Source organism: Sulfitobacter sp. 1A15106 (assembly GCF_043556995.1).
In the GTDB taxonomy this organism is placed as follows: domain Bacteria; phylum Pseudomonadota; class Alphaproteobacteria; order Rhodobacterales; family Rhodobacteraceae; genus Sulfitobacter; species Sulfitobacter faviae.
The window spans coordinates 331845-422916 of sequence record NZ_JBIFFM010000003.1 but is presented as its reverse complement, the minus strand read 5'-3'; the positions used below and the strand labels follow the sequence as shown (position 1 = coordinate 422916).

Annotated in this window: 89 protein-coding genes (1 of these 89 running past the window's edge); 32 read left to right on the top strand and 57 right to left on the bottom strand. The window is 61.9% G+C overall.

What is annotated here, in order from left to right; genetic code table 11:
• Window positions 1-75 precede the first annotated feature (75 nt).
• Complete coding sequence (locus ACGYKA_RS06995) at window positions 76-1047, bottom strand: hypothetical protein (RefSeq protein WP_394407917.1); 972 nt, start codon at window positions 1045-1047, stop codon at window positions 76-78.
• A gap of 102 nt (window positions 1048-1149) precedes the next feature.
• Window positions 1150-3852: a preprotein translocase subunit SecA gene (gene secA / locus ACGYKA_RS06990; protein ID WP_394407920.1), complete on the bottom strand. Its 2703-nt coding sequence runs from the start codon at window positions 3850-3852 to the stop codon at window positions 1150-1152.
• A 173-nt stretch (window positions 3853-4025) separates the two neighbouring features.
• Here secA and ACGYKA_RS06985 point away from each other — a divergent pair, with 173 nt between their 5' ends.
• From ACGYKA_RS06985 to ACGYKA_RS06965, 5 genes are all read left to right on the top strand, one after another.
• Entirely contained in the window at window positions 4026-4874 is an 849-nt protein-coding gene (locus ACGYKA_RS06985) for a peptidylprolyl isomerase (protein WP_394407923.1), read from the top strand.
• A 3-nt stretch (window positions 4875-4877) separates the two neighbouring features.
• Window positions 4878-6104, top strand: coding sequence for a bifunctional glutamate N-acetyltransferase/amino-acid acetyltransferase ArgJ (argJ, locus tag ACGYKA_RS06980; protein WP_394407926.1), 1227 nt, complete (start codon window positions 4878-4880; stop codon window positions 6102-6104).
• Window positions 6105-6108: 4 nt separating this feature from the next.
• A complete protein-coding gene (locus ACGYKA_RS06975; protein ID WP_394407929.1) occupies window positions 6109-6507 on the top strand; it encodes a (deoxy)nucleoside triphosphate pyrophosphohydrolase in 399 nt (132 codons plus the stop codon).
• 320 nt (window positions 6508-6827) lie between these two features.
• Window positions 6828-7745 (top strand): diacylglycerol/lipid kinase family protein, encoded by a 918-nt coding sequence (locus ACGYKA_RS06970; protein WP_394407932.1) that lies wholly within the window; start codon window positions 6828-6830, stop codon window positions 7743-7745.
• Window positions 7742-8548: a metallophosphoesterase family protein gene (locus ACGYKA_RS06965; protein WP_394407935.1), complete on the top strand. Its 807-nt coding sequence runs from the start codon at window positions 7742-7744 to the stop codon at window positions 8546-8548. The genes ACGYKA_RS06970 and ACGYKA_RS06965 overlap by 4 nt, the downstream gene beginning before the upstream one ends.
• Window positions 8549-8557: 9 nt before the next feature.
• Here ACGYKA_RS06965 and infB read toward each other — a convergent pair whose 3' ends face one another.
• The 6 genes from infB to pip form a co-directional block, all read right to left on the bottom strand.
• Complete coding sequence (gene infB, locus ACGYKA_RS06960; protein ID WP_271692644.1) at window positions 8558-11026, bottom strand: translation initiation factor IF-2; 2469 nt, start codon at window positions 11024-11026, stop codon at window positions 8558-8560.
• A gap of 9 nt (window positions 11027-11035) precedes the next feature.
• Window positions 11036-11656 (bottom strand): RNA-binding protein, encoded by a 621-nt coding sequence (locus tag ACGYKA_RS06955; RefSeq protein WP_394407937.1) that lies wholly within the window; start codon window positions 11654-11656, stop codon window positions 11036-11038.
• Between the two features lie 20 nt (window positions 11657-11676).
• On the bottom strand, window positions 11677-13305 hold the full coding sequence (nusA, locus tag ACGYKA_RS06950; RefSeq protein WP_067265353.1) for a transcription termination factor NusA: 1629 nt from the start codon (window positions 13303-13305) through the stop codon (window positions 11677-11679).
• Complete coding sequence (gene rimP / locus ACGYKA_RS06945; RefSeq protein ID WP_067265355.1) at window positions 13305-13883, bottom strand: ribosome maturation factor RimP; 579 nt, start codon at window positions 13881-13883, stop codon at window positions 13305-13307. The genes nusA and rimP overlap by 1 nt, the downstream gene beginning before the upstream one ends.
• A 136-nt stretch (window positions 13884-14019) precedes the next feature.
• Window positions 14020-14883 carry an ABC transporter substrate-binding protein gene (locus ACGYKA_RS06940; protein WP_394407939.1) on the bottom strand — a complete coding sequence of 288 codons (864 nt, stop codon included), beginning with the start codon at window positions 14881-14883 and terminating at the stop codon, window positions 14020-14022.
• Entirely contained in the window at window positions 14880-15851 is a 972-nt protein-coding gene (gene pip, locus ACGYKA_RS06935; protein WP_394407942.1) for a prolyl aminopeptidase, read from the bottom strand. Before pip ends, ACGYKA_RS06940 begins: the two co-directional genes overlap by 4 nt.
• A 48-nt stretch (window positions 15852-15899) precedes the next feature.
• Here pip and ubiG point away from each other — a divergent pair, with 48 nt between their 5' ends.
• Complete coding sequence (gene ubiG, locus ACGYKA_RS06930; protein ID WP_394407945.1) at window positions 15900-16670, top strand: bifunctional 2-polyprenyl-6-hydroxyphenol methylase/3-demethylubiquinol 3-O-methyltransferase UbiG; 771 nt, start codon at window positions 15900-15902, stop codon at window positions 16668-16670.
• On the opposite strand, the gene ACGYKA_RS06925 is transcribed toward ubiG, so the two are convergent.
• Genes ACGYKA_RS06925 through ACGYKA_RS06910 form a run of 4 tightly spaced genes read right to left on the bottom strand, consistent with a single transcriptional unit; the run spans window position 16645 to window position 18953 of the window.
• The gene (locus ACGYKA_RS06925) at window positions 16645-17085 is read right to left on the bottom strand and encodes a MarR family winged helix-turn-helix transcriptional regulator (RefSeq protein WP_067265366.1); all 441 of its coding nucleotides are present in this window, start codon (window positions 17083-17085) and stop codon (window positions 16645-16647) included. The two genes, ubiG and ACGYKA_RS06925, sit on opposite strands and share 26 nt — an antisense overlap.
• A gap of 11 nt (window positions 17086-17096) precedes the next feature.
• Window positions 17097-17927, bottom strand: a complete 831-nt coding sequence (locus ACGYKA_RS06920) for a carbon-nitrogen hydrolase family protein (protein ID WP_394407947.1) — start codon at window positions 17925-17927, stop codon at window positions 17097-17099.
• Window positions 17924-18184, bottom strand: coding sequence for a glutaredoxin 3 (gene grxC, locus ACGYKA_RS06915; RefSeq protein WP_067265371.1), 261 nt, complete (start codon window positions 18182-18184; stop codon window positions 17924-17926). The genes ACGYKA_RS06920 and grxC overlap by 4 nt, the downstream gene beginning before the upstream one ends.
• Before the next feature lie 37 nt (window positions 18185-18221).
• Window positions 18222-18953 (bottom strand): ComF family protein, encoded by a 732-nt coding sequence (locus ACGYKA_RS06910; RefSeq protein ID WP_394407950.1) that lies wholly within the window; start codon window positions 18951-18953, stop codon window positions 18222-18224.
• A gap of 14 nt (window positions 18954-18967) precedes the next feature.
• Here ACGYKA_RS06910 and ACGYKA_RS06905 point away from each other — a divergent pair, with 14 nt between their 5' ends.
• Window positions 18968-19786 (top strand): methyltransferase domain-containing protein, encoded by an 819-nt coding sequence (locus ACGYKA_RS06905; RefSeq protein ID WP_394407953.1) that lies wholly within the window; start codon window positions 18968-18970, stop codon window positions 19784-19786.
• A gap of 52 nt (window positions 19787-19838) precedes the next feature.
• A complete protein-coding gene (gene hemH / locus ACGYKA_RS06900) occupies window positions 19839-20915 on the top strand; it encodes a ferrochelatase (RefSeq protein ID WP_394407956.1) in 1077 nt (358 codons plus the stop codon).
• Window positions 20916-21020: 105 nt separating this feature from the next.
• On the opposite strand, the gene ACGYKA_RS06895 is transcribed toward hemH, so the two are convergent.
• Both ACGYKA_RS06895 and ACGYKA_RS06890 read right to left on the bottom strand, forming a co-directional pair.
• Complete coding sequence (locus ACGYKA_RS06895; protein ID WP_067261136.1) at window positions 21021-21203, bottom strand: hypothetical protein; 183 nt, start codon at window positions 21201-21203, stop codon at window positions 21021-21023.
• 141 nt (window positions 21204-21344) lie between these two features.
• Window positions 21345-21956, bottom strand: a complete 612-nt coding sequence (locus ACGYKA_RS06890) for a L,D-transpeptidase (protein ID WP_067261126.1) — start codon at window positions 21954-21956, stop codon at window positions 21345-21347.
• A 168-nt stretch (window positions 21957-22124) separates the two neighbouring features.
• Between ACGYKA_RS06890 and ACGYKA_RS06885 the strand changes: the two genes are divergently transcribed.
• Entirely contained in the window at window positions 22125-22622 is a 498-nt protein-coding gene (locus ACGYKA_RS06885; RefSeq protein WP_394407962.1) for a CAP domain-containing protein, read from the top strand.
• Window positions 22623-22684: 62 nt separating this feature from the next.
• Here ACGYKA_RS06885 and ACGYKA_RS06880 read toward each other — a convergent pair whose 3' ends face one another.
• The 7 genes from ACGYKA_RS06880 to ACGYKA_RS06850 form a co-directional block, all read right to left on the bottom strand.
• Window positions 22685-23182, bottom strand: coding sequence for a murein L,D-transpeptidase family protein (locus ACGYKA_RS06880; RefSeq protein WP_168612924.1), 498 nt, complete (start codon window positions 23180-23182; stop codon window positions 22685-22687).
• Window positions 23183-23293: 111 nt separating this feature from the next.
• Complete coding sequence (locus ACGYKA_RS06875; protein WP_394438313.1) at window positions 23294-24517, bottom strand: class I SAM-dependent RNA methyltransferase; 1224 nt, start codon at window positions 24515-24517, stop codon at window positions 23294-23296.
• Window positions 24518-24554: 37 nt separating this feature from the next.
• Window positions 24555-26387 (bottom strand): ABC transporter ATP-binding protein, encoded by a 1833-nt coding sequence (locus tag ACGYKA_RS06870; protein WP_394407968.1) that lies wholly within the window; start codon window positions 26385-26387, stop codon window positions 24555-24557.
• Window positions 26384-28222 carry an ABC transporter ATP-binding protein gene (locus ACGYKA_RS06865; protein ID WP_394407971.1) on the bottom strand — a complete coding sequence of 613 codons (1839 nt, stop codon included), beginning with the start codon at window positions 28220-28222 and terminating at the stop codon, window positions 26384-26386. The genes ACGYKA_RS06870 and ACGYKA_RS06865 overlap by 4 nt, the downstream gene beginning before the upstream one ends.
• A 166-nt stretch (window positions 28223-28388) precedes the next feature.
• Window positions 28389-29570, bottom strand: a complete 1182-nt coding sequence (locus ACGYKA_RS06860) for a CCA tRNA nucleotidyltransferase (RefSeq protein ID WP_394407974.1) — start codon at window positions 29568-29570, stop codon at window positions 28389-28391.
• The gene (locus ACGYKA_RS06855) at window positions 29546-30142 is read right to left on the bottom strand and encodes a CoA pyrophosphatase (RefSeq protein WP_394407977.1); all 597 of its coding nucleotides are present in this window, start codon (window positions 30140-30142) and stop codon (window positions 29546-29548) included. Before ACGYKA_RS06855 ends, ACGYKA_RS06860 begins: the two co-directional genes overlap by 25 nt.
• Window position 30143: 1 nt before the next feature.
• Complete coding sequence (locus tag ACGYKA_RS06850) at window positions 30144-31118, bottom strand: Hsp33 family molecular chaperone HslO (protein ID WP_276154350.1); 975 nt, start codon at window positions 31116-31118, stop codon at window positions 30144-30146.
• Window positions 31119-31194: 76 nt separating this feature from the next.
• On the opposite strand from ACGYKA_RS06850, the gene ACGYKA_RS06845 reads away from it, so the two are divergent.
• Window positions 31195-31632 carry an NUDIX domain-containing protein gene (locus ACGYKA_RS06845; RefSeq protein WP_394407979.1) on the top strand — a complete coding sequence of 146 codons (438 nt, stop codon included), beginning with the start codon at window positions 31195-31197 and terminating at the stop codon, window positions 31630-31632.
• Here the strand turns inward: ACGYKA_RS06845 and ACGYKA_RS06840 are convergent.
• Window positions 31629-32885: a SpoIIE family protein phosphatase gene (locus ACGYKA_RS06840; protein ID WP_394407982.1), complete on the bottom strand. Its 1257-nt coding sequence runs from the start codon at window positions 32883-32885 to the stop codon at window positions 31629-31631. The two genes, ACGYKA_RS06845 and ACGYKA_RS06840, sit on opposite strands and share 4 nt — an antisense overlap.
• Before the next feature lie 78 nt (window positions 32886-32963).
• Window positions 32964-34196 carry a threonine ammonia-lyase IlvA gene (gene ilvA / locus ACGYKA_RS06835; protein ID WP_394407985.1) on the bottom strand — a complete coding sequence of 411 codons (1233 nt, stop codon included), beginning with the start codon at window positions 34194-34196 and terminating at the stop codon, window positions 32964-32966.
• A gap of 124 nt (window positions 34197-34320) precedes the next feature.
• On the opposite strand from ilvA, the gene ACGYKA_RS06830 reads away from it, so the two are divergent.
• Window positions 34321-35547: an argininosuccinate synthase gene (locus tag ACGYKA_RS06830; RefSeq protein ID WP_394407988.1), complete on the top strand. Its 1227-nt coding sequence runs from the start codon at window positions 34321-34323 to the stop codon at window positions 35545-35547.
• A gap of 141 nt (window positions 35548-35688) precedes the next feature.
• Here ACGYKA_RS06830 and ACGYKA_RS06825 read toward each other — a convergent pair whose 3' ends face one another.
• Together ACGYKA_RS06825 and ACGYKA_RS06820 are read right to left on the bottom strand one after the other, a co-directional pair.
• Window positions 35689-36102, bottom strand: a complete 414-nt coding sequence (locus ACGYKA_RS06825) for a hypothetical protein (RefSeq protein ID WP_067267884.1) — start codon at window positions 36100-36102, stop codon at window positions 35689-35691.
• A 66-nt stretch (window positions 36103-36168) separates the two neighbouring features.
• Complete coding sequence (locus ACGYKA_RS06820; RefSeq protein WP_394407991.1) at window positions 36169-36867, bottom strand: HAD family hydrolase; 699 nt, start codon at window positions 36865-36867, stop codon at window positions 36169-36171.
• A 155-nt stretch (window positions 36868-37022) separates the two neighbouring features.
• On the opposite strand from ACGYKA_RS06820, the gene msrA reads away from it, so the two are divergent.
• Window positions 37023-37688, top strand: a complete 666-nt coding sequence (gene msrA / locus ACGYKA_RS06815; RefSeq protein ID WP_394407994.1) for a peptide-methionine (S)-S-oxide reductase MsrA — start codon at window positions 37023-37025, stop codon at window positions 37686-37688.
• Between the two features lie 15 nt (window positions 37689-37703).
• Here msrA and ACGYKA_RS06810 read toward each other — a convergent pair whose 3' ends face one another.
• Window positions 37704-38579 (bottom strand): ribokinase, encoded by an 876-nt coding sequence (locus tag ACGYKA_RS06810; protein ID WP_322328684.1) that lies wholly within the window; start codon window positions 38577-38579, stop codon window positions 37704-37706.
• Window positions 38579-40837 carry an NADP-dependent malic enzyme gene (locus tag ACGYKA_RS06805; RefSeq protein WP_394407997.1) on the bottom strand — a complete coding sequence of 753 codons (2259 nt, stop codon included), beginning with the start codon at window positions 40835-40837 and terminating at the stop codon, window positions 38579-38581. Before ACGYKA_RS06805 ends, ACGYKA_RS06810 begins: the two co-directional genes overlap by 1 nt.
• A 192-nt stretch (window positions 40838-41029) precedes the next feature.
• Between ACGYKA_RS06805 and mutS the strand changes: the two genes are divergently transcribed.
• Complete coding sequence (gene mutS, locus ACGYKA_RS06800; RefSeq protein WP_394408000.1) at window positions 41030-43651, top strand: DNA mismatch repair protein MutS; 2622 nt, start codon at window positions 41030-41032, stop codon at window positions 43649-43651.
• Window positions 43652-43682: 31 nt separating this feature from the next.
• Here mutS and ACGYKA_RS06795 read toward each other — a convergent pair whose 3' ends face one another.
• Together ACGYKA_RS06795 and hrcA are read right to left on the bottom strand one after the other, a co-directional pair.
• A complete protein-coding gene (locus ACGYKA_RS06795; protein WP_067267873.1) occupies window positions 43683-44246 on the bottom strand; it encodes a nucleotide exchange factor GrpE in 564 nt (187 codons plus the stop codon).
• A gap of 9 nt (window positions 44247-44255) precedes the next feature.
• Complete coding sequence (gene hrcA, locus ACGYKA_RS06790) at window positions 44256-45320, bottom strand: heat-inducible transcriptional repressor HrcA (RefSeq protein WP_271688629.1); 1065 nt, start codon at window positions 45318-45320, stop codon at window positions 44256-44258.
• 110 nt (window positions 45321-45430) lie between these two features.
• Here hrcA and rph point away from each other — a divergent pair, with 110 nt between their 5' ends.
• Genes rph through hemW form a run of 3 tightly spaced genes read left to right on the top strand, consistent with a single transcriptional unit; the run spans window position 45431 to window position 47899 of the window.
• A complete protein-coding gene (gene rph, locus ACGYKA_RS06785) occupies window positions 45431-46144 on the top strand; it encodes a ribonuclease PH (protein ID WP_271688630.1) in 714 nt (237 codons plus the stop codon).
• Window positions 46141-46752, top strand: coding sequence for an RdgB/HAM1 family non-canonical purine NTP pyrophosphatase (gene rdgB / locus ACGYKA_RS06780; RefSeq protein ID WP_394408003.1), 612 nt, complete (start codon window positions 46141-46143; stop codon window positions 46750-46752). Before rph ends, rdgB begins: the two co-directional genes overlap by 4 nt.
• A complete protein-coding gene (hemW, locus tag ACGYKA_RS06775; RefSeq protein ID WP_394408006.1) occupies window positions 46745-47899 on the top strand; it encodes a radical SAM family heme chaperone HemW in 1155 nt (384 codons plus the stop codon). The genes rdgB and hemW overlap by 8 nt, the downstream gene beginning before the upstream one ends.
• Here the strand turns inward: hemW and ACGYKA_RS06770 are convergent.
• The 7 genes from ACGYKA_RS06770 to ACGYKA_RS06740 form a co-directional block, all read right to left on the bottom strand.
• Window positions 47896-48795, bottom strand: coding sequence for a ParB/RepB/Spo0J family partition protein (locus ACGYKA_RS06770; protein WP_067267864.1), 900 nt, complete (start codon window positions 48793-48795; stop codon window positions 47896-47898). The genes hemW and ACGYKA_RS06770 overlap by 4 nt on opposite strands.
• A gap of 12 nt (window positions 48796-48807) precedes the next feature.
• Window positions 48808-49605 (bottom strand): ParA family protein, encoded by a 798-nt coding sequence (locus tag ACGYKA_RS06765; protein ID WP_394408009.1) that lies wholly within the window; start codon window positions 49603-49605, stop codon window positions 48808-48810.
• Window positions 49598-50203 (bottom strand): 16S rRNA (guanine(527)-N(7))-methyltransferase RsmG, encoded by a 606-nt coding sequence (rsmG, locus tag ACGYKA_RS06760; protein ID WP_394408012.1) that lies wholly within the window; start codon window positions 50201-50203, stop codon window positions 49598-49600. The genes ACGYKA_RS06765 and rsmG overlap by 8 nt, the downstream gene beginning before the upstream one ends.
• A complete protein-coding gene (gene mnmG, locus ACGYKA_RS06755) occupies window positions 50200-52062 on the bottom strand; it encodes a tRNA uridine-5-carboxymethylaminomethyl(34) synthesis enzyme MnmG (protein WP_394408015.1) in 1863 nt (620 codons plus the stop codon). The genes rsmG and mnmG overlap by 4 nt, the downstream gene beginning before the upstream one ends.
• A gap of 13 nt (window positions 52063-52075) precedes the next feature.
• Window positions 52076-53362 carry a tRNA uridine-5-carboxymethylaminomethyl(34) synthesis GTPase MnmE gene (mnmE, locus tag ACGYKA_RS06750; protein WP_394408018.1) on the bottom strand — a complete coding sequence of 429 codons (1287 nt, stop codon included), beginning with the start codon at window positions 53360-53362 and terminating at the stop codon, window positions 52076-52078.
• 32 nt (window positions 53363-53394) lie between these two features.
• Entirely contained in the window at window positions 53395-54666 is a 1272-nt protein-coding gene (rho, locus tag ACGYKA_RS06745) for a transcription termination factor Rho (RefSeq protein WP_067267859.1), read from the bottom strand.
• A gap of 124 nt (window positions 54667-54790) precedes the next feature.
• A complete protein-coding gene (locus ACGYKA_RS06740) occupies window positions 54791-55240 on the bottom strand; it encodes a CopD family protein (RefSeq protein WP_394408021.1) in 450 nt (149 codons plus the stop codon).
• Between the two features lie 406 nt (window positions 55241-55646).
• Between ACGYKA_RS06740 and ACGYKA_RS06735 the strand changes: the two genes are divergently transcribed.
• From ACGYKA_RS06735 to dnaQ, 4 genes are read left to right on the top strand one after another with little or no spacing between them, the layout of a single operon-like run.
• Complete coding sequence (locus ACGYKA_RS06735) at window positions 55647-56246, top strand: Maf family protein (RefSeq protein ID WP_394408024.1); 600 nt, start codon at window positions 55647-55649, stop codon at window positions 56244-56246.
• Window positions 56243-57076 (top strand): shikimate dehydrogenase, encoded by an 834-nt coding sequence (locus ACGYKA_RS06730; protein ID WP_394408027.1) that lies wholly within the window; start codon window positions 56243-56245, stop codon window positions 57074-57076. Before ACGYKA_RS06735 ends, ACGYKA_RS06730 begins: the two co-directional genes overlap by 4 nt.
• A complete protein-coding gene (gene coaE, locus ACGYKA_RS06725; protein ID WP_394408776.1) occupies window positions 57073-57666 on the top strand; it encodes a dephospho-CoA kinase in 594 nt (197 codons plus the stop codon). The genes ACGYKA_RS06730 and coaE overlap by 4 nt, the downstream gene beginning before the upstream one ends.
• A complete protein-coding gene (gene dnaQ, locus ACGYKA_RS06720) occupies window positions 57659-58348 on the top strand; it encodes a DNA polymerase III subunit epsilon (RefSeq protein ID WP_271688639.1) in 690 nt (229 codons plus the stop codon). Before coaE ends, dnaQ begins: the two co-directional genes overlap by 8 nt.
• A 3-nt stretch (window positions 58349-58351) precedes the next feature.
• Here dnaQ and secB read toward each other — a convergent pair whose 3' ends face one another.
• Window positions 58352-58834, bottom strand: a complete 483-nt coding sequence (gene secB / locus ACGYKA_RS06715; RefSeq protein WP_067267736.1) for a protein-export chaperone SecB — start codon at window positions 58832-58834, stop codon at window positions 58352-58354.
• Window positions 58835-58899: 65 nt separating this feature from the next.
• Window positions 58900-59397, bottom strand: coding sequence for an FxsA family protein (locus ACGYKA_RS06710; protein ID WP_271688640.1), 498 nt, complete (start codon window positions 59395-59397; stop codon window positions 58900-58902).
• Between the two features lie 104 nt (window positions 59398-59501).
• Between ACGYKA_RS06710 and ACGYKA_RS06705 the strand changes: the two genes are divergently transcribed.
• Genes ACGYKA_RS06705 through ACGYKA_RS06695 form a run of 3 tightly spaced genes read left to right on the top strand, consistent with a single transcriptional unit; the run spans window position 59502 to window position 61776 of the window.
• On the top strand, window positions 59502-60161 hold the full coding sequence (locus tag ACGYKA_RS06705) for a Tim44/TimA family putative adaptor protein (protein WP_271688641.1): 660 nt from the start codon (window positions 59502-59504) through the stop codon (window positions 60159-60161).
• A 41-nt stretch (window positions 60162-60202) separates the two neighbouring features.
• On the top strand, window positions 60203-61195 hold the full coding sequence (locus tag ACGYKA_RS06700; RefSeq protein WP_271688642.1) for a murein transglycosylase A: 993 nt from the start codon (window positions 60203-60205) through the stop codon (window positions 61193-61195).
• On the top strand, window positions 61192-61776 hold the full coding sequence (locus ACGYKA_RS06695) for a Smr/MutS family protein (RefSeq protein ID WP_394408029.1): 585 nt from the start codon (window positions 61192-61194) through the stop codon (window positions 61774-61776). Before ACGYKA_RS06700 ends, ACGYKA_RS06695 begins: the two co-directional genes overlap by 4 nt.
• On the opposite strand, the gene ACGYKA_RS06690 is transcribed toward ACGYKA_RS06695, so the two are convergent.
• From ACGYKA_RS06690 to regB, 11 genes are all read right to left on the bottom strand, one after another.
• Window positions 61773-62990 carry an MFS transporter gene (locus tag ACGYKA_RS06690; RefSeq protein ID WP_394408032.1) on the bottom strand — a complete coding sequence of 406 codons (1218 nt, stop codon included), beginning with the start codon at window positions 62988-62990 and terminating at the stop codon, window positions 61773-61775. The two genes, ACGYKA_RS06695 and ACGYKA_RS06690, sit on opposite strands and share 4 nt — an antisense overlap.
• A 38-nt stretch (window positions 62991-63028) precedes the next feature.
• Window positions 63029-64330 carry an ATP-dependent protease ATPase subunit HslU gene (gene hslU / locus ACGYKA_RS06685; protein ID WP_394408035.1) on the bottom strand — a complete coding sequence of 434 codons (1302 nt, stop codon included), beginning with the start codon at window positions 64328-64330 and terminating at the stop codon, window positions 63029-63031.
• A complete protein-coding gene (hslV, locus tag ACGYKA_RS06680) occupies window positions 64327-64887 on the bottom strand; it encodes an ATP-dependent protease subunit HslV (RefSeq protein ID WP_067623712.1) in 561 nt (186 codons plus the stop codon). The genes hslU and hslV overlap by 4 nt, the downstream gene beginning before the upstream one ends.
• Window positions 64888-65085: 198 nt before the next feature.
• Window positions 65086-65406, bottom strand: a complete 321-nt coding sequence (trxA, locus tag ACGYKA_RS06675) for a thioredoxin (protein ID WP_007118424.1) — start codon at window positions 65404-65406, stop codon at window positions 65086-65088.
• Between the two features lie 36 nt (window positions 65407-65442).
• The gene (gene addA, locus ACGYKA_RS06670; RefSeq protein WP_394408038.1) at window positions 65443-68814 is read right to left on the bottom strand and encodes a double-strand break repair helicase AddA; all 3372 of its coding nucleotides are present in this window, start codon (window positions 68812-68814) and stop codon (window positions 65443-65445) included.
• Window positions 68811-71768, bottom strand: coding sequence for a double-strand break repair protein AddB (gene addB / locus ACGYKA_RS06665; protein ID WP_394408779.1), 2958 nt, complete (start codon window positions 71766-71768; stop codon window positions 68811-68813). The genes addA and addB overlap by 4 nt, the downstream gene beginning before the upstream one ends.
• Window positions 71761-72453, bottom strand: coding sequence for a nucleotidyltransferase family protein (locus tag ACGYKA_RS06660; RefSeq protein WP_394408041.1), 693 nt, complete (start codon window positions 72451-72453; stop codon window positions 71761-71763). The genes addB and ACGYKA_RS06660 overlap by 8 nt, the downstream gene beginning before the upstream one ends.
• Window positions 72426-73439 (bottom strand): aminoglycoside phosphotransferase family protein, encoded by a 1014-nt coding sequence (locus ACGYKA_RS06655; RefSeq protein WP_394408044.1) that lies wholly within the window; start codon window positions 73437-73439, stop codon window positions 72426-72428. Before ACGYKA_RS06655 ends, ACGYKA_RS06660 begins: the two co-directional genes overlap by 28 nt.
• The gene (gene tsaE, locus ACGYKA_RS06650; protein ID WP_394408047.1) at window positions 73436-73909 is read right to left on the bottom strand and encodes a tRNA (adenosine(37)-N6)-threonylcarbamoyltransferase complex ATPase subunit type 1 TsaE; all 474 of its coding nucleotides are present in this window, start codon (window positions 73907-73909) and stop codon (window positions 73436-73438) included. The genes ACGYKA_RS06655 and tsaE overlap by 4 nt, the downstream gene beginning before the upstream one ends.
• A gap of 56 nt (window positions 73910-73965) precedes the next feature.
• Window positions 73966-75492 (bottom strand): PAS-domain containing protein, encoded by a 1527-nt coding sequence (locus tag ACGYKA_RS06645; protein WP_394408050.1) that lies wholly within the window; start codon window positions 75490-75492, stop codon window positions 73966-73968.
• Window positions 75493-75577: 85 nt separating this feature from the next.
• Entirely contained in the window at window positions 75578-76969 is a 1392-nt protein-coding gene (gene regB, locus ACGYKA_RS06640; protein ID WP_394438290.1) for a sensor histidine kinase RegB, read from the bottom strand.
• A 99-nt stretch (window positions 76970-77068) separates the two neighbouring features.
• Here regB and ACGYKA_RS06635 point away from each other — a divergent pair, with 99 nt between their 5' ends.
• Both ACGYKA_RS06635 and ACGYKA_RS06630 read left to right on the top strand, forming a co-directional pair.
• Window positions 77069-77683, top strand: coding sequence for an SCO family protein (locus ACGYKA_RS06635; protein ID WP_394408053.1), 615 nt, complete (start codon window positions 77069-77071; stop codon window positions 77681-77683).
• Between the two features lie 46 nt (window positions 77684-77729).
• A complete protein-coding gene (locus ACGYKA_RS06630; RefSeq protein ID WP_067268317.1) occupies window positions 77730-78284 on the top strand; it encodes an ActR/PrrA/RegA family redox response regulator transcription factor in 555 nt (184 codons plus the stop codon).
• Here ACGYKA_RS06630 and ACGYKA_RS06625 read toward each other — a convergent pair.
• Together ACGYKA_RS06625 and ACGYKA_RS06620 are read right to left on the bottom strand one after the other, a co-directional pair.
• Window positions 78281-78760 (bottom strand): GNAT family N-acetyltransferase, encoded by a 480-nt coding sequence (locus ACGYKA_RS06625; RefSeq protein WP_394408056.1) that lies wholly within the window; start codon window positions 78758-78760, stop codon window positions 78281-78283. The two genes, ACGYKA_RS06630 and ACGYKA_RS06625, sit on opposite strands and share 4 nt — an antisense overlap.
• A complete protein-coding gene (locus ACGYKA_RS06620) occupies window positions 78757-79353 on the bottom strand; it encodes an HD family hydrolase (RefSeq protein ID WP_271688654.1) in 597 nt (198 codons plus the stop codon). Before ACGYKA_RS06620 ends, ACGYKA_RS06625 begins: the two co-directional genes overlap by 4 nt.
• Before the next feature lie 75 nt (window positions 79354-79428).
• On the opposite strand from ACGYKA_RS06620, the gene ACGYKA_RS06615 reads away from it, so the two are divergent.
• The 4 genes from ACGYKA_RS06615 (at window position 79429) to ACGYKA_RS06600 (ending at window position 82839) form a co-directional block, all read left to right on the top strand.
• Window positions 79429-79731 (top strand): S-adenosyl-L-homocysteine hydrolase, encoded by a 303-nt coding sequence (locus ACGYKA_RS06615; protein ID WP_394408059.1) that lies wholly within the window; start codon window positions 79429-79431, stop codon window positions 79729-79731.
• Window positions 79732-79815: 84 nt separating this feature from the next.
• On the top strand, window positions 79816-81207 hold the full coding sequence (gene ahcY / locus ACGYKA_RS06610) for an adenosylhomocysteinase (protein WP_394438285.1): 1392 nt from the start codon (window positions 79816-79818) through the stop codon (window positions 81205-81207).
• Between the two features lie 206 nt (window positions 81208-81413).
• Window positions 81414-82325, top strand: a complete 912-nt coding sequence (locus ACGYKA_RS06605) for a PRC-barrel domain-containing protein (RefSeq protein ID WP_394408062.1) — start codon at window positions 81414-81416, stop codon at window positions 82323-82325.
• Window positions 82326-82497: 172 nt separating this feature from the next.
• Window positions 82498-82839 carry a DUF2853 family protein gene (locus tag ACGYKA_RS06600; protein WP_394408065.1) on the top strand — a complete coding sequence of 114 codons (342 nt, stop codon included), beginning with the start codon at window positions 82498-82500 and terminating at the stop codon, window positions 82837-82839.
• Window positions 82840-83116: 277 nt separating this feature from the next.
• Here the strand turns inward: ACGYKA_RS06600 and ACGYKA_RS06595 are convergent, their stop codons facing one another.
• From ACGYKA_RS06595 to tsaD, 4 genes are read right to left on the bottom strand one after another with little or no spacing between them, the layout of a single operon-like run.
• On the bottom strand, window positions 83117-83536 hold the full coding sequence (locus ACGYKA_RS06595; RefSeq protein WP_394408067.1) for an EVE domain-containing protein: 420 nt from the start codon (window positions 83534-83536) through the stop codon (window positions 83117-83119).
• Window positions 83536-83808 (bottom strand): YciI family protein, encoded by a 273-nt coding sequence (locus tag ACGYKA_RS06590; RefSeq protein WP_271688659.1) that lies wholly within the window; start codon window positions 83806-83808, stop codon window positions 83536-83538. The genes ACGYKA_RS06595 and ACGYKA_RS06590 overlap by 1 nt, the downstream gene beginning before the upstream one ends.
• 1 nt (window position 83809) lies before the next feature.
• The gene (locus ACGYKA_RS06585) at window positions 83810-84763 is read right to left on the bottom strand and encodes an NAD(P)H-dependent glycerol-3-phosphate dehydrogenase (protein ID WP_394408070.1); all 954 of its coding nucleotides are present in this window, start codon (window positions 84761-84763) and stop codon (window positions 83810-83812) included.
• Window positions 84760-85863, bottom strand: coding sequence for a tRNA (adenosine(37)-N6)-threonylcarbamoyltransferase complex transferase subunit TsaD (tsaD, locus tag ACGYKA_RS06580; RefSeq protein ID WP_394408073.1), 1104 nt, complete (start codon window positions 85861-85863; stop codon window positions 84760-84762). The genes ACGYKA_RS06585 and tsaD overlap by 4 nt, the downstream gene beginning before the upstream one ends.
• 75 nt (window positions 85864-85938) lie before the next feature.
• On the opposite strand from tsaD, the gene ACGYKA_RS06575 reads away from it, so the two are divergent.
• The 3 genes from ACGYKA_RS06575 to ACGYKA_RS06565 all read left to right on the top strand — a co-directional run bounded on the left by ACGYKA_RS06575 (window position 85939) and on the right by ACGYKA_RS06565 (window position 89805).
• On the top strand, window positions 85939-86637 hold the full coding sequence (locus ACGYKA_RS06575) for a uroporphyrinogen-III synthase (protein ID WP_394408076.1): 699 nt from the start codon (window positions 85939-85941) through the stop codon (window positions 86635-86637).
• A 71-nt stretch (window positions 86638-86708) separates the two neighbouring features.
• On the top strand, window positions 86709-88289 hold the full coding sequence (locus ACGYKA_RS06570) for a hypothetical protein (protein ID WP_394408079.1): 1581 nt from the start codon (window positions 86709-86711) through the stop codon (window positions 88287-88289).
• A gap of 10 nt (window positions 88290-88299) precedes the next feature.
• Window positions 88300-89805 (top strand): heme biosynthesis protein HemY, encoded by a 1506-nt coding sequence (locus ACGYKA_RS06565; protein WP_067268285.1) that lies wholly within the window; start codon window positions 88300-88302, stop codon window positions 89803-89805.
• On the opposite strand, the gene ACGYKA_RS06560 is transcribed toward ACGYKA_RS06565, so the two are convergent.
• The gene (locus ACGYKA_RS06560) at window positions 89795-90244 is read right to left on the bottom strand and encodes a GNAT family N-acetyltransferase (protein ID WP_067268284.1); all 450 of its coding nucleotides are present in this window, start codon (window positions 90242-90244) and stop codon (window positions 89795-89797) included. The genes ACGYKA_RS06565 and ACGYKA_RS06560 overlap by 11 nt on opposite strands.
• Before the next feature lie 44 nt (window positions 90245-90288).
• Window positions 90289-91072 carry the 3' portion of a carboxylating nicotinate-nucleotide diphosphorylase gene (gene nadC / locus ACGYKA_RS06555; RefSeq protein ID WP_394438277.1) on the bottom strand. 59 nt of this gene lie beyond the right edge of the window, so the window shows 784 of its 843 coding nt (coding positions 60-843); its start codon lies beyond the right edge, outside the window — the gene reads right to left on this strand; it ends in the stop codon at window positions 90289-90291.

Genomic DNA, 91072 nt, shown 5'->3' with positions numbered 1-91072 from the left:
AAGGCCTACATAAAGTGGGAATGCCAGGATGCGTGATCATGGTGTCAGAGAATTTCCAGACCACCGGTTGCACAATCAGTTCTGCGCGACTTTCAGGTCTTGGAGCAAATTATTCAACACCAGAAAGTTGCCGACAGCGTCACAGTCCGGCACGGCGAGGGTCAGGTTTTGGGTTTTCACCGGATCATCGCCGCGCAGTTCCAGCGCCTGTGCTTCGATCTCAAGCCCGCAGTTCGCCTCGCTCACCTCAGCCTCCACGCTGAGCGCGACATCGCCCTCCTGCCCCGCTTTGGCGACCGGAAAGCTATAGACTTCGGCCATCAGCGCCTCAGAAGCCTCAATGTCGCCATTGCGGGTCATGTAGCCCCCTTCGCCCAGCACCGCGGCGGTCATATCGCGCGGCGTACCGGACCAGACGTGGCCCGCCTCGCCGTAATCCGCGCCGAACTCGCGGGCGTGAAGCTCGAACCCTGCGGTGCCTTTCCATTGCAGCACGACGCGGTTGAAATCAGAGAGTTCAGGGACCGAAGTCTGCGCCACTGCGCCATCACCGTTGCCGAAAGCGAGGATGAAAACAGCCTCTTCCGCCAAGGCCGGGACGGTGACGGACAACTGCCCTTGGTCATCGGTCACTTCGGTGAAAATCATGCCGTTGTGGTGCACGGTCAGCCGCTCATTCGGCAGGCAGGCGGCATCGAGGGTGAGTTTCACCATCGCGGCGGCGACGGCATCCGCTTCGGCGATGATATCGCAGGTCGCGGGGATCGCGGCGCCGTGGGTTTCCGGGGCGGGCGGCAGGCTTTGGGGCGCTGCGGCCTTGACCACGCGGTCATCCAGTTTTGGCAGCGCGATGGGACTGTCGAGCGCGGCAGAGGTCAGGGTGATGCCTTCAACCTCCAGCAACGCGCCATTGTCGGCCACCGGGCGCTGCGCCTCAGCCGCGCCATAGCGCTGCTGCGCGGTGTCGGAGCTTTGCATGACATAGCCAATGCCCACCGCACAGGCCAGAGTGCCGACAGCTGTCAGAATTTCTTTCGTGCGCCACATGACAAGTCTCCTTCAACGGATTCGTTAGAGACTTTATGGGCGCGGATCAGGGCCGGGGTATGGCCCTGAAACGCCAAGTTATGGGCGAAAAGGTGACGCCGCTCAGGTGATCTGACCGTGGCAGTGTTTGAACTTCTTGCCAGAACCGCAGGGGCAGGGATCGTTCCGGCCCGGGTTGCCCCATGTGGACGGATCGTTCTCGTCAAAGCCGGGGGCTGCGGCCTCGGCCTGTTCAGAGGCCTCATCCGCCGCCTCGCTCGCCGCAGCTTGCATCGCGGCCTGACGGGCGGCCATTTCCTGCATCATCTCGCGGCGCTGCTCTTCGCTCATCGGTTGGATCTGGCCCAGCTTTTGGGTCACGTCCTGCCGCAGACTGTCGAGCATCGTCTCGAACAATTGGAAGGCTTCGTTCTTATACTCGTTCAGCGGATCGCGCTGCGCGTAGCTGCGGAAGCCCACGACCGAACGCAGATGTTCGAGCGTCAGCAGGTGATCGCGCCATTTGGTGTCGATGGCCTGCAACAACAACTGTTTCTCGATGTTGCGCATGTTCTCTTCGCCAAAGGCCTCGGCCTTCTTGGCCATTAGCTCATCCGTGGCTTTCATCAGACGTTCGCGGATCACCTCATCATCCACGCCGTCCTCTTCGCACCATGCGATGATCGGCACGTCGACGTTCAACTGTTCGATCACCGCGGCATAGAAACCTTGGGTGTCCCACTGATCGGCATAGGTCTTGGGCGGCATATAGGTGTCGATCAGATCGTCGATCACCTGCTCGCGCATATCGGTGACGATCTCATTGAGGTTGTCCGCCTCCATGATCTCGCGGCGCTGGCCAAAGATCACCTTGCGCTGCTCGTTCATCACGTCGTCGAACTTCAACAGCTGCTTGCGGATGTCGAAGTTGCGGCCCTCAACCTTGGCCTGCGCACGCTCCAGCGATTTGTTGACCCATGGGTGCACGATGGCTTCGCCATCTTTCAGACCCAGTGTCGTCAGCACTTTCTCAAGCCGTTCCGAACCGAAAATGCGCATCAGGTCATCTTCGAGCGACAGGAAGAAAGAGGTGCGGCCCGGGTCACCCTGACGGCCCGAACGGCCCCGCAACTGGTTGTCGATGCGGCGGCTCTCGTGACGCTCGGAAGCCAGAACGTAGAGACCACCGGCCTCCAGCACCTTCTGCTTTTCTTCGGCATGCTGCGCTTCGATCTGGGCGCGGATGTTGGCCGGGTCGGCCTCAGGATCGGCATCCAGCGCGTCGAGGACTTTCAACTCGACGTTGCCGCCCAACTGAATATCGGTGCCGCGGCCCGCCATGTTGGTGGCGATGGTCACGGCGCCCAGCTTGCCCGCCTCGGCAATGATCTGGGCCTCTTGCTCGTGCTGGCGCGCGTTGAGCACGTTATGCTCGATCCCGGCGGCGGTCAGCATGGCGCTGAGCTGTTCGGACTTTTCGATCGAAGTGGTGCCGACAAGGCAGGGCTGCCCCTTGGCGTGGGCCTCTTTGACCCGCTCGATCATCGCCTCGTATTTCTCTCGCGCGGTGCGATAGACGGCGTCGTCTTCGTCCACACGGGCGATTGGCACGTTGGTCGGCACCTCGACCACGCCAAGGCCGTAGATCTCCGCAAATTCTTCAGCTTCGGTCAAGGCCGTGCCTGTCATGCCGCCCAGTTTGTCGTAAAGGCGGAAGTAGTTCTGGAAGGTGACGCTTGCGAGGGTCACGTTCTCGGGCTGGATGTCGACGCCTTCTTTGGCTTCGATCGCCTGGTGCAGACCGTCCGACAAGCGGCGGCCCGGCATCATGCGGCCGGTGAATTCGTCGATCAACGTCACCGCGCCATCGCGCACGATGTAGTCCTTGTCGCGCTGGAACAGCTTATGCGCGCGCAGACCTTGGTTGACGTGGTGCACGATGGTCGTGCTTTCGGGATCGTAAAGGGTCATCCCCTCTTCGATCAATTCCCGCGCGCGCAGCTGCTCTTCGAGGAACTCATTGCCCTCGTCGGTGAAGGTGACGTTGCGGGTTTTCTCGTCCAACTCGAAATGCTCTTCGGTGAGCGAGGGGATCAGCGCGTCGATGATCTGGTACATCTCGGAGCGGTCCTGCGACGGGCCGGAGATGATCAGGGGTGTCCGTGCCTCATCGATCAGAATGCTGTCGACTTCGTCCACGATGGCAAAGTTATGCCCGCGTTGCAGCATGTCCGACAGGTTCGACTTCATGTTGTCGCGCAGGTAGTCGAAGCCCAACTCGTTGTTAGTGGCATAGGTGATGTCGCAGGCGTAGGCCGCGCGTTTCTGGTCCTCGGGCATGCCGGAATAGGCGACACCCGTGGTCAGACCGAGCGCGCCGAACACCTTGCCCATCCACTCGGCGTCGCGCTTGGCGAGGTATTCGTTCACGGTCACCACATGCACGCCCTTATGCGTCAGACCGTTGAGATAGGCCGCGAAGGTCGCGGTCAGGGTCTTGCCCTCACCGGTCTTCTGCTCGGCGATATTGCCCTGATGCAGGAAGATGCCGCCCAGAAGCTGCGTGTCGAAGGCGCGCAGGCCAAGGGTGCGGCGGGCCGCTTCGCGGCAGTTGGCAAAGGCTTCGGGCAGCAGATCGTCAAGGCTTTCGCCCCCGTCGGCCCGTTTGGCCAGTTCCGCGGTGCGCGCTTTGATCTCGTCGTCGCTTAGCTTTTCAAACTCGGGCTCCAGCGCATTGATCCGTGCCACAAGCGGACGGGTCGCCTTGATCTTCCGGTCGTTTGGCGTGCCAAAGACCTTTTTGGCGATTGTTCCGATACCCAGCATGTAATCTCCCGCCGAAGTTATGATGTCTTGCGCCGATCTGGTTGCCGAGCGCCATGGCAGCCCATAGATAGTGGATGAGCCCGCGCCTCTCAGCGCCATAAGGCGATGTAAGGGGCGTGCCATACACTGTCAATGTAGCAGCCCTGCTACGAAGGAAGCGATTGGACCCAACCATGCAAAAACCCCTCACATTTCTGTCGTCTTTGGCGCTTGCCGCCGCTGTGGCGCTGCCTGTAGCCGCCCAGGACGAACCGGGTCTCGACACGGTTGTTGCCACCGTCAACGACACTGAAATCACGCTCGGGCATATGATCGTCGCCCGCGCGAGCCTGCCCCAGCAGTACCAACAACTGCCCGAGGATGTGCTGTTCAAAGGCCTGCTGGACCAGCTTGTGCAACAGACGGCCCTCGCCGACAGCTTTACCGGCGAATTGCCGCCGCGCGTGACCCTGTCGCTCGAGAATGAGACCCGCTCGCTCACCGCCGGTGAGGCGATCGAAGGCGTCATGGCAGAGCCGGTCAGCGACGAAGAACTGCAAGCGGCCTATGACGCGCAATACAGCGACGCAGAGCCTGAGCCCGAGTTCAACGCCTCGCATATCCTTGTCGAAACCAAGGAAGAAGCCGACGCGATCAAAACAGAACTCGACGGCGGCGCGGACTTTGCCGAGCTTGCCAAAGAGAAATCGACCGGTCCCTCCGGCCCCGGTGGCGGCTCCTTGGGGTGGTTCGGCCCGGGCATGATGGTGCCTGCATTTGAAGAGGCCGTCGCTGGCATGGAAGCTGGCAGCGTATCGGAACCGGTGGAAACCCAGTTCGGCTGGCATGTCATCAAACTGAACGAGACACGCACCGCCGAAGCGCCCGCACTGGAAGACGTGCGTGAAGAGCTGGAAACCCAAATCCGCCAGACCAACGTGCAAGAGGCGATCGAAAGCCTGACCGACTCTGCCGAGGTTGACCGCAGCGCGGCCGAAGGCATCGACCCTTCCGTTCTCAACAACATCGAATGGCTGAACTAACTCATGGCTAAATCACTGGCTGTCTCGCCGCTCGCCCCGGCCCGTTTTCCCGAACTTCCGGTTATCGACGGCGTGACATTCGCCACCATCGCCGCTGGCGTGCGCTATCAAGGGCGCACCGATGTGATGTTGGCGAAGCTGGCACCGGGCAGTGCCGTGGCGGGGGCGTTCACGCGCTCTGCCACCCGCGCGGCCCCGGTGCTGGACTGCCAGGCAAAGATCGGCGGCGCCTCTGATGAGGGCGCCGCCATCGTCGTGAACTCGGGCAACGCCAATGCCTTTACCGGGCGGGGCGGCACCGACGCGGTCGAGGCGATCACCGCCGCGGCTGCTGAGGCCTGCGGCGTGCCGCAGGCGCGGGTCTTCACCTCCTCCACCGGTGTCATCGGCGAACCCCTGCCGCATGAACGCATCACCGCCGTGCTGGGCGACCTCCATGCCCAGCTTGACCCCGCGGGCATCGAGGACGCGGCGCGCGCCATCATGACGACGGACACTTTCCCCAAAGGGGCCAGCGCCACGGTTGAGATCGATGGCAAAACCGTCTCTATCGCGGGGATCGCCAAAGGGTCGGGCATGATCGCGCCCGATATGGCCACCATGCTGGTCTATATCTTTACCGATGCGGTGCTGGCGACGGACGAGCTGCAACAGCGCCTTTCGACCCATACCGAGACAACGTTCAACTGCATCACCGTCGACAGTGACACCTCCACATCCGACGCGCTGATCATAGCCGCAACAGGCGCCTCCGGTGTCGACGTATCGGGCAATGAAGCCTTTGACGCGGCGCTGCGGGACGTGATGATGGACCTCGCACATCAGGTCGTCAAAGACGGCGAAGGCGCGCAGAAATTCGTCGAGGTGGCGGTAACCGGTGCCTCCAACGACGACGAGGCCAAGATCCACGCCATGGCCATCGCCAACTCCCCCCTGATCAAGACCGCGATCGCGGGCGAAGACCCCAACTGGGGCCGCGTCGTCATGGCCATCGGGAAATCCGGGGCCGCGGCGGACCGTGACCGTCTGTCGATCCGTTTCGGCGATATCGAAGTCGCGCGCGACGGATGGCGCAGCCCCGACTACTCCGAAAAGGATGCCGCCGCGCATATGAAGGGTCAGAACATCACCATCGGCGTCGATCTGGGCCTTGGCGAGGGGCAGTGCACCGTTTGGACCTGTGACCTGACCCACGGCTATATCGACATCAACGCCGATTACCGGTCCTGACCAGATGAAGACAGTGCTGGTTTCCGCCGCGGCCTTGATCGACATCGATGGCCGCGTGCTTTTGACCCAACGCCCCGAAGGCAAGCCGATGGCGGGCCTTTGGGAGTTTCCGGGCGGCAAGATCGAACCCGAAGAGACGCCAGAAGCGGCGCTGATCCGCGAGTTGCATGAGGAACTGGGGATCGAGACATGGGAATCCTGTCTTGCCCCGCTGACCTTTGCCAGCCACAGCTACAGTGATTTCCACCTTCTGATGCCGCTGTTCGCCTGTCGCAAATGGGGCGGCACGCCAGTTTCGCGCGAGGGGCAGATCCTGAAATGGGTGCGCCCGAACGAAATGCGCGCCTATCCGATGCCCGAGGCAGACGTGCCGCTCATATCAATATTGCGTGATTGGCTCTAGCGCAGAGTGGCAGAATTGCACTAGTGATCGCCAATCGCTCAGCATGTTGCGGATTTTTTAACCGAATGCGCACCATCCTGAGGCAGAGTTGTAACATCTGTATGAAAGGGTGCCGACATGTTGAGAACCATCGCAATCGGAAGTTCCATTTACGTTCAGGGTATCTTTGTAAAAATGTTGGCGGGCGGTCGCATGGCCGTTCAAGTCGACGGGAAGATTTTCGAAGGCAAGCCTGTCTGAAAAATCTCATCGGAACGCCTATTGAGGTGAACAAATAGGCGTTCCACCGCGTTTTCCCCGAGCATTTGGCAGGGGAACTTATGTCATCGAAGCGCGCTATCGTCATTCTGAACCGCGGTTCAGGCCGTCAAGACGGTGACCAAGCCGAAAACACGATCCGCTCCGCCTTTGCGCGGCACGGGATCACGGCGGAATTCATTAATATCGACAAACGCAACGACCCTGCCAGCGCCGCGCGCGAGGCGCTGTTTCGGGGCGAGGGGATCATTGCCGTAGCGGGCGGGGATGGCACGATCTCGGGCGTGTCCTCGGCCATGGTAGACCATGACCGTCCGCTCGGCATCATCCCGCAAGGCACCTTCAACTATTTCGCGCGGTCGATGGGCATCCCCGAAGACCTCGAAGCGGCGGTCGGTGTCATTGCCAGCGGCGAAAGCCGTCCAGTGCATGTGGCGACGATCAACGGCGAGACCTTTCTGAATAACGCCAGCATCGGTGCCTACCCGGCAATCCTTAAGACGCGCGAAGGTATCTACCGCCGCTGGGGCCGCAGCCGCGTTGCTGCCTATTGGTCGGTGATCAAGGCCTTGATGGATTTTCGCACTTCGCTCGAACTGACCATCACGGTCGACGGCAAGGAAACCAAACTTCGCACCCCGCTTGTCTTCGCGGTGAACAATGCCTTCCAGTTGGATCAAATGGGGCTCGACGGGCAGGACTGCATTGCGCGCGGCGATATGGTGCTGCTCGTCGCGCCCGACGCCTATCGTTTCGGTCTGCTGCGCCATGCGGTGGCGCTGGCCACGGGCCGCGCGAAACATCACACGGATTACGAAATGCTCTGCGGGTCCAAAATCGAAATACGCATGAAGCAACGCAAACGCTACGTCGCGCGGGATGGTGAGATTGCGGTGATGCAGGGGCCGTATAGGCTCTCCCGCGCGCCCTCGCCCATTCATATCTACGTGCCTAGCACGAGCGGAAAGGCCGTGAGATGAGCCGTTTAATTCACCTCTCCGACCTGCACTTCGGGAAGGACCGTCCCGACCTCCTCGCGCCTCTGCTGGAAGCGGTGAATGGATATGACCCCGATTTGGTAATCATCTCAGGCGACCTGACCCAGCGGGCGCGGGAAAAGGAGTATCGCGCCGCGCGGGCCTTTATTGACAGGATCAACGCACCGGTGCTGAGCGTGCCGGGCAATCACGATATCCCGCTGCACCGCCCCTTCACCCGCTTCTTCGCCGCGTGGCGTTATTACCGGCGCTGGATCGACCCTGATCTGACCCCAGTGCATGAAGGGACGGATTTTGTCGCCGTGGGGGTCAACACCGTTGATCGGTTCAAATGGCAGACTGGCAAACTGGGCCTGCGCCGTTTGGGCCGCGCCTGCCGCGCCCTGTCACGCGGGGGGGAAAAGACCCTGCGTATCGCCGTTTGCCACCATCCGCTGGATCACCCCAACGAGACCCACAAGCGGCCCATTCCGGGCGCGAAACGCGCGCTGAGGCGGCTTTTGGACTGCGGCGCCGACCTGATCCTATCGGGGCATCTGCACATCTGGCACGCAGGCACCTTTGCTCATCCAGCGCCTGAGCATGACGGTCATCTGGCGATCCAACTGCACGCGGGCACCAGCCTGTCATCGCGCCAGCGGGGGGAGCCGAATGATTTCAACCTGATCGATATTTCGCCCCTGCACGTCAATCTGGCGCGGATCAGTTTCGATGATAGCAAGAAGGCCTTCACAAAAGCAGAGGCCCGGCAATTTGACCGGGCCTCTGGGGAATTCATCTTGTAAGCGTTTGGCTTAGGCCAAGGTGCGGGTCACTTCTTCGCGCTCGAAAATCTCGATCACATCGCCGGGGCGGATGTCTTCGTAGTTCTCGAATGCCATGCCGCATTCCTGACCGGACTGAACCTCGGGCACTTCGTCTTTGAAGCGCTTAAGCGTTTTCAGCGTGCCTTCGTGGATCACGACGTTGTCGCGCAGCAAACGCACACCGGCGCTGCGGCGGGCGACGCCTTCGGTGACCAGACAGCCTGCGACTTTGCCCACACCGGTGACCTTGAAGACTTCTTTGATATTGGCGTAGCCAATGAAGTTCTCTTTGATCTCGGCGCTCAGCAAGCCGCTTGCGGCCGCTTTCACGTCATCCACAAGGTCATAGATGACCGAGTAGTAGCGGATTTCGACACCCTTCTGGTTCGCCGTATTCCGAGCCGAGGCATTGGCACGCACGTTGAAGCCCATGATCGGCGCGCCGGAAGCTTCGGCAAGGCCGACATCCGTCTCGGTGATCGCGCCCACACCGGAGTGCAGAACCCGAACGCGGACTTCGTCGTTGCCGATTTTCTCCATCGCCTGAACGATCGCTTCGGCAGAACCTTGCACGTCGGCTTTGACCAGGATCGGCAGCTCGCTGACGTTCTCGTCGGCCTTGGCGTTGGCCATCAGCTGTTCAAGCGTGGTGGCGGCACCGGCAGCAGCGCGTTTGTCCTTGGCGGCCTGCGCACGATACTCGGCAATCTCACGGGCCTGCGCTTCGGTCTCGGTCACGTTCAGCACGTCACCGGCCTCGGGCGTGCCGTTGATGCCCAACACCTCAACCGGCACCGAAGGCCCGGCTTCTTTGACGCGCTCGCCTTGGTCGTTGATCAGCGCACGAACCTTACCGTACTGCTCACCCACGACGAAGATATCGCCCTGACGCAGCGTGCCGTTCTGAACCAGCACAGTCGCGACGGGGCCGCGTCCCACGTCAAGCTGCGCTTCGATCACCGCACCCACGGCGGCCCGGTTCGGGTTCGCCTTGAGTTCGAGGATTTCCGACTGCAGCGCGATGGCTTCGAGCAGATCGTCGAGACCTTGGCCCGTTGCTGCCGAAACTTCGACGTCTTGCACATCGCCCGACATCTTCTCGACGATGACTTCGTGCTGAAGCAGATCGGTACGGACCTTGTCGGCATTGGCGGCGGGTTTGTCGATCTTGTTGATTGCCACGATCATCGGCACCTTGGCCGCTTTTGCGTGGGCAATCGCTTCGATCGTCTGCGGCATCACGGCGTCATCCGCCGCGACCACCAGAACCACGATATCCGTGACCTGAGCACCGCGCGAGCGCATGGAGGTGAAGGCCGCGTGACCCGGCGTGTCGAGGAAGGACAGCACGGTGCCGTTGTCGGTTTTCACCTGATAGGCGCCGATGTGCTGGGTGATGCCACCGGCTTCGCCCGCCACAACCTTGGCGTTGCGGATCGCGTCCAGAAGCGAGGTTTTGCCGTGGTCGACGTGGCCCATGATCGTGATGACCGGGGGGCGCGATTGCAAATCCTTCGGATCGTCCTCGACCTCTTTGATGACATCTTCGACATCGGCGTCGGAAACGCGCACCACTTTGTGGCCGAATTCCTCGATGATCAGCTCGGCTGTATCGGCGTCGATGGTTTCGTTCTGGGTCACCATCAGGCCGTTTTGCATCAGCGCCTTGACCACCGCGCCGGTCTTCTCGGCCATACGGTTGGCGAGTTCAGAGACCACGATGGCGGGCGGCAGTTGCACGTCGCGCACGATCTTTTCACGCTCGACCTGACCACCCATTGCCTTTTGACGGGCACGTTCCTGCTTGCGTTTCATCTGCGCCATGGAACGCTGACGGCCACCTTCGCCACCGGCAAGCGCCTGATTGACGGTCAGCTTGCCCGCGCGGCGGCTGTCGCCACCTTTGCTGCGCTTCTTGCTGTCGTCGCGGTCACGGTCCGTGGTTTTGCGCGGCGTAGCGGCGGGCGCAGGTTTGTTGCCCGGCTCGCGTGCAGCGGCAGGTTCCGGCGCGGGCGCAGCGGCGGCCGCTTCGGCCTCTGCTTTGCGGCGCGCGTCTTCCTCGGCTTTGGCCTTAAGGCTTTCCTCGCGCTCACGCTCTTCGCGTTCCTTGGCCTCAATCTCGGCCCGGCGGCGCTCACGCTCTTCGGCGCGGGCTTTTTCCTCGGCTTCACGCTGCGCGGCTTCCTCGGCCTCCCGGGCCTTGGCGGCCTGAACGGCCTTCAGACGGCGCTCCATCTCGGCATCGGTGATGCCTGCGGGGCGCTTCTTGGGATCGCCAATCGGCCCGGCGCCCGGACCTGTTGATTTCTGGCCACCCGGTTTGGGCACCACAACACGCTTGCGCTTGGTTTCGACCACAACGTTTTTGGTACGCCCGTGGCTAAAGCTTTGCTTTACGTTCCCCGGACGTGCGCCACCGCGCAGACCCAATGTTTTCTTGCCGTCACTATCGCTCATGAAGCTCGTCTATCCTTTCGGATGGCCGTTGCCACCCTCGTTTACGCGCACGCCTTTAAGTCTACCGGCTTCCTCTACAACACGTTGCGTGAGTCCACCAGAGGCGAGCGCCCCATGTATCACAGTTTGGCGACCGAATGCCAAACCCAATTCATCGGCTGTCAACCAACCGATGTAATGACCATAGTGTGGGGTGCTCAGCTTGGACTTGCCGCGCCCTGACCCGTCTACGGCCTGTATCAATACTTCGGCCTCTTCGGTTTGCAACCAACCCTTGACCTTTTCGTAACCGGCGACCGCCTTGCCCGCCTTGCGCTGCAGCGAGATCAGCTCGACCACCCGCCGCGCCAACTGCTGCTCGACCTCGTCGACCAGCCCGTCGGGCAGGGTGACCGGCTGTTTCGCCGAGCGGGAAAAGGCCTTTTTCTTGATGGCCAATTCCAGCGCCGCACGATCCGCCACGACATAGATGCCCCGGCCCGGCAGTTTACCCAGAATATCCGGGTAAACCTGATTGTCCGGGCCGACCACGAAACGGATCAACCCATGTTTCGGCTGCACTTCGCCCGTGGCGATGCACTTGCGTTCCGCACCGTCTGACCGGTCATTCGAGGCGTCACCGCGTCCCATGTGCAACCCCCGAGGCCCGCTTAGGCCTCGGCCTCCTCGGCGGTTTCGCCGTCTGTTTCTACGTCGTCTTCTTCCGCATCGTCCTCAAGCTCGGTCGGGTCGACCCAGCCCAGCATGACGCGGGCGGTCATGATCATGGCCTGCGCATCTTCGAGGCTAACATCGAAGGGCTCAAGCGCGCCGTCGTCTTTGACACGCTCGCCGTTGACCGTGGTCCAGCCGCCAGCCAGTTCCCAATCGGCGCAGGTGGCGAAATCTTCCAGCGTTTTGACGTCGTCCTTGGCCAGCGCTTCTATCATTTGGGGGGTCAGCCCCTCAAATTCAACCAGGCTGTCTTCGACACCCAATGCGCGGGCGTTATCAAGCGCCGCTTTGTTCTGCGCTTCGAGCACGTCACGGGCGCGGGCCTGCAACTCACCCGCCGTGTCTTCGTCCACACCGTCGATGACCAGCAGCTCGTCGACTTCGACATAGGCCACTTCTTCGAGGTTGGTGAAACCTTCGGAGACCAGAAGCTGGGCGAAGAATTCGTCGAGATCGAGGTTGTCCATGAACAGCTTGGTGCGCAGTTCGAACTCGGCCTGACGGCGCTGGCTTTCCTGCTCTTCGGTCATGATGTCGATATCAAGACCAGTCAGCTGCGACGCCAGACGCACGTTCTGACCACGGCGGCCAATCGCGAGCGACAGCTGCTCTTCGGGCACGACCACTTCGATCTTGCCGGCTTCTTCGTCCAGAACCACTTTCGACACTTCCGCAGGCTGCAGCGCGTTCACAAGGAAGGTGGGCTGGTCTTCGTTCCACGGGATAATGTCGATCTTCTCGCCCTGAAGCTCGTTCACGACGGCCTGCACGCGGCTGCCACGCATACCGACACAAGCACCGACGGGGTCGATGGAACCGTCATGCGAGATCACGGCGATCTTGGCGCGCGAACCCGGGTCGCGGGCAACCGCTTTGATCTCAATGATGCCGTCGTAGATTTCCGGCACTTCCATCTTGAACAGCTCGGCCATGAATTCAGGCGCGGTGCGGCTCAGGAAAATCTGCGGGCCGCGCTGCTCGCGGCGCACGTCTTTGATATAGACGCGGATGCGGTCGTTCGGGCGATAGCTTTCGCGGCCAATCTTCTCGTTCCGGCGCAGGATCGCTTCGCCAGCACCCACGTCGACGATGACGTTGCCATATTCCTCGCGCTTGACCAGACCGTTGATGATGGTCCCGGCGCGGTCTTTGAATTCTTCGTACTGGCGGTCACGCTCAGCTTCGCGGACCTTTTGCAAGATCACCTGCTTGGCCGATTGCGCCGCGATGCGGCCCATTTCAACCGGGGGTACTTCCTCGACGAAAGTGTCACCAACCTTGGGGTCGGCCATGTACTGCTTGGCCTGTTCTACGGTGAACTCGGCCTGATAGTTCTCAAGCTCATCATCCTCGACCACGGTGCGGACGCGGGTGAAGGTGGCCTTGCCGGTCTTGCGGTCGATGTCGACCCGGATGTCCATCTCGGCGCCATAGCGGGACTTGGCGGCACGGGCGAGGGATTCCTCCATCGCTTCGACGACCAGACCGGGGTCGATCATCTTCTCGCGCGCCACCGCCTCGGCGGTTTGCAACAGCTCAAGCTGGTTTGCAGATGTAATGGCCATTAGGTGTCTCCCTCAGCAGACTCTTCAGTCTCGATATCATCAAAATCGGTTTCGTCGATCGCACCAGACGCTTTGCGCTGGCGGAGCATTTCCTTGATCAGGTCGTCGGTCAGCACGAGCTTGGCATCGCTGAGCCAGTCGAACTGCAATCCGATGGTGCCCTCTTCGACGTTGATCAGCACCTCGCCACCCTCGACACCTGCCAACTCACCCTTAAAGCGGCGGCGGCCGTCAATCAGTTCGGTGGTCTCGATCTTGGCCTCATAGCCTTCGAAAGCGTCGAAATCCTTGAGCCGCGTCAGCGGGCGGTCGATCCCGGGGCTTGAGACCTCGAGCGAATATTCGTCGAGGATCGGGTCTTCGACATCCAGCACTGCGCCGATGGCCTGCGAGATCTTGGCGCATTCATCCACTTCGATCCCGCCCTCGGGCCGGTCGGCCATGACTTGCAGAGTGGTGGACTTGCCCGACATCAGGCGCACGCGCACCAGTTCAAAGCCCATATCCTCGATCACCGGGGTGATGATCTCGGCCAGGCGGCGGTCGATGGCGGCTTTGGCGATCAGGTCATTCGACATGAGACATCCATTTTCACTGGGCACAAAAAAACGGGCGCGCGGCCCGTTCACGAATTCGGTGGAGCCTTCGGTGTGGACCCGAAAGCGCCGCTGTTGAAGGGGATATAGGCCGAATGCGGCGAAACTGCAACCCCTCTCAGCCGAACCACCACCGCTCGGGCGCGCGCAGGTTGTCCATCGGCGCTTGGCGTCCGGGGTTCGGCGGTTGGCGCAGATCGCCCGACAATGCGCTGACCCCGCCTGCGCTATCAGCCTGAAGGGTCACATCCCCCCGGTCGCGGTAACGGGGCCGCGCGGGTAAATCCGCTGCATCAACAAGCCCTTCGCTCAGCGCCTGCGCCCGCACCTCACGGGCGGGGAGCGACACCAGTTCGACCGTATCGAACCACCCGGCGGTGCCGTCCTTGTAATGCATCTCTACCCGTTCGGCCAAAACCTGACGTCCGGCGGAAAAGCGCCGCAGACGGTAAAGCCCGGTGCCAATCCCGGCCTCGGGCGCATGGGCGGGGCGGATCACATAGCGCGATTGCGCCAGCAGGAGCGGCAGGTCGGGATTCGCCGCCGCCAATGTGACCTGCACTTGCAGATCGTCCTGAACGGCGACCTCGGCCCCGGCCAGAAGACCGCGCAGACTGGCCACCACATCGCGGGCGGTCAGGGGGCTGCCGTCGTGAAAACGCACATCGGGGCGCAGGTCGAACTGCCACTGCCGGGCACCATCGCTGGCCTGCCAACCGGTCGCCAACTCACCTTTGAGGATGCCATTGCCGGTGACTTCGGTCAGCGTGTCAAAGATCATCCCCTGCCGCGCGACCTGCATGAAGAGCCCATCGCCATGGACCCAAGTATCCTCTCGCGTGGCACCTGAAAGCGCCAGCCGCAAACGGCCCCCGCGCCGGGGCGGCTCTCCGCCGCTGGCACCTGTCGCGGCCAGCAGGGCCGCCGCCGCACCGGTGGTGAAAAGCGCCCGGCGATCCAGCAAAGAGTTGCGCCCGCTCATCGCTGCCCGATCCTATCCATCGTGCGCACCAATTCGGCACTGATCCCCGGCTCCGACAAGGCGTGGCCCGCATCCCGGATCATCCGCAGGTCGGCATTGGGCCAGCGTTCGGCCAACGCATAGGCGCCCGCAGGCGGGCAGATCATGTCATAGCGCCCCTGCACGATGACCCCCGGGATATGCGCGATCCGCCCCATATGTTCGAGGATCTGACCGTCGAACTCCAAAAAGCCATTGTTGGTGAAATAATGGTTCTCCAACCGCGAAAAGGCCCGCGCATAGGCCGATGGCCCGCCATGCGACACCCCATCAGAATGCACCGAGGCCAGCGCGTTTTCCCACGCGGCCCATGCGCGGCCATAGTCCTGCTCGACCCGCAGATCGCCCGAGAACAGCCGCCGGTGATAGGCCGCAATCAGATCGTCACGCTCATCTTCGGGGATCAGGTTCACGAAACGCGCCCAAAGTTCGGGCCAGAACCGTCCGGCCCCACCACCGTAGAACCAATCAAGCTCGGCCTGCGTCATCAAAAACACGCCGCGCAGGATCAAATGGCGCACCGCTTCTGGGTGTGCTTGGGCATAGATCAGCGAAAGCGTCGCGCCCCAAGAGCCGCCGAAAACCATCCATTTGTCGATGCCAAGCGTGGTGCGAATCAGCTCGATATCCGCGACCAGATGCCATGTTGTATTGTCGATGACCGAGGCATGCGGGGTGGAGCGCCCGCAGCCGCGCTGATCAAACAGCACCACGCGGTAAACCTTAGGGTCGAAATACCGCCGCATCGCCGGGCTGCAACCGCCCCCGGGGCCGCCATGCAGCACCACGACGGGGATGCCCTCAGGGTTGCCGCATTGCTCGACATAGACCTGATGCCCCTGCCCTACGGACAAGATCCGCTGGTCGAAAGGCTCAACCGGCGGATAAAGATGCGGCGCGCCGCGTTTTTGGTCGGGATACTTGTCCATTGCCGCCCTATATAGTCATTGAACCCAAAAGAGCACAGGGAGATCAGAATGCAAGCGGATCAATCAACCATCGACCCCGCCGAGATCGCCAAATTCGAAGCAATGGCCGCCGAATGGTGGGATCTGAACGGCAAGTTCAAGCCGCTGCACATGCTGAACCCCTGCCGGTTGGACTATATCACCAGCCAGATCGCGGGGGAGTTCGACCGCGACCTGACGGGCCCTGCCCCCTTCGCGGGGCTGCGCATCCTCGACATCGGCTGCGGCGGCGGGTTGCTGTCCGAACCGATGGCGCGGCTTGGGGCCGATGTGGTGGGCGCAGATGCGGCGGCGGGGAATATCCCCGTGGCGCAGATCCACGCGCAGCAATCGGGGCTAGAGATCGACTACCGCCACACCACCGCCGAGGACATGGCCGATGCCGGTGAGAAATTCGATGTGGTGCTGAACATGGAGGTGGTCGAACATGTCGCCTCTCCCATCGACTATCTGATCGCCTGCCGCCGCCTGCTGAAACCCGGCGGGCTGCACATCTGTTCGACTCTGAACCGCAATCCAAAGTCCTTTATGATGGCGATTGTCGGGGCCGAGCATGTGATGCGCTGGCTGCCCAAGGGCACCCATGACTGGAACAAGTTCATCACCCCAGATGAGCTTTTCGACCTGCTGAGCCGCGCCGGGCTGGAGCCGGTGGATCGCAAGGGTTTCGTCTTTAACCCCGTCGCATGGTCGTGGCGGCTGTCGGATCGGGATCTAAGCGTGAACTACGTCACCGCCAGCCTTAATCCGGGCCTCAACCCTGGCTCAACTGACGCCTGAGCGCGCGCAGGATCGGGAGCGTGGCGCGGACCTGTTCTTCGCCAAGCTCCCCCACCACGTTCGAGATCATCGGCGTGATCGCATTCACCGCCGCATCCCGCGCCTGCCGCCCGGCGGGGCTGATCGCGACCATCTTGCGCCGCGCGTCGTCCCAATCGGGGCGGATATGAACGTAACCGGCCCATTCGAGTTTGCTCAGCGTGTTGGTCATCGCCCCGCGCGTGACGTTGAAGGTCTCGGCCAGTTGCGCGGGCGAGCGTTCGCCGCCGTGCCATGAAAGCGAGTTCAACACCGAGAAATGCGAGATCTCCATCCCCCGCGGCAGTACCCGTGTCAGGCGACTGCGCACCGATTGGTCGGCGGCCAGCAATTCTCCGAACAACATGATCGCAAGGGTGTTTTTATCGTCGGTCATTTTCGGTCCGGTCAGGGCGCGGCAAAGGGGCGGCGGTTGGCAAGGCTGGGCACTTTGGCGCGGGCCTTGTCACATTCTTCCATGGCCATGTCACAAAAGTAAACGCCGGGGGCCGTTCCGGCATCCAACACCACCTCCCCCCAAGGGGCCACGACCAGCGAATGGCCATAGGTGTCGCGGGTCCTATGCGCGGCGCTGGCATGGGTGCCCGTCTGGGCCGGGGCCAGCACATAGCAGCCATTCTCAATCGCCCGCGCCCGCAGCAGACTGTGCCAATGCGCGGCCCCGGTGACCGGAGAGAAGGCCGCAGGCATGGTCAGGATACGCGCACCGGCCTCGGCCAAAGCTTGATATAGCGCCGGGAAACGCATGTCGTAGCAGATCGACATGCCGATCTTGCCAAAAGGCGTCTCTGCGACCACGGCTTTGTCACCGGGGCGATAGCCCGCGGACTCGCGGTAGCTTTCGGTCTCGTTGATATCCACATCGAACATATGGATCTTGTCATAGCGCGCGATGATCTCTCCCTGTGGGGAAATCAGGAAAGACCGGTTGGCAAAGCGCCCGTCCCCCCCGCGCGTTTTTAGACCGAGCGAGCCGATCAGCAGCCAGATGCCCGCCTTCGCCGCCTCTTCGCGCAGGGCCGCGAGGGTGGCATCGTCTTCCTCATAGGCCAGCACCGACTGTTGATGGCTGCGGCTGGTGCTGACGCAATTCGTCACCTCGGGGGTCAGGACAAACTCGGCCCCGCCCGCCACCGCCTCGCTCAGCAGGGCGCGGGTCTCGACCAGGTTGGCGGCGGGGTCATCCGAGACGTTGAGTTGCAGCAGCGCGATTTTCATCTGTCGCTCAGCAATGCATCCAGCTTGCCGGCACGGTCCAGCGCATAAAGCTCATCGCATCCACCGACATGCACATCGCCGATGAAAATCTGCGGCACGGTCCGGGCGCCGCCTGCGCGCTGGATCATCTCTTTCTTGCGCTCTGGCTCTGACAGCACATCGACTTCGTCAAAGGCTGCGCCCTTTTGGGTCAGCAGGCGTTTGGCGGAATGGCAAAAACCGCAGAGCGGCGACGTATAGATTTCGACAGGTTGCATAGGATCACCCTTTGAACAGTTAACGTTGCACAGTGATCTAGGTCTCTTTGGCCACGCGCGCCAGTGCCAGCACGAAAACGGGGCCGGACCCGGCGGCCAGACAGGCCTGCGTGCAGGCGGTCAATGTGGCGCCGGAGGTAAAGACATCGTCCACCAAGATCACCGGTCGCATGATGATACGGAGCCGCCGTCGCGGATGCACGCGGATCGCCTGCTCCAACACGCGATACCGGGCGGCACGGCCCAAACCCTCCAGCGATGGCGTATGCCGGACCCGCTGCAACAGATCGGGACACCAGCGGTGCCCGGTTTCCGCCGACAGCGCCTTGGCCAGCAGAGCCGATTGATTGTACCGCCGTTTTAGCAAGCGCAGCCAATGCAGCGGCACCGGCGCGATCAGCGCCTCTTGCGGCAGGATGCCCTGCGCCGCTTGCGCCATCCAGCGCGCGGCGGGGCGGGCGATCTCTTGCCGGTCGCCATGTTTGAGCGCCAGAACCAGCCTGCGCCCCATATCGCGGTAGATGACCGCCGTGCGCCCCTGCGCCCAAGGCCGCGGCGTGGCAAGACAGGCATCACAATGGGGTGAACCCACATCCCCGCCGCCCGGCAGGGGCAGCCCGCAGGCATCGCAAACCGTCCCGCCGATGAAGGCTGTGTCGCGCCAGCAAGCGCCGCACAGCCCGAAATTCGCATCGACAAGCCCACCGCAGCCCAGACAACGCGGCGGGTAGATAAGCGACACTGCTGTTTGAAGTCCCCGTGGCGGCATTCTATGTGTTCCCCATGACAGCACAGCCCAACCTGACCGACCCCAAGGCCCTCGCCCAGCACCGCGCCCGCGCGACGACACGGGGCATGTTCCTGCAACAGGCAGCCGCCGATGAGGTTCAGGATCGGCTGAGTTTGGTTAAGAAAACGTTTACCGCACCGGCCATCGTGACCGGCTTCCCCCAAGTCTGGGCAGAGGCGTTCCCTAAGGCCAAGATCGTCGCCGAGGCCGAGGTGCTGGCGCTGGAACCGCAGGCGCATGATCTGGTGATCCACGCCATGGGGCTGCATTGGGCGAATGACCCCATCGGCCAGTTGATCCAATGCCGCCGCGCGCTGCGCCCCGACGGGCTGTTACAGGCCGTGGCGCTTGGCGGGCAAACCCTGCATGAGTTGCGCGCCTGCCTTGGTCAGGCCGAAGCCGAAGTGACTGGCGGCCTGTCGCCCCGCATCGCCCCGATGGGGGAACTGCGCGATCTCGGCGCGCTGCTGCAACGCGCGGGGCTGGCCCTGCCCGTGGCCGATAGCCAACCACTGACCGTGGAATATGATGACGCATGGGCCCTGATGCGCGACCTGCGCGAAATGGGAGAGACCAACGCCCTGCAAGCCCGCCTGCGCCGCCCCACGGGCCGCGCCGTGCTGACACGCGCGGCTGAGCTTTACGCCACGCATTTCACCGCCGCCTCGGGCCGGATCATGGCGACTTTCGACATGATCTTCCTTGCCGGTTGGGCACCGGACGAAAGCCAGCAGAAACCTTTGCGCCCTGGATCAGCGCAGCAACGGCTGGCAGATGCGCTGAATAGTCGCGAGGAACCCCTCCCCGATTGACCCAATCGGCAAAGCGGCTATCTCTGCGCGGATGATATGCGAGGAAACCCCCATGCAGGCAGCCCAGCCCCAATCCGCCCAAGCCGACGTCACCCAACCCGAACACGGCCCCACCGATCACCCCAAAGTCCCGCGTCCCAAAGTTGGCGTTTTGCTCGCCAACCTTGGCACGCCGGACGGCTATGACTATTGGTCGATGCGCCGCTACCTGAGTGAGTTCCTCTCGGACCGCCGGGTGATTGATTACAGCCCGTGGAAATGGCAACCGCTGTTGCAAACGGTCATCCTCACCAAACGCCCCTTTGCCAGCGGCGCGGCCTATAAATCCATCTGGAACGAGGCCGAGAACGAAAGCCCACTGGCGACGATCACCAAATCGCAAACCGCCAAGATCAAAGCGGCGCTTGAAGCGCGCTACGGGGCCGATGTGATGGTCGACTACGCCATGCGTTATGGCAACCCGTCGACCCGCTCCAAGGTCGAGGCGATGGTCGCCGCTGGATGCCAAAAGATCCTGTTTTTCCCGCTTTATCCGCAATATGCCGGGGCGACCACGGCAACGGCGAATGACGCTTTCTTTTCCGCTCTGGCGAAGGAAAAATGGCAACCCGCCTCGCGCACTGTTGCCCCCTATTTCGACCGGCCCGACTATATCGAAGCGCTGGCCCAATCGGTCGAGCGTGCCTATGCCGCGAAGGACAAAAAGCCCGACCTGCTGGTCTGTTCCTACCACGGTCTGCCGCAGCGCTATCTGATGGAGGGTGACCCCTACCATTGTCAGTGCCAGAAAACGACGCGCCTGCTGAAAGAGCGTTTGGGCTGGCACGACAGTGAGATCATCACGACCTTCCAGTCGCAGTTCGGCCCCGAGGAATGGTTGCAACCCTATACCGTCGAAGAGGTCGCGCGTCAGGCCAAGGCGGGCAAGAAAAGCATTGCCGTCTGCGCTCCTGCCTTCTCGGCCGATTGCATCGAAACGCTCGAAGAGATCAACGAAGAGATCAAGGAAAGCTTTGAAGAGGCAGGCGGCGAGGATTTCACCTATATTCCCTGCCTGAACGACGATGCGGCGCATATCGAAACGCTGACCACGATCATCACCGAGAACTTGGGCGGCTGGCTGGACTAAGCCCCGCCTTGGGGTCGCTGCGGCGGCCCCTTTTTCAAAGCCTTACGCAGAAAACAAAAAAGGCGGTGCATTGCACCGCCTTTTCCGTTTGATCGTCAGTTCCGATTAGTCGGAAGCAACAGCTGCGGCAACCAGGGCCAGCAGGATCAGGGGAACCAGGATGCCCGAGGACGAACCTGTTGTTTCTTCCACGATGACCGGTGCTTCGACGATCGGCTCGGCCAGCGAACCAGCAAAAGCAGTCGATGCAGCAGCGGACAGAGCAGCGGCGAGAACGAGTTTCTTCATAACATAACCTCCAGAATAGGCGTGCTGTATCATATACATACACGCACCCAAGACTTACCTCGTAATCCTGTTCTAAACAGTATCGGCAAAAGTTTGCAAACCCGGAATCAGCTATTGCATCAAGGAATCAGGGGGATGTCGTCAAATAAGCAACACCTGCGTGCCGACCTTCGTCAGGGCAAAAAGTTCGGCGATATGTTCGTTATAGAGCCCGATGCAACCATTGGAAGACTTACGACCAATTTTTCTTGTGTCGTGGGTTCCGTGGATACGATAGTAGGTCCAGCTGAGGTACAGCGCATGGGTGCCCAGAGGGTTGTCCGGGCCGGGGCCGACATAGGGCGGCCATTCGGGATTGCGCTTGAGCATCGAAGGCGTGGGACGCCAGCTTGGCCCCTCGACCTTTTTGATGACACGGGTCCGGCCACGGCGTGTGAGGTCTTCGGTCAGCGGCACCGAAGAGGGGTAGAGTTTGTAAACGCTCTGATCCTCGGACCAGTAGTGCACCGCCCGGCTGTCGATATCGACCAGCACCGCGCCATTGCGCGTGTTGCTGAAATAGGGGCGCCAATCCAGCATCCGGAAACTTGAAACATTGCGCTTGACCGCTTCGGTCAGGTCGCGCTCCGTCTCGGTCGTGGCGGTGGAGTTGAAGGAAGAGGTGCTTTGCGCCAGCGCGGGTGTGGCGAGCATCGCGGCGCTGCCAGCAAGGAAGCCACGGCGGCTCTTGATCGAAAAACGGGGAGCGGACATGGAGCGTCTCCAAAACTGAAATTATGCTAATTGGTGCCAGTTATATGGCTCGAAAGACGCAGTTTCAATTGAAACCGGGGCTGCACGGCAGAGTCATGCCTATGTGCGTTTGAACTGCAACGCGCCCCGATGTAAGGCAGAAAAAACTTCATTGCGTGGAGCGCTCATATGATCCGTATCCTGTCCATTCTACTGGCGCTGACGGTTGCGCTATCTGCCTGTACCCCGTCCAGCACGACCGGCGGCAAAGCCGGCGGCACCTACCGCATCAGCCGCTCCGACGCGGGTACGATCCAATTCCGCATGCTCGACTCCGTCAATGCGCTGCGCAGCTCTGCCGGGGTGGCGCCGCTGGCGCTGGATGCCAAGCTGAACGCCGCTGCCGCCACCCATTCGCGCGATATGGCGGTGCAAAACCGCCCCTGGCATTTCGGCTCTGACGGGTCCTCGCCCATCGATCGCATCCAGCGCGTGGGCTATACCGGCGGTCTGGTCGGCGAGGTAATCTCGGAAACCTATGAGACCGAGCTTGAGACCCTCGCCGCGTGGATGGAGCAACCCGACACGCGCCGCATCTTGATGGCCCCCGATGGCCGCCAGATGGGTTTCGCATGGCATCAGGAAAACGGTGGCAAGATCTGGTGGACGCTGGTCGTCGGCAACTGATCTTTGTCTGATTGACCGACCGATCCGGCCCCTGCGGGGGCCGGTGTCGTATCAAACGGCCCTTAGGGCGTGATCAGGATCGGCGTGCCGTCACGCACCATCGCGTAGACATCTTCAATCTCTTTGTTGGTGACCGCGATACAGCCCCAAGTCCAATCGTGCTTTTCCTTCTTCCGCGGGTCTTTCTGCCCGTGGATAAAGATATCGCCCCCCGGGCTTTTGCCCATGGCGCGCGCATTCTCGATATCGCGTGCGTTCGGGTAGTCGATCCCGACGGAAAGGTGGAAACGGCTGTTCGGATTGCGACGATCGATTCGGTACAGCCCTTCGGGCGTGCGGCCATCCCCCTCAAAGGCTTTGTGACCCACCGGAGCGAAGCCCAGTTTGATCCGGTAATCTTCGAGCACGCGGTTATGGTGCAACAGCATCATGCGGCGTTGGCTTTTGTTCACAACCACATAGGTCACTTCAGGACCGGTGTAGCGTTTGAACTTACTGCTACTGCACGCGCCAAGCGCCACCATAGCGGTGCCGCCAAGTATCATCGTCCTGCGTTTCATCACTGTGCCCTCAACGCCCCGGCCATTCCGGCCTTTTTATCCGCGTTACCATAGAGAGGGATTAATTTCACTCAAAAAGCAGTGATCCGCGGCGTCATATGGGTCCGTGGCTCAGCTTTCAGGCAGGGTCAGACAGGCGGCGAGTTCCACATGGGACGACCAGCGGAACTGGTCCACCACCTGCACCCACTCCAACCGATAGCCCGCCGCGACCATGTTCTGCACATCGCGGGCAAAGCTCACCGGATTGCAGGAGACATAGGCCACGCGCGGCACCTCGGCGCGGATGATCTCGGCCACCTGCGCCTCAGCCCCTGCGCGGGGCGGGTCGAGCACCACGGCGTCGATCTTGGCCAGTTCATCCGGGAGGAGCGGTCGGCGAAACAGGTCGCGCGCCTCGGCGGTGAGCGGTTTCGCCCCCTTGGCCCGACGCCAGCCCCCTTCCAGCGCGGCGATCATCTCGGCATCGCCTTCCACCGCGTGCACCCGCGCCTGCTGCGCCAAGGGCAAGGCAAAGGTGCCGCAGCCCGCGAAAAGATCGGCCACAACCTCGGCCTCGCCCACCGCATCCCTGACCGCGTCGAGCAGGGACGATTCGCCATGACGGGTGGCCTGCAAGAAGGCGCCCGGCGGCGGCGTGACCGGCGCATCGCCAAAGCGCTGTACGGGCGGCGCGCGCATCGCAATTACCTCGCCATCCCATGTCAGCCGAGCCAGAGATAGAGCCTCACAAGCCTGCGCCAATTGCTGGCGCAGCGGCCCGTCGAGCGGTTTGCCATTGGCGACAGAGACGTCCAGCCCCTCTTCCGACAGGGTGACCGTGACGGCCAATTCGGCCTTTCGGCTGGCGCTGATCAGCGCCAGTTCTTCGGCGACCTTCAGCCCCGGCAGCAAGGCGGGATCGACCAACTGACAGCCCGGCACCTCGATCAGCACATCAGAGGCGCGGCCATGAAAGCCCGCCATAGCGCCCTTTTTCGTCCGCCGCGCGGCAAAGGTCGCCCGACGGCGCGATTGCGCGGGGGAGGTTTGGATGGGGCGAAATTCTGTCTCTAACCCATGAGCTGAAAGCGCGTTACGCACCACATCGACCTTCCAAGCCGCCACGAAATCGTCAGCGGCATGCTGCAACTGGCAGCCGCCGCAGGATTTGAAATGGCGACAGGGCGGTGCGACCCGCTGGTCGGAGGGGGTGACGATCCGCACATCGCGAAGCTGCTGCCCGTCGACAACGCCGGTGACGGTTTCCCCCGGCAGGGTCATCGGGGCAAAGATCGGACCTTCGGCGATGCCATCGCCGTGGTGGCCAAGACGCAAGATTTCATGTTCTGTCATAGCCTGCCCATAGCGCGGCAAAGCCTTCTGGGAAAGCCTATTCCGCCGCCTTCACATCCAGAAACCCGCCCGACTGCCGGTGCCAATAGCGCGCATAAAGCCCATCTTGAGCGAGCAGATCGGCATGGCTGCCAATCTCTGCAATGCGGCCTGCGTCCAGCACCATGATGCGGTCCATCTCGGTCAGGGTCGACAGACGGTGGGCAATGGCTAGCACGGTTTTGCCTTCCATCACACGGTCTAGGGTCTGCTGAATGGCGGCCTCCACCTCGCTATCAAGGGCGCTCGTCGCCTCGTCCAACACCAGTATCGGCGCGTCTTTCAGGATGGCGCGGGCCAAGGCGATGCGCTGGCGCTGGCCGCCCGAAAGCTTCACCCCACGCTCCCCCAGATGCGCGTCATAGCCGCGGCGACCTTTGTGATCTTCGAGCTGCTGGATAAACTCATGCGCCTCGGCCCGTTCGGCGGCGGCGATGACCTCGGCCTCGGTCGCATCGGGGCGGCCATACAGGATGTTGTCCCGCGCGGAGCGGTTGAACATCGCCGTCTCCTGCGTGACCATGCCGATATTGCGGCGCAGACTCTCTTGGGTGACCGTCGTGGTATCCACCCCGTCGATCAATATCTTGCCCTGTTCTGGTTCATAGAGCCGCAAGAGCAGCGCCACGAGGGTCGATTTCCCCGCCCCCGAAGCACCGACGATGCCCAGCTTCTCACCCGGTCGGATGGTCAGCGTGATGCGGTCGATGCCGCCAGTCTGACGGCCATAGGCAAAGCCCAGATCGCGCAACTCGATCTCTCCGGCCTCGACGACCAGGTCCCGGGCATCAGGCTCATCATCAAGCCGCACGCGCGGCGTCAGGGTGCGCATGCCGTCTTCGACCTCCCCAATATTGGAATAGATCGCCATCAGCGTGAATGAGACCCAGCCCGTCATCTGCGCGATACGGATCGCGATGGCGCCGGAGGCGACGATATCGCCCTCGCTCGCCAATCCGCGCTGCCACAGCAGGATCGTCCCGCCCAGCAACAGAACCGGCAAAAGCCCCGCAAGGCTCATCAGCGCCAGACGGAACCCGGCGGCGAGATAGCCGAACTCCAACGCCCGGGCGCGAAAGCTCTGCATCGCGGAAAGTGCCGCGCGGTCTTCGTGATCGGCATGGGCGAAAAGCTTCACCGTCTTGATGTTGGTGATCGTATCGACCACCTGCCCCGACACCATCGCACGCGCCCCGGCCCGCCCCGCGGCCCGTTTGCGCACGCGCGGCAAGAACCAGTTGATCAGCGCCAGATACATCACCAGCCAGACGGAAAACCCAACCGCCACACGCCAGTCGATCGCCAAAAGCAAGGCGACCGACCCCACCAGAGAGGCAAGCGCAAAGGCCACCACGTTGATCACCTCGGCGGCCACATCCGTCACCGCCCGCGCGGCCTGCATCTGCTTTTGCGCGATGCGCCCGGCGAAATCTTCGTCAAAAAAATTGACGTTCTGCCCCAATGTCCAACGGTGCAGCCGCGACAGCACCAGCGGGTTCACATTGGGCTGCACCATGATCGCGTTAGAGGCCGAGGAGAGGCCAAACAGCACGGGACGCGCCACAAGGAAAAACGCAATCGCGCCCAAGACCAGAACCAGACTGCTGCCCTCAAAAAACCGCTCCGGCCCCGCGCTGACCGTGGCATCGATCACCTTGCCCAAAATCCACGCTGTGCCCGCCTCCATCGCGCCAGCGGCGGCAGATAGAAAGGCGGCGAGCCAGAGCACCGGCCAAGCGCCTGCAAGGCACCAGCGGATGAAGGCCCAGAGGGTCTGCGGTGGCGGCCCGTCGGCGGGGCGAAACGGGTTGATCCAGTTCGAAATGCTCACGTCTTTTCATCCAATGCGAGAAAACCGCCCGACTGACGGTGCCAGAAAGCTGCATATAGGCCAGCTTTCTGCAAAAGCGCTTCATGGCTGCCCTCTTCGACGATACGACCTTGATCCAGAACCAGAATTCGGTCCATCTCGGCAATCGTCGACAGCCTGTGCGCGATGGCGATGACGGTCTTGCCCGCCATCATGCCATAGAGCGTTTCCTGAATGACGGCCTCCACCTCACTGTCGAGCGCGCTTGTCGCCTCATCCAGCAACAAGATCGGCGCGTCCTTGAGGATCACCCGCGCCAGCGTGATGCGCTGCCGTTGCCCGCCGGACAGCTTCACGCCCCGCTCGCCCACACGCGCGTCATAGCCCGAGCGCCCTTCAGGGTCGGTCAGATCGAGGATGAACTCATGCGCCTGCGCCTGTTTCGCCGCCGCGATCATCTCGGCCTCGCTGGCGTCGGGACGGCCATAAAGGATATTCTCGCGCACCGAGCGATGCAGCAGCGAGGAATCCTGCTGCACCACACCGATATGCCGCCTAAGACTGTCTTGCCGGACCTGTGCGATGTCCTGCCCGTCGATCCGAATTTCGCCCGTTTCGGCGTCGTAGAACCGCAGTATCAGCTTCACGAGGGTCGATTTACCCGCGCCCGAGCGGCCCACAAGGCCAATCCTTTCGCCCGGCTGCACGGTGATATTGATGTCCTGAACCCCGCCGCTGTCGCGCCCATAGTGATGGCTCAGCCCCGCCATTTCAATCCGCCCTTCGGTGAGTTTCAGCGGCGGCGCATCGCGGCGGTCGGTGAGGGCGAGGGGCTGGGCAATGGTCTCCATCCCTTCGGCGACGACACCCAATTCGCGGAAAAAGCTCGACAGCGCCCACATGATCCAACCGGTCATGGAGTTAAGCCGCAGCGCCAGCGCGGCGGCAGCGGCGACGACACCGACGCTTGCCTCGGCCCCCATCCACAACAACAATGCCCAGCCGACGACGCCCACGATCAACATGCCGTTGAGAAGGGTGAGCACCACATCCATGATGGTGAAAATACGCATCTCACCTTGAAACGTGCGCCGCGCCTCTTCGATGGCTTCGCCCGCGAAATCGACCTCCAGATCATGATGCGCGAACATCTTGACCGAATGGATATTGGTATAGGCATCCACCACGCGCCCCGTCACCTGCGACCGCGCGTCCGACGCGGCTTTGGACGCAGGGCCGACCCGTTTGATCGTCCAAGCCACCAAGCCGCCATAGAGGATGAACCACCCCAAAAGCGGCACTAATAAACGGATATCCGAGGTAGAGAGCAGGATCGCCGCGCCGATCATATAGGCCAGCGAGTAAGAGATCGCATCAAAGACCTGAAAGACGACCTCCCCCGCTGCCGGTGGGGTCTGCATGATCCGGTTGGCGATACGCCCGGCAAAGTCATTCTCAAACCAGCCCACCGATTGCCGCAAGACATGGCGATGCGCCCGCCAACGGATCAACGTGCCGAAGTTCGGCAAGATCGCATTGTTCAAAAGCATCACATCGACCGCCTGCACCATGGGCCGCAGCAACAGCACGGCCAGCCCCACGAGGACCAGCTCGGTCCCATGTTCCGCCCACATCTGCGCAGGATCGCTGCCCAGCAGATCGACGATGCGGCCCATGTAGTAGATCAGCCCAACCTCGATCGCGGCGACAAGGACCGCCATCAGCCCGGCGAGGGCAAAGACCTTTTTGAACGGCTGCGCATAGTCCCGCAGAAAGGGCCAGAGCCCTTGGGGCGGCACATCCTTCTCGCGATAGGAGACATAGGGATCGACGAGGTTTTCAAAAAAGCGAAACATGGGGAGACCTTGAAAAATAGACGTGCAAAATGTTCGGCGCTGCCCAATAGCAGAGCCGCAAAGGGGCAATGGTTATGCCAGCTTAGCTGAACCAGATCCCGCGGTACATTTCGCCCATCTCCCTTGTAATGCGCTTTGGATAGACGAATTTCCCCGCGATGTCGACCTAGCTGCGGCGCGCCAATAGGTCCGCTCGCGTCAAGGTGAAGCCGGAGTTGACCCAAAGCTGTTCCAGCCGGGCAAGCTTTTGGCCCAAGGCTGGGCCTTTGAATGCGGGCATCAGGTCTTTGGCCGCCACTGGAAACCGAGCCGCCGCTGCGTTTTTTATCGTCTCTAACATGGCAGTTTCGGGCATGTTCTCCGCCATACATCCCCGCAGCAGAGCCGCCCCAATGGCCACCTCTGCCCCATGACGATAGGCAAGCTCAGGCAATGGTGGCCCTGCGAAACCCTGCTCTTGCAGCTGGGTGAGATGTTTGGCCTCAGCTTTGCTCAGCCGCAGACGGTCTGCCACAGCCTCGCCGCCCAGCGCGGCCAGACGCACCAGCCAATCGGGGCCAAGGCCAAGCCCCTGTTCGAAATGGACCAGCATGGAGATCCACCGGTCATCACTCCCCGGCAAAAGCACGGGCAAAGCACCGGTTTGCCGCATCAGAGCCAGTGCGGGGGCAGGATCAGGCGCGCGGAGGAGTTTTTTGAACTCCTGCCCAACACGTTCCGCCGAGAGCGTCTCGAGCCCATCCAAATTCGACGCGATGGCATCGAGCGCCTCCGGCTCTGGCCCCACTTCAGGGTTACCATACCACGCCATGAAGCGGAAATAGCGCAGGGTGCGCAGGTAATCTTCGCGGATACGCTGACCTGCGTCCTCGATGAAACGCAAACGGCGCGCGCGCAGGTCGGGCAGCCCGCCCAAGGGATCGATCACATGGCCCTCGGGCGTGGCATAGAGCGCGTTCATCGTGAAATCCCGGCGGCGGGCGTCATCAGCGATATCGGTGGAAAAGGCGACGACAGCCCGGCGGCCATCGGTCTCTACATCGCGGCGAAAGGTGGTGATCTCAAAGGGTTTGCCGCCCGAGACCAGCGTCACCGTGCCATGGTCGATCCCAGTCGGCACGGCCTTGACCCCGGCGGCCTTGGCCAGCGCCATCACCGTTTCAGGCGTCGCTTCGGTGGAGAGATCGACGTCGTTGTCTGGCAGTCCCAGCAGCGCATCGCGCACGCAGCCGCCGACGAAATAGATAGGATGCCCGCCCTCCTGCACCACGCGGCAAACCCGCTGTGCGTCTTCGTCATGTAGCCAGCGCGTGCCGGTCGGAATCATTGGTTCATTCGTGTCGCCCATGCCCGCAACATACGCGCGGTCGCGCCCCAGATGTAATAGGGGCCGTAGGGCACGGCGTAATAATACCGCCGCTGGCCGCGCCAACGCCGTGAATGGACAAGGTAGTTGCTGGGGTTCAGCACATGGTCAAGCGGCACGCGAAACACCTCTTCGACCTCGCCGGGTTCTGGCACCACGGTGAAATCGCGCGTCACATGGCCGATCACGGGCGTCACGCTAAAGCCGGTGACCGTCTCATGAGACGGGAGCACGCCCAATACATCCACGATATCGCTCGGCAGGCCAATCTCTTCGCGGGCTTCGCGCAGGGCGGCGGCGATGACATCCGCATCCCCGCCGTCTTGCTTGCCCCCCGGAAAGGCGATCTGCCCAGGGTGATGTTTCAGCGCCGAAGACCGTTTGGTCAAGATCAGCTCCAGCCGCGCACCGGTATCCACCACCGGGGCCAGCACCCCCGCAGGACGCAGGGCGCGCCCCTCGGGGAGGGTAACCTCTGGGTTCAGATCGAAATCAGAGGATTCCACCCCGGTCTGGGCAAGCGCCTTGCGAAAAGAATGGAACCGGTCGCTCACCTTAGGCCTTGGCGTCGAAACCGACCGTGGCCGGATCAAGGTCGTAATGAGCGCCGCAGAACTGGCAATCGGCGGTAACCCGACCTTCGTCCGTGGTCATCTTTTCGATATCGCGGGCCGAGTAGATTGACAGGCTTTGCCGCACGCGGTCTTCGGAACAGGTACAGCCGAAACGCACCGGCTGGGGGTCATAGACCCGCGGTTGTTCCTCGTGAAACAATCGCAGCAGCAGATCGGTCGGCGGGACGCTGGGGCCGATCAGTTCCAAATCCTCAACGGTGCCGAGCAGGATGTTCACGCGGTTCCAATCCTCGGCCTCATCGCCCTCGACCAAGTCATCGGCCTTGAGAATGTCACCGCTCCCCTCGCCCGACGCCGCCAACGGAGAGGCTTTGGGCATATGCTGCAACATGATGCCACCCGCGCGCCAATGCTCCGGCTCATCCGGGCCGGACGATTTGCCAAAGCTCAGGGAAAAGCGGGTCGGCAACTGTTCGGACTGGGCGAAATAGGCTTCGGCACAGGCGGCCAGAGACCCACCGGCCAGCGGCGTGATGCCCTGATAGGGGGTCATGCCTTGGCCTTGGTCGATCATGATCGCGAAATAGCCTTCGCCGACCTGCTCAAACGGGGCGTCATCGGTCAGCCGGTCCGCATCATAGCTGGCATAGGCGCGGATGCGCGCAGGCTCGCCTTCCCTTTCGGGGCCATAGTAATCGGTCGCGATCATCCGAACGGCGCCTTTGGACTGCACCTGTAGCGACAGCTTCCAGCGCAGTTTGATCGTCTGACCGATCAAAGCTGTCAGCAACGCCATCTCGGCCACGAGGGCTTCGACCTGCGGCGGATAGTCGTGCTGTTTCAGGATGCCTTCCAACACGCCATCAAGCCGCGCCACGCGGCCGCGCATGTCGACATCATCAAGCTGAAAGGGCAGAACGGTATCGTCCCACGCGATTTTAGTTCCTTGGGTCATCGGGTTTCCTTATCGGGGGCCGCTTGGCATACCGCGTCTATATAGGCGCAGCAACCCATGGAAAAAGGGGCAGCACATGATCCGACGTACAGGTGAGACACCAGAGCCCGGCCAACGATACACGCCGCGCCCCGGCGTCTATGCCATTCTGCCGCTGCAACGCCGCTTTCTCATGACGCTGGAAATGGCGGAGGAGACCGAGGTGCAACTGCCCGGCGGCGGTATCGAGGCGGGGGAATCCCCGCTTCAAGCGCTGCACCGCGAGGTGCTGGAGGAAACCGGCTGGCGCATCGCCCGCCCGCGCCGGTTGGGCGCCTTCCGCCGCTTTACCTATATGAAGGACTACGACCTCTGGGCGCAGAAGATCTGCCACGTCTATGTCGCCCATCCCGTGCGCCAGATCGCCGCCCCGACAGAGCCGCATCACGCCACGCTGGTGCTATCGGCCAGCGAAGCGCTGGCAACCCTCGCCAATGAAGGCGACCGTTTGTTTCTGCAACGCCACCTAGGCTAGGCGTTGCCGTGATACTCAAGCAATATCCCCGAGACATCATCGGGGAAATCGCGGCTACCAGCGAATTCCGACAGCTTCCAAACCAGCGCACTTAGCAGCGCCGGGCCGCTGAACCGGCGCAATTCGCCCAACATGCGGGCCAACCCTTCTTCGCCCAACATCTCCCCACCCGGATCGGGGCATTCCGTCACCCCATCGGATAGGATCAACAAACGATCCCCCGGCGCCATCTGAAGCTTATAGTCCTCGAACCCGACTCCAGAAAGCAGCCCGACAGGGAAGCCCCCGGTGCCCGACTGTTCGACCCGCCCATCCGAGCGCAGCAAGGCGGGATGCGGATGCCCCGCCTGCGCGACAGTGACCTCCCCAGACGTGAGATCCGCAATCGCGAGCATCAGGGTGAAATAATGCTCCGTCTCCATCTCATGAAGAACAAGATCGTTCAGTTCCGCAATCACTTCGCCCGGTGGTCGCGCCGCGTAGGTCCCCCCGGGCAAAAGCGTGAGCGCAAGGTTCTGATCCGGCGTGGCCGCCGACAGATACCCCGCCAGCCGTGCCGTCATCAGGGCCGAACTGATCCCATGCCCAGACACATCTAAGCCAAACAGCCCCACGACCCCCGGCCGCACCGGAAAGTACCCCACCAAATCCCCGCCAACATGCCCGGCAGAGCGCAGCATCATCGACAGATTGCCCCCCTCCATGGCGCGATAACGCTCGCGAAGCAGCGATTGCTGAAATTTCTTCGCCTCGACCAAATCCTTATCGATCCGCGCATGCACCTGCCGCAGAATATCCAAAGTCTCGGTGATCAGCTGATTTTTCTGCGTCAGGTCCCGCTGCATGGCCAGAAAACGCGCCCCCGCCATCAGACGCGCGCGTAGCTCCGGCAGACCGGCGGGCCGTATCAAAACATCATCAGCCCCTGCATCAAGAGCGCAGTCCACCACCCGCTCATGAATGTCGGCCAACAGAATGAGATAACTGCCGCGCCCTTGCGAAAGCTCCCGAAAAGCCCTGCAAAAATCGAGTCCCGATATCGCCCCACTACAAAGCACGATATCAGGCCACCGCTGCGTGCAAAGGGCCAGCGCCTCGGCTTCCGAGGCGGCAGAAACCACCTCATATCCCCATCCCTTCAATGCGGCCGAAAGACAGGCCCGCCGGGTCTCATCCCCCTCGACCACCAAAACCAAAGACGCCACAGCAGGTGTCGACACCGCTTCGGAAAGGCTGGGGATATCCAATTTCATGCGACACGATCCTGACAGACCCTATCGAGTTAACCCACCAAGCCTTACCAGAAGGTGAATCCCTCTGGCCTTCCGCCCCTACAGAACGAACTGCGCCAAGGTTTCGTCGTTTGTGATATCCGTATAGGTAAAGCCGGATTGCCCCAATTGCTCAAGAAACGGCTTGAAATTCTCTGGCCGCCGCGTCTCGATCCCGATCAGGACCGAACCAAAGTTCCGCGCCGACTTTTTCAAATACTCGAAGCGGCAGATGTCATCCTCCGGCCCCAGCAGCATCAGGAATTCCTTCAACGCGCCGGGCCGCTGCGGCATGCGCAGGATGAAATATTTCTTCACACCCGAATAGCGCTGCGCCCGCTCCTTGACCTCCGGCAAACGCTCGAAATCGAAATTACCCCCCGAGGCCACGCAAACCACCGTCTTGCCCACAATCTGATCGGCCACCTCGCCCAGCGCATCGATCGATAGCGCGCCCGCCGGTTCTAACACGATGCCTTCGACATTCAACATCTCGTTGATCGTCACGCAGATCCGGTCCTCAGGCAGATGCACCACATCCGCCGGGTTCACCCCGCGCAAACGCTCAAAGGTCCGCGCGCCGATCTTGGCCACCGCCGCACCATCGACAAAGTTATCGATCGGAGAGACATCAACCGGCGCCCCGGCTTCCAACGCCCGCGCAAGGCTCGGCGCACCGGCGGGTTCGACGAATGTGTAATCGCAAGCCTCACCAAAATAACTCACCACCCCCGAAGACAGCCCGCCGCCGCCCACCGGCAAGATCACCCGGTCCGGCACCCGGCCCAACTGCGCGGCAATCTCCACCGCGACCGAAGCCTGCCCCTCGATCACGTCGTCATCATCGAAAGGCGACAGGAAATGCGCGCCCTCCTCCCGGCAGAAATCCTGCGCTGCGGCCAGCGTGGCGTCAAAATAATCCCCCACCAACCGGATCTCGACATTCTCACCGCCGAACATGCGGGTCTTCTGCACCTTCTGCTGCGGCGTCGTCACCGGCATGAAGATCACGCCGCGCACCCCGAAATGACTACAGGCAAAAGCCACCCCCTGTGCATGGTTCCCAGCAGAGGCACAGACGAAAACCCCCTGCCCCGGGATCACCTTGCGCATCGCATTGAAGGCCCCGCGCAGCTTGTAGGAGCGCACCGGGCTCAGATCCTCGCGTTTCAGCCAGATATCCGCGCCAAACCGCTCCGACAGATGCTCATTGCGCAAAAGCGGTGTCGCCGGGAACAATGCCCGCAGCGCTTCTGCCGCCGCCTGTGCTTTTCGTGCAAATTCATCCGCCATCTGTGCTCTCCTTGCTGCCATTCGTCGATAGGCGCGCAGCCAGCATAGGTCAACGCGGGCTTCAATCTTGCCCGCGCCCGCGAAAACCGCTACCTCGCAGGGCGAACTTGAAAGGAAACCCGTCATGTCCGCGCCCAAGAAAGTCGTGCTTGCCTATTCCGGCGGCCTCGATACCTCGATCATCCTCAAATGGCTGCAAACCGAATATGGCTGCGAGGTGGTGACCTTCACCGCCGATCTCGGCCAAGGCGAAGAGCTGGAACCGGCCCGCAAAAAAGCCGAGATGATGGGCATCGCGCCTGAGAACATCTACATTGAAGACGTGCGCGAGGAATTCGTCCGCGACTTCGTCTTCCCAATGTTCCGCGCCAATGCGGTCTACGAGGGTCTCTACCTGCTGGGCACCTCCATCGCCCGCCCGCTGATCTCCAAACGCCTCGTGGAAATCGCCGAAGAAACCGGCGCCGATGCCGTCGCCCACGGCGCCACCGGCAAGGGCAATGACCAGGTCCGGTTTGAACTGGCCGCCTATGCCCTGAACCCCGACATCAAGGTCATCGCCCCCTGGCGCGAATGGGACCTGTCGAGCCGCACCAAACTTCTGGCCTTCGCCGAGCAGAACCAGATCCCAATCGCCAAGGACAAGCGCGGCGAAGCGCCCTTCTCGGTCGACGCCAACCTGCTGCACACCTCTTCCGAAGGCAAAGTGCTCGAAGACCCGGCGGTCGACGCGCCCGACTACGTCTACCAGCGCACCGTGAACCCCGAAGACGCCCCCGACACGCCCGAATACGTCGAGATTGGCTTCGAGCGCGGTGATGCGGTCAGCATCAACGGCGAAGCAATGTCACCCGCCACGATCCTGACCAAACTGAACGAACTTGGCGGCAAACACGGCTGCGGCCGCCTCGATCTGGTCGAAGGCCGTTTCGTCGGCATGAAATCCCGTGGCATCTATGAGACCCCGGGCGGCACCCTGCTCTTGGAAGCGCACCGCGGCATCGAATCCATCACCCTCGACCGCGGTGCCATGCACCTTAAGGACGAGTTGATGCCGAAATACGCCGAGCTCATCTACAACGGCTTCTGGTACAGCCCCGAACGCACCATGCTGCAAACCGCCATCGACGCGAGCCAAACCCATGTCACCGGCACCGTGCGCCTCAAGCTCTACAAGGGCCATGTCCGCACCGTTGGCCGCTGGTCCGATCACAGCCTCTATTCCGAGGCCCATGTGACCTTCGAAGACGACGCCGGCGCCTACGACCAGAAAGACGCCGCAGGCTTCATCCAACTGAACGCCCTGCGCCTCAAACTCCTCGCCGCCCGCGACAAGCGCAGCAAAGGCTGAAGCGCGGGATCCCAATCCCCCTTCATCCTTTCTTAAATACCACGGGGGCCCGGGGGCAGCGCCCCCGGCGGCCAGCCCCAGATAAAAACGCAAAAGGCCCGGACGCTCCCGCCCGGGCCTTTCTCTTAGCCACCTACCGGATCAATCGGCAGTGACGACCGTCATCACCAGCTCCCCATTCGGTTTAATCGGCCCGTCTTCCTTGGCGCCCAACGTATATTCGAACACGCCGGTTTTCATGCCACCATCTTCGGAATGAACCATCAACATCAGCATGTCGCCCGAAGCCACGTCCTCTTGCAGGATCGCGACGACATCCATGTTCTCGCCCGCGCGCAGCGGGGCGTAGCCGACCACGGGGCCGGGCTTCATGTCGGCGTCGGTGCGGTGCACGACCAGCCAGCCATTCTCGCCCGCCATCACCTTATCGGCAGTGACGACGCCATTCGATACATCCTGACCCGAGGCTTCGACCATGGCCATGGCATGGGCATCCGCCCATGCGCCACCGGCGATCATGGACAGGGCGATTGCGGTGCTTGCAAATTTTTTCATCTGGTTTTCCCTCCGTTTGAAATAGCACCGTAGTCACGACAGCCCCGCGAAATAGTTTCGCAGTCTTCAGGAATTTTTTAGACGTTCCGCAAACAGCCGCTCATAGTAGGGCATGGCCGCCTCCAGAACTTCCGCCTCTGCTCCTTTAAGCTCGGGCAGTTCCCCCTCCGGCCCGGCAAAACCGGTGCTGCGATGGATCGCCCCATACCAATGCGGCGCCCAAACGCCATCTTCCGCACGCGGGCCGGCGGGCCAATGCAGCATCGCAGGATCGAAGGGCAGATCGATGGCGGCGCAAAGCCTGCGCAGCATCCCCTCTGGGTCCGCGCGGATATCGCCGCTGTCGATGACCAGCCCGCCCAACCGTTCGAAGAGCATGACTTGCCGGTCAAATCCGATATCCGCCAAACGGGGCGCTTCGCGCTTTTCCGCATAGCTTGCGATCACCCGGGCGGGATGGCGGATCAGGTGGATGTTCATGCAATTCTCGGCCCAATCGAGCGGGAAACTGTCGATCATATGCTGCGCCATATGTTTCATATAAAGATGCCGGGTGCCGTGTTGGACAAAGCCAAGAGGCACCCGTGCGGGGTCTTGCTCCTGCGCCGCCAGTACCGCGTCGCGCATCGGATGATCCAGCCCCATCGCCTTGAGATAGGCCGCGTAGAACGGCTCATCCATCGCGGTGAAATCCGCACGCGCTCCGAAACTATACATCATCGCAGTGCTGAGATTGCGTGGCCCTGACCACATCGCAATACGCATGAAAGGCTTCTCCCATTGCCGTTGAACCCGGAACGCTAGAAAGAACGCGCCCGCGCGCCAAGTGGTAAATTGCCATCACCAGAGCGTGACTTTCCCCGCCCCGGCCTTGCGCTATCTCCGCCCCAGCGGCAAGCCTAGGCCTGAGGAGGACCGACATGTTCCAAAAATCAATGTTCAAACCCGCCATCCTGACCCTTGTGATCATTCTGGGCCTCGCCGCGCAGAACCGACCTGCGGCGGCGGCGGAGACCGAGGTGCTGACCGTAGCGGGCGGCTGCTTCTGGTGCGTCGAAGCCGATTTTGAATCCGTCAAAGGCGTGAAAGAGGCCATCTCGGGCTTTGCCGGGGGCCGCACCAAGAACCCGACCTACAAAGAAGTCACCGGCGGCAACACCGGCCATTACGAAGCGGTGCAGATCCAATTCGACCCGGATGTGGTCAGCCGCAAGACACTGTTTGATCTCTTCTTCCGCTCGATCGACCCAACAGATGCAGGCGGGCAATTCTGTGACCGGGGCGAAAGCTACCGGACCGCGATTTTCGCAGGCAGCCCCGCCCAGAAAAGCGCGGCAGAGGCTGCCAAGGCAGAAGCGCAGGCCGCCCTTGGGACCAAGGTCGTGACGCCGATCCTTGGCGATGCGCCCTTTTACCCGGCTGATGATTATCACCAGGACTACTACAAAAGCAGCGACCGGCTGGCGTTCAGCAGTGTCGGCGTGGCCGTGAAAAAATCGGTCGCCTACAAACGCTATCGCAAGGGCTGTGGCCGTGACGCCCGCGTGAAACAACTTTGGGGCAGTGCGGCCCCCTTCGTGAAGTAACCACGCCCTGGTAGATTAGCTGCGAAAATCGTGATCCCGGATCTCTTTCAGATCGGGGATCACATCCGCCGTGCCATGACGCGTGACCATCAAGGCCCCGGCGCGCATGGCCAGATCAATCGCCTGCGGCATGGTCATCCCCCGGTCCAACCCGGCCAGCAGATAGCCGGTAAAAGTATCGCCCGCGCCGGTCGTATCCACCGCATCGACCTGATAGGCAGGGAAGCTTTCGACCAGATGTGCCTTGTTAGAGACCCATTCACAGCCCCCCGCCCCCAGCGTCACCACGATATCGTCGATCGGCAGTTGCCGCAATTCGCCCCCCGTCGCGGCCCGCAACTGCGCCGCTTCGACCTCGTTCAGCACCAATAGGTCGATCTGTTCGAGGATCGCCGTCACCGCATCCGCATCGAAAGGGGCTGCGGCATAGGCCAGTCGCAGGCCCAGAGTTTTCGCCGTTCGCGCCGCGAACCGCTGCCCGTTGGTTTCGTTCTGCATCAACAGCCAATCGCCCGAGGAAGCCTCGCTCAGCGCGGCACCGATCATCTCATCGGTGATCTCGTGATTGGTGCCGGGGAAGATAACGATATTGTTCTCCCCTTCCAGATCCACGGCGATATTGGCGTGACCGGTCACGCCCTCCATCAAGGTGATATGCGCCGTTTCGACCCCATATTCCAAAAGCCGTTCCAGCGCCCAGCCGCCATCGGCGCCCAACGCGCCGACATGCATCACCCGCGTCCCGGCCCGGGCGGCGGCGACTGACATATTGGCCCCCTTCCCGCCCAGCCCCTGCCGGAAATTCCGGGCTGAAATGGTCTCTCCCGGTCCCGGCAGATGGGGCAGCAGATAGAAGTTATCCGCGTTGATAGAGCCGAGGTTCCAGATCATCAGCCTACCTTACAGGCCGCGAGAATGGCCATGTTAAGGATGTCATTCGCCGTCGAGGTGGAAGAGCAGATCTGAATCGACTTATCGAGGCCCGTAAGGATCGGCCCGATCACCGTCGCCCCCGCCATCTCCTGCATCAGCTTGACCGAGATGCTGGCCGAATGCCGCGCTGGCACCACGAGGATGTTCGCAGGCCCCGTCAGCCGCGAGAACGGGTAATTCGCCTGACTGGCCGCGTTCAGCGCCACGTCGACGGTCATCTCGCCCTCATATTCGAAATCCACCCCGCGCTGGTCCAGCACCTCGGGCGCGAGGTGCATCTTTTCGGCGCGTTCCGAGACAGGGTAGCCGAAGGTCGAAAAGCTGACGAAGGCGACACGCGGCTCCAGCCCCAGATGCCGCGCCACGCGCGCGCCGCTTTCGGCGATATTGGCCAGATCGTTCTCATCGGGCCATTCATGCACCAAGGTGTCGGCGATAAAGACGATGCGCCCCTTGTGCAGCAGGGCCGTGATGCCCGCGGCCCCGGCCTCGGCATTGGCATCAAAAACGTGGTTGAGCCGCTCCAAGACATGCGCCGACTTGCGGGTGGCCCCGGTCACCAGACCGTCGCCATGACCATGCGCCAGCATCAGTGCGGCAAAGACATGGCGGTCGCGCGAGGCGAGGCGATGGATGTCCTTGCGGTCGAACCCTTTGCGCTGCAAACGGCCATAAAGAAAGTCTTTGTAGGTCGCCAGATGCTGGGTGTTGGCGGCGTTCACCACCTCCAACTCGCGCACCGCGTCGGCCATGCCCGCCTCTTCGAGCTTGGCGCGCACGTCGTCCTCGCGGCCCACGACCAGTGCTTTGCCCAAGCCCGCGCGCTGGTACATGACCGCCGCGCGCAGCACCTTGGGATCGTCCCCCTCGGCAAAGATCATCCGGGCCTGATTGGCCCGGGCGCGGGCGTTGATGCCGCGCAGGATGCTCGCCGTCGGGTCCATCCGCGACTTCAGCCCGACCTCATAGGCGTCCATGTCGATGATCGGGCGCCGCGCGGCCCCGGTGTCCATGCCTGCCTTGGCCACGGCGGGCGGAATGCGGTGGATGAGGCGTGGGTCGAATGGCGTAGGAATGATGTAGTCGCGGCCAAAGCTCAGCGTGCGGCCATAGGCCAGCGCCACCTCGTCCGGCACATCCTCGCGCGCCAGTTGCGCCAGCGCATGGGCGCAGGCGATCTTCATCTCGTCGTTGATGGCCCGCGCATGGATGTCGAGCGCGCCGCGGAATAGATAGGGAAAGCCCAGCACGTTGTTGACTTGGTTCGGGTAATCGCTGCGCCCGGTGGCGACGATAGCGTCCATGCGGACCTCATGCGCCTCTTCGGGCGTGATCTCCGGGTCCGGGTTGGCCATGGCGAAGATCACCGGGTTGTCGGCCATGGAGGCCACCATCGCCGGCGTCACCGCCCCTTTGACCGAGACGCCAAGGAAGACATCCGCGCCCTTCATCGCCTCTTCCAAGCTGCGCAGCTCGGTATTGGCGGCATGGGCCGATTTCCACTGGTTCATGCCCTCGGTGCGGCCTTGGTAGATCACGCCCTTGGTGTCGCACATGATGCAATTGTCGTGTTTCGCGCCCATCGCCTTGAGCAGTTCCAGACAAGCGATGCCCGCCGCCCCCGCACCGTTGAGCACGATGCGCACGTCTTCGATCTTTTTGCCCGAGAGATGCAGCGCGTTGATCAGACCCGCGGCACAGATCACCGCCGTGCCGTGCTGGTCGTCGTGGAAGACGGGGATGTCCATCTCCTCCTTCAAGCGCTGCTCAATGATGAAACATTCGGGCGCCTTGATGTCTTCGAGGTTGATGCCGCCGAAGGTCGGCCCCATCAGCTTGCAGGCGTTGATGAAGGCTTCGGTGTCTTCGGTATCAAGCTCGATATCGATGGAGTTCACATCCGCGAAGCGTTTGAACAGTACCGCCTTGCCCTCCATCACCGGTTTCGAGGCCAGCGCACCGAGGTTTCCCAGCCCCAGAACCGCGGTCCCGTTCGAGATCACGGCGACCAGATTGCCCTTGTTGGTGTAGTCATAGACTGTCTCGGGGCTTTCCGCGATCGCCTCGCAGGGCACGGCCACGCCGGGCGAATAAGCAAGGCTCAGGTCGCGCTGCGTGGTCATCGGCACGGTGGCCGAGATCTCGAACTTGCCGGGGGTCGGTTCGAGGTGAAAGGCAAGCGCCTCTTCAGAGGTGATACGGTTCTTTCTCGTCACGACATTACCCTTCTTCTGCTTTGGGATCTTCTTAGCCACGATCCGAGTTCAGCACAACGCAAGCCCCGCGTCAGTGCAAATCGCATGACAAAGACCGCCCAAGGCCCCGCACCCCCTTTCGCTGCGCCGGGGGGTTTTGTAGGGTCCGCGCGGCAACAGGGGGCAGCCGTGCAGACAGAAAAAGTAACGCCAATGATGGCCCAATATCTCGAGCTTAAAGCGGACCACGCGGATGCGTTGCTGTTCTACCGCATGGGCGATTTTTACGAGATGTTCTTTGACGATGCCATCGCCGCGGCAGAGGCGTTGGACATCGCGCTCACCAAACGCGGCAAGCATCAGGGCAAGGATATCGCCATGTGCGGCGTGCCGGTGCATGCCGCCGAAGGCTACCTGCTGACGCTGATCCGCAAGGGGTTTCGCGTGGCGGTCTGCGAGCAGATGGAAAGCCCCGCGGAGGCCAAGAAACGCGGCTACAAAGCGGTCGTGAAACGCGATGTGGTGCGGCTGGTGACACCCGGAACCCTGACCGAAGAAAGCCTGCTGGAAGCGCGCCGCCACAACTACCTCGCGGCCTTTGCCGAGGTACGCGATGCCTGCGCGATGGCTTGGGTCGATATCTCGACCGGTGCGTTTCACGTGATGCCGTTGGCCCAAGTCCGGCTGGGGCCGGAACTGGCGCGGCTATCGCCTTCGGAACTGATCGTCTCGGAGGCGAAAGAGACGGAATTGCACGAGGTTGTCTCTGATTTCGGGATCGCACTGACGGGTCTGGCCCGTTCGGCCTTTGACAGCACCAGTGCGGAAAAACGGGTCTGCGACCTGTTTGATATTGCAACGCTAGAGGCTTTCGGCAGCTTCACCCGCGCCGAAGTCTCCGCCATGGGAGCGGTAATAGAATACCTCACTATCACCCAACGCGGCAAGCTACCCCTGCTCCGCCCGCCCCAGAAAGAGGCTGAGGCCCGCACCGTTCAGATTGACGCGGCAACGCGGCGCAATCTGGAACTGACGCACTCGCTAAATGGTGGCCGCGCCGGGTCTTTGCTGTCGATCATGGATAATACCGTCACCGCCGGGGGCGCGCGCCTGCTGGAGCGGCGGATCTCAAGCCCCTCGCGCGTTGTCGATGTGGTGACCTCCCGCGCCGATGCGGTCAGCTTTGCCTATGACAACGCCCGCGTTGCCGAGAACATTCGCCAACGTCTGCGCAATGTACCGGACCTCGACCGGGCGCTGTCACGCCTCTCGCTCGACCGGGGCGGTCCGCGCGACCTTGCCGCGATCCGCAATGGGTTGATCGAAGCCGAGGCTTTGCACCAGAGCTTGACACAACAGGACCTCCCAGACCTGCTTCGCGAAGCTGCGGAAGGGTTGCAGGGCCATGGCGATCTTATTGACCTGCTGGATCACGCGCTGGTGGCCGAGCCCCCGCTGATGGTGCGCGACGGCGGTTTCATCGCCCCCGGCCATGACGCCGACCTCGACGCCGCGCGCGAGCTGCGCGACGAAGGCCGCAGCGTGATTGCCGGTATGCAGCAGCAATTTGTCTCTGACACGGGGATTTCGTCGCTGAAGATCAAGCACAACAACGTGCTGGGCTATTTCGTCGAATGCACCGCGACCCATGCGGAAAAGATGCTGAACCCGCCGCTGTCAGAGACCTTTATCCACCGGCAGACCACGGCGAACCAAGTGCGCTTTACCACGGTCGAACTGTCCGAGTTGGAGACGAAAATCCTCAACGCGGGCAACCACGCGCAGGAGATCGAAAAGCGGCTCTATGAGAGCCTTCGGGGTGCGATTCTAGAACATGCCGCAGAGATCGGACAAGCCTCTGCCGGGCTGGCCGAAGTCGATCTGGCCACCGGTCTGGCCGACCTCGCACGGAGTGAGAACTGGACCCGCCCCCGCGTGGATATGTCCCGCGCCTTCGACATCCAAGGCGGGCGGCATCCGGTCGTGGAACGTGCTCTGACCCAGCAATCGGGCGAGCCTTTCATCGCAAATGACTGCGATTTGAGTGCCGAAGGTGAAGCCGCGAACATTTGGCTGCTCACCGGCCCGAACATGGCGGGTAAATCGACCTTCCTGCGCCAGAACGCGCTGATCGCTCTGATGGCGCAGATGGGCAGTTTCGTGCCCGCCACTTCGGCGCATATCGGCGTTGTCAGCCAGCTCTTCAGCCGCGTCGGTGCCTCGGACGATCTGGCGCGGGGCCGCTCGACCTTCATGGTCGAAATGGTCGAGACCGCCGCGATCTTGAACCAAGCCGACGACCGCGCGCTGGTGATCCTCGACGAGATCGGGCGCGGCACCGCCACCTACGACGGCCTCTCGATCGCTTGGGCCACGCTGGAGCATTTGCACGACGTGAACCGGACCCGGGCGCTCTTCGCCACTCATTATCACGAGATGACGGCGCTGGCCGGCAAGCTGCCGGGGGTCGACAATGCCACGGTGGCGGTCAAGGAATGGGAGGGCGAGGTCGTCTTCCTGCACGAAGTGCGCAAGGGGGCCGCGGACCGCTCTTATGGCGTGCAGGTGGCGCAGCTGGCCGGCCTACCCGCCCCGGTGATCGCCCGCGCCCGCGTGGTGCTGGAGGCATTGGAGAAAGGCGAACGCGAAGGCGGGGCTACACAAAAGACGCTGATCGACGATCTGCCGCTCTTCGCAGCCAGCCCGCCGCCGCAACCGGCCCCCGCGAAAACCTCGGCGGTCGAAGAGAAGCTGGCAGAGATCATCCCCGATGAACTCTCCCCACGTGAAGCGCTTGAGCTGATCTATAAACTGAAAGAGGCGGCCAAATCCTGACCGCCTCCTTCGAAAGTGACTGATTGCGCGCTTAGCTCGCCGGGGTCGAAGACACCCCAACCTGCGCCGGGCGCAGCAGACGGTCGTGCAGCATAAAGCCTTCGGCGGCGACCTGAATGATCTCGCCCGCCACGGTGCCGGGCACGGGCGCTTCGAACATCGCTTCGTGATGCTTGGGGTCGAACTTGTCGCCAACCTCGGGCGCGATCACTTCGATGCCGTGCTTTTTGAAGACGTTCAGAAGCTCGCGCATCGTCAGTTCCACACCTTCCAGCAGCGGGCCAAAGGCCTCTTTCTGCTCATCGGTGGTGGTTTCCAGCGCGCGTTTCATGTTGTCATAAACGGGCAGCATGTCACGGGCCAGCTTGGAGCCGCCATAGTTCTCGGCCTCGCGACGGTCCTTGTCGGAGCGTTTGCGCGCATTCTCGGCATCGGCGAGCGCGCGCATGAAACGGTCGCGGTACTGGTCACGCTCGGCGCGCAGTTCCTCAACCGCAAGGGCTTCTTCGTCGATCTCGGCCATGTCTTCGGCGTATTCTTCAGCTTCGGCGCTGTCGATCTCGTCCAAAAAGTCGTTTTCTTTCGGCTCTGCCATGTTCCACCTCTAGTTCCGGTCGGAAATCAGCTTTCCCACCAGTTGTGCCGTGTAGTTCACAATCGGCACGATACGTCCATAATTTAAGCGTGTCGGGCCAATGACACCCACGGCGCCGATCACCTTACGATCAGCGTTCATATAAGGGGAAACGACCAGAGAGGAACCCGAAAGTGAGAAAAGTTTGTTTTCCGAGCCGATAAAAATGCGCACACCGTCCCCATCTTCGGCCAGTTCGAGGAATTCGGCGATGTCCCGCTTGCGCTCAAGATCATCGAAAAGGCTGCGGATACGGTCAAGGTCTTCGGCCTCCGCCTCTCCGCCCAGCAGATTCGACCGACCGCGCACGATCAGACGCTCGGAATGCTCTCCTTCCGCGTCCCACAGCACCGCACCGCTCTCGACAAGCTGCTGTGCCAGCACGTCGATCTCCTGACGGCGTTTGGCGATCTCCTGCTTGATGCTGCGCTGCAACTCGCTAAGGGTTTTGCCTTCGACGAAAGCATTCAGGAAATTCGCCGCCTCGCGCATCGAACTGGGGGTCTGCCCGGGTGGCGGCGTGAATAGCCGGTTCTCCACATGGCCGTCGGAGAAAACAAGCACCACCAAGGCTCTATCAGGCGAGAGAGAAACGAATTCGATATGTTTGATCGGCGCTTCATGCTTCGGCGTCAACACGAGCGACGCACCATGCGTGACGCCCGACAGGGCCGATCCGATCCGGTCCAACAGCCCGCCGACATCAGAGGAATTATTCCCCAGTGTCGCGTCGATCTTCTCCCGGTCAAGCTCTGTCGGATCGCCGATCTCGATCATCCCATCGACGAACATCCGGAGCCCTAGCTGTGTCGGAATGCGCCCGGCTGAAACATGAGGGCTATCCAACAGGCCCATATATTCGAGATCCTGCATTACATTGCGGATTGTCGCCGCCGAGACCTTTTCGCTGAAGTCCCGCGTCAGGGTGCGCGACCCCACCGGATCGCCACTTTCCAGATAGCCTTCAACCACCCGGCGAAACACTTCGCGGGATCGGTCGTTCATGTCTTTCAGCAATTCAGGCGTGTTTTTCATCGGTGCTCGCTCTCTTGTCTAATAAAGGTACAAGCCGGGCAAACGTCAATCGGGGTTGCATCAAAGCCTTGTGGGGCGGTATCCCCGGGCAACATCAAAAAGGATATGTCATGCGTCCCTCTGGCCGGAAACTCGATGAAATGCGCGCCGTCTCGATCGAGACAGGTTTCACCAAACATGCCGAAGGGTCGGCCCTGATCAAGATGGGCGATACCCATGTGCTCTGCACCGCAACGATCGAAGACCGCGTGCCGCCGTTCATTAAAGGCTCCGGTCTGGGCTGGGTCACCGCCGAATACGGCATGCTGCCCCGCGCCACCAACACACGGATGCGTCGCGAAGCCGCCTCCGGCAAACAAGGTGGTCGCACGGTCGAGATCCAGCGTCTGATCGGCCGCGCCCTGCGCGCCGGGGTCGACCGCTCCGCCTTGGGCGAGCGTCAGATCACCGTCGACTGCGATGTGCTGCAAGCCGATGGCGGCACCCGCTGCGCGTCGATCACCGGCGGTTGGATCGCGCTGCGTCTGGCTGTGAACAAGCTGATGAAAGCGGGCGATGTCGTCTCTGACCCGCTGGTCGATCCGGTCGCGGCGGTAAGCTGCGGCATCTACGCAGGCCAGCCGGTGCTCGATCTCGACTACCCCGAGGATTCCGAGGCGGGCGTCGATGGCAACTTCATCATGACCGGATCCGGCAAGCTGATCGAAGTGCAGATGAGCGCCGAAGGCTCAACCTATACCCGCGACCAGATGAACCAGCTAATGGACCTGGCCGAGAAGGGCGTCGGCGAACTGGCCACCATCCAAAAATCGGTTACCGCATGACCCGCAAGTTCACCGAAAATCGCATCCTGATCGCCACCCATAACGCGGGCAAACTGGCTGAAATGCGCCAGCTCTTCGCCCCCCACGGGGTCGAGGTGGTGGGCGCGGCAGAGATGAACCTGCCCGAGCCGGAAGAGACCGAGACGACCTTCGTCGGCAACGCCCGGATCAAAGCGCATGCCGCCGCCAAGGCGACCGGCTTGCCCGCATTGGCCGACGATTCCGGCATCGAGGTCGAAGCGCTCGACAATGCACCCGGCGTCTATACCGCCGATTGGGCCGAAACAGAGAATGGCCGCGACTTCGTCATGGCCATGACCAAGACGCGCAACCTGCTGGAAGAAAAGAACGCCCCCCACCCCCGCCGCGCGCGTTTCTGCGCGACGCTGGCCCTGGCATGGCCCGACGGCCATGATGAGGTTTTCGCGGGCAAGGTGAACGGCACGCTGGTTTGGCCGATGCGCGGCGAACAGGGTCACGGCTATGACCCGATGTTTCAACCTGACGGCCATGAGGTCACCTTTGCCGAAATGGACGCCGAGCAAAAGAACAGCATCAGCCACCGCGCCGATGCCTTTGCGAAACTGATTGCGGGCTGTTTTGGCTGAAGATTGGCAACAGGGCGGCTTCGGCCTCTATATCCATTGGCCATTTTGCGAGGCGAAATGTCCCTATTGCGACTTTAACAGCCACGTTAGCCGCCAGATCGACCAAGCCGCTTGGCGGGATGCCTATCTCGCCGAGCTTCAGCGCGCTGCGGATGAGACACCGGGCCGCGTACTTAATGCGGTCTTCTTCGGCGGCGGCACGCCAAGTCTAATGGAGCCCGATGTCGTCGCAGACATCATCAGCGCCATCCGGGGCCACTGGCCCACGGCGAACGATCTGGAAATCACCCTCGAAGCCAATCCCGGCTCGGTCGAAGCGGGCCGCTTCGCCGCCTATCGGCAAGCCGGTGTATCACGCGTTTCCATGGGCATTCAGGCGCTGAACGATCCGGATCTCAAACGTTTGGGCCGTCTGCATACGGCAAAAGAAGCGATGACCGCCTTCGACATCGCCCGCAATACTTTTGACCGTGTGAGCTTCGATCTAATCTATGGCCGGCAAGACCAATCCGCCACGGAATGGGAAGCCGAGTTGAAACAGGCTCTATCCCTCGCGATAGACCATATTTCGCTCTATCAGCTCACGATCGAACAAGGCACCGCCTTTGGCGACCGCTACGCCCACGGAAAACTTCGCGGCCTGCCCGACGAAGATCTCGGCGCGGATATGTTCACCCTGACCCAAGACATCTGCAATGACATGGGCATGCCCGCGTACGAGGTGTCAAACCACGCCCGGGATGGCGCCCAATCGCGTCACAACCTGATTTATTGGCGCTATGGGGACTATATCGGCATCGGGCCCGGCGCTCATGGGCGGTTGACGCTGGACGGAGAGAAATTCGCGACAGTTGCTTATAGCAATCCACAACGGTGGCTCGACGGTGTCGCAAAGGGCGAAGCGGAGAAACCCCGGACCGCCCTGAGCCGAAGCGAACAGGCGACTGAGTTTCTCCTGATGGGCCTGCGCCTGAAAGAAGGCGTTGACCTTAGCCGTTACGCCGATATTGCCGGGCATGAGATCGACGAAAAGGCCGTCAATCACCTGCATGACATCGGCATGGCAGCACGCGAGAAAGACAGGTTAATTGTTTCAGATCAAGGCGTTATCGTCCTAAACGCCGTGATCGAAACGCTTCTGCCTTAAGAGCCGCCTAGGAGGCGGCAGATCTCATCCAGCTGGTCAAGCGTGGTATAGTGCAACGTCACCTTACCCGCTTCCTGACCCGGTTTATGGTCCAAACTAACCTTCATACCTAGGTTGGCTGACAGATCGCCTTCGAGCGCCTGCGTATCGGCATCCTTCTCTGGGCGCTGCGAGAGACGCTCTTTATTTACCATATTACCGCGCTCACCGGCTTGATCTTTCTTGACCAACGCCTCGGTCGCGCGCACGGAAAGGCCGCCTTTGATGACCTGCTGCGCCAGTTTCAGCGGATCCTTCGCCGGAATGAGCGCCCGCGCATGGCCCGCGCTCAGTTCATTCTGGCGCACCATCTCTTGCACCGGATCTGGCAGGTTCAGCAGACGCAATAGATTGGCAATATGGCTTCGGCTTTTCCCAAGGGCTTCGGCCATCTTCTCCTGAGTATGGCCGAACTTATCCATCAACTGCCGATAACCCGCCGCTTCTTCGACCGAGTTCAGATCTGCCCGCTGGATGTTCTCGATGATCGCGACTTCAAGCACTTCGACATCGGTAAACTCGCGAACGATCACCGGCAGGCTATGCACCTTCGCGATCTGCGAGGCCCGCCAGCGCCGTTCACCCGCGACGATCTCAAAATTGCCATCAGCCAAAGCGCGGACGATCAGTGGCTGAATGACCCCCTTCTCTTTAATTGAGGCCGCTAGGTCATCAAGATGCTCTTGCTCAAACCGCTTACGTGGCTGATCCGGGTTCGGTTTGATTCGCTCGATCGGAACGAACTGCTCCGCCGCCGCGGCCCCCTTGGCGGCCACGCTCTCGGTCTCCGCTACATCCGCCATCAGTGCCGACAGCCCCCGGCCAAGGCCCCGTTTGCGCTCTTGTTTGTCTGCCATACTGCCACCTTATTAACCATTGTTTCTTGTTAGCTCCGCCGCCAAATCACGGTAGGCTTGGGCCCCTTTCGATGTGGGGTCATAACTCAGAACGGGCATGGCAAAGCTCGGCGCCTCGCTCACCCGAACATTGCGCGGAATCACGGTTTGGAACACCAGTTCACCAAGGTTCGCCCGCGCGTCATTCTCAACCTGTTGCGACAGATTATTGCGGCGATCATACATGGTCAGTAGAACGCCCTCAATCCGCAGGTCCTTATTCCCGCTTTGCCGGACCTCTCTTATCGTCAACATAAGCTGAGAGAGCCCTTCCAACGCAAAAAATTCGCTCTGCAAAGGCACAAGTACAGAGTGCGCCGCGATCATCGCATTCACCGTCAATAGGTTGAGTGAAGGCGGGCAATCGATCAAGATATAGTCGAACTTGAACTGATCCATCTGCGTCTGCCGCAGCGCGTCGTGCAAAAGAAAACTTCTCTTCTCATTCGAAAAGAGTTCAATGTCCGCAGAGCTGAGGTCAACCGTCGCCGGAACGATGAGCAACCCTTCCGTTTCTGTCCTCTGGATAACATCCTGCGGAAGGCTATCGTCCAGCAAGAGATCATATGTCGTAAAATCGCGATCTTCGACTTCGATGCCAAGACCCGTAGAAGCATTGCCTTGCGGATCCAGATCAACCACCAGAATACGCTTCCCCGCTTCCGCAAGCGCAGCGGCCAGATTGATAGTCGTCGTCGTTTTACCCACACCGCCCTTCTGGTTTGCAACGGCAATGATTTTCGGTCCAGCTGGACGAGAAAGGTCAGACACGGGCGATATCCTTAATCTTTAAAATGGCAGCGTCCGAATTGGTCTTGCTGGTTACCGTCTCTAGATCGTAATTCCAATCCTGCCGCGCCTCTAGGTCTTCACGCTGCCAGCTTTGACCTTTAGGGAAAAGTGCAATGCCTCCGCGTTTAAGATGCAACTCGGCGAACCCTAGCAGCTTCGTCAGATCGGCTAAAGCGCGGGCAGATAGCACGTCTGCTTCGAGACATTCGAGTTCTTCGATTCTCTCGGTTTTCACTTTTGCCGTAAGATCAAGTTCTCGAATGGCCGTCCGCAGGAACGCGGATTTCCTCTGATCACTTTCAACCATAACCACATCGAATCTGTGCTCTTCTTGATTGAGGATCGAAACAACAATGCCCGGGAAACCTCCGCCGCTACCGAGGTCTACCCATCTCCCTCGCCCCGTAGCGAGCTCCAAGATTTGGACGGAATCCAGAATATGGCGAGGCCATAGGTCGTCCAAGCTGCTCTTAGAAACTAGGTTAATCTTCGGATTCCATTTCCTCACCAGTTCGGCAAAGGCTTTCAGCTTTTCAAATGTTTCACGTGAAACATCGAGGTCATTTTCGGTGCTCATGCTGACTTCTTTCCGGCCCCGCGCTTCACACGAGCAAGTATCAAAGTCAGCGCGGCTGGTGTCATTCCATCAATGCGAGCCGCCTGTGCCATTGTTTCCGGACGCGCGGAAGATACCTTCGACTTCAGCTCGTTAGAAAGGCCTGCAAGATCATCGAAGGAAAAATCAGGCGGTATACGAACGTTCTCGTCTTTCTTCAGCACATCGATCTCTTTCTGTTGTCGAGTGATGTAGGTTGCGTAGAGCGCGTCCCGCTCAATCTGTCGACGTATTTCGAATGGAGTTTCTTCTAGGCTGCGATCAAGTGGCAGCAAGTCTTCAAACTCCACATCGGGAAATGCGAGAACCTGATAGCCGCTACGCTTTGCACCATCTTGGTTGACCTTAATACCGGCGCTCGCAAGCTCTTTCGGCGTATACTCCGTACCTTCCAGCTTCGCCTTCGTCTCCTCTAAGGAGGAAACCTTCTCCTCGAATCTATCTCGGCGCGCGTCAGAGATACAGCCTAATTGAATCGCCAAAGGAGTTAGCCGCTGATCCGCATTGTCTGCCCGTAGCGACAGGCGGAACTCGGCCCGAGATGTGAACATCCGGTAGGGTTCTGTAACGCCCCGGGTCGTCAGATCATCGACCATAACCCCAATATAGCTTTCGGAACGGGTAAATGTCACCGCATCCCGGCCTTGGGCGCTAAGAGCGGCATTCAAGCCTGCTACCAGTCCCTGCGCGGCCGCTTCCTCATAGCCCGTCGTACCATTGATCTGTCCGGCGAGATAGAGGCCGGGTACGGTACGGACCGCAAGCGTTGCTGAAAGAGCGCGCGGATCGACGTAGTCGTACTCGATGGCATAACCGGGTTGCAGAATAATTGCGTTTTCGAGGCCGACCATGCTCTGGACATAGGCTGCTTGTACATCTGCCGGGAGGGAGGTAGAAATGCCGTTCGGATAGACGGTATTATCATCCGCGCCCTCGGGCTCTAGGAAAACCTGATGCGACTCTTTATCGGCGAAACGGACGACCTTATCTTCGATCGAAGGGCAGTAGCGCGGGCCTACGCCATCGATATGCCCGCCATACATTGCGGACCTATCGAGATTCTCTCTGATGATCTGATGAGTTTTAGCGTTCGTATGGGTAATACCGCAGGCAAGCTGGGGGGCTGAAACCTTGTTGGAGAGAAAGGAAAACAGTACGGGGTCATCGTCGCCGGGCTGCGCTTCCAATATATCCCAGTTGATCGTGCGGCCATCCAGACGGGGCGGCGTCCCCGTCTTTAGTCGGCCCATCGGGAGATTAAAGGAATCGATCCGTTCGGCCAGTTTGACGGACGCTTTGTCCCCCATACGGCCGCCTTCTTGCGATACATCGCCGATATGAATGACACCCCGGAGGAAGGTCCCCGTCGTAAGAACCACGGACGCCGCTTTGATGGTCGTTCCGTCTGCCAAGACTACCCCGGCAACGACTTCGCCGTCCATCACGAAGTCGGTAACCTCTCCTTCAATGATGTCGAGGTTCGCTTGCGCGTCGATCTCGCGCAGCATCTCTTTCCGGTAAATTCTCCGATCGGCCTGAGCGCGGGGGCCCTGAACCGCGGGACCTTTCCGACGGTTTAGCAGACGGAATTGGATACCGGCTTTATCGGCAACACGGCCCATCACGCCGTCCATCGCGTCGATCTCTCGTACCAGATGGCCCTTCCCCAGTCCGCCGATGGCCGGATTACAGGACATGACGCCGATCCCATCGCGGCTCATCGTGACGAGCGCTGTTTGTGCGCCGAGCCGTGCCGAAGCGTGCGCTGCTTCCGCGCCCGCGTGGCCCCCACCGATCACGATCACATCAAAATGTTTCACGTGAAACACTCCATCATTTACCTACGCAAAAGCTGGTGAAAATCTCATCCAGCAGGTTCTCGACGTCTATGCGGCCAACAAGGGTTTCCAGCGCTCGGATCCCGAACCGAAGCTCCGCAGCAGCCAAATCATAGAAATCAGGTCCGCGAGTCAGAATAACATCTACTTCAGCCAAACACGAGACGGCTTGCTGCAAAGCGACGCGATGCCGCTCATGGGTTGCCAGTCCGATGCTTGAACTGCGTACCGAGAGTGTAGATTGAATGCGGTCAATAAGTTCTGAAACGCCCTGCCCGGTCTTCCCTGAGATACCGTTCGCTTCAATACCAACGAGATCTGCCTTGGGGTAGAGAACAATATCCTCTTCCTCTGGCGTAAGGACCAGGGCCTCACCCGGCGCCGCAAGAAACACCCGCAGATCCGCCGCCTCAGCGCGTTCGATTGCGCGCTCGATCCCTATGGCTTCAACTTTGTCTTCGCTCTCACGCAGACCCGCCGTATCCAACAGGGTAACCGGCAGCCCGCCGAGGTCCATTCGAACTTCGATGACATCGCGGGTAGTGCCTGCGATTTCTGAGGTGATCGCAGCGTCACGTCCGGCTAGCGCATTCAAGAGCGTCGATTTGCCTGCATTTGGCGCGCCGATGATCGCGACTTCGAAGCCGTTTCGAACCCGTTCGGCGACATAGGTGCCTTCCGCTTCGGCTTGCAATTCCTTACCGACTTTCGAGAGCAGCGCCTCCACCTCGGGGGTGACGTCGACAGGCACCTCTTCGTCCGCGAAGTCGATCGTGGCCTCTAGAAGCGCAGCGGCGCGGATCAGGTCTTTTCGCCAATCTTCGACGCGCGCGCCGAGGTGGCCCGACAAAACGCGAAGCGCTTGCTTTCGCTGGGCTTCTGTTTCGGCTTCGATGAGATCTGACAGCCCTTCGACCTGCGCGAGATCCAGCTTTTCATTCTCTAACGCACGGCGGGTGAATTCCCCCGCTTCGGCCATCCGAGTTTCGGGGAAGGTCGACAGCAGGGAAAGGACCGCCCGGACCACGGCGATAGAACCATGCAGTTGAAACTCGACCACATCCTCGCCGGTGAAGGAGTTCGGCCTGGGGAAACTCAGGACTAATGCCTGGTCGATAACCTCTCCGCCCATGCCGCGGAGATTTCGCAACGCACTCTCGCGCCCTTCAGGACGTTTACCGGTAATCTCCTGCGCGATCGCGAAGGACTGTGGGCCGGAAATGCGGATCACCGCAACCCCGGCACGGCCCGGCGCTGACGCTTGGGCGAATATCGTGTCCATATTTCACTAACCTATTGTTATTACGAAATAACTCAGGTGTTCATGGAGTCGAAGAAGTCAGAATTCGACTTGGTTTGCTTGAGCTTGCCGAGCAGGAATTCGATGGCATCGGTGGTGCCCATCGGGTTGAGGATGCGGCGCAGCACGAAGGTTTTCTGCAGGTCCACTTTGTCGACCAGAAGATCCTCTTTTCGTGTGCCGGACTTGAGGATGTCGATCGCCGGGAAGACGCGTTTGTCTGCGATCTTGCGGTCGAGAACGATCTCGGAGTTGCCGGTGCCCTTGAACTCTTCAAAGATCACCTCGTCCATGCGGCTGCCGGTGTCGATCAGCGCGGTGGCGATGATGGTGAGCGAGCCGCCCTCTTCGATGTTCCGCGCGGCACCGAAGAAACGCTTCGGGCGTTGCAGGGCGTTGGCGTCGACACCACCGGTCAGGACCTTGCCAGAGGACGGCACCACGGTGTTGAAGGCACGGCCCAAACGGGTGATCGAATCGAGCAGGATGACAACGTCGCGCTTGTGTTCTACTAGGCGCTTGGCCTTCTCGATCACCATCTCGGAGACGGCGACGTGGCGCGTGGCCGGCTCGTCGAAGGTGGAGGAGACAACCTCCCCCTTCACCGAACGCTGCATGTCGGTGACTTCCTCGGGCCGTTCGTCGATCAGCAGGACGATCAGGTAGCACTCGGGGTGGTTTTTCTCGATGCTGTTAGCGATGTTCTGCAGCAGCACGGTCTTACCGGTGCGCGGCGGGGCGACGATCAGCGAGCGCTGGCCCTTGCCGATGGGTGACACCAGATCGATGATCCGCGCCGAGCGGTCCTTGATCGTGGGGTCGTCGACCTCCATCGTCAGGCGCTCGTCGGGGTAAAGCGGCGTGAGGTTCTCGAAGGCGACCTTGTGGCGCGCCTTTTCGGGCGCCTCGAAGTTGATCTTGGTCACTTCGGTCAGCGCGAAATAGCGTTCGGTGTCGTCGGGCGCCTTGATCAGCCCCTCGATGGTGTCCCCGGTGCGCAGCGACCATTTGCGGATCATGTCGGGCGAGACGTAGATATCATCGGGGCCCGGCAGGTAGTTCGCTTCGGGAGAGCGTAGGAAACCGAATCCGTCTTGCAGCACTTCCAACACGCCGTCGCCCGAGATCTCCCAACCGTCATCCGCGCGTTCGCGGAGAATCTGGAACATCATCTCGCCTTTACGCATGGTCGAGGCGTTTTCGATCTCCAGCTCTTCGGCCATGGCGAGCAGGTTTTTCGGCGTCTGCGCCTTGAGATCAGCGAGGTTCAGCGTTTCGGTTGTCATGGAGCATCCTGTTCAGCCGCAGCAGAATGCGGGCTGGTCGATCATTTGAATGTGGCAAGCAGAAACCGCCCCGGACGGGACAGTGGCGCAGATATAGGCGGCCGCAACGCTTGAGTCAATTGCCTCAGAATTTCACGACCACCGAGAAGACGATCACGATCATCAGCAGTGTCGGCACTTCGTTCAAAAGCCGGAACTGACGGCCCGTGACGGTACTGTTGCCGCTTTCGACGGATTTAACCTGTTTTTTCAGCCAAACATGGAAAACCGTCATGGCGATGACACTGGCACCCTTGGTCCAGGGCCAGATCATCGTCCAATCCACGATTCCGGGCGTCAGAACGAGGGAGAGGCCGAAAACCCATGTCGCCATCATCGCGGGCCGCATGATGAACTGAGCGAGCTTGAATTCCATCATCGCGAAAGTTTCATGCATCCGCCCCGCGGAGCCCGCCTGTTCGACATGATGCACGAAGAGCCGCGGTAGGTAGAAGAGCGCCGCCATCCAACTGATGACCGACACGATATGGAGCGCTTTGATCCATGGATAAGCGAGGCTGAGAAGATCGAACATGGGGAAGGCTCCGGTGTGCGTGCTTCTTTCTTAATAAATAAGAAAAGAGAAAAGATGTAGTTGATTGTAGGGCGCCTGAATCCTGTGGATTAATGATTTATACCGCCGCTTATCAACAGGTGAACAAACTTCGCGGCCCCCTGTGGATAAGCCGGCCCCGATTCGCGAATGTCGAAATTTCTCAAGATCTTGCTGGCGTATTTTCCGGGGGACAAAATGTATCAAAGCGGGGATAACCGGTGAAGTCTCGTGGTTATACGCACAAGCGGCTTATCCCTATTCATCGGGGTGGGAATCGGCGACAAAAACCGCGACTCGGGGCGAGATCTGCGGGCTTGTGCTGTCAACTTTTATCTCGCAGAACAAATCCTCAAGATTTGCGCCAGATCATCACAGGGTTATCCACATGCCGCAGAAAATTATCCTCGCCTCCGGCTCGGAGATCCGGGCGCAGCTCTTGGCGCAGGCCGCGATCCCGCATGAGGTGATCCCAGCCAAGATCGACGAAGAGATGATAACCGCCGCGCTGCGGGCCGAAGAGGCCAAGCCGCGCGACATCGCCGATACCTTGGCCGAGATGAAAGCCCGCAAGGTCAGCGAGCGGCACCCCGGCGCACTGGTTCTGGGCTGCGATCAGGTGTTGGAACATCGCGGGGAGATGTTGCACAAGCCGCAAGACCGGGACGAGGCGATTGCGCAGCTTCACCGGCTGCGCGGGGATCGGCACTCGTTGCTTTCCGCCGCCGTGCTTTATGAAGACGGTGAACCGCTCTGGCGGCACGTCGGTCAGGTGCGGCTGCGCATGCGCGAGGCCAGCGACGCCTATATAGAAGACTACGTCGCGCGAAACTGGGAGAGCATTCGCCACGCCGTGGGCTGCTATAAGCTGGAAGAGGAAGGCGTGCGGCTCTTCACCCAGATCGAGGGGGATTACTTTCACGTCCTCGGTATGCCATTTCTTGAACTGTTGAATTACCTGACGCTGCGCGGAGACCTCACGACATGAGCCTGCCCAAAATCCCCCTCGCTGGTGTGATCGGATCGCCCATCGCGCATTCCAAATCCCCGCAGTTGCATCGCCATTGGCTGGAGACCTATGGCATCGCCGGTCATTATGTGCCGCTTGATGTGGCCCCCGATGATCTGGAAGAGGTGCTGAGAACGCTGCCCAAGATGGGCTTTGTCGGGGTGAACCTGACGATCCCCCATAAAGAAGCGGTGATGGAGATCGCGGATCTTATCACCGACCGTGCCACTCTGATCGGCGCGTCCAATACGTTGATCTTTCGCGCCGATGGCAAAATTCACGCGGATAATACGGATGGCTACGGCTTCATCGAAAACCTCAAAGCCGGTGCGCCGGATTGGGATCCGAAGGCCGGACCGGCGGCCGTCTTGGGCGCGGGGGGCGCGGCGCGGGCGGTTGTCTCGGCGCTTTTGGATGCTGGTGTGCCTGAGATCTGCCTGTCAAACCGCACCCGCGTCCGGGCGGAGCAGTTGCAGCGCGATTTCGGCGGCCGGGTCAAAGTCGTCGATTGGGTGCAGGCGGGCAATATGATCGATCACGCCAGTTTGTTGGTGAACACCACATCGCTTGGCATGATTGGCAAAGGCGCCTTGCGGGTGCCGCTGGATGGGCTGCGCCCCGGCACCGTGGTGACGGATCTCGTTTACGCCCCGCTGCGGACCCATCTGCTTGAAACGGCTGAGGATATGGGCTGCGTCACGGTCGACGGGCTGGGCATGTTGTTGCATCAGGCGGTCCCAGCGTTCGAGCGTTGGTTCGGCCAGCGGCCCGAGGTCGACCGCGCCACGCGAACGGCGGTGCTGCGCTGATGTTTCACCTCGGGCTCACCGGCTCCATCGGCATGGGTAAATCGACCACGGCGAAAATGTTCGCCGAAGAAGGCTGCGCCGTCTGGGACGCCGACGCGGCGGTGCACCGGCTTTATGCACTGGGCGGCGCTGCCGTTGCGCCGATGCAGGCGGCTTTCCCGGAGGCCATTGAGGGCGGCGGCGTCTCTCGTGCCGCGTTGAAAGAGGTCATCGCCGCCGATCCGACCGCCCTGCCCCGGATTGAGGCCATCGTGCATCCACTGGTGGCCGAAGACCGGGCGACGTTTCTGGCGCAGGCGGATAGCGACATCGCCGTTCTGGACATTCCGCTGCTGTTCGAGACCGGCGGCGAGGCTGCGATGGACGCGGTGGCCTGCGTGTCGATCCCGGCAGAGGTCCAGCGCGACCGGGTACTGGCGCGCGGCACGATGACAGAGGCGCAATTCGACGCCATCCGCGCCAAGCAAATGCCCGCCGAAGAGAAGTGCGCCCGCTCGGACTATGTGATAGTGACCGACACGCTCGACCATGCCCGCGCGCAGGTGCGGGCGGTGATCCGCGACATCAGGGAAAGACTGCGCCATGCGTGAAATCGTGCTCGATACCGAAACCACCGGCTTTGACCCCGAAAGCGGCGACCGCATCGTCGAGATCGGCGCGGTCGAGCTGATGAATCACATGGCCACCGGCGAGACCTATCACCAATACATCAACCCCGAACGCTCGATGCCCGAGGAAGCCTTTCAGGTGCACGGGCTGGGCGATGACTTTTTGCGCGACAAGCCCAAGTTCGCGCAGATCGGGCGGCAGTTTCTCGACTTTATCGGCGACTCAAAGCTGATCATCCACAACGCGGCCTTCGATATCAAATTCCTGAACGCTGAGCTGCGCTGGATGGGCCTGCCGCAGATCCCATGGGAACAAGCGCTCGACACGCTGGAGATTGCGCGCAAACGCTTTCCGGGCTCACCCGCTTCGCTCGACGCGCTCTGCCGTCGCTTTGGCATTGATAACACCTCGCGGACGCTGCACGGCGCCTTGCTCGACAGTGAGATCTTGGCCGAAGTCTATTTGGAACTGATTGGGGGGCGGCAGCCGGACTTCGCGCTGTCCTCGGCGCCGGAGCGCAAGACGGGCGAGCCGGAGACGCGCTGGACCCCGAAACCGCGGCCCACGCCCCTGCCCTCGCGTCTGACAGAGGCCGAAGCCGCCGCCCATGCCGAATTTGTCGGCAAACTGGGCGACGACGCGCTGTGGAAACAGCTTGGCTGACGCTTAGGCGTCGGCTTTTGGCGGGTTTTCGGCCTGACGGCGTGCCACTTCGTTGCGGTACAGCGAAAGGAAGTCGATGTTTTCAAGGTTCAGCGGCGGGAAGCCACCGTCACGGGTCACGTCGCTGACGATGCGGCGCAGGAAGGGGAAGATCATGCGCGGGCATTCGATCAGCAGATAGGGGTGCATCTGCTCTTCCGGCACGTTTTCGACTTGGAAGATACCGACATAGTCGATTTCCAGCACGAAAAGCGTCGCGTCGCCGTCTTTCGCTTTGGAGGTGATGTTCAGCTTGATCGCGGTTTCATACTGGTTCTCGCCCGAACGCTTTTTCGCGTCGAGGTTGACCTGAACCTGCACGTCGGGCTGTACATCCGCCGGGGCACCCTTCTGCGCCATGATGTTTTCGAACGACATGTCGCGGATGAACTGGCCCAGCACGCGCATCTGCGGTTGCTTGGGTTGTGCGGTTTCGTTTTCTGCCATTTTCTGTGTCCTGTTGTGGTGAATTTCTTAAATCTACCCGGACTTAACAGGTCGGCACGGGCCGCTCAATCCTTAGTCCAGCCCGAGGGGCCCTTGGTCTGGCGCGGCTGTTCGGGAATTTCGTGAAAATCCCCGTCGATCACATCACCGCGCGGATCGCCGCGGCGTTGCGGACCGGGCCGCTGCCCCATGCCGCCGGGGGTGCCAAAGCTTTGGACCTTCACCCGATCGCGGATCGCGCGATAGGCGGCGGCGCGAAAGCGCGGCACCAGAAAGGCAAAGCCAACAGCATCGGTGAAGAACCCCGGCGTCAGCAACAGCGCGCCGGAAAACAGGATCATCGCGCCATGCACCAAAGGCTCGGTCGGGTCGCGCAAGTCATTGAAGGAACTGCGCAACTGCCCAAGCGCCAGCGCGCCCTGAGACCGCACCAACCATGTGCCCAAAATGGCGGTCAAAACCACCACGGCCAGCGTCCAGCCAAGGCCGATGGCGCCACCGACTTGGATGAAAAGCGTGATCTCGATCAGAGGCACGGCGATAAATGCGATCAATAGCCACATGTGGCGGGGTCCTTTCGCTGGGGGCAGAGTGGACTTGCCCCGGTCGAACACCTACATAAGAGCTTAACTCGCATGTTTCCATGCCACCCCTGAATGAGGTTTCGATGAATTCTCCCCTGATACAGCTTCTGGTGCTTGCCGGTATCGCCGTATTCCTGATCCTGCGGCTGAAAAACGTGCTCGGCACGCGTGAGGGTTTTGAAAAGCCCCCGGTGACCGATCAAACGCCAAGCGCCCGCAGCGGCCCCGCGTTTGAAGTGATCGAAGGTGGCCCGGATCTCGATATCACCGACCACGTTCCCGAAGACAGCCCCTCGGGCAAGGCCTTGGCCGAGATGAAGCGGGTCGAGCCGTCCTTTGGCGTCAGCGATTTCCTGCAAGGCGCGCGTGGCGCCTATGAGATGATCGTCATGGGCTATGAGCGGGGCGATTTGGCGGAAATTCAGCCGTTTCTGGCCGATGACGTCTATGAAAGCTTTGTTGACGGCGTCGCCGCGCGGGAGGATCAAGGTCTAACGATCGAGGCGACTTTCATCGGCGTGCGCGAGATGGAACTGATCGACGCCAAGATGGACGAGACCACGAAAGAAGCCGAACTCACCATCCGCTTCGTCGGCGAGCTGACCTCGGAGGTTCGCAACCGCGAGGGCGAGATTGTCGAGGGCAGCAGCAAAGAAATCAAACGCCAAAAAGATACATGGGTCTTCGCCCGTGTCATGGGCTCGGACGATCCGAATTGGCTGTTGGTTTCCACAGACGGGTAGCGCGTGCGCTTGGCGCTCTTGCGCTGTTGGGCGGTGTGTCGATGAACACGCCGTCCGCAGCAGAGGTGCATTATACTGTCATGGATTTCGACCAGCTTGAGGGCTGGGCCAAAGATGACCACGCCGCTGCCTTCGAGGTTTTCACTAGCACCTGCGGCGACATGAAAGATGTCGATTGGCGCGCGCTCTGCAAGCTGGCCAAAGATGGCCCCGACCCCCGGCAGTTTTTCGAATTGTTCTTTCGCCCCGTTCTGATGGAAGACGGCAAAGACGCGCTTTTCACCGGGTATTTCGAACCTGAATTGGACGGCGATCTCTACCCCTCTGCCCGGTTTCAATATCCCATCTACGCCATGCCCCCCGAGGCCGAGCAGATCCGCCCCTGGCTCACCAGACGCGAGATCCTAGATGGCGACGTGATGCGCGACCGCGGGCTTGAGATCGCTTGGGTCGATGACCCGGTAGAGCTTTTCTTTCTGCAAATTCAGGGTTCTGGCCGTATTCGCCTGCCCGATGGCAGCTATCTGCGGGTGGGCTATCGCGGCGCGAATGGCCATGATTACCGCTCGGTCGGGGTCGAATTAGTGCGGCGTGGGGTCTACGAGGCGCATCAGGTCAGCGCCGATGTCATCAAGAACTGGGTGCGTCGCAACCCCGAAGATGGCCGGGAACTGCTCTATCACAATCCCTCTTACGTATTCTTTCGCGAGGTCAGCCGCGTGCCCGCCGACAAGGGGCCGCTGGGCGCGATGAACCGGTCCATCACTGCCATGCGCAGCATCGCGGTCGACCCATCGCATGTGCCGCTCGGCGCGCCGGTCTGGATCGAGAAGGACGGGAAGGAGCCTCTACGCCGTCTCATGGTCGCGCAGGATACAGGCTCGGCCATCAAGGGCGCGCAGCGTGCGGATGTGTTTTTTGGCACCGGTGACAAAGCGGGCCGCGCGGCGGGTCGTCTGCGCGATCCGGGGCGGATGGTGGTTTTGATGCCGATCCAGCGCGCCTATGCCTTCCTGCCGGAGAGCGCGATATGAAACGGCGCCGCTTGAACGAAGATGATCTCGAACTTTGGCGCCGGGTGACCGAGCGGACCGAGAAGCTGGAGTTGAATAAGCTGTTCACGCCCGAGATCGACGCCCCCGCCCCTGCCCCGCCGCAGGTTCGGCGCGCCAAGATCGCCCTGCAGGGCAACAAGCCGCAGCCCAACATGAAAAAGCGCAGCAACGACCTGCGCCCGACGTTGGCCGAACAGATGAAAGCTGCGCCGGTTCAGATGGACCACAAGGCTTACGGCAAGCTCAAACGTGGCAAGCTGCGCCCCGAGGGCCGGATCGACCTGCATGGCATGACCCTTGACCGGGCGCATCCGGCGCTCAATGGTTTCATCATGGATGCCCATGCGCGGGGCAAAAGGTTGGTGCTGGTGATCACCGGTAAGGGCAAGCGGCGCGACGACGGTGGCCCGATCCCCGTGCGCGATGGGGTGCTGCGCCATCAGGTGCCCCAGTGGCTGTCGATGCCACCGCTCAGCGGTCTCGTGCTACAGGTCGCGCAGGCCCATGTCAGCCACGGCGGCGGCGGGGCCTATTACGTCTACCTGCGGCGCAACCGTTAACCGCACAGCAGCGGTTTGTAGCGCGCAATCGCCCATGCGGCCAAGCCTGCGGCGATCAGATAATAAAGCGCGATGGGCAGCATCTGCTGCGGGAAATCGACGCCCAAGTCGATGAACAGCCCCGTCACCCCCGGCCCGATGGCCGAGCCAAAGACCATCAGCGCGGCGGCGACCGCTTTAATCGACCCCACATGGCGGGTGCCGAAATACTCGGCCCAGAAGGCCGCCGGCGCGGTGGATTGCATCCCCTGCCCCATGCCGAAAATCAGCAAGCCGATCCCGGCCATCCACAGCGTGTCGGCATAGGCGAGCACCGCGAATGACAGGGCAAAGGGCAGCATCATCACAGGCACAACGCGGCTGACGCCGAAACGGTCGATCGCCCAGCCCGAGAGGAAGGTCGAGGCCACCGCCGAGATTGTATAGACCGGCATCAAAGCCACGAATTCGACCAAGGCCCATCCCTTTACTTGGGTCAGATGCACCTGCTGAAAGAACAGGGCCGTGCCCCATGCCGCGGGGCCGATGGCCAGCGGGATAATCATCCAGAACAGGCCCGAGCGGAACATCTCGGCCCGGGTCCAATGCCGCCCTTTCATACCCGCGCGCTGCGCCTGATCGGCCATGCTTTGCGGGGTGCGCTCTTGCCGCAGCAGCATCAGGATCACCGGGATTGTCAGTAGCACCAGCACCGCGGCCAGTACCCAAAGGCTGCGCCAGTGGAAGCTGGCGAAAAGCGCCACGAAGATCACCGGCAGAAATGCCTGACCAGCGGCGAAACCCATTGAGGATAGCGAAAGCGCCTTGCCGCGCGATGCCTCAAACCAGCGCACCATGGCGACCTGCCCAAGCTGAGACATCATCCCCTGCCCGGTCAGCCGCAATGCGTAGATGACAAGGATCAGCGCGATCCAATTCGGCACCGCCGCCATCGCCAAACAGGCGCCCGCCAGCCCCAGCATCACGCCAAGGGCCAGCACCCGCACACGAAAGCGGTCCGTCAGCACTCCGGCCCAGACCATGGTGATGGCCGACAACGTCGTGCCGATGGTATAGATGCCGCCCCATTGGCCGTCACTGAGGCCAAAGTCGCCCTTCACCGCCCCCGCAAAGAGCGAGATGAAATAGGTTTGCCCATAGGACGAGGTGAAGGTCAGCAGGAAACCGGCCAGTAGAAACAGCCAGTTGCGCCGCAGAAACGAGAGGTACTCCATGCCCCTTTCATCGCCGGGGCATGGAGGAAAGGAAAGCCCTAAAGAACGTAGCGGCTGAGATCGGTGGAGCGGGTCAATTCGCCAAGGTTCTTTTCAACGAAATCGGCATCGACGGTGATCTCTTGCCCCGAGCGGTCGGGCGCGTCGAAGGAGACTTCTTCGAAGACCCGTTCCATCACCGTATAAAGCCGCCGTGCGCCGACGTTCTCGACCGAGGTGTTCACCTCCGCCGCGATCTTGGCCAGCGCCGCGATCCCCTCTTCGGTGAAGGTCACGGTCAGTTCCTCGGTCCCCATCAGGGCGGTGTACTGCCGCGTCAGCGCATTGTCGGTCTCGGTCAGGATGCGGACGAAATCATCCTCGGTCAGCGCCCGTAGTTCGACGCGGATCGGCAGACGGCCCTGCAATTCGGGCAAAAGGTCCGAAGGCTTGGCGATATGGAACGCGCCCGAGGCGATGAAGAGGATGTGGTCGGTCTTCACCGGACCATATTTCGTCGAAACGACGGTGCCTTCGATCAGCGGCAGCAGGTCGCGCTGCACCCCTTCGCGGGAAACATCGCCACCGCGCGCGTCAGAACGGGCGCAGACCTTGTCGATCTCATCAAGGAAGACGATGCCGTTTTGCTCGACCGCTTCAATGGCGGCGCGGTTCACGGCTTCGTCGTCGAGCAGCTTGTCGGCCTCTTCGCCCACCAGCACGTCATAGCTATCGGCCACGGCCATGCGTTTCTTGGTGGTGCGGCCGCCCATGGCTTTGCCGAAAATATCGCCGAGGTTCATCATCCCCATGCCTTGCTGGCCGGGAATGTCCATCATCGGGAAGGGGCTGGAGGTATCGGCGACCTCAAGCTCGATCATCGTGTCATCGAGTTCGCCTGCGCGGAGCTTCTTGCGGAACATCTCGCGCGTGCCGTCGCGGGCATCGGTGCCGGCGATGGCGTCGATCACGCGGTCCTCGGCGGCCTGTTCGGCCTTGGCTTTAACGTCTTCGCGCATGAACTCGCGGGTCATGGCGATGGAGCTGTCCACCAGATCGCGGATGATCTGTTCCACATCACGGCCGACATAGCCGACTTCGGTGAACTTCGTCGCTTCGATCTTGATGAAGGGCGCGCGGGCGAGCTTCGCCAAGCGGCGGCTGATCTCAGTCTTGCCGACACCGGTGGGGCCGATCATCAGGATGTTCTTTGGGTAGACTTCATCGCGCAGGTCATCGCTCAGCTGTTTGCGGCGCCAGCGGTTGCGCAGGGCCACGGCCACGGCGCGTTTGGCGTCGTTCTGGCCGATGATATAGCGGTCCAGTTCGGATACGATCTCGCGGGGGGTCAGGTCGGTCATGCGGTGATTTTCTCCACGGTGAGTTTGCCGTTGGTGTAGACGCAGATGTCGGCGGCGATCGCCATGGCATCACGGGCAATGGTTTCGGCGTCCCGGTCGCTGTCCATCATGCCGCGCGCGGCGGCGAGGGCATAGTTCCCGCCCGATCCGATGGCGGCGACCTCATGCTCCGGCTCCAGCACATCGCCCGCGCCGGTGATGACCAGCAGGTCTTTCCCGTCGGTCACGATCAGCATCGCTTCGAGCTTTTGCAGGTATTTATCGGTGCGCCAGTCCTTGGCCAATTCGACACTGGCACGGGCCAATTGACCCGGTGTCGCTTCCAGTTTGGCCTCCAACCGTTCCAGCAGGGTAAAGGCATCCGCCGTGGAGCCCGCAAACCCCGCCACCACGTCATAGCCGCCGGGGCTGAGCTTGCGCACCTTGCGCGCGGTGCCTTTGATCACGGTCTGGCCAAGGCTGACCTGTCCGTCACCGGCAATCACCACTTCGCCGCCTTTTTTGACGCCAATGATCGTGGTCCCGTGCCAACCGGGGAAATCGTCGTTCTGTGCCATGGGGCCTCCTGTCGCTTGGCGCTCTATATGGCCCCCGTGGCAGGGCAGGACAAGGGCAGCGCCGGTTGCGCGTGGGGCAGGGCTGCCGCTTGTGATGCGGGGGCACGCTTGCGGTGATGTGGCCAGAGGCTTTGCCCAAATGAAAAGGGCGCCCCGAAGGACGCCCGTTTTCGTAACTCAATGCCTAAGGCGTTAACCTTAGATGGATTCTTCGATCCAGCTTTGCAGGGCCGCCTTGGGGCGCGCACCGGCGAGGTTGGACACGACCTGCCCGTCCTTGAAGATGAACAGCGCCGGGATGCCGCGCACGCCGACTTGGGCGGGCGAGTTCGGGTTCTCGTCGACGTTGACTTTGACGATCTTCACGCGACCGTTCATTTCATCCGACAGCTCTTCCAGCGAAGGGCCGATCTGTTTGCACGGGCCGCACCATTCGGCCCAGAAATCGACCAGAACCGGAATGTCCGAATTTTTGACTTCTGCGTCGAAAGTGTCGTCGGTGACTGCGACGGTTGCCATGATGCTCTCCTGACAGGAATGGGTTGAGGCCTGAACCTATGAATGCGCGGCAGTGGCGTCAAGATATGGCAGGGCGCGCAGGGCATTTGTCACGATATCGTTGGGTAACACCATAAGCGTGGGGGTAGCGGTCCATAGAATGGCCGTCCCGATCTGCCGATCCGGGTAGATTTGGCGCAGCATATGAGCATAGGCGCCCATCTGGCGCAGCAGCCCGTCGGGGCAGGCCTCAGCCGTGCCGGGGACCACGCGGTTGGTCTTGAAATCGACGGCAAGGATGCGATCCTCCGCAATCACCAAACGGTCGATCGTGCCATGCAGGCGCTGGTCACCAAGGCTGCCGGTCACGGGCACTTCGGCGAGGGTTGTCTCAGCGAACAGCGGGGCGAGGGCAGGGGTGTTCAGCACCGCTTCCGCCTCATCTTCCGCGCGGGCGATCATCTCGGCGGGGTGTGTGCGGGCCAACCGCTCCAGAAAGACTTCCCGGGCATCCGTCCCCATCAGCGGCAGATGTTCCAGCAACTCATGGACCAGCGTGCCATAGCTCAACGCGGTGTCCATATCGAGCCCGGCCTCACCCGCGAGCGCCTTGGCTCCGCCGAGATCCGAGGGCGAGAGGGTCTTATCCTCTTCCTTGGGGGAGGGGGCGGAGCGGGTGAAAACAGGGTCTAACGTGGGCGTTGTTAGGGTTTTCTCAGGCGTCTCTATGATGTCGAGCGCATCCCAATCACCCTGCTGGTACCGCAGCGTGCCATCGTCGCCCAAAGGCTCGGCCCGGAGCCTGGCCAGAGCGGCTGCGGTGATCTGATACCAAGAGGATTCATCTTTCGACAATTCCCCTGCCGCGGCCACGATCAGCCATTTCTCGGCCCGCGTCATGGCGACATAGAACAGGCGAAGCCGCTCTTGCAGCGCGGCCTCTTTCATCTCGTCTAGCCGCGCGCGCATGGGCTGGGGCATGTCATCTGCCGGGGCTTTCCAGACGGGGGTGCCGTCAACGGTGATGATCTCATCCTTGATCGTCACATCGCGCCGCCCGGTGTCGGGCAGGATCACGATCGGCGCTTCCAGACCCTTGGCACCATGCACCGTCATCACCCGGATCTGGTTCGACGCGCTGTCGATCTGACGTTTGATTTCCAGATCATCGGTCTGCATCCATTGCAGGAACCCGGTCAGGCTGGGCACCGTGCCGCGCTCGTAAGACAGCGCTTGGCTCAACATCGCGTTGATCCCATCCTCGGCCTCTGGCCCCAGCCGCGCCAGCAGTTTGCGCCGCCCATCATGGCGGGTGAGGATGCGTTCGATCAGATCGTAGGGGCGTAGGTAATCGACTTGCCCGCGTAGGTCGCGCAGCACGGCGAGGGTGGCGGCGTGGGCCTCGGTCTGGTTGCGCAAGGCTTGCCAGAGGTGATCCTCTTTGCGGTAATGGGCGAGGGTGAAAAGCTCTTGTTCCGACCAGCCGAAAAGCGGCGATTTCAGCGCGGTGGCAAGCGATAGATCGTCGTCCGGCGTGGCGAGGAACGACAGGATCGCCGCCAGATCGCGCACCGCCAGTTCGGCCCCGACCTTGAGCCTGTCGGCCCCGGCGATGGGCAGTTCCGCCGCCTTGCAAGCGCGGATGATCTCGGAAAAGAGGGCCGAGCGGCGCTGCACGAGGATCAGGAAATCCCCCGGTTGGATGCGCCGCCGCGCCAAGCCGCCCCTGCTGTCGTCGGGGAGGTAATGCTCCTCGGTCGTCAGCTCCTTGATGCGCCGCGCGATGCGTTCGGCCAGTTGCACCGTGTGATGCCGCGCGCTGCGCCGGTCGACGGGATCGGTCCAATCACCTTCCTCGTCAGGGCCTGCCTTTTCGATGAAGGGCCAGAGATCGACGCGGCCGGGCAGGCGATCTTTGAAGGCCATATGGCCGTCATTGGTAAAGCCGGTCTGGATCGCGGGGTCGAAAACCCCATCGACCGCTTGCAAAATCGCCGAAGAGGAGCGGAAGGAATAGGCAAGACTGCGGCGCTGGAAAAACTGCCCGGCCTCACCGATCTTCTGTTCGAATGTCGTGCCTTTGCGGTCCAGCTCTTCGGGGTCCGCGCCTTGGAAAGAGTAGATCGATTGCTTCTTATCGCCCACGACGAAGAGGGTGCGATCCACCTCGTTACGCGCCCCGGCGCCGGAGTAAAATTCATCCGTTAGCCGTTCGATCACGTCCCATTGCCGGGGCGAGGTGTCCTGCGCCTCGTCGACAAGGATATGGTCGATGCCGCCGTCGATGCGGAACAGCACCCAAGCGGCCACGGCCTTGTCGGTCAGCAATGCGCGGGCTTTGAGGATCAGATCGTCAAAGTCGAGCCAGCCGCGTTTTTGTTTCTCATCCGCGTAGCGGTCAAGAAAGCGGGCCGCGAAACGGTGCAGCACATAGGATTTGCGCGCCGCCTTCAGCGCCAGCCGCGCTTCGCGGGCATCTTCGACGCGTTGCATCAATTGCTCAAGCTGCGGCATCTGGTCGGCGATAACCTTTTGCGTCGGTTTGGTCGGGAAACTGCCGATCTTGGCGGTGAAGGGCGCCTTGGCGCCGCTGCCGGTCAGGAGGATGTTTTCAAGCTGGGGCAGGGCGGACAGATCATAACGGTCGATCTCTTGCAGCGCCGCGCCCGCCTTGCCGTCGTTGCCGCCTTTGGCCAGCAGATGGGGAATGATCTCCGCCATCATCGCCGCTTCGCTGCCGAGGAAAACCGAGGCTGCGATATTCTCTTCGGTCAGGTCTTCGGGCTGCGCGAAAAGCGTCAGGATCTCGGGCCAAGAGCGAGGCGTGGCGAAGGCGTCGCGCTGGCCTACGATGCTACGGGTAAGGCTGGCGAAATCCTCGCCGGTGTAGTGCCGCGCGATCTCGGCGACCAGCGGGGCGTCTTCGCCTTCAGCCATCTCATCGACGATCTCGGCCCGCAGCAGATCGGCGGCGCGGTCTTCAATCTCTGTGAATTGCGGGCTGACCTGCGCCTCCAGTGGGAAGCGGCGCAGAAGGGCCGCGCAGAAAGAGTGGATGGTCTGAATTTTCAGGCCGCCGGGCGTCTCGATCGCGCGGGCAAAAAGGGTGCGGGCATTGCGCAGTTGCTCGGGTGTCAATTCGCCCTGAACGCCAAGATCGGCCAAGGCGCTGCGCAGTGCCGCGTCCTTCAGCATCGCCCATTCGCCCAAGCGTTTGAACAGGCGGTTCTGCATCTCCGAGGCCGCCGCCTTGGTATAGGTCAGGCAAAGGATGTGCTGCGGCTCCACGTCGTCGAGCAGCAGCCGCGCCACGCGGTCGGTCAGCACGCGGGTCTTGCCAGAGCCCGCGTTGGCCGTCAGCCAGGTGGAGGCATCGGGCCGCGCCGCTTCGATCTGGGCGCGGGTGGCATCGTTGAAATCACGCATCATTCCAGATCCTCCGGTCGGGCGGGGCTGGTGCCATCCCATTCTCCGAACCGCGCCAATTGGTCGAAGTTTCCGGCAAAGGCATCACTTTGCACCATCCGCCGTGCGGTAAAGCCCTGACCCTCATCGAGGTAGCGCGAGAGCAGCGCGTGCAGACCGGCCAGCACCTCTTGCGGGTTCTCTTCGTCCAGCGGGGCGGGGACTTCGACGGGTTTCGACCCTAGACCGATAAAGGCGGCATGGGCCACATGGGCCACGCCCACCTCGGGAAAACCGCCCCGTTCGACCATCGCCGCTTCGATCAAGAGTTGCTTGTCGAAAAGCCGCTGCTCCTTTTTGCCGGGCGGGGTGCCGGTTTTGTAGTCGTAGATCAGCACATCGCCGTCATCGGTCTGGTCGATCCGGTCGGCAAAGCCGCTGAGGGTAAAGCCGAGATCGGCAAAGGTGTAGCTGCCCTGCGCGCCCTGTTCGAAAGCGACGGGGCTAGAGAACTCGGCGCGTTGGCTTTCGCGGGCGATGAACCAATCCGCGATCCGGTCAATTCGCGCCAGCCACATGGCGCGGGCGGCGGGCCAGGGGGCTTCTTCCTCCAGCACCTCGGCGGCCACTTGCATCAGCGTGTCGCGGGTCAGCCGTGCCGGATCGCGGGCCACCAGTTTGACGAAATCCTCCATGATGCGATGCAGGACGATGCCGCGCACCGGCGCATCGGGCGATTGCACCAGCGGGTTGATCGGGCGCAGTTTCAGGCTGTGTTTGGCATAGATCGCGTATGGATCGCGGATCAGCGTCTTGATCTCGGTCACTGACAGCTTGCGGGGGCGCGCCGCGCGCGGTGGGCGGGGCGAGGGGCGCGTGGCCGGGGCGGTGCGCGCCACCGCTTCCAAGGCGCGCACCTGATCCAGCCAGTGGTTGCCGCGCTGCTGCATGGCCTTCCACGCCTCCGGCCCGCCGGTGTCGCCCAAGCCGCCCAGCAGGTTGCCCAAGCGGTTCAGCCAGCGTGACGGCACCATCTCGGCCTCGTCCGAGCGGATCGCGCGGGTGATCCAAACCTCGGGGCTGGCGATGGCCTGTTGATAGTCATGTGCCGACAGGCCGATGCGCCGTTCGGGCAGCAGCAGCCCGGCTTTCTCGCGCATTTGACGGTTGAGCCACGGATCGGGCGGCGGCGCTTCGGGCCATGTGCCTTCGTTCAAACCGCCAAGGATGACCAGCTCGGCCCCCTGCACCCGTGCCTCCATCGTGCCCCAGATCATGATATCGGGATGCGGGGTATCGGCCTCGCGCACCTCTTCTTGGGCCAAGAGCGCGCCCAAGAGATCGGCATAATCGGCGGCGTTCATCGCCCCGCCGTGGGGGGCATGTTCCGTGAGGTTCGCCATCACCGCCTCGGCCGCGATGCCCGCGCCTTGCTGCCAAAGCAGGTGGTCGGGATCGGCGGATTGCCCGGCGGCGATCCTTTCGGCCAGCGCCAGATGCGCGGCGACGCATTCGGGCAGGGGCCGTTCTCCGGGGGTGTCATGGCCGGGGAAAACCTCGCCCAGCCAAGCGACCCAATCGCGGAAACCGCTGGGGTCTTCCATCCGCTTTGCGGCGCGCTCTGCAATCTCGGCCAAGCCTTCGGCGTCGGGGTAGGGCAGCCCATGGCGGCGGATCTCAGCCTCCAAGCGTTGGGTATAGAGCTGGTGGAAATTCCGCCCCGCGCCGCTGTGGGTCAGCGGATGTTTCAGCAGGGTCAGCAGCGCTTCGGCATCCAGTTTTCGGACAAAGAGCGCCGCCACATGGCGCAAGAACCGCCCCGGCGGGGAGAGTTGCAGCGGCATCCCGGCGCTGTCATCGGGCAGAATGCCCCACCGGTCGAGCGCTGCGGTGACCTGCCGGGTGAGCATCCGGTCGGGGGTGATCAAGGCGGCCTTCACACCATCCTCGGCAGCTTGGCGCAGGCGCAGCGCGATGGCCAAAGCCTCGACCCGGGGGGTGGGTGCTTCGATCAGGGTAATGTCAGCGGTGGCACCTTGCAGGTCTTCCAGCTTCGGCCCTTCGTTCAGCCAAGCATGGGTGACGGGCGCAGGCCGAAGCGAGAGCGACACCAGCTTGTTGCGGGCGGTGGATACCGGAGGCATCTCGCACCACGGCGCGACCGCGCCACGCGCCACGCCGAGCATGTTCATCAGCTTGCGGAAGCGGTATTGTGGGTGATCCTCGGCCAGAAGCGCCTGATCCAACTCGTTCCAAACGGCGGTCGGCATCTCGAAATCGAACCCCGGCAGGATGATCGCGCCCTGCGGCAGGCGAGCCACGGCCTCCATCAACAGCGCGGTGGTCCCGCGCGAGCCGGTGGATCCGGCAAGGATCACCGGGTGCTGCGGTGGCGCGTCCTGCCAACGGGCGATGATCCGGGCGACCAGCTGCCGCCGACGTGCTTCGGCATCCGGGCGGGTGGTGGTTTGGCCCAGATAGTCATGCGCGATGGCGAGGAACCGCTGTGCCCGCTCCCAATGGGCAGAGAGGTTGCCAACGTCCAGCCCGGCCACCGTCTCGGGCGAGACGCCTTCGCCCTGCATTTCGTCGATCAACCCCGCCAGACTGTCCGACAGCGCATAGAGCGAGGCGCGCGGCGCGAGATCGGGTGCGGCATCCAGCAGGCGCGACACGAGTTGAATGAGTTCCAGCCGCCGTTGCAGCGGCGGTGTCGGAGCGGGGAGCGCGATGCCGGGGGCCAATGCATCAAGGTCAGTGATCAGCCGGATGCGCGGCAGAAATCCTGCCGGACCCGCGTCGAAATCATGGCGCAGCCGACGCGCCATGCGGTTGGTGTTGACCAGTAACTCGACACGGGCCATCGCCTCGGGCGGGCCATTCTCCAACCGGTCGCACAGCCCGCGCACCAATCCGCGCGGGAAATCTACGCCGGGGGCAAGGCCAAAGACGCGGGGGCTGTCCTGCGCCTCAAACATCGGCACCTGCCAAGAGGCTTTCGGCAAGGGGAATGCCGCCGGGGTGCCCCACATCGCACCAGCGCCCGCTATAGGGCAGGCCAAACAGCGTCCCGCGTGCCAGCATCATGTCCCACAACAGGTTGAGCGAGAATGCCTCGGCTTCGATATCGGCCAGCAGATCGGTCTTGATGATCTGCACCCCGCCATAGACCTCGCCCGGCCCCCGTTGCAGGCGGCCATCCGCGGCGCGGGTAAAGTCGCCCGTGCCGCCATGGCCAAGGGTGTTTTCCAACGGCACGGTCATCAAAAGCGCGTCCATCCGCGCCGGATCCCATGCGTTGCGGAGCATTTCGAGCGGGTTCGCCCCGGCCCAGATCGCGTCACTGTTCATGGTGAAAACCGGACCCGTCCCCAGCAGCGGCAGCGCGTTGCGCAGCCCGCCGCCGGTGTCGAGGATCTGGGGCGCTTCGATCACCGTTTGCACATCCTGCGCTTTCAGATGTGCCTCTAACTGGTTGGGGAGGTAGTGCAGGTTCGCCACGATCCGCGCAGGGGATATCCCGCGGGCAAGGCCGAGCGCATGGTCAATCAAGGGGCGGCCCGCGACCGGCACCATGGGCTTGGGCTGGTTCTGGGTGAGATGTTTCATACGCGTGCCGAACCCGGCCGCGAACATCATGATGGCGTCGGGATTGTCGCGCATTGGCTTTTCAGTTGCTCCAGAAATTCGGGGGTCGGCGGGGGCAGCACGCCTGCGATTGCCTCCGCCACATCGGCAAGCGCGGGATGGCGCAGGTTATGTTGCAGATGCTGCCAGACGCGGGGGATTAGATCGACGTAATGCGGTTTGCCATCGCGCAGACAGAGGCGCGCAAAGATCCCCAAGATGCGCAGATTGCGCTGGGCGCCAAGCAGTGCATAGGCGCGGCGGAAGGGGGTTTCCGCCTGTCCGGTTTGGGCAAGGTAATCGTCGATGATCTGCGCCTCCACCGCGCGGGGCACATCGCGGCGGGCGTCTTGCAGGATCGAGACGAGATCATAGGCCGGGTGGCCGAGCAGCGCGTCTTGAAAATCCAGCAAACCGACCCGCGCCGCCCCTTCGCGCTCTGGCAGCCAAAGCAGGTTCTCGGCGTGATAATCGCGCAGGATCACAACCTTCGGGCTGTCATCCAACGCTGCGGCGAGGGGGCGGAAAGCCTGTGCGAAAGCGGCGTTTGCGCTCTGCCCGCCTGTGGGGGCGTAAAAGTCGAAGGCGGGGGAGGCCATATCGGTCAGCCAATCGGCATCGCAAATCGACAGTTCCGGCAGGGGGGCGGCGTGCAGTTTGACCAAAACGTCAGCAGCCGCGCGGTAGAGGGGGAGTTCCCGAGCCGGATCCGCCGCCATGAGCCGCGCAAAGAGGTCATCGCCGAGGTCTTCGATCAGCAGCAGACCGTTGTCATTGTCCGCATGGTAAATCTCGGGCGCGCTGAGGCCGCAGCCTGCCAGATGCGCCGCGACATGACGGAAGGGTCGGACGTCTTCGCCGCGTTCCGGTGGGGCGTCCATCAGAATGGCCCGCGCTCCATTCGCTTTGCGCAACCGGTCATAGCGCCGGTTGGAGGCATCGCCCGCCAGCAGCTTGCGGGAGGCTTCGGCCCAGCCCGCGGTTTGCAAAAAACCTTCGATCAATGCGGCGCGTTCGGTCATTTGCGCCACGCCGCCAGCTTCTCGGCCCAATCGCCGCCGGACCATTCTGCGGTCAGCCTGCGGCTGTCTTCTTCGGTGCCGGGGCTAAGGCTGATCTCTAACGCGTCGGCGGGCGCGAGCGGGCCCAGCCGATCCGGCCATTCCACCAGACAGATCGCATCGTGAAAGGCGTCGATCAGCCCGAGCTCCTCAATCTCATGGGTGGAGGTCAGCCGGTAGAGATCGGCGTGCCAGATCGCGCTGCTTGCCGTGTCATAGGTCTGCACCAAGGTGAAGGTGGGTGAGGGGATATCCTCGGGGTGGTCGAGCAATTCGGTGATCAGCGCGCGGGCGAAATGGGTCTTGCCCGCGCCGACATCGCCGCTGAGCAGGATGACATCGCCGGGAGACAGGCGGCGGGCCAGTTGCCGGGCGCGCCCAGCGGTGTCATCGGGGCCGCTGAGCAGGAGGGAAAGGGTATCGTCGGACATGCCCCATGCTTAGCGTCCCGACGCGCAGCCGCAAGATTAAAGCGGCTGGGAGCGACCTAGTTGGAGGGTTGCCGCCGGTCGCCCGCCGAAGGAGCGTTGGAAGGCTCCGACCGGCCCGCGCCGACGGGGATCGGGCGAAAGCGTATTAGCGTGGCACCCGATGCGATGGCAGAGACCTCGCAAGAAAGCGGCGCGCCTTGATGCGGGTAGATGGGCATGTTCCAGCCCGCGCGGTCGCCCCTGCCCATGACGAATTCCACAACATCGGGCCAGAGCGGATTGGCCGCTGACATTTCCTGCCAGACCCGGATCGCATCGTCGATGGTGATTTCGGCAAAGCTTTTGTCCGGGTCTTGTTTCCACCGGGCGCGATAGGCGGCGTTGCAAAAGGTCAACACGCCGGAGGCAGAGAAGACGGCGAAACCATCTTCAAGCGTGTCGAGCAGGCTTTGGCTTTGTTCAAGTTCGGCCCGGAAATTGCGGGTTAGGGTCACCTCGGCGGTGATGTCTTCGATCAGGAAAGCGGTGGCGCCATCGGGGTGGGGCCGGCCCCGGATGCTGTAGGTCTGACCGTTCTCCAGCGACCAAGTCTCTTGGTAGCGGCCATCGGTTGCGGCGGCGATAACCTCGGCGATTTCGTGACGCCAATTCTTGTAATTCTTCGGCTCTGGCATGCGGCGGCTTTCGCGCAATTGGTCAAAGAAAGAGACCATCGTAGGCCGGGCGCTGAGAAATGGGGCAGGCAGATCGGTCAGGTCGACCAGCGCGGGGTTGAACAGGGCCAATTGCCCGTTGCGGTCAAAGATCGCGAGCCCGATGGATAAATGCGCAAAGGTCTTGGCAAGGGTTTGGACAAAGTTGCGCTGCGCCTCTTCGGCGGCGACAACGGCATTGATGCAGGTGGCGTGGTAGACCTGCACATTATCCTCGGTCGTGGTGGTCAGCGCGTACCAATCCGGCTTTTCCCCATCGCTACGGCGCAGGCAGACGCGGTTTGGGTGGTCGGGCGAGGGGGTGCTGAACAGGGCAGCGCCGCCACAGTCCGGGTCAGGTTGGGCCTTGCGCTTCAGGGCCCCATAGGCCCGGTTGTGCCAGATGATACGCCCGGCCGCGTCGGTCTGCCACGCGGGGTTCGGGCTGGTTTCGCTGGCCCGGCGCAGGGCGGCGAATTTCTGAAACGTCTCTTCCGTGATCTCTTCGGTCGCGCGGGTCTGGGGCAGGTGCAGCCAGCAGAGCGCGTCGCGCCATGTGATGCGCAGCTCCGACGGGCTGTCGCCATCCTCTGCCCTGAGGGTCAACTTGCCGGTGGCCCCATGCCGGGGCGTGCGGGGGAATTCGGGAAACCGCGACAGCAGCGCATCGCGGATATCCTCCCACTGGTGGTAGCCGGGTGCGAGGGCAAAGCGGGTCAGCGCGTCGTCGGAGCCATGGACCAGCTGACCCTCTTCGAACAGCAGGCTCATGTCGTCGATGCCGGGGGGTGCCGCCGCCGGTCGCCCCGCAGCCGAGCCGAGCCACCAAAGAGCCGCCAGCGCGGTGACGGAGGCGGCGGCAAGCACGATGATGACATCCGGCAATGCCATGACGGAGACCCCTTTCGGCAAATGCGACGCCCTATTTTGAGCGCCAAAGGTTAACCGTGGGTTAACAAAAGCGCCGATCCCGCCCTCAGGCTGTCAGACGCTGGTTCTCGCCCATCACGCTGTCATCGGGGCCAAGGTCCAACAGGCGGCGTGGCCAGACGACTTCGACCACAGCACCGCTGCCAGCGGGGGGCAGCCCGCGCAGCCAACCGCTGTCGGACCCATTGGCAAAGCGCAACCGCGCGCCCGAGCGTTCGAGGAAGGTCTTGGCGATGAACAGCCCCAGCCCCATGCCCTCATATTCGGGCCGCGCCGTCTCGTTCGATGCACCTCCTCGGCGGCGCAAAAACGGGTCGCCGATGCGGCCCAGATGCTGCGGCGGGAAGCCCGGCCCGTTGTCGATGATCCGCACCGAGATATCCTCGGCGGACCATTCGGTTTCGATCCAAACCGTGGTTTCGGCAAAATCCACGGCGTTCTGCACCAGATTGCGCAGCCCGTGGATGATTTCGGGCTTGCGCGGGATCGTCGGGGCGCGGGCCGGGTCTCGGGCCATCGGATTGTCGGAAAACATCACCGTCTTGCCGCGCTCCAGATGCGGCTCGGCGGCCTCTTTCACCACGGCGGTCAGCTGCGCGCGCTGCATGTGCAGATCGTCTTTCCCGATGCGGCCCATGTCGCGTAGGATATCCCGGCAGCGGTCGGCCTGATCGCGGATCAGCGCGGCGTCTTCGGCCAGATCGGGGCGGTCTTCCAGATCGCCCAGCAGTTCAGTGCTGGCCAGTTTGATCGTGGCAAGCGGCGTTCCCAATTCATGCGCGGCGGCGGCAACGACGCCGCTGAGGTCCGAGAGTTTCTGCTCCCGTGCCAGTACCATTTGCGTGGCCGAGAGCGCGTCGGCCATGGAGTGGATCTCGGTCGTGACGCGCCGGGAATAGGCACTGGTAAAGACGATGGCGATCAGCAGTGCCGCCCAATGGCCAAAGACGAAGATGCCGGGCTGGCGCAGCACATCGCCCGATTGCGTCACCAACGGCAGATGCCACAGTGCCAGTACCGAGGCCGCGATAATCGCGGTGCCGCCCAGAACCAGTGTCGAGCGCAGGCTGAGCGCGGTGGCCGAGATCGTCACCGGGGCCAGCAGCAGCAGCGCAAAGGGATTGTGTAGCCCGCCGGTCAGCGCCAAAAGCGCGGTCAGTTGCAGCAGGTCGAATAGCACCATGGCGAGGTTCTCACGCTCCGACAGGCGTTTGTTCTGCGGAAAGACGAAGGCCGCGACGAGGTTGCCCACCACCGAGGCCCCGATCGTCAGGTAACACAGGCCAAAGGCCAGCTGCAGCCCAAGCGCCCATTGCGCCACGGTGACGGCGGTCAACTGTCCGGCGATGGCGAACCAGCGCAGCAGGATCATCGTGCGCAGGCGGATCCAACTGGCGCGGGTGCGCCCATCAAGGGGCCGGATATTTGCCTGCGTCATCTTAGCCCCATCACTTTATTGCGTCTTGCATCACCTGCCATCTAGCGTAGGTCTGCTGCGAAACACGATCAAGACCGGCCAGTACGGCGGAGGACTGACATGAAACGAATGATTGCATTTGGCGCGGCTGGGGTTGCGGCGGTATTTCTGGCCGGGACGGCTTTCATGGTGCTGCGGGGCGAGGACGATCCCTATGCCACCTGCCGGTCAAGCCAAGTGGCGGGCGGCGATATCGGCGGGCCGTTTGAACTGGTCAACAGTGCGGGCGAAACCGTGACCGATGCCGATGTCATCAAAGAGCCGGCCTTGCTTTATTTCGGCTATACCTCCTGCCCCGATGTCTGCCCGCTGGACGTGGACCGCAACGCGGCGGCGACCGAAATTCTGGATGAGCGCGGCCAGAGCATCACGCCGGTCTTCATCACCGTTGACCCTGCGCGCGACACGCCAGAAGTGGTCGGTGATTTTGCCGAGGTGATGCATCCGCGCATGGTCGGGCTGACCGGCTCGCCCGAGCAAATCAAAGCCGCCAGCCAAGCGTATCGCACCTATTACAAGGTGCACCCCGAAGATGAGAATGGCGAATACCTCGTCGATCACTCGACCTTCAGCTATCTGGTTATGCCCGAAGAAGGCGTTGTCGACTTTTTCCGCCGCGAAGTACGCCCCGAAGAGATGGCCGACAGCATCGGTTGTTTTCTAGATCAACGCTGAAATTGACCCGCCGCCTTGGCCGCCCCATATTAGCCTTTGAGAGGGGATGTTGATGCAGGATATTTCTGACTTAGGCGCGGACCGCAGCTTGCTTTTGGTCGATGACGATGAGCCGTTTCTGCGCCGTTTGGCCAAGGCGATGGAGAAACGCGGCTTTGAGGTGGAAACCGCAGGGTCCGTCGCGGCGGGCAAAGCCATCGCCACCGCGCGCCCCCCGGCCTTTGCCGTGGTCGATCTGCGGCTTCAGGATGGCAATGGGCTCGACGTGGTCGAAGTGCTGCGCGACAAACGCGCCGATGCGCGGGTCGTCGTGCTGACGGGCTATGGTGCGATTGCCACGGCAGTGGCAGCGGTGAAATCCGGGGCTACGGATTACCTGTCGAAACCCGCCGACGCCAATGACATTGTGAATGCGCTTTTGGCCACTGGAGGGGACCTGCCCGAACCACCGGAAAACCCGATGAGCGCGGACCGCGTACGGTGGGAGCATATCCAAAGGGTCTATGAGCTTTGTGACCGCAACGTCTCGGAAACTGCGCGGCGGTTGAACATGCACCGGCGGACCTTGCAGCGCATCTTGGCAAAACGCTCGCCGCGCTAAAGCTCGAACCGTTTCCAGATTTTATCAACGCGGGTGCCATCCGCCAATGTGCAGTTTGGCAGCCGTCTGGAATCCTCGAAGCCGCGGCTTTGGTAATAGGCCAGCCCGCCCTGATTGTCGGCGCGTATGATGGCGTGGATATGGGCATAGCCTAGGTCACGCGCGGCCTCTTTGGTCTGTTCGAACAGGGCCGAGCCGATGCCGAACCCCGTCTCTCCCAACCGTACGAAAGTTGCGACGTCCACACCGCCTTCGGGCAGGTCGGGGTGGGGTTCGATGTATTGAAAGCCTTTGATCTCACCGCGCCCGTCTTCCGCCAGATGCCACGCGCTGTCGGGCGCGGCCATCCAGCCTTGCAACTCACGCGGGCTGACGGGGCTGACCATGGCGGTGGTGCCGCCCTCGGCGATGATCGCATTCAGCAAATCGGCCAGGGCGCGGGTATCAAGCGCCCCGGCGCGGCGGATGTGGATCACGCCATTTCGCGCAGCAGCGCCTCGTGGCGTTCAGTGAACTCGGCCCGTACCTCGACCGGCGGGCGCAGCAGGATGTTCAGCCCTTCCATCAGCGCGGCATCAGGGCGGCCAAAGAAACGGGTCGCCTCGGCCTCGGAAAAGCCTGCGATCTGACTGGCCTCCATCCAAGCGCTGATGCGGTCGGCCTTTTTGATCTGCTGCTTGACCCGCACCGGCAGGCTGGCGGGAAGGCCAAAGCGGACATGCACCGCCGTGGTCAACCGCTCATCCAAGGCACGATAATCCGGCCCGACCGCGGCCTTCACGGGCGAGATCATGTCGCCGATCACATATTCCGGCGCATCATGCAGCAACGCGGCGAGGCGCCATTTCGCAGGCGCACGGGGGGCGATGCGGGCGAAAATCGTTTCCACCAGCAGCGAATGTTCGGCCACCGAATAAGCATAGTCGCCCCGTGTCTGCCCGTTCCAGCGTGCGACAAAGGCCAGACCATGGGCGATGTCTTCGATCTCGACATCGACTGGCGTGGGGTCGAGCAGGTCAAGCCGCCGACCTGACAGCATCCTTTGCCATGCGCGTGGTTTCTGCGCCATTCGCGGGGGTCCTTACCTCGTGAGCCTTGGGAACAAATCCCTGTCAAACCTGTTCATCCCACGAAGGAGATGATCATGAAACCCGTTTTTTCCGGTACGATAGTTGCAGTTACCTTGGCCACCCTCGCCGGTGCTGCACAGGCAGAAGAAGTCTGCATGCCCGCCAAGGAAATGAAATCTGCCCTGATCGATTGGTACGGTGAAGAGCCGGTGCCGGGTCAGCGTGAGGACAACAACCAGCTTTGGGCATCGGATCAGTCGGGGACATGGACCTTGGTCAAGACTTTGGCCGATGGCAATGCCTGCGTGCTGGCCCAAGGCGATGATTGGATGGCGGGCCGGTCGGGCGATAAGCAACTGGCCGCTCTTCTGGAGTGATCCGGCGCGGCCTTCCCCCATTCACGTTGAGAATTCGCGGCGAAGGTGCTAACCGCCCTGCAACACTTCAAACAGGAGCGCCGCATGGCCCACGACTATATTGTTAAGGATATCAATCTGGCGGCCTACGGGCGTAAAGAGCTGGACATCGCCGAGACCGAAATGCCGGGCCTGATGGCGCTGGGCGATGAATACGGTGACAGCAAGCCGCTGAAAGGCGCCCGGATCGTCGGCTCTTTGCACATGACCATCCAGACCGCCGTTCTGATCGAAACGCTGGTCGCCCTTGGCGCGGATGTGCGTTGGGCATCTTGCAACATCTTCTCGACCCAAGACCACGCGGCGGCGGCCATCGCCGAAGCGGGCGTGCCGGTCTTCGCTATCAAAGGCCAGTCGTTGGTCGAGCATTGGGATTACCTGGATAAATCCTTCATGTTCCCCGAAGGCCCGAACCTGATCCTCGACGACGGCGGCGATGCGACGCTCTATATCCTTCTCGGTGCGCGGGTGGAAAATGGCGAAGACGAGCTGATCGCCGTGCCGAAATCCGAAGAAGAAGAGGCGATCTTCGCCCAGATCAAAAAGCGGATGGCCGAAAGCCCCGGCTGGTTCACCAAGATGCGCGACCAGATAAAAGGTGTGTCTGAAGAGACCACGACGGGCGTGCACCGTCTCTATGATCTCGTGAAACAGGGCCAGCTGCCCTTCCCCGCGATCAATGTGAACGACTCTGTCACCAAGTCGAAGTTCGACAACAAATACGGCTGTAAAGAGAGTCTCGTCGACGGTATCCGCCGGGCCACCGATACGATGATGGCGGGCAAGGTCGCCGTTGTCATGGGCTATGGCGACGTGGGCAAAGGCTCCGCCGCGTCTCTGCGGGGTGCGGGTGCCCGCGTGAAGGTCACCGAAGTCGACCCGATCTGCGCGCTGCAAGCCGCGATGGACGGTTTTGAGGTCGTGCTGCTGGAAGACGTGGTTGGCACCGCCGATATCTTTATCACCACCACCGGCAACAAGGACGTGATCCGCATCGAGCATATGCGCGAGATGAAGGACATGGCGATCGTCGGCAACATCGGCCACTTTGACAATGAAATCCAAGTCGCCGCGTTGAAAAACCACAAGTGGACCAACATCAAAGAGCAGGTGGACATGATCGAGATGCCGAATGGCAATCGTCTGATCTTGCTTTCTGAAGGCCGTCTGCTGAACCTTGGCAACGCCACCGGGCACCCGTCTTTCGTCATGTCCGCGTCCTTCACCAACCAAGTGCTGGCGCAGATCGAACTGTGGGAAAACACCGACAAATACGAGAATGATGTCTACATCCTGCCCAAGCATCTGGATGAAAAAGTTGCCCGTCTGCACCTCGACCGGATCGGCGTGAAACTGTCGAAGCTGAACCCGGAGCAGGCTGCCTATATCGGCGTGACGCCCGAAGGGCCGTTCAAGCCCGAGCATTACCGCTACTAACCTGCGAAGAGTTCCCTCTTTCATCACGTTTCAGCGCCGTCCCGGAGATCACCGGGGCGGCGTTTTTTTATCAAGCAACTGCGATATATAGGAAAATCAGATCAATCGGCGGATTCAAGCACATATCTGCCAGCGGCGGAGGGGGGGCGGAACATAGTCAATCGGGCGGTGTTTTATCCCCAGACCATTCAAAAGGAGTATCGAAGATGAAACGTACATTCCTGAAGTCCACCGTCGCCGCCCTCGCTCTGACTGCGGGCACTGCATTCGCTCAGACCGCCGACACCGAAGCCGGTGCCGCCGCGGAAGCCGAGACCACCATCTCGGGCGAGAGCGTCACCAACACGGCCAACGATCTGACCGCCACTGTTGAGCAGCAGGCCGAGCGCACGGCTGAGATGTCGCGCGAAAATTCCGACGACTACGAGGGGACCAACGACCCCAACACCACCGATGAAATCCTGACCGCTCCGACACAGGGCGCAGAGTTCGAAGGTGATACCGAAGTCGACAACGAAGCGGAACTGACCGCCGAGACCGATGGCGTGACGCCGACAACCGATGCCGAAGCGGATCTGGCCGGAAACGCCGATTCAGAGTCGAATTCGACCCTGAGCACCGACACCAGCGGCACCGTCACCACCGAGACTGACACCGATCTGGCCGCCGACGAAGATGCCGATTTCGACAATGAAACCACAGCCGAGATCGAAGGCGAAGCCGAAACCGATCTGGATGAGAATGTCGCTTCCAACACCGAAGCGGACATGGAAACAGACGTGACACGCACCGACACCGGCATGAGCAACGCATTCTCCGGCATGGTCGTAGGTGATCTGGTCGGCCTGACCGTGGTCGAAGCCGATGGCGACAGCATTGGTGATGTCGACTATGTCATCAAGACCGACGATGGCTATGCCGCCGTTGTTGGCGTGGGCGGCTTCCTCGGCCTTGGCGAACACACCGTCGCCGTACCGCTTGAGGAAATCTCTATGGCAGCCGAGAACGATCTGAAGCTGAGCTCCTGGACCAAAGCCGAACTGGAAGCCCAGCCGGAAGTCGATGAAGGCAACATCGAAGGGCTGGAAGACGACGTCCGCCTTGACGACGCCTCCTAAGCGACAGCCGATATCCTGACTGAGAGGCGCCCAATTCGGGCGCCTCTTTTTCTAGCGGCTCCGGGGTCAGCCCACCGCCCCCGAAATAAATCTTTTGCAATACAGGGATATGGCCTTAGGCTCCGGTCTCAGGAACCCCTGACGGGCCGAAGACACTATTGGGAGAGATTTTATGGGCAAGCGTGACGAGTGGATCGCCAAATACGCCGAAGACCTGAAGAACAAATGCGGCATGGAGGCGGATATGGACCTTTTGACCAAGGTGACCATCGGCTGCGGACCGTCGATCTATAACGCCGACGCGCAGACGGTATCTTCCAGCGATACGGCTGAGTTGAACACCGTAAAGGACAACTTTCTGATTAAGAAACTCGGCCTGCCGGATGATGAGCATCTTATGGGCGGCATTCAAAAGGTGGTCGAGACCTATGGCCGTTCTGAGCGGAACAAGTACCGCGCGGTGGTCTATTACATGCTGGTCAAACACTTTGGCAAAGAGTCCGTCTACGCCTGAAGGGCGGTGGGAAACCCTACCAAAACCTTACCTCAGACGCGCGCTTGGTTAAGCGCGCGTTTCGTTTTTGCGCGGGCTTTGACAAAGACGAAAGTTGAGTAAATCACCGGTTTCTGCTATCTCTCTTATATCGGCCAGAGCGGCTATCTCTCTTATATCGGCCAGAGCGGCTGGTAAGAGTTACGAACATGTGTGGTGGTTATGGGAGCACATGGGGTGAGAAGGGTTCTGGCGGGGTGCCGGAACCCTTTTTCGTTTTCCGATTGCCGCGCCGGTATTAGGGCGCGGTCTTGCCCAGGGCGCAGATAAGCTGCCATTCCGCTTCGGTCACGGGCTGCACGGATAGGCGCGAATTCTTCACCAGAACCATGTCCTCCAGCCTTGGGTCCGCTTTGATCGTATCCAAATTGACCGGCTGGTTGAACGACCGCACCGCTTTGATGTCCACACATTCCCAACGTGGGTCATCGGTGCTGCTGTCGGGGTAAGCCTCGGCGCAGACTTCGACGATGCCGACAATCTCACGATCTTTCTGCGAGTGGTAAAAGAACCCGAGGTCGCCAACCTTCATCTCACGCATGAAATTGCGCGCTTGATAGTTGCGCACGCCGTCCCATTCCTCGCCCGCGTCGCCCTTGGCCTTCTGATCGGCCCAGCTCCAAGTTGCGGGTTCGGATTTGAACAACCAATAGGCCATCAGCCGATCACCCGGTTCCAATGGGTCAGGGTCACGCTTTGGAACAAGCCGGCCTTGGCATAGGGGTCATTCGCGGCCCAATCCTCGGCCGCGGCCATATCAGGCACGTCCAGAATAATGAGCGAACCGATCATACCGCCTTCAGCATCCAAAAGCGGGCCAGCCTGCGCCACGGCATCGCTGGATTTCAGATAGGCCAGATGGTCGGGCCGGTTTTCCTGACGGATCGGCAGGCCATCGGCTTTGTCATGGGCGATCAGGGCAACAAGCATATCATTCTTCCTTTAGGGGGCGTGTCAGCAAAGATTTCATGGCACCAGCCACATCTAACTGGTTGTCGAGCAATCCGGCAACCGCGCGGGTGATCGGCATATCGAGCGCCGCTTCGCGGGCCAGCGCATCGACGGCGCGGGCGGTCGCGGCCCCTTCGACTGTGGTCGACGGGTCAAAGGGGGTGCCTTGGCCCAGCGATTGTCCCAAACGGTAGTTGCGCGATTGCTCGGAGGTGCAGGTCAGCGTGAGATCACCAAAGCCCGAAAGCCCGGCCAGCGTTGTCGGCTCAGCCTTCAGATGGGCGGCAAGGCGTTGCATTTCGGCATAGCCGCGGGTCATCAGCGCGGCGCGGGCGCTTTCGCCCAATCCGGCCCCTATCGCGGCCCCGCTGGCGATGGCGACGACATTTTTCAGCGCCCCGCCCAATTCCGCGCCGGTGGTATCCGTGGTGCGGTAAAGCCGCAGGTTCGCCGTGGTCAGTTCCGCTTGCAGCTGTTCGCCCGCCGCAGGGTCTGCACAGGCCAAGGTGAGCGCGGTGGGCAGGCCCCGTGCGATATCGGCGGCAAAGCTCGGTCCCGTCAGGATCGCGGCGGTGGCTTGGGGAATGGTCTCTTCGATCACGCTGACCGGCCCCACGCCGCTGCTGAGTTCGATGCCTTTGCAGCAGGCGACCAAATGTTTCCCGTGAAGCGCTGCGCGATGTTCCTCCAACACGCTGCGCAGCTTTTGCATCGGCACGGCCAGCAAAAGGGTCTCACCCGCAGCCGCTTGGTCAAGGCTTTCGGTCACGCTGAGCCTATCGGGGAAAGGGCAGCCGGGCAGGCGTTTGGCGTTCTCGCGCCGCGCGGCCATATCCCCCGCGTCACGCGCCCAGAGTGTTACCGGCCCTTTGCCCGCAAGCGAAATGGCCAGCGCCGTGCCGAATGCCCCCGCGCCGAGGACGGAAACGCTCATGCCTTGGCCCCCTTCTTGCCGCTGCCCAACATCGACGGGCGCGCGGTATCCAGCGGCCAGCGGGGCCGCGCGGCGAGGGTCAGGTCATCGGCATCCCGCAGGGCGGCCTGCTCTCCCGCCGCGAAGGCGATCATCGCGGCATTATCGGTGCAAAGCGCCAAGGGCGGCGCGACGAAGGCGGCCTCTTGCGCTGCCGCAACAGTCTCTAACGCGGCGCGGATGGACTTGTTTGCCGCCACGCCCCCCGCCACGCAAAGGCTCCGCGCGCCTGTCGCGGGATACTCCGCAAAGGCGCGGCGCGTTTTATGGGCCAGCACATCGACCACGGCGGCTTGGAACCCTGCCGCGAGGTCCGCTTGATCCTGTCGCGTCAGCCCGCCACGCTCTGCCACGCATTTGTCGCGCGCGCGCAGCACGGCGGTTTTCAGGCCCGAGAAGGACATGTCGCAGCCCTCGCGATCCAGCAGGGGGCGCGGCAGGGCAAAGCGTTTCGCATCGCCCTTTTGGGCGCATTTTTCGATCGACGGTCCGCCTGGCTGGGGCAGGCCCAACAGCCGCGCGACCTTGTCAAAGGCCTCCCCCGGGGCATCGTCGATGGTACCGCCGAGACGGTCGAAACTTTCCGGCCCGCGCACCAGCAGAAACTGACAATGCCCGCCCGAGACCAGAAGCATCAGATAAGGATAGGGCACATCATTGGTCAGCCGCGGGGTCAGCGCGTGACCTGCCAAATGGTTCACCCCGTAAAGCGGTTTGCCCATCGCCGCCGAGAGCCCCTTGGCGCACATCACGCCCGACACCACGCCGCCGATCAGCCCCGGCCCGGCGGTCACCGCGATGGCGTCGATCAGCGGCAGGCCGATCCCGGCTTCGGCCAAGGCATCCTCGACACAGTGGTCCAATTTCTCGGCATGGGCGCGGGCGGCGATTTCAGGAACAACGCCGCCAAAGTCGGCGTGCAGCTCGGTCTGGCCCGCCACGACCGAGGCCAGCACCTTGCCGCGCCCGTCCTCCTCCATGCGTACCACGGCGGCGGCGGTATCGTCGCAACTGCTTTCCAAACCAAGGATCAAGCGGGTCTGAGACTGGGTAGAGGGCATGGGGGCTTTCCGTTGCAAGGCACCTGTACCGCAGGTAACACCGCTCTCACGCGCAAACAATGCCGGAGCCTTGCGATGCCGCAGCCAAGATTGCTTCTGACACGTCCCCAGCCCGGTGCCGCGCAGTTTCTGGATCGGCTTTCGTCTGCGCTGCGCGACGGGGCCGTGATCTCTCCGCTGATCGAGATTACCGCGACGGGTGAGCCTGTCGATCTTTCGCCCTATGCCGGGGTGATCTTTACCTCGGCCAATGCCGTGGCCCATGCGCCGCCGGGGGAGGGGCGGCCTGCCTATTGCGTCGGCCCGCAGACCACGGCGGCGGCGGGCAAAGCGGGCTGGCAGGCGCAGATGGTCGGGCTGGATGCCGAGGCGCTGATCGCGACCTTGGCGGAACGCCCTCGGATCGGCCCGCTCTTGCACCTTGCCGGGCGGCACCGGCGGGCAGATATTGCCGGAATTTTAAGCGCCGCAGGTCTGAAAGTGGAAAGCGCCACGGTCTATGACCAGACCCTTCTGCCGCTCTCTACCGCCGCGCAGACCCTTCTAGAGGGCCCTAACCCTGTCATCGTGCCGTTGTTTTCCCCGCGCAGCGCACAGCATTTCGCCCGCGAAGCAAGCTCGACGGAACGGGTCATCGCCCTGTCGATCAGCCGCGCCGCCGCTCAGGCGCTTGAAGCTCTGCCGCTCTATGCGCATGATGTCGCCGCAGAACCCACCGGCGAGGCCATGGCAGAGGCCGTTGAAAAACTATTCCGCTGCACCACCTTGCCTTGAGGGGCATAGGTATGCCGGGTAAGCTCGCCATTGCGAGTGAATGACAGGTTCAGAATCGAAAGGCGTGAGGCGTGGCAAAACCCAAGAAGACGGTCAGCAAAAGCGAAGCGGACAAGACCACAGCCGATCAGACGCCTCCCGCGGCGGATAAGGCGACCATGGCAGAGAAGGCCGAGGCCGCGAAACCCAGCCAGACCGTTGGTAAGGGGGCGGAGCCAGTTAAACCCGACACGCCGAAAACCGAGGATGTGAAGCCCGACGCGGCGAAAACCGAAACGGGCAAGGCCGACCCGTTGAAGACATCCAGCACCACGCCCACAACGGATAAAGCAACGGCAACGCCCGCCGCTGGGGCCAAGCCGGACGACAAAGCCCCGGCCAAGCCCGAAACTGCAACACCCGTTAAAGACAAGCCCGAGAGCGCCACACCGGCGAAAGAGACGAAGCCCCAGACGGCCTCGCCCAAGGACGACCCCAAGACAAGCGCCACCAGCGCTGCACCCAAGGACACACCGGCTGCCAAAGACAAACCGGCCGCTGATCCCGCGCCCTCACGCGCCTCGGCGGCTGCGTCTAAGCCGAGCGGTAGCTCATCCAAACCCGCGCCGGAAAAGGCTGAAAAGCCAAGCCCTGCCACGTCCAAACCGATGTCCCCACCCGCCTCGACCCCGGCGCCTGAGCCTGCCCCGAAAGAGCGCAAGCGCAGCGTGTTCTTCCCCATGCTGCTTGGCGGTGCCATCGCTGCGGGCCTCGGCTTTGCCGCATCGGAGTATGACGTCTTGGGCACCCGGGCACAAAGCGCGGCAGAATTGCAGAGCGCGATGGAAGCGCAGCAGGCCCGCATCGCGGAACTGGAAGCCCGCGTTGAAGAGCCTGCCACCCTTCCGGAAAGCCTGCCGCAGGTCGACGCGCTGCGCGAGGAACTGACCGGCAGCCGCGAGGCCCTCTCGGCGCTGCAAAGCCAATTGGCCGAGATCGACAGCCGCCTCACCACGGTTGAAAAGCAACCCGCCACCGGCGGTGACAACCAAGTCGCGGTCGCGGCCTTTGAGCGTGAGATGGAAGCCCTGCGCGCCTCCGTCGCCGAACAGCGCAGCGAGATCGAGAGCCTGCTGGAAAACGCCCAGACCGCCGAAGAGGCTACTGCCGCCGCGGCGGAAGCGGCCCGTGCCCAGACTGCGATGACCCAGATGAACGCCGCGATCAGCGCCGGCCGCCCCTTCGAAGCGCCGCTGGCCGAATTGCGGCAGGCCGGGGTCGAGGACATACCCGAAACCCTGCGTGAAAGCGCCTCGGGCGGTGTTGTCACCCTCGCCAATCTCCAAGCGCGCTATCCCGATGCCGCGCGTGAAGCGCTGGCCACCGCCCGTGCCGCCGTGCCGGAAGAGGGCGAAGGCGGCTTTGGCAATTTCCTGAAACGTCAACTCGGTGCTCGCTCGGTCGCGCCGCGCGAAGGGACGGATGCCGATGCAGTCCTTTCTCGCGCCGAAGCGGCGGTGCGCGATGGCCGTTTGACCGATGCGCTGGCCGAGATCGACACGCTGCCAGCCCCCGCGCAGGATGCGATGGCGGAATGGCTCGCCGATGCCCGCGGGCGTCAGGCGGCTGAAACCGCCGCCAATGAACTCTCCCAACGCCTGACGGCCAACTGAGGAACGAAAAATGCTCTGGTCTCTTATTAAAATCGTTCTTTTTGTCGTGCTGGTCGCCGCTCTGGCTTGGGGTGCAGGCTTCCTGTTGGAAAGCGAAGGTGGCATTCAGCTGACCGTGGCGGGCACGGAATATACCCTTGGACCGTTGCAATCGGTGATCGCCGTTTTGCTGTTGATGCTTGCGGTTTGGGTGCTGCTCAAGATCGTGTCGCTGCTCTCGGCGGTCTGGCATTTCTTGAATGGCGATGAGACGGCGCTGTCGCGCTACTTTGACCGCAACCGTGAGCGTAAGGGCTATGAAGCACTGTCGGACGGGTTGATGGCGCTGGCCAGCGGCGAGGGTCAGGTCGCGATGGCCAAGGCGGCCAAGGCCGACCGCTATCTCAAACGCCCGGCGCTGACCAATCTGCTGACCGCGCAGGCGGCGGAGTTGGCGGGGGACCGTCGCAAGGCCGAACGGACCTATCGCAAGCTGGTCGAAGACGAAAAGACCCGTTTCGTCGGCGTGCGCGGTATCATGAAGCAGAAGCTGGCTGACGGAGATACCGAAACGGCGCTGAAACTGGCCGAGAAAGCCTTCGCGCTGAAGCCGAAACACGAGGAAACCGGCGACACGCTCCTGAAGTTGCAGGCCGAGAAACATGATTGGACCGGTGCGCGTGGCACTCTGCAGGCCAAGTATAAAAACGGCCATCTGCCGCGCGATGTGCACAAACGCCGCGACGCGGTTCTGGCGCTCTCCGAGGCGCGCGAGGTCATCGACGAGGGCAATAGTGTCGAAGCCCGCGAGGCCGCGATCGAAGCCAACCGCCTGTCGCCCGATCTGGTGCCCGCCGCCGTGATGGCCGCGCGCAGCTATATCGCGCAGGACAAGCCCCGCAATGCTTCCAAAGTGCTGCAAAAAGCGTGGAGCGTGCAGCCGCACCCCGATCTTGCCGCCGCCTTTGCCGAGATTCAGCCGGATGAGACACCGCCCCAGCGGATCAAACGGTTCCGCGCGCTGACCAAATCTCAGCCCGACCATCCCGAGACCAAGATGCTGCTGGCCGAACTGCACATCGCCAACGAAGACTTCCCCGAAGCGCGCCGGGCGCTTGGCAATCTGGTTGAGACCGATCCCTCGGCCCGGTCCGTCACCCTGATGGCGGCGATCGAGCGGGGCGAGGGCGCGCCGGACACCGTGGTCAAAGGCTGGCTGACACGCGCGCTGAACGTCTCACGGGGGCCGCAGTGGATTTGCGAGAACTGCCACCACATCCATGCCGAATGGGTGCCGATCTGCGAGAACTGCAAGAGCTTCGACACGCTGGAATGGAAGACGCCGCCGCTGTCGGAGGTGGCCATGCCGAGCGGTGTTCAGATGCTGCCGCTGATCGTGGGCGCGCCGGAAACGACCCCAACGGAGGGGGCGTTGACCACGCGGACGGAGGATATCGAAGATGCGGAACTGGTGACCGAACCGGAAAAGCCGACCGATCCCGAGACGCCCAAGAAAGCGCCGGACCCTACAGCTTAATGTCGTAGGTGACCCAGTTGGTCCGGGTGGCCAGCCTGTCATAAACACCACGGCCGCGGTAGTTATCCTCGGCCGTGATCCAGCGGACGAGGCTCCAGCCGCGCTTTTGGGCGATCTTCTTCACCTCTCCGATCAGCGCATCGGCAGCCCCGCTTCCACGGGCTTCGGGGGCCACGAAAAGATCGTCGAGGAAACAGCCCGTCGCCGCAGCGAGCGGGCGGGCGAAATGCCGAAAATGGGTCAGGCCGATCACCCGTCCTTCGGCATCTTCACAGACCAGCCCTTCGACCTCGGTCAGCGGATCATGCAGCCAAGACCAGACCCGCGCGCGCATCTCCGGCGTCTGCTCGACTTTATAGAATTCGGCATAGCCTTGATAAAGCCGCTCCCAATCGGCGCGGTCATGGTCTCTCACGGTTCGGATGGTAAGGTCGGACATGGCGGGCTCCCTTCGCTGGCTGCGCGATCTTTGCCCCAGTTGGTTCAGAAATCCAGCCCAAGGTCCAGCGTTGTCGCAGAATGTGTCAGCGCGCCCATAGAGATATAGTGCACCCCCGTTGCCGCGACCTCGGCCAAGCGCGGCAGGGTCATGTTGCCCGAAGCCTCCAGCACGATGCGCCCCTGTGCCATTTCGACCGCCTGCGCGAGCGTCGGCGTGTCCATATTATCCAACAGCACCACATCCGCGCCGCCTTCGTCCAAGACCTCTTGAAGTTGCGCCAGCGTGTCGACCTCGATCTCGACGCGGATCATATGCGAAGCATTGGCCTTGACCGCCTGCAAAACGGGCCGGATGCCCCCGGCGGCGATGTGGTTGTCCTTGATCAGGATCGCGTCGGAGAGGGAGAAGCGGTGGTTGAACCCGCCGCCATGCAGCACTGCCTGTTTCTCGACCATGCGCAGCCCCGGCGTTGTCTTGCGGGTGCAGGTGATGCGGGTCTCGGTGCCCTTGGTCTCGGCCACGCAGGCCGCCGTCAGGGTAGCGATGCCCGAGAGCCGCCCGGCAAAGTTCAAGGCCACACGTTCCGCCGAGAGGATCGCGGATGCGGACCCTTCGATCTCCATCAGCGTGTCACCTTTGGCGATCCTGCTGCCGTCTTCTTTCAGCGTGCGCACCTCAAGCGTGGGGTCGACAAGGTGGAAGGCCAGCCGCGCGATCTGCATGCCAGAGATGACCCCCTCGGCGCGGGCGCGCAGCCGGGCGGTATAGGTCGTGCCCTCGGGGATCACGCTCCGGGTCGTGACGTCACCATAGGTGCCGAGGTCT

Excerpts from the sequence above, each read along its gene's own strand:
- ACGYKA_RS06895 (WP_067261136.1), bottom strand. The coding sequence starts at position 21,203 with ATGAAGAAACTCGTTCTCGCCGCTGCTCTGTCCGCTGCTGCATCGACT.
- ACGYKA_RS06840 (WP_394407982.1), bottom strand. The coding sequence starts at position 32,885 with ATGAAATTGGATATCCCCAGCCTTTCCGAAGCGGTGTCGACACCTGCT.
- ACGYKA_RS06655 (WP_394408044.1), bottom strand. The coding sequence starts at position 73,439 with ATGACCGAACGCGCCGCATTGATCGAAGGTTTTTTGCAAACCGCGGGC.
- hslV (WP_067623712.1), bottom strand. The coding sequence starts at position 64,887 with ATGGCACAGAACGACGATTTCCCCGGTTGGCACGGGACCACGATCATT.
- ACGYKA_RS06995 (WP_394407917.1), bottom strand. The coding sequence starts at position 1,047 with ATGTGGCGCACGAAAGAAATTCTGACAGCTGTCGGCACTCTGGCCTGT.
- ACGYKA_RS06740 (WP_394408021.1), bottom strand. The coding sequence starts at position 55,240 with ATGTTCGATCTTCTCAGCCTCGCTTATCCATGGATCAAAGCGCTCCAT.
- rimP (WP_067265355.1), bottom strand. The coding sequence starts at position 13,883 with ATGTCGAATGACCTGATCGCCAAAGCCGCCATCGACCGCCGCCTGGCC.
- ACGYKA_RS06690 (WP_394408032.1), bottom strand. The coding sequence starts at position 62,990 with ATGGAGTACCTCTCGTTTCTGCGGCGCAACTGGCTGTTTCTACTGGCC.
- ACGYKA_RS06985 (WP_394407923.1), top strand. The coding sequence starts at position 4,026 with ATGCAAAAACCCCTCACATTTCTGTCGTCTTTGGCGCTTGCCGCCGCT.
- ACGYKA_RS06905 (WP_394407953.1), top strand. The coding sequence starts at position 18,968 with ATGACAGCACAGCCCAACCTGACCGACCCCAAGGCCCTCGCCCAGCAC.
- ACGYKA_RS06605 (WP_394408062.1), top strand. The coding sequence starts at position 81,414 with ATGAAACGTACATTCCTGAAGTCCACCGTCGCCGCCCTCGCTCTGACT.
- grxC (WP_067265371.1), bottom strand. The coding sequence starts at position 18,184 with ATGCAACCTGTCGAAATCTATACGTCGCCGCTCTGCGGTTTTTGCCAT.
- ACGYKA_RS06860 (WP_394407974.1), bottom strand. The coding sequence starts at position 29,570 with ATGGGCGACACGAATGAACCAATGATTCCGACCGGCACGCGCTGGCTA.
- ACGYKA_RS06795 (WP_067267873.1), bottom strand. The coding sequence starts at position 44,246 with ATGGCAGAGCCGAAAGAAAACGACTTTTTGGACGAGATCGACAGCGCC.
- ACGYKA_RS06845 (WP_394407979.1), top strand. The coding sequence starts at position 31,195 with ATGATCCGACGTACAGGTGAGACACCAGAGCCCGGCCAACGATACACG.
- addB (WP_394408779.1), bottom strand. The coding sequence starts at position 71,768 with ATGTTTGAGGCGCAGGACAGCCCCCGCGTCTTTGGCCTTGCCCCCGGC.
- ACGYKA_RS06850 (WP_276154350.1), bottom strand. The coding sequence starts at position 31,118 with ATGACCCAAGGAACTAAAATCGCGTGGGACGATACCGTTCTGCCCTTT.
- rsmG (WP_394408012.1), bottom strand. The coding sequence starts at position 50,203 with ATGAGCACCGAAAATGACCTCGATGTTTCACGTGAAACATTTGAAAAG.
- ACGYKA_RS06600 (WP_394408065.1), top strand. The coding sequence starts at position 82,498 with ATGGGCAAGCGTGACGAGTGGATCGCCAAATACGCCGAAGACCTGAAG.
- infB (WP_271692644.1), bottom strand. The coding sequence starts at position 11,026 with ATGAGCGATAGTGACGGCAAGAAAACATTGGGTCTGCGCGGTGGCGCA.
- ACGYKA_RS06970 (WP_394407932.1), top strand. The coding sequence starts at position 6,828 with ATGTCATCGAAGCGCGCTATCGTCATTCTGAACCGCGGTTCAGGCCGT.
- ACGYKA_RS06880 (WP_168612924.1), bottom strand. The coding sequence starts at position 23,182 with ATGAAACGCAGGACGATGATACTTGGCGGCACCGCTATGGTGGCGCTT.
- ACGYKA_RS06830 (WP_394407988.1), top strand. The coding sequence starts at position 34,321 with ATGTCCGCGCCCAAGAAAGTCGTGCTTGCCTATTCCGGCGGCCTCGAT.
- ACGYKA_RS06630 (WP_067268317.1), top strand. The coding sequence starts at position 77,730 with ATGTTGATGCAGGATATTTCTGACTTAGGCGCGGACCGCAGCTTGCTT.
- mutS (WP_394408000.1), top strand. The coding sequence starts at position 41,030 with ATGATGGCCCAATATCTCGAGCTTAAAGCGGACCACGCGGATGCGTTG.
- ACGYKA_RS06875 (WP_394438313.1), bottom strand. The coding sequence starts at position 24,517 with ATGACAGAACATGAAATCTTGCGTCTTGGCCACCACGGCGATGGCATC.
- ACGYKA_RS06955 (WP_394407937.1), bottom strand. The coding sequence starts at position 11,656 with ATGGGACGCGGTGACGCCTCGAATGACCGGTCAGACGGTGCGGAACGC.
- ACGYKA_RS06810 (WP_322328684.1), bottom strand. The coding sequence starts at position 38,579 with ATGATCTGGAACCTCGGCTCTATCAACGCGGATAACTTCTATCTGCTG.
- ACGYKA_RS06615 (WP_394408059.1), top strand. The coding sequence starts at position 79,429 with ATGAAACCCGTTTTTTCCGGTACGATAGTTGCAGTTACCTTGGCCACC.
- rho (WP_067267859.1), bottom strand. The coding sequence starts at position 54,666 with ATGACAACCGAAACGCTGAACCTCGCTGATCTCAAGGCGCAGACGCCG.
- ACGYKA_RS06940 (WP_394407939.1), bottom strand. The coding sequence starts at position 14,883 with ATGAGCGGGCGCAACTCTTTGCTGGATCGCCGGGCGCTTTTCACCACC.
- ACGYKA_RS06820 (WP_394407991.1), bottom strand. The coding sequence starts at position 36,867 with ATGCGTATTGCGATGTGGTCAGGGCCACGCAATCTCAGCACTGCGATG.
- ACGYKA_RS06575 (WP_394408076.1), top strand. The coding sequence starts at position 85,939 with ATGCCGCAGCCAAGATTGCTTCTGACACGTCCCCAGCCCGGTGCCGCG.
- tsaE (WP_394408047.1), bottom strand. The coding sequence starts at position 73,909 with ATGTCCGACGATACCCTTTCCCTCCTGCTCAGCGGCCCCGATGACACC.
- rph (WP_271688630.1), top strand. The coding sequence starts at position 45,431 with ATGCGTCCCTCTGGCCGGAAACTCGATGAAATGCGCGCCGTCTCGATC.
- ACGYKA_RS06565 (WP_067268285.1), top strand. The coding sequence starts at position 88,300 with ATGCTCTGGTCTCTTATTAAAATCGTTCTTTTTGTCGTGCTGGTCGCC.
- ACGYKA_RS06925 (WP_067265366.1), bottom strand. The coding sequence starts at position 17,085 with ATGACCGACGATAAAAACACCCTTGCGATCATGTTGTTCGGAGAATTG.
- ACGYKA_RS06730 (WP_394408027.1), top strand. The coding sequence starts at position 56,243 with ATGAGCCTGCCCAAAATCCCCCTCGCTGGTGTGATCGGATCGCCCATC.
- nusA (WP_067265353.1), bottom strand. The coding sequence starts at position 13,305 with ATGGCCATTACATCTGCAAACCAGCTTGAGCTGTTGCAAACCGCCGAG.
- ACGYKA_RS06595 (WP_394408067.1), bottom strand. The coding sequence starts at position 83,536 with ATGGCCTATTGGTTGTTCAAATCCGAACCCGCAACTTGGAGCTGGGCC.
- ACGYKA_RS06965 (WP_394407935.1), top strand. The coding sequence starts at position 7,742 with ATGAGCCGTTTAATTCACCTCTCCGACCTGCACTTCGGGAAGGACCGT.
- secA (WP_394407920.1), bottom strand. The coding sequence starts at position 3,852 with ATGCTGGGTATCGGAACAATCGCCAAAAAGGTCTTTGGCACGCCAAAC.
- ubiG (WP_394407945.1), top strand. The coding sequence starts at position 15,900 with ATGCAAGCGGATCAATCAACCATCGACCCCGCCGAGATCGCCAAATTC.
- regB (WP_394438290.1), bottom strand. The coding sequence starts at position 76,969 with ATGACGCAGGCAAATATCCGGCCCCTTGATGGGCGCACCCGCGCCAGT.
- ACGYKA_RS06910 (WP_394407950.1), bottom strand. The coding sequence starts at position 18,953 with ATGCCGCCACGGGGACTTCAAACAGCAGTGTCGCTTATCTACCCGCCG.
- ACGYKA_RS06590 (WP_271688659.1), bottom strand. The coding sequence starts at position 83,808 with ATGCTTGTTGCCCTGATCGCCCATGACAAAGCCGATGGCCTGCCGATC.
- ACGYKA_RS06700 (WP_271688642.1), top strand. The coding sequence starts at position 60,203 with ATGAACACGCCGTCCGCAGCAGAGGTGCATTATACTGTCATGGATTTC.
- ACGYKA_RS06770 (WP_067267864.1), bottom strand. The coding sequence starts at position 48,795 with ATGGCAGACAAACAAGAGCGCAAACGGGGCCTTGGCCGGGGGCTGTCG.
- ACGYKA_RS06645 (WP_394408050.1), bottom strand. The coding sequence starts at position 75,492 with ATGGCATTGCCGGATGTCATCATCGTGCTTGCCGCCGCCTCCGTCACC.
- hslU (WP_394408035.1), bottom strand. The coding sequence starts at position 64,330 with ATGACCGACCTGACCCCCCGCGAGATCGTATCCGAACTGGACCGCTAT.
- ilvA (WP_394407985.1), bottom strand. The coding sequence starts at position 34,196 with ATGGCGGATGAATTTGCACGAAAAGCACAGGCGGCGGCAGAAGCGCTG.
- ahcY (WP_394438285.1), top strand. The coding sequence starts at position 79,816 with ATGGCCCACGACTATATTGTTAAGGATATCAATCTGGCGGCCTACGGG.
- ACGYKA_RS06660 (WP_394408041.1), bottom strand. The coding sequence starts at position 72,453 with ATGCGCGACAATCCCGACGCCATCATGATGTTCGCGGCCGGGTTCGGC.
- trxA (WP_007118424.1), bottom strand. The coding sequence starts at position 65,406 with ATGGCAACCGTCGCAGTCACCGACGACACTTTCGACGCAGAAGTCAAA.
- ACGYKA_RS06865 (WP_394407971.1), bottom strand. The coding sequence starts at position 28,222 with ATGTTTCGCTTTTTTGAAAACCTCGTCGATCCCTATGTCTCCTATCGC.
- mnmE (WP_394408018.1), bottom strand. The coding sequence starts at position 53,362 with ATGGACACGATATTCGCCCAAGCGTCAGCGCCGGGCCGTGCCGGGGTT.
- ACGYKA_RS06560 (WP_067268284.1), bottom strand. The coding sequence starts at position 90,244 with ATGTCCGACCTTACCATCCGAACCGTGAGAGACCATGACCGCGCCGAT.
- ACGYKA_RS06735 (WP_394408024.1), top strand. The coding sequence starts at position 55,647 with ATGCCGCAGAAAATTATCCTCGCCTCCGGCTCGGAGATCCGGGCGCAG.
- ACGYKA_RS06635 (WP_394408053.1), top strand. The coding sequence starts at position 77,069 with ATGAAACGAATGATTGCATTTGGCGCGGCTGGGGTTGCGGCGGTATTT.
- ACGYKA_RS06620 (WP_271688654.1), bottom strand. The coding sequence starts at position 79,353 with ATGGCGCAGAAACCACGCGCATGGCAAAGGATGCTGTCAGGTCGGCGG.
- ACGYKA_RS06920 (WP_394407947.1), bottom strand. The coding sequence starts at position 17,927 with ATGAAAATCGCGCTGCTGCAACTCAACGTCTCGGATGACCCCGCCGCC.
- hrcA (WP_271688629.1), bottom strand. The coding sequence starts at position 45,320 with ATGAAAAACACGCCTGAATTGCTGAAAGACATGAACGACCGATCCCGC.
- ACGYKA_RS06885 (WP_394407962.1), top strand. The coding sequence starts at position 22,125 with ATGATCCGTATCCTGTCCATTCTACTGGCGCTGACGGTTGCGCTATCT.
- ACGYKA_RS06585 (WP_394408070.1), bottom strand. The coding sequence starts at position 84,763 with ATGAGCGTTTCCGTCCTCGGCGCGGGGGCATTCGGCACGGCGCTGGCC.
- ACGYKA_RS06705 (WP_271688641.1), top strand. The coding sequence starts at position 59,502 with ATGAATTCTCCCCTGATACAGCTTCTGGTGCTTGCCGGTATCGCCGTA.
- ACGYKA_RS06975 (WP_394407929.1), top strand. The coding sequence starts at position 6,109 with ATGAAGACAGTGCTGGTTTCCGCCGCGGCCTTGATCGACATCGATGGC.
- ACGYKA_RS06710 (WP_271688640.1), bottom strand. The coding sequence starts at position 59,397 with ATGTGGCTATTGATCGCATTTATCGCCGTGCCTCTGATCGAGATCACG.
- ACGYKA_RS06890 (WP_067261126.1), bottom strand. The coding sequence starts at position 21,956 with ATGTCCGCTCCCCGTTTTTCGATCAAGAGCCGCCGTGGCTTCCTTGCT.
- secB (WP_067267736.1), bottom strand. The coding sequence starts at position 58,834 with ATGGCAGAAAACGAAACCGCACAACCCAAGCAACCGCAGATGCGCGTG.
- msrA (WP_394407994.1), top strand. The coding sequence starts at position 37,023 with ATGTTCCAAAAATCAATGTTCAAACCCGCCATCCTGACCCTTGTGATC.
- dnaQ (WP_271688639.1), top strand. The coding sequence starts at position 57,659 with ATGCGTGAAATCGTGCTCGATACCGAAACCACCGGCTTTGACCCCGAA.
- argJ (WP_394407926.1), top strand. The coding sequence starts at position 4,878 with ATGGCTAAATCACTGGCTGTCTCGCCGCTCGCCCCGGCCCGTTTTCCC.
- hemH (WP_394407956.1), top strand. The coding sequence starts at position 19,839 with ATGCAGGCAGCCCAGCCCCAATCCGCCCAAGCCGACGTCACCCAACCC.
- rdgB (WP_394408003.1), top strand. The coding sequence starts at position 46,141 with ATGACCCGCAAGTTCACCGAAAATCGCATCCTGATCGCCACCCATAAC.
- pip (WP_394407942.1), bottom strand. The coding sequence starts at position 15,851 with ATGGACAAGTATCCCGACCAAAAACGCGGCGCGCCGCATCTTTATCCG.
- ACGYKA_RS06825 (WP_067267884.1), bottom strand. The coding sequence starts at position 36,102 with ATGAAAAAATTTGCAAGCACCGCAATCGCCCTGTCCATGATCGCCGGT.
- addA (WP_394408038.1), bottom strand. The coding sequence starts at position 68,814 with ATGATGCGTGATTTCAACGATGCCACCCGCGCCCAGATCGAAGCGGCG.
- ACGYKA_RS06695 (WP_394408029.1), top strand. The coding sequence starts at position 61,192 with ATGAAACGGCGCCGCTTGAACGAAGATGATCTCGAACTTTGGCGCCGG.
- tsaD (WP_394408073.1), bottom strand. The coding sequence starts at position 85,863 with ATGCCCTCTACCCAGTCTCAGACCCGCTTGATCCTTGGTTTGGAAAGC.